Raw genomic sequence first — 112,845 nt, 5'->3', positions numbered from 1 at the left:
CCTCGACGCCCCCGATGTCCGCATCGTCCGCCTCGTCGAAGAACGCGACGTCCTCGCCCCCTTCGGCGCGAAGCCCGTCTCCGCGGTCCCCGTCGTCACCTCCCCCGCCGCCGTCGCCGCCGCGGTCCGCGCCGCCACCGGCCGCCCCGTCAACCGCCTCCCCATCCGCCCCCAGGCGGCGATCGTCAAGCCCCCGGCGAACCCCTGAGGGTGGGGCTCTTTCCGCGGGGTGGGGGACCCTTGCGGATGGGCTGGGCTTTGAGGGGCGCCGGGACCCTTGCGGATGGGCTGGGCTTTCAAGGGGCGCGGGGCTGTTTTCGATGTGCGGCTGGCGCCGCGTGAGCGCGACCAGCCACGGCGCACCCGGACCGACGAGGCGGGCCGCACAAAGGCCGAGCCCGGAGACGGACGCCCGTGCGGGAGCACGGCAACTTCAGGGGCGCGGGGAACTGCGCGACAAGCCACAATGCACGGACACCCGGCATCGCACAGAACTCCCCGAGCTGGTTGCCGCTAAGGGCGAGGCCCGGGGGAGCGCGCCCTAACCCGCGACCAGGGCCTCCGCGAGCCCACCCATCACCGCGTCGACCGTTTCTTCCGGCGACTGGTCCGAACTGTCCACCCACAACCCGAGCCTGGGCGTCCGGTCCCGCAGCACATGATCGAGCCCGCCCACGGTCCAGGACCCGTAACCGCTCTTCGCCCGCCCGGCCTCCCGCCGGGCCACCGCGTCCGCGCTGGGCGCGAGCACCACGAGATAGAGCGGCCTGGTACCGATCGCCGCGAGATACGGCTCGAGATGCTCGCCGAGTACCACGTCCTGCACGATCGCGGTCCAGCCGGCGGCGGCGTACAGATCTGCGGTGGCCGCAGTGGCCCGGTACCGCAACCGCAACTGCTCCGCGGCCTCCTCGTCCCCGCCGGGCACCCTCTCCCGCTGCCCGGAGACCACCATCCGCCGGAACACGTCACCACGCACGTGCACCGCCCGTGGCAGCCGTTCGGCCAGCAATTGCGCCACCGTGGACTTGCCCGAGGCCATGACCCCGGTGATGACCACGACGGCCCGTTCGAGCGACGCCTCGTCCATCGGCGTCCCTCCTTCCCCGCGCGTCCCCGTTCGTCCTCCCCGCCCGCGCGCGGCGCCGTCCGTCCGTTCCGCAGTGCTTCCCGGGCCGCGGACCGGTCGACGGCCCCTGGCCGGGGGTTGCCGGACTGAGAGCATTGCAGAATTCCGTTGATCACGGGGCCCGCATCGACCTTCTGCAAGGACCTCGTAATGGACGACTGCCCCGACCCGATACGCGAGAGCCCGCAACGGCACGCAGCGCAGGCGAGTCCGGGCGGCACGCAGCGCAGGCGAGTCTCGACGTGAATGTGGTGCTTGGAGGCCGTGACCGGAATCGAACCGGTGTGACTCTCCGCGGGCGGAGCCCGCTGAACAAGCACAGTGCAGGCGAGTCCGGACGTGGACGTGAAGCTTGGAGGCCGTGACCGGAATCGAACCGGCGTAACTCGCTTTGCAGGCGAGTCCCTCAACCACTCGGGCACACGGCCGTGGTGTGCGTGTGATTCGACGATGGCGGGTGGCGGGGGTGGGGGTCAATGGTTCGGGGGGCCGTGCAATGGGACTGCCATACGGCGTTCACGAACGGGCGGGTGGAGGGGTGGGATCGGTCGGAGGGACCGGGACCGGAGGCGGAGGAGGGATCGGGCGCACGGCAGGGGCGTAGTGGCGGTTTGCCCCTTACGCTAAGCGGGTGGCTGTTGCACGGGTACGGCGTGACCAGGGGATTCCCGCGGAGGTCGAGGAGCTCGAGGAGGGGGTGCTCGGGCGGAGCTACCGTGCGTTGACGCTCGGCATCGTGTCCGTGGTGCTGATGATCGCGTTCGAGGCGACCGCCGTGGGCACCGCGATGCCGATCGCCGCGCGCGAGCTGCACGGCCTGGGGCTGTACGCGTTCGCGTTCTCCGGGTACTTCACCACGTCGTTGCCGGCCATGGTGGCCAGCGGTCAGTGGTGCGACCGGCGCGGCCCGCTGCAGCCGCTCTCCGCGGGCATAGCCGGGTTCGCCGCCGGGCTGGTGATCAGCGGGACGGCCCGGTCCATGTGGCCGTTCCTGCTGGGGCGCGCCGTGCAGGGGCTGGGCGGCGGGCTGGTGATCGTGGCGCTGTACGTGGTGGTGGGGCGCGCCTTTCCGGAACGGCTGCGGCCCGCGGTGATGGCCGCCTTCGCCGCCTCCTGGGTGGTCCCCTCCATCGTGGGCCCGCTGGTGTCCGGCACGATCACCGAACAGCTCGGCTGGCGATGGGTGTTCCTGGCCATCCCGGTGCTGGTGGCGCTCCCGCTCGCGGTGATGCTGCCCACCCTGCGGCGTACCGGCGGCGGCACTCCGGCCGCCGACTCCGGCGCACCCGGGGCCGGACCCGGGGTCGGACCAGGAACCGGACCCGGAGCCCGTACGCGTACCGGAATCCGTAACCCCACCGGCCGTGTCCGGCTGGCCGCGGCCGTCGCTGTCGGAGCCGTCCTGCTGCAGTACGCCGGGCAGGACCTGCGCCCGCTGTCGGCGTTGCCGGCCGTGGCCGGGGCCGCGCTGCTCGTGCCTGCCGCGATACGGCTGCTGCCGCGCGGGACCTTCCGGGCGGCTCGGGGGATGCCCACGGTCGTGCTGATGCGCGGGGTGTGCGCCGGCACGTTCATCGCCGCGGAGAGCTTCGTCCCGCTGATGCTGGTCACCCAGCGCGGGCTGTCGGCGACCCTGGCCGGGCTGTCGCTGGCCGGCGGGGGCGTCACCTGGGCGCTGGGCTCCTGGGTGCAGGCCCGCCCGGCGCTCGCGGCCGTGCGGGAACGGCTGGTCCAGCTCGGCATGCTGCTGTCCGCGACCGCCGTCGCCGTGGTGCCGCTCGCCCTGGACCACGCGGTGCCGCCCTGGATCGTGGCCCTGGCCTGGTGCGTCGGCGGCTTCGGCATGGGGCTGGCCATCTCCTCGATCGGTGTGCTGCTGCTCCAGCTCTCCCCGGCCCAGGACGCCGGCGCCAACTCCGCCGCCCTCCAGGTCAGCGACGCCCTGTCCACGATCCTGCTCACCGCAGGGGCCGGCACCGTCTTCACCGCCCTCGGCGGCGGCTCCACCGCCCCCGACCCCACTCACCCGGCCCTGTCCACCGCCCACCCCGCCGCCTTCGCCGCGGTCTTCCTCCCGGCCGCGGCGATCGCCCTGTCGGGCGTGGCCATCGCGGCGAGGCTGCGGGTCGGGTCGGAGGCGTCACACTAGGCGGTACCAGCTGGTACCATGGATTCATGCCCGGATTGAATGTGCGGTTCACCGAGGAAGAGCTCGAGGCTCTGCGTCAGCGTGCCGAGGCCGAGGGGACGAGCATGCAGGTGGTCGCCCACGATGCGGTGGTGCGCGCCATAAGCGAGCGGTCGCGTCTGTTCGAGGACGCCGCGGCTCACGTGCTCAAGGTCAGCGGCGAGCTGAACCGCAGGCTTGCATGACGCATTTCCTGGTACTGCCCGAGTTGCTCAACCTGGCTCAGCGGCTCGGGGCCGATGAAGTACGCGACTATGGGCTGCTGGAGTCCGCCCTTGCGCGCCCCCAGGCGAGCGTGTTCGGCCAGGACGCCTACCCCGACCTGTGGCAGAAGGCAGCGGCCCTCATGGAGTCGCTCGCCCGCAACCACGCCATGGTGGACGGTAACAAGCGCCTTGCGTGGTATGCGACGTGGGTGTTCCTCCAGATCAACGGCCACCGGCTCCGGGCGGACTTCGACGTGGACGAAGCCGAGAAATTCGTGCTCGCGGTCTGCCAGGGACAGTTGGACGTCCCGCAGATCGCCGAGGCGCTGCCCCGTTTCGCGGGCTGACCCGAGCCGTCCGCGCGGTCGTGTGACAAAGCTCGCACCCCCGCCCGCCCCGGGCGCGGGGTCGGGTCACCGTGGCCGGCGCCCGGTACGCTGAGGCGGTTTTCGTACGAGGCGCGGCCACTGTCGCGCTCGCGTGCGCCCTGGCCCCGACCCCGTACCGGAGACCGTGACTACCACCTCTTCCTCCTCCTCGCACCACCATCTGTCGCCCGCGTTTCCCGGCCGGGCCCCCTGGGGAACGGCGAACCGGCTGCGGGCCTGGCAGCAGGGGGCCATCGACGCGTACGTGGCCAAGCAACCGCGGGACTTCCTGGCGGTGGCCACGCCGGGCGCCGGGAAGACGACGTTCGCGCTGACCCTGGCCTCGTATCTGCTGCACAACCATTTGGTGCAGCAGATCACCGTGGTCGCGCCCACCGAGCACCTGAAGACGCAGTGGGCGGACGCGGCGGCGCGGATAGGCATCAAGCTCGACCCGGACTACAGCGCGGGCCCGGTGGGGCGGGAGTACGACGGCGTGGCCGTGACGTACGCCGGTGTGGGGGTGCGGCCGATGCTGCACCGCAACCGGTGCGAGCAGCGCAAGACCCTGGTGATCCTGGACGAGATCCACCACGCCGGCGACAGCAAGTCGTGGGGCGAGGCGTGCCTGGAGGCGTTCGAGCCGGCCACCCGGCGCCTGGCGCTCACCGGTACGCCGTTCCGGTCGGACACCAACCCGATCCCGTTCGTGGTGTACGAGGAGGGCGCCGACGGCATCCGCCGCTCCTCGGCCGACTACACCTACGGCTACGGCAACGCGCTCGCCGACAACGTGGTGCGGCCGGTGATCTTCCTCAGCTACAGCGGCACCATGCGCTGGCGCACCAAGGCCGGCGACGAGATCTCCGCGCGGCTCGGCGAGCCGATGACCAAGGACGCCATCGGCCAGGCGTGGCGCACCGCGCTCGCGCCGACCGGCGAGTGGATCCCCAACGTGCTGACCTCGGCCGATCAGCGGCTGACCGAGGTGCGCAAGGGCATCCCCGACGCCGGCGGCCTGGTGATCGCCTCCGACCAGGACTCCGCCCGCGCCTACGCCAAGCTGATCCGGCAGCTGACCGGGCACAAGGCCACCGTGGTGCTCTCCGACGACGCCGGGGCCTCCCGCCGCATCGAGGAGTTCAGCGACTCCGACGAGCGCTGGATGGTCGCGGTGCGCATGGTCTCCGAGGGCGTGGACGTGCCCCGGCTGGCCGTCGGCGTGTACGCCACCACCATCTCCACCCCGCTGTTCTTCGCCCAGGCCGTGGGCCGGTTCGTACGGTCCCGGCGGCGCGGCGAGACCGCGTCCGTGTTCCTCCCGACCATTCCGAACCTGCTCGAATTCGCCGCGCAGATGGAGGTCGAGCGGGACCACGTACTGGACCGGCCGAAGAAGCAGGGCGAGGAGGACCTGTTCGCCGAGGAGGACAAGCTGCTCGCCGAGGCCGAACGGGAGCAGGACGAGGCCACCGAGGACGACCAGCTCAAGTTCGAGGCGCTGGAGTCCGACGCGGTCTTCGACCGGGTGCTCTACGACGGCGCCGAATTCGGCATGCAGGCCCACCCCGGCAGCGAGGAGGAGCAGGACTACCTCGGCATCCCCGGCCTGCTGGAGCCGGACCAGGTGCAGATCCTGCTCCAGCGGCGGCAGGCCCGGCAGATCGCGCACAGCCGCCGCAAGCCGGACGAGGAGGCGGACCTGCTGGAGCTCCCGGCGGACCGGCGCCCGATCGTGACGCACCGTCAATTGCTGGAGCTGCGGAAGCAGTTGAACACCCTGGTGGCCGCCTACCACCACCAGAGCGGCAAGCCGCACGGCGTCATCCACAACGAACTGCGCCGGGTGTGCGGCGGACCGCCGAGCGCCGAGGCGACTGCGGGACAGCTCACCGAACGGATCAAGAAGGTGCAGGAGTGGGCGACCCGGATGCGCTGACCGTCCGGGGGGCTTTCGGCGGCCCGGGCGGCGGTCGCAGTGGTGGGCCGGGCGGCGGTCGGGGCGGCGGCCCGGGCGGCGGTCCGGCGGCCTGAAGCGGCGGATTCGGCGGTCCGCGGCGGTCTAAAACGGTGGTGCCCGCGCCCGCGCTCGTGCAACGATCCGCAAAGACGGGTCAAAAGCAGCGCCCGGATTGTGGACGACCCCTTCCGCTCAGCGGTACTCGCTCGCTACGGTGCCGGTCACGCACGCGCCGTGGCAGAGCAGCCGCGGAGCGCAGCCGGTTTGCCGACACCGGCGGCCCTCTCCGCGCACTGCCCCGGGACCGGCAGTGCGTACGAGCCGTGAGACCCGCCGCCGACTTCACGAGGAGGGGGCGTCGTGACCGCGGAGACGTCTCAAACGCTCGACCGGGGCCTGCGGGTCCTGAAACTGCTCGCCGACACCGACCACGGGCTGACCGTCACGGAGCTGGCCGCCAAGCTCGGCGTGAACCGCACCGTGGTCTACCGGCTGCTGGCCACGCTGGAGCAGCACTCGCTGGTCCGCCGTGACCTGGGCGGACGGGCCCGGGTGGGGCTTGGCGTCCTGGGCCTGGCCCACCAGGTGCACCCGCTGCTGCGGGAGGCGGCGCTGCCGGCCCTGCGCTCGCTGGCCGAGGACATCGGCGCCACCGCCCACCTGACCCTGGTCGACGGCAGCGAGGCGCTGGCGGTGGCCGTGGTGGAGCCCACCTGGACCGACTACCACGTGGCCTACCGCACCGGCTTCCGCCATCCGCTGGACCGCGGCGCGGCCGGCCGGGCGATCCTGGCCGGCCGCGCGATCCAGGCCACCCCCGACGGCAGCGGCTGGGAGCCGGTGGGCGACGACGCGTACGTGGAGCGGGCCGCCGGCACCCCGGGGGACGTCGCCGGGGACGCCACGGCGGCCCTGACCCGCTACGTGCTCACCCACGGTGAACTGGAGGCCGGTGCGAGCGGTGCCGCCGCCCCGCTGCTGGGCGTGCCCGGCATCGAGGGCAGCGTCGGCGTGGTGATGCTCGCCGACTCCGTGCCCGAGCGGGTGGGGCTGCGGGTCGTCGAGGCCGCGATCGAGGTCGCGGACGCCCTGCGCTGAGCGCACGCCCCGGACCGCCGGAGGACCGGCGGCCCGGACCGTGCGGGAGCCTCACCGGACCGTGCGGGAGCCTCAGAGGTTGCCGCGCCGCTCCTGCTCGCGCTCGATCGCCTCGAACAGCGCCTTGAAGTTGCCCTTGCCGAAGCCCATCGAGCCGTGCCGCTCGATCATCTCGAAGAAGACGGTCGGGCGGTCCTGCACCGGCTTGGTGAAGATCTGCAGCAGGTAGCCGTCCTCGTCGCGGTCGGCGAGGATGCGCAGCTCGCGCAGGGTGTCGACGGGCACGCGGGTCTCGCCCGCCCAGTCGCCGAGGGTGTCGTAGTAGGAGTCGGGCGTGTCCAGGAACTCCACGCCGGCCTCCCGCATGGCCCGCACCGAGGCGACGATGTCGTTGGTGGCCAGCGCGATGTGCTGCACGCCGGGGCCGCCGTAGAACTCCAGGTACTCGTCGATCTGGGACTTCTTCTTGCCGGCCGCCGGCTCGTTGAGGGGGAACTTGACCTTGCGGGTGCCGTCGGCGACGACCTTGGACATCAGCGCCGAGTACTCGGTGGCGATGTCGTCCCCGACGAATTCCTTCATGTTGGTGAAGCCCATGACGCGGTGGTAGAAGTCCACCCACTCGTTCATCCGGCCGAGCTCGACGTTGCCGACGCAGTGGTCGACGGCCTGGAAGAAACGGTTCTTCGGAGGGGTGACCAGCGGACCTGCCGCCTCGTACCCGGGCAGGTACGGCCCGTCGTACCCGGACCGGTCGACCAGGGTGTGCCGGGTCTGCCCGTAGGTCGCGATCGCGGCCAGCACCACCGTGCCGTACTGGTCCTTCAGCTCGTAGGGCTCCTCCAGGCCGGTGGCGCCGTGCTCGACGGCGTACGCGTACGCCGCGCGCGCGTCCGGCACCTCGATCGCCAGGTCGACCACCCCGTCGCCGTGCTCGGCCACGTGCTCGGCCAGCGACCGGCCGTGGGCGGAGGAGGGCTTGATGACGGAGGTGAACACGAACCGGGCGCCGCCGGACTCCAGTACGTAACTGGCCGTCTCGCGGCTGCCGTTCTCCGGCCCGGAGTACGCCGTGCGGCGCATCCCGAACGCGGTCGAGTAGTAGTGGGCCGCCTGCTTCGCGTTGCCCACGGCGAACACGACGGCGTCCATGCCCTTTACCGGGAAAGCATCCTTCTCAGTCATGGAAAAAGCCTCGCCCCGCCCTTCAGGGTGCGCAATAGTTCCGGATTTCACTGGACATCCTGTGCAGCCGAAGCCAGGATCGGGAAGTCAATCTGTGCAGGATGACCATGAAACGCCGGGGGCGACCCCGAGGTGACCACGGGAGGCGGGCGGCATGGGGATCGACGCGCTGGACGGCCGGCTGATCACTCTGCTGGACCTGGAGCCGCGGATAGGGGTGCTGGAGGCGTCCCGCAGGCTGGGAGTGGCCCGCGGCACCGTCCAGGCCCGGCTGGACCGGCTGCGGGCCGGCGGGGTCATCCGCGGCTTCGGCCCCCAGGTCGACCCGGCGGCCCTCGGCTACCCGGTGACCGCCTTCGCCACCCTGGAGATCAAGCAGGGCCTGGGCCCGCAGGTCCGCGCCCACCTGGCCGGGGTGCCCGAGGTGCTGGAGCTGCACACCACCACCGGCCAGGGCGACATGCTCTGCCGCCTGGTGGCCCGCTCCAACGCCGACCTGCAACGGGTGATCGACAAGGTGGTCGGCTTCGAGGGCATCGTGCGGGCCGCCACCGCGATCGTGATGGAGAACCCGGTGCCGCTGCGGATCATCCCGCTGGTGGAGCAGGCGGCCCGGGAGCAGTGACCCCGCGCGGGGCCCCGCGCAGCCCGCGAGCTGCCGGTCCGGCCCGCGGGCGGTCGGGTCAGCAGGCCGGCGTCGGCTTGCCCGCGTTCAGGTCGTTCAGCGCGGACAGCGCCCCGTCCAGCGTCTGGACCGGGATCAGCTTGAGGCCGGAGGGGAGCTGCGCCTTGGCGTCGGAGCACTCGGCGCGCGGTACGAGGAAGACGGTGGCGCCGTCGCGCTTGGCGGACACCTCCTTCAGCGGCACCCCGCCGACCGCGCCGACCTTGCCGGAGGGGTCGATGGTGCCGGTGCCGGCGACGACCCGGCCGCCGGTCAGGTCACCGCCGTGGCCGTTGCCGTCCACCTTGTCGATGATGCCGAGGGTGAACAGCAGGCCCGCGCTCGGGCCGCCCACGTCGGCGAGCTGGAGCTTCACCTTCACCTGCGAGGGGGACAGGCCCAGGTGCTGGAGCGCGGCCGCGGTCGCGTTCTCCTGGGACTGGGTCATCTCCTTCTGGTTGACCTTGGTGATCTGCTGCACCGAGCCGCCGCTGGGGTAGACCGAGTCGCGCGGCATCGCGGCCTGGTCCTTGTTCCACCAGGCCCGCCACACGTCCGAGAAGTGCACGGACGCGTTGGGGGCGGTGGCCGAGACGGTCAGCATCCGCAGCTGCCCGGTGGTGGCGCGGACCGGGGTGCCGGTGATGGTGATCACCTGGGTGCCCTTGCTCGAGCCCAGCACGTCCGCGGTCGGCCCCGGCATGACGATCGACACCGGCAGCGGCGCGAAGGCGGCCACGGCCAGCAGCGCGACGAGCACCGCCGCGCACACGGTCAGGACGGTGGTCCGCCGGGAGAGCTGAAGCATGCGCCCGACCTTATGGCACCGCCGCCCCCGCGTGCGCCGCGGCCTGTGGACAACGCCCCGCCGGGGGCCCCGCGGCCCGCGCGAACGCCGCCCGGGCACGCCTGTGGACGCCACGTGCGGACGCCCCCCGCCGACGCTCCCCGTGAGACGGCGCACACCCCACCCGTACGGCGATCTACCCAGGCGGCGCCCGCGGTGCGACGCTGAGCACATGGCTGACGAGCTGACCACCGCCCTGGCCGCGGGCCTGCCCGAGGGCGCGCTTCTCACCGACCCCGACGTGACCGACGCGTACGCGCGCGACATGGCCGGCTTCTCCGCGGCCGGCGCCCCCGCGGTGGTGGTGCTGCCGCGCACCGTGGAGGAGGTGCAGCACGTCATGCGGACCGCCACCGCGCTACGGGTGCCGGTGGTGCCGCAGGGCGCGCGCACCGGCCTGTCCGGCGGCGCCAACGCGGTGGACGGCTGCATCGTGCTGTCGCTCACGCGGATGGACCGGATCCTGGAGATCGACCCGGTGGAGCGGATCGCGGTGGTCGAGCCGGGCGTCGTCAACGCCGTGCTGTCCCGGGCCGTCGCCGAGAAGGGGCTGTACTACCCGCCCGACCCGTCGAGCTGGGAGCAGTGCACCATCGGCGGCAACATCGGCACCGGCGCCGGCGGGCTGTGCTGCGTGAAGTACGGGGTGACGGCCGAGTACGTGCTCGGCCTCGATGTGGTGCTGGCCGACGGGCGGCTGCTGCGCACCGGCCGGCGCACCGCCAAGGGTGTGGCCGGCTACGACCTGACCCGGCTGTTCGTGGGCTCCGAGGGCACCCTCGGGGTGGTGGTCGAGGCGGTGGTCGCGCTCAAGCCGGCGCCGCCGCAACAGCTCGCCATGGCCGCCGAGTTCGGCTCGGCCGCGGCGGCCTGCGACGCGATCTGCCGGATCATGGAGAGCGGCCATGTGCCGTCGCTGCTGGAGCTGATGGACCGCACCACGATCCGGGCGGTCAACGCGATGGCCCGGATGGGCCTGCCGGAGACCACCGAGGCGCTGCTGCTGGCCGCCTTCGACACCCCCGACCCGGCGGCCGACCTGGCCGCGGTCGGTGAGCTGTGCACGGCGGCGGGCGCCACCGACGTGGTGCCGGCGCAGGACGCGGCCGAGTCGGAGATGCTGCTCCAGGCCCGGCGGATGGCGCTGCCCGCGCTGGAGAAGGTGTCCACCGCCACCATGATCGACGACGTGTGCGTACCGCGCGGCCGGCTCGGCGACATGCTGGAGGGGGTGGCCCTGATCGCGGAGAAGCACGAGTTGACCATCGGGGTGTGCGCGCACGCCGGCGACGGCAACACCCACCCCGTGGTCTGCTTCGACGCGCTCGACCCGGAGGAGTCCGCGCGGGCCCGCGCCTCCTTCGACGAGATCATGGCGCTCGGCCTGGACCTCGGCGGCACCATCACCGGCGAGCACGGCGTGGGGCTGCTGAAGAAGGACTGGCTGGCCCGCGAACTCGGCCCGGTGGGCACGGAACTCCAGCGCGGCGTCAAGGCGGTCTTCGACCCGCTCGGCCTGCTGAACCCGGGCAAGGTGTTCTGACGGCTCACGCCCCCGCGTCCGGGGTCTCGTCCCGGGTGCCGGGGGCGGCCAGCAGGGCGCTGAGCCCGTCGTCCAGGGCGAGTTGGTCGAGTTCGGTGCCCGGGGGGACCGCCCGCAGGGTGCGCTCCAGCCAGGCGGCGACCGGCGAGGAGGGCGCCTCCAGCAGGGCGTCGCCGTCGGGCGAACTGAGCGCCAGGCAGATCACGCTGCGGCCGTTGACCTTGGTCGGCCAGATCCGCACGTCGCCCTGACCGCTCGGCCGGAACACCCCCTCCACGATCAGCTCGCGGGCGAACGTCCAGTTCACCGGGGCGTCAGAGCCCACGTGGAAGGTGATGTGCACGGCGAAGGGGTCGTCCGTACGGTAGGCGAGCCGGGCCGGAACCGGAACGCTTCGTTCCGGTGACAGCACGAGCTCCATCTCGAGTTCACGTTCCACCACGGTCTGCATGATGTCGACGTCCTTTCCCTGGCGTGGCGGCCCCCGGCGGCGGGTTGCAGGGTGGGGCCTCACCTGGAGAGAGCGCGTGCCTCTCCCACCATTACGCGAGTTCCGCGGATTCGTTTCAACTTTCCGGAACCTGGGGCGTACTGATACGCCCCGGGGTAAGGACGAGTCATCAGGGTGGTGTGCGCCGGGCCGGACCCGCCGGGCCGGACGGTCTGGTACATGTGGACGTCACACACCCCCCGGCCGAGCAGATACGGAACCCGTGAACCATGAGCGCACCCACGTCTGGCTCCTCCGGTTCTTCCGCCTCCCCGGCTCCGGGCTACTACCCGGACCCGTCGATTCCGAACTACATCCGGTACTGGAACGGTTCGGCATGGGTGCCGGGTACGAGCCGGCCGGCCCCGATCGACGGTGAGCCGCCCGGACCGCCCTCCGGCGGGGCGCCGGCCGCGCCCCGGCCCGTCGCGTCGGTCGAGGAGTCGGGCCCGATGTACCTGGACGAGGACCCGCGGGCCCCGCTCTCCCAGGGCCCGGAGACCGCGCAGGTGACTCCCCTCGCCGACCGGCCGCAGCCCGAACGGCCCCGCACCGACTGGGGAGTGCCGCAGCAGTCGCCGCCGCCCGCCGCCGGTCCGCCGCCCGCCGCCGGTCCGGTGCCCCCGGCCGCGCCCGTACCCCCGGCCGCGCCCGTGCCGCCCGCCGCGCCCGGGGTGCCGTACCAGCGGCCCGCGCCCCAGGAGGCGGCCCCGGCCCCGCAGGCCCGTCCACTGCCGCAGCCGGCGCCCGCGCCGCAGCCGCAGCCCTTCGCGGACCCGCCCCAACCGCAGCCCCGGCCGGCTCCCGCACCCCAGCAGCCGCATCCTCAGCCCCAGCCGTTCCAGACCGCCGCGCAGGGCGCCGCCCCCTGGGCCGAGCAGGTACGGGAGCTGGCCCGGCAGGGCGGCGGTCCCGAGGCGGGCGAACCCGTCATCCCGTGGCGGCCGGTGGCCCAGGACCCGTTCGCGTCCGCGGTCCGCGACGACCGGCCCGGCGGGCTGGTCCGGCGGTTCGCCGCGCGGGTGGTGGACACCGTGCTGCTCGGCGTGGTGACCGCGGCGGTGGCGGTGCCGCTCGGCCGCTCCGCGTACCACCACGACAAGGCCAAGGTGGACGCCGCCCGGCAGACCGGGCGGACCGTCAAGGTGTGGCTGCTGGACGGCACCACGGGCGCGCAACTAGCGGCCGTGCTGGTGACCGTGCTCGTCGCCGGGTTGCTGCTGGAGGTGCTGCCGACCGCCAAGTGGGGCCGCACACTGGGCAAGAAGCTGGTCGGGCTGAAGGTGCTGGACATCGAGGCGCAGCTGCCGCCCGGCTTCTGGGCGAGCCTGCGCCGCTGGCTGGTGCAGGTCGTGCCCACCGCACTGGTGGTGGGTCTGGCCGGCGTCGCCTGGTGCCTGTTCGACCGGCCCTGGAAGCAGTGCTGGCACGACAAGGCGGCGCGTACGTTCGTCGCGAGCGCCTGAGCGCACCCCGTCTCGCGCGCCCGCCGGGTCGCCCGAACGGCCGGGCGCGGCGGGCGGCCGTACCGCCCCAGGGGTTGACTCGGGCCATGAGCACCGAGCCGCCCGAGGGGCCGCCGCCCGATCAGCCGCCGCCCGGGAGCCCCTACGGCGGCGGTCCGTACGGCCCTCCGCCGCCCGGCGGGGAGGAGGGCGGCCCGTGGGGCGGCGGGCCCTCGGGCGGCGGCCAGGGACCGTACGGCAAGGGACCGTACGGCAAGGGTCCGAACGGGCCCTACGGCGGCGCGCCCGACCCGCTGGCCGGGATGCCGCCGCTGGCCGAGGGCGGCAAGCGCGTGCTCGCCCGGATCATCGACCTGGTCATCGTGCTGATCCCGGCCGTGCTGCTGGACTGGGCGGTCGGCGGCCTGCGCGGCAACGACTTCAGCACCGGCCGCTCGGCAGTCGGCGGCCTGTTCACCGCCGGCATCGGCTTCTTCTACGAGTGGACGATGACCCGCGACCGCGGCCAGAGCATCGGCAAACGCAGAATGGGCCTGCGCACCGCCATGCTGGCCGACGGCGACATCCCCACCTCCCAGGCGGCGGCCACCCGCGCCCTGGTGCTCTGGCTGCCCGCCTTCTGCTGCAGTTTCTTCTGGTTCGTGATCATCGGTATCACAGTGCTCCTCGACCGGCCCTACAAGCAGGGCCTGCACGACAAGGCGGCCAGGACGGTGGTGGTGCGCGCCGACTGACGGTCTCCCCGGAACCGGGCGCCCGTTCCGTACGGCTGCGGCGCCGCCCGCGTATACCCGGCGCGCCGCCGCCCATCCCGGTCCGGCGTGCCCGGTGTCCCAAGGCCGCCAACGCCCTTCACGGTCCCCCGATCGGCTGATTTACTCGGCAGGCATGACGGTTGAGCAACCGATCGGCATGCCCCCGCTCGCGGGTTACGGCCAGCGGTTCCTGGCCCGGTTCGTGGACAACGCGATCCTGCTCGCGTTCGACGCGCTGGCCAGCTCCACCCTGCTCGGCGGCGACGTGGCGGACGCCCGGGACGCCCCGGCGGCGAAACAGGTCCTCGTGGGGGTGATCCCCTTCCTGCTGTACTTCGCCTACGAGGGCGCCATGACCGCCGCCCGCGGGCAGACGTTGGGAAAGATGGCGGTCCGCATCAGGGCGGCGCGGCTGGCCGACGGCGCGGTGCCCGGCCCCGCGGGCTGGACCAGGGCCGCGGTCTACGCGCTGCCCGGCCTCCTCCTCGCCCTGCTGGTCGGCCCGCTGTTCTGGCTGCTCAATGTGCTGTGGTGCACCTGGGACCGGCCGTGGCACCAGTGCCTGCATGACAAAGCGGCCAGGACCGTGGTCGTGGCCGCTGTCTGACGTCGCCGTCCGAAGCCGTGGCCGCCCGTCGATCCGGGCGGGATGCCTCAGCTCCGCAGGAAGGTTTCGCTCACCAGGGAATCCCGGGGCTCGGCCGGGGCGGCCGGCACCCGTTGGCGCGGCAGGGACACGGCGCGGGACGCCGCAGCGGCCGGCCGCCGGCTGCCGCGCAGCACGAGGACGGACGCGACGAGCAGGCCGACGAACAGCCCGGCCGCCCCGATCCCCACCACGGCCGCGCCGGAGCGCGCGCCCGACAGCAGCAGCATCGCGAAGGTGGACAGGACGACGGCCAGGGAACCGTAGGCGACGTGCGCTATTGCAGGACGTGGTTGCGCGGACGCAGGACGTGGCATGGCGGATCCGTCCCTCGGGGGTACGCCGTAGCGGGGGCACTGACGGGTCAGCGCGAGGGCTGATGGGGTGACTCTACGGTTCGGAATTCCCGGCCCCGACGCCGGGTAAGCGCGCCCTCACCGCCCGTGCGGAGCACAGGGGGGCGCATGGGTCGCACGCGTGACCGATCGTTCCGCTTCTTCTTCCCGCCCCGCCGCCGCCCCGCCGCCGCCCGGATCCGCCTTCCGGGCGCCGTTCGGCCCGCTTCCCCTGGTGGGCGGCCGCCGAACGGCTGATGATGTGACCATGGCCGTCGGCGGATTCAGCAGGCTCCCTTCCGGAACGGTCGTCGTCGCGATCGCCCTGCCGCACCCGGCGGGCACCGGACAGACCCTCCGGGTGGTGGTGCGCGCCCTCAACCGGCAGCGCGCCCTGACCCGGCTCGGCAACGCGGGCTTCCGCGGCGCCCGCCTGAGCGGCAACGTCGAGCCGCCCACGCCCGACGAGATCACCGCGGTGCTGCACCACCCCGACGGCCTGATCTGGCGCGACTACCACGCGGGGGCGACCGCGGCCTGGCAGCCGATCTCGGCGCTGAACCGTTTCGTGCAGTGAGCTGCTGTTCTGTTCGCCCTGTACGGTGACCCGCCGTTGCCGGCTGCCCGGTTACGCCGGCTGCGTGCGGACCACCGGCTCGCCGGTCAGCTCCACGCCCGCCTCGCGCAACTCGGTCAGCGCCTGCTCGGTGGTGGCCGGGGCGACGCCCGCGGTCAGGTCGAGCAGCACCCGGGTGGTGAAGCCGGCCCGGCGCGCGTCCAGGGCGGTGGCCCGTACGCAGTGGTCGGTGGCGATGCCCACCACGTCCACTTCGGTGACGTCGCGGTCGCGCAGCCAGTCGGCCAGGCCCACGCCGTTCTCGTCCGCGCCCTCGAAGCCGCTGTACGCCGCCGCGTGCGCCCCCTTGCCGAACACGGCCTCCACCGCGCCCGAGGCGACCGAAGGGGCGAAGTTCGGGTGGAAGCCGACGCCCTCCGTGCCCGCCACGCAGTGGGCCGGCCACGTGTGCTCGTAGTCCGGGTGCGCCGAGAAGTGCGCCCCCGGGTCGATGTGATGGTCCCGGGTCGCCACCACGTGCCGGTAGCCCGTCCCGGCGGCCTCGCCGATCAGGTCGGTGATCGCGGCGGCCACGTCGGCGCCGCCCTGCACCGCGAGGCTGCCGCCCTCGCAGAAGTCGTTCTGCACGTCGACGACGATGAGTGCGCGGTGCATGGTGCCTCCGGCGGTTCGTTTGGGGGAGTGGCTGGGGTTGGGGGTGGCTCTTGGGTTCGCCCGCCGGCGGGGCGGGGATTTCTGCGGGTCGGTTCTTGGGTCGGTTGAGCTTAGGGATCTTTGCGGGTTGGGGGGAGGGGGCCTTGGTGTGGGGGTTGGTTGGTGTGGTTTTGGTCTGCTCTCCGCCGTCGTGGCTTGTCGCGCCCACGCGGCGCCAGCCGCATATCAGGCACAGCCCCGCGCCCCTATTGGTGCGGCTCCTCCGTGGTCGGCGGCGCCCCTTGTCGGTGCGGCTCCTCCTCCTGGGCGCCCCGCCCCTTCGGGGCGCGCCTTCCCAAGATCCTCAGGCGAATTCCGTCGGGAGGACGGGTTCGCCGCGGGAGAGTTGGGTGGCGGAGAGGGGGAGGCCCGCGCGGGCGGTGAGGTGGCGGGTGCGGGCGGTGTCGAGGGGTTCGCGGCCGATGATCTCGCCGTTGTGGACGAGGTGGGCGAGGAGCTGGTGGTCGGTGAGGTCGGGGGGGACGGGGCCGCTGCCGATGACCTCGGCTTCGGCGATGCCGTCCTCGTCGAGGCGGCGGGCGGCCCATTTGCGGCCGCCGATGCTGGTCTTGCCGCCGAGGGACTTCTTGGCGACGGGGAGGAGGGGGGCGCGGGGGTCGTCGGAGGTGGCGCGGGCGACGAGCTTGTAGACCATGGCGCAGGTGGGGTGGCCGCTGCCGGTCACGAGGGAGGTGCCGACACCGTAGGCGTCGACGGGGGCGGCGGCGAGGGAGGCGATGGCGTATTCGTCGAGGTCGGAGGTGACGACGATGCGGGTGTCCTTGGCGCCGAGGTCGTCGAGTTGCTGGCGGACCCGGTGGGCGAGCAGGAGCAGGTCGCCGGAGTCGATGCGGACCGCGCCGAGGTCGGTGCCGGCCACGTCGACGGCGGTGCGTACGGCGGCCGCGACGTCGTAGGTGTCGACCAGGAGGGTGGTGGTGCGGCCCAGGGACTCGACCTGGGCGGTGAAGGCGTCGCGTTCGGTGTCGTGCAGCAGGGTGAAGGCGTGCGCGCTGGTGCCGATGGTGGGCAGGCCGTAGCGGAAGCCGGCGGCCAGGTTGGAGGAGGAGGCGAAGCCGCCGATGTACGCCGCGCGGGAGGCGGCGACCGCGGCCAGTTCGTGGGTACGCCGGGCACCCATCTCCATCAGCGGCCGGCCGCCGGCGGCGACCGCCATCCGGGAGGCCGCGGCGGCGATCGCCGAGTCGTGGTTGAGGATCGACAGCACCACCGTCTCCAGCAGGACCGCCTCGGCGAAGGTGCCCTCGACCCGCAGGATCGGCGAGCCGGGGAAGTACACCTCGCCCTCCGGGTAGCCCCAGATGTCGCCGCGGAAGCGGTAGCCGGCCAGCCACTCCAGGGTCTCGGCGTCGACCACGCCCTCGCGTTCCAGGTAGTCCAGCACGGGGGTGTCGAAGCGGAAGTTCTCCACCGCGTCCAGGACCCGGCCGGTGCCGGCCACCACCCCGTAGCGGCGGCCCTCGGGCAGCCGGCGGGTGAACGCCTCGAAGACCGAGCGCCGGTGCGCCGCGCCGCTCTTGAGCGCGGCCTGCAGCATGGTGAGCTCGTACCGGTCGGTGAACAGGGCGGTGGACGGCACGTCCACCGGCAGTCCCAGGTCTGCTGTGCTCATGACCGCGATGCTACCTCCGATTTCGTCAGACTGACGAGATGGGGTGGGGTGTGTACCGCGCCACACTCCGCGCTCGCCCCACGCACACGCCGTTTCACGCGCGCATTTGTGCGTAACGCCACAGCGGCGGCAGCATGGGAACCGTGAGCGTTGCGCCTGCCGAGATCGAACGTACGGAATCGAGCGAAGCACCCTTCGAGGTCCCCGAGCCGGACGTTCCATGGGTGACCCTCGTGCACAACGACCCCGTCAACCTCATGAGCTATGTCACCTACGTCTTCCAGACGTACTTCGGGTACTCCAAGAACAAGGCGACCGAATTGATGAAGGACGTCCACTACAAGGGCCGGGCCGTGGTCTCCAGCGGCACCCGCGAGGAGATGGAGCGGGACGTGCAGGCCATGCACGGGTACGGCCTGTGGGCAACCATGTCGCAGGACCGCTGATGAGCAAGCGTTCCAGGGCGGGCTCCTTCGAGCCGGTGCGCGGGGGCGGTGCGGCGATCACCCTCGACCAGGTGGAGACCTCCATCCTGCGCAGCCTCGCCGTGCAGTTCCTCGAACTCCTCGGGCCGGGCGACGCCCCGGCCGGCGCGGAGCCGGACCCGCTGGCCGAGTTGTTCGCCGAGGGGCCGACCAAGCCGCCGGAGGACCCGGTGCTGGCGCGGCTGTTCCCCGACGCGTACGAGGAGACCGCCGACGCGGCCGAGTTCCGCCGCTTCACCGAGAACGACCTGCGGGCCCGCAAGCGCGAGGACGCGCTGGCCATGGTGCGGCAGCTGGACTCCGGCGGCCCGCGCATCCAGCTCGACCCCGACCAGGCCCGCCAGTGGCTCGGCGCCCTCAACGACCTGCGGCTGGCCCTCGGCACCCGGCTGGAGGTCACCGAGGACGAGGACGACGAGCTGTACCGGCTGTCCGACGACGATCCGCGCAAGCCGCTGGTGATGGCCTACCTGTGGCTCGGCGGCCTCCAGGAGTCACTGGTCGAGGCGCTCATGCCGTGACCCCGGCCGGGGCCGCGGCGCCGCGACCGTAACACCCGCCGTCACCGGTACGGGTGATGCGGACGGGCGCCGCGCCCTGCCGCCGTGGTACGAATCCCGGCATGAACCCGGACAAGGTGGACCTGGGCCCCCTCGGCCCCCTCCGTGACAGCGGCGCGGCCGCCGACGGCGGCGAGGGCTACGCCCGGGGCCTGGGCAGCCGGCAGATCCAGATGATCGCGATCGGCGGCGCCATCGGCACCGGCCTGTTCCTCGGCGCCGGCCGCGCCATCCACCAGGCCGGCCCCAGCCTGGTCCTGATGTACGCGGTCGCCGGCGCCGCCGTCTTCGTGATCATGCGCGCGCTGGGTGAACTGCTCACCTACCGCCCGGTCTCCGGGTCCTTCGCCGACTACGCCCGGGAGTTCCTCGGCCCCTTCGCCGGCTTCGCCACCGGCTGGACGTACTGGCTGATGTGGATCGTCACCGGCATGGCCGAGGTCACCGCCGCCGCCACGTACATCACCTACTGGTGGCCCTCGGTACCCCAATGGGCCAGCGCCCTCGCCTTCCTGGTGCTGCTGCTCGCCGTCAACCTGATCTCGGTGACGCTGTTCGGCGAGATCGAGTTCTGGTTCTCGATGATCAAGGTGACCGCCATCATCGGGATGATCCTGATCGGCGTGGGCGTGCTCACCCTGGGCCTGTCCGCGGCCGGGCACACCGCCTCGGTCGGCCACCTGTGGCGCGACGGCGGCTTCTTCCCGCACGGCGTGGGCCGCTCCCTGCTCACCCTGCAGATCGTGATGTTCGCCTACCTCGCGGTCGAACTGGTCGGCGTCACCGCCGGCGAGGCCCGCGACCCGCACCGCACCCTGCCGCGGGCCATCAACACCCTGCCCTGGCGCATCGTGCTGTTCTACGTGGGCGCGCTCGCGGTGATCCTCAGCGTCGTCTCCTGGACCCATTTCCGGCCCGGCGTCAGCCCGTTCGTGGCCGCCTTCGCCGAGATCGGCATCCCCTTCGGCGCCGGCATCGTCAACTTCGTGGTGCTCTCCGCGGCCCTGTCCTCCTGCAACTCCGGCATGTACTCCACCGGCCGCATGCTGCGCGACCTGGCGGCCAACGGCCAGGGCCCGCGCGCCTTCACCCGCCTCACCGGCCGCCGCACCCCGGCCCTGGGCGTCCTCGCCTCCGTCCTCGTGATGAGCATCGGGGTGTGGCTGAACTACGTGGACCCGGCCGGCGCCTTCACGTACATCACCGCCTTCGCGACCGTGGCCGGCGTGTGGACCTGGGGCGTCATCCTGGCCTGCCACATCCGCTACCGGGCCGCGGTCCGGGCCGGCCGCGCCGCCCCCGCCTGGTTCACCGCCCCCGGCGGCGCCGCCGCGAGCTGGTGCGCGCTGGCCTTCCTCGCCCTGGTCGTGGTCCTCATCGGCGCCGACCCCGACGCCCGGATCTCGCTGTACGGGGCGCCGGTGTGGTGCGCCGCACTGCTGGTGGGCCACGCCGTCCTCAAGCGCCGCAACCCCGCCGCCTTCGCCCGCCGCCCGCACCTGACGCCCGTACCGCAGCCGCCGGAGCCCACCGCCGATCCGGTGCTCTGACCGTCCGGGCGCCTCGCGCCCCGCCCCCTGAAGGATCTGGGTCCAGGATCCGGCCTGCCCGCGGGCGCCCGCGCCGATTTTGTTACGTTGGCCGCCATGCTCACCATCACCAAGGACCTGTACGACGCGATCGTCGCGCACGCCCGCGCCGACCACCCCGACGAGGCGTGCGGCATCGTGGCGGGCCCGGAGGGCAGCGACCGGCCCGAGCGGTTCGTGCCCATGCAGAACGCGGCCCGCTCGCCCACGTTCTACGAGTTCGACTCCACCGACCTGCTGCGGCTCTACCGCGACATGGACGACCGCGGCGAGGAGCCGGTGATCGTCTACCACTCGCACACCGCCACCGAGGCGTACCCCTCGCGCACCGACATCAGTTACGCGAACGAGCCCGGCGCGCACTACGTGCTGGTGTCCACCGCGGAGGAGTTCCAGTTCCGCTCGTTCCGCATCGTGGACGGACACGTCACCGAGGAAGAGGTGACCGTGGTGCCGTCGCCCGCCTGACGTCCCGGATCGCGGGACGGCCGTCTCGGGGCGGCCGGGGGAATCGATACCATGCAGGCATGGTTCTCCTCGACGTGAGCGACAAGGCGCCGGGCACGCCGCTCGTGGCGCGACTGCACGTCGACCTGTGCCGCCGCACCAGTGCGGCGTGTCCGCGCGTCTGACCGCACCAGCCAGCACACCCCGCCCGCACGAACGCACTCACAGGAGCGCAGCCATGGCCATCGAGGTCCGTATCCCGACCATCCTCCGCAACTACACCGACGGCCGGAAATCCGTGGAGGGCAGCGGCACCACCCTGGACGAGCTGTTCACCGACCTCGACACCCGCCACGCGGGCCTGCGCGACCGGGTGGTCGACAACGGCGAGCTGCGCCGCTTCGTGAACGTGTACCTGAACGACGAGGACGTCCGCTTCCTCGAAGGCATCAGCACCAAGCTCACCGACGGCGACAACGTGACGATCCTGCCCGCCGTGGCCGGAGGCGCGCGCTGATGCGTTACGACAGTCCGCTGGCGGCGGTCGGCAACACCCCGCTGGTCCGCCTGCCGCGCCTGTCCCCGTCGGACGAGGTGAGCGTCTGGGCGAAGCTGGAGGACCGCAACCCCACCGGCTCCGTCAAGGACCGCCCGGCTCTGTACATGATCGAGAAGGCCGAGGCGGACGGGCTGCTCACCCCCGGCTGCACCATCCTCGAGCCCACCTCCGGCAACACGGGCATCTCGCTGGCCATGGCGGCCCGGCTCAAGGGCTACCGCATGGTGTGCGTCATGCCGGAGAACACCTCCGCCGAGCGCCGCGAACTGCTCGCCATGTGGGGCGCGACGATCATCTCCTCGCCCGCCGCCGGCGGCTCCAACACCGCGGTGCGCGTCGCCAAGGAAATCGCCGCCGAACACCCCGACTGGGTGATGCTCTACCAGTACGGCAACGCGGCCAACCCCGGCGCCCACTACGCCACCACCGGCCCGGAGATCCTCGCCGACCTGCCCACCATCACCCACTTCGTGGCCGGTCTGGGCACCACCGGCACCCTCATGGGCGTCGGCCGCTTCCTGCGCGAGAAGGTCCCCGGTGTGACGATCGTCGCGGCCGAGCCGCGCTACGACGACGTCGTGTACGGCCTGCGCAACCTCGACGAGGGCTTCGTGCCCGAGCTCTACGACGAGTCCGTGCTCACCACCCGTTACTCCGTCGGATCCGAGGACGCGGTCCGCCGCACCCGCGAACTGCTCGCCGAGGAAGGCGTTTTCGCCGGCATCTCCACCGGCGCAGCCCTGCACGCCGCCCTCGGGGTGGCCGCCAAGGCGGCCCGCGCCGGCGAGCGCGCCGACATCGTGTTCGTCGTCGCCGACGGCGGCTGGAAGTACCTGTCCACCGGCATCTACACCGCCGAGTCCACCGAGGCCGCCGTGGCCGCGCTGCACGGCCAACTCTGGGCCTGACGCGGCGCCCTCCGGGCCCGGACGGGCCGTCCGCCCGACCCCGCCGGAGCCACCGGACCGGGGCCCGGACGGCCCGCCGAAGCGGCCCCGCCGCCCGGTCCGCACCCCTTCTCGTACGGCACCCACCCGGACTGGTGATTCCGCCCACAACGTGGAGCCGTAACGGAGCAAGCACCCCGAACTCGCTTACCCTTCCAGGACAGGGCGGGCGCGGACCCGCCACCCCCCACCCCGTTCGGAATGGGGTGGATGCGGCGCGCCCACGGAGGTGTTTCCCCGAATGAAGCTCACCGTCGTCGGCTGTTCGGGCTCGTTCCCGTCCGCGGACTCGGCTTGCTCGAGCTACCTCGTCGAGGCCGACGGCTTCCGGCTGCTGATCGACATGGGCAACGGGGCCCTGGGTGAACTCCAGCGCCACTGCGGACTGTACGACCTGGACGCCGTACTGCTCAGCCACCTGCACGCCGACCACTGCATCGACATGTGCGGCTACTTCGTGGCCCGCTACTACCGCCACGACGGCGGCCCCGCCGCGGCCATCCCCGTCTACGGCCCGGCCGGCACCGAACGCCGGCTCAACATCGCCTACGGGGACGTGCCCGACGAGAAGTGCATGAGCGAGGTCTTCGACTTCCGCACCCTGACCTCCGGCACCTTCCGCATCGGCCCGTTCGGCGTCACCGCCGAGCAGGTCAGCCACCCCGTGGAGGCGTACGGCTTCCGCGTGGAGTCCGGCGGCAGCGCCCTGGCGTACTCCGGCGACACCGGCCCCTGCGACGCCCTCCAGGGCCTGGCCCGGGACGCCGACCTCTTCCTGTGCGAGGCGTCCTTCACGTACGGCAAGGAGGACATCCCCGACCTGCACCTCAACGGCCGCGAGGCCGGGCAGGCCGCGACCCGGGCCGGCGCCGACCGGCTGGTCCTCACCCACATCCCGCCGTGGACCAACCCGGCGGTGAACCTGCGCGACGCGAAGGCCGCGTTCTCCGGCCCCGTCGAACTCGCCAAGGCGGGCGCCACCTACGAGCTGTGATCCGGCCCACCGCCGATGATCCCGCTCCACCGCCTGTGAAACGCTGTCAACAGTGGGTTACCGTGACATAACGGACCCACGAGCGGGCAGGCCCCATGCGGGCGCCCAGTGGGGCAGCGGAACAGGAGGCTCGGATGGCCACCAAGGCAGAGAAGATCGTCGCCGGTCTCGGCGGACTCGACAACATCGAGGATGTCGAGGGCTGCGTCACCCGGCTGCGTACCGAGGTCAAGGACCCCGGCCTGGTCGACGAGGGCGCCCTCAAGGCGGCCGGCGCCCACGGCGTGGTCAAGATGGGTTCCGCCGTCCAGGTGGTCACCGGCACCGACGCGGACCCGATCGCGACCGACATCGAGGACATGATGGAGCGGACGGTCTGACCGCCCGCGACCCCTCTCCCCCCGGTCTCCCCCCGGTCTCCCCCCGGTCTCCCCCCGGTCTTCCCCTGGTTTCCCCCGGGATCGGGCGGGCCCCAGGGGGCCCGAGGGGTCGGGACCGGCCCGGGCCCCGGATAGGCTCGGCGCATGTCACGATTCGACGGCCGTACACCCGACCAGCTCCGCCCCGTCACCATCGAGCGGCAGTGGAGCAAGCACGCCGAAGGCTCCGTCCTGGTCTCCTTCGGCGACACCCGCGTGCTGTGCACCGCCACCGCCACCCAGGGCGTGCCCCGGTGGCGCAAGGGCAGCGGCGAGGGCTGGGTCACCGCCGAATACGCGATGCTGCCCCGGGCCACCAACACCCGCGGCGACCGGGAGTCCGTCCGCGGCAAGATCGGCGGCCGCACCCACGAGATCTCCCGCCTGATCGGCCGCTCGCTGCGGGCCGTCATCGACTACAAGGCGCTCGGCGAGAACACCGTCGTCCTGGACTGCGACGTCCTCCAGGCCGACGGCGGCACCAGGACCGCCGCGATCACCGGCGCCTACGTCGCCCTCGCCGACGCCGTGGCCTGGATGCAGGCCAACCACCTGATCAAGGCCAAGGCCCAGCCGCTCACCGGCAGCGTCGCCGCGGTCAGCGTCGGCATCGTCGGCGGCGTCCCCCTGCTCGACCTCGCCTACGAGGAGGACGTCAAGGCCGAGACCGACATGAACGTCGTCTGCACCGGCGACGGCCGCTTCGTCGAGGTCCAGGGCACCGCCGAGGGCAAGCCCTTCGACCGCGCGGAGCTCGACTCCCTGCTCTCCCTCGCCGTCGCCGGCTGCGCCCGGCTCACCGAGGTCCAGCAGGAGGCCCTGGAGGGGGCGCTGAAGGGGGCCGGGGCCCTGAAGGGCTGATCCCCGGCGGTCCCGCGGTTTCCCGGATGTGCGGTCCCTCGGTTCTGCGCTCTTCCGGTCCTGCGCTCTTCCGGTCCTGCGCTCTTCCGGTCCTGCGCTCTTCCGGTCCTGCCGTCGTGCGGTTTTGCGGCGCACGGCCCCGGCGGGCAACCCGTACGCCTTCTGCCGCGTGTGTACGTGCAGACGCGCACGCGGCAGCCCGCCGGGTGCGGACGGACCCGGGGGAGGGGCCCGCCATGAAGCGCCGCCGTACCACCACCGCACTGCTGTGCACAGCGGCCCTGGCCGTGGGCGGCCTCGCGGTGACCGCCTGCGACAGCGCCCAGCGCGCCTGGGACTGCGCCAAGACCGCCGCCACCATCGCCGGTGACCTTCAGGACCTGCAGAGCACCGCCACCAACATCGGCCAGGTGAGCGACCCCGGCCGCCGCCAGGCCACCGTCGACGCCCTCGACAAGGTCCGCACCGACCTGCGCTCGCTCGGCGACCGCGGCCACGACTCCGACGTCACCCAGGCCGTCGACCGGCTCGACGCCGCCGTCCGCACCGCCCGCACCACCGCGGCGGCCGGCCGCACCCCGGACCTGCGGCCGGTGGGCAGCGCGGCGTCGCACCTGACGAGCGCGTGCACGCCGGGCTGAGCGGGCTCGAGGGGCCGGGCGGCTTCCGCGCGGCCCGCGGCTTCGGGACGGCAGGGGACGACGGCCGCGACCGGGGCTCCGTACGGCCGGGCCACCGTGGCCGCCCGGAACCCCGGACCGGCGATAATCACGGGCATGACGCGCCGCCTCGTACTCGCCACCCGCAACGCCCACAAGGTCACCGAACTGCGGGCGATCCTCGCCGCCGCCGGGCTCGGCCCCGACCTGGACCTGGTCGGCGCCGACGCCTACCCCGAGGTGCCCGACGTGAAGGAGACGGGGATCACCTTCGCCGAGAACGCCCTGCTCAAGGCGCACGCTCTCGCCGAGGCGACCCAACTGCCCGCGGTGGCCGACGACTCGGGCCTGTGCGTGGACGTCCTCGGCGGCGCCCCGGGCATCTTCTCCGCCCGCTGGGCCGGCCGGCACGGCGACGACCGGGCCAACCTCGACCTGCTCCTCGCCCAACTCGCCGACATCGACACCCCGCACCGCGCGGCCCACTTCGCCTGCGCCGCCGCCCTGGCCCTCCCCGACGGCACCACCCGCGTCGTCGAGGGCCGCCTCCACGGCACCCTCCGCCACACCCCGTCCGGCACCGGCGGCTTCGGCTACGACCCCGTCCTCCAGCCCGACGGCGACACCCGCACCTGCGCCGAACTCACCCCCGACGAGAAGAACGCCATCAGCCACCGCGGCAAGGCGTTCCGCGCCCTGGCCCCGCACCTGATGGAACTGCTGGGCTGAGCGGCTTCCCTCACCCCGGCTGCCCGTACATCCGCGCGATCACGTCCTCGATCGCCGGCTCACGGACCGACAGGTCGACCAGGGGGTAGCGCGCGGCGAGGGCGGCGACCAGAGGGGCCGCGGAGGCGGCGGCGGGGAAGGCGAGCCACTGACGGGGGCCCTCGGCGCGGACGAAGCGTGCGCCCTCGACGGTGACCGGGGCCAGTTCGTGGGCGAAGTCGGCGACCAGGGTGCGCTCGCTCTCGCCGACCGCGTGCAGGCCGGCGAGGCCGCCGTCGTACATCAGGCGGCCGTGGTCGATGACCATGACGCGGCGGCACAGAGTCTCGATGTCGGTCAGGTCGTGCGTGGTGAGCAGCACGGTGGTGGACCGCTCGGCGTTGACCGTGCGCAGGAAGTCGCGCACCCGGGACTTGCTGATCACGTCCAGCCCGATGGTGGGCTCGTCCAGGTAGAGGACCTCGGGGTCGTGCAGGAGGGCCGCCGCGATGTCGCCGCGCATCCGCTGGCCCAGCGAGAGCTGCCGTACCGGCACGTCCAGCAGCGCGGAAAGGTCCAGCAGTTCGACGCAACGCGCCAGGTTCGCCTCGTAGCGGGCGGTCCCGATCCGGTACATCCTGCGCACCAGTTCGTACGAGTCGCGCAGCGGCAGGTCCCACCACAGTGTGGTGCGCTGCCCGAAGACGACGCCGATCCGGCGGGCCAGGCGGGTGCGTTCGCGGGTCGGGTCGATGCCGCAGATCCGGATCCGGCCGGCGCTGGGGTTGAGGATGCCGGTCAGCATCTTGATGGTGGTGGACTTTCCGGCACCGTTGGGCCCGATGTAGCCGACGACCTCGCCGCGCGGCACGGTGAAGGTCAGGCCGTCCACCGCCCGCACTTCGCGGCGTTCCCGCCGCAGCCCCCGGCCGGCCCGGTGGCGTACGTCGAACACCTTGGCCACGCCCTCCAGTTCGATGACCGGTTCGGCCGCCGAATCGGGGGCGTGTTCCGTGCCCGCCGCGTCTCCTGCGCGCTCCACTGTGCGTCAACTCCCTGTGCTGCGGTACGAACGAAGGCCCGCCCGCCAGGCCGCGCCGGCCACCGCGCAGCACAGCAGGGCGACGAGCGGGGAGCAGAAGGCCACCCAGCCGGGCAGGCCGACCGGGTCGGGGCGGCCCAGGATGTGCAGGGCCGGCAGCCAGTTCACGAAGGCCAGCGGCACCACGAAGGTGACGCCGCGGACGAGTTCGCGGGCGAAGACCCCGGGCGGGTACTGGAGCATGGTGTTGCCGCCGTACGTCACGGAGTTCTGCAGTTCCGAGGCGTCGCCCGCGCGGAACTGGAAGGCCGCGCCGCACACGAACACCGCGCCGAAGATGGCCGTGCCGCCGACCAGCATCAGCGGCACCAGCAGCACTTTCGCCGGGGTCCAGGCCACGTCCACCCGGGCCAGCGACCAGGCCAGCACCAAGGCGCCCTGGAGGATCCGGCCGAACCGGCGCAGCGCGAACCGGTCGGCGGCGACCTGGACCAGGACCGGCACCGGGCGCAGCAGCAGCGTGTCCAGGGTGCCGTCGCGCACCCGCCGGCCCAGCCGGTCCATCGAGCCCAGCAGCAGGTCCGCGGCCCCGAAGGCGGTGCTCGTGGTGCCGTAGAGGAAGGCCACCTCGGGGAGTGTGAATCCGCCGAGCGTGGTGATGTGGGAGAACATCAGCACGATCGTGACGAAGTCCAGCGCGGTGGCGGCGAAGTTGCCGAGCGCGGTCAGGACGAAGGAGGCGCGGTAGGCCATGGTGGAGCGCACCCACATCGCCACGATCAGCCGGTACGCGCGCAGCGCCTCGGCGACGGCCGCCACCGAACCCGCGCCCACGGTGTCGCGTACGTGGGTGTCGTATCCCGCGTCCATGGCGCCGGGCATATGGGCGTCGTTCCCCGCGCCCACGGCGCCGGGTTCGCCGGCCGCACCGTGCGCGTCGACCGCACCGTACTCACCCACCGTGCACCACCACCCGGCGGGCCGCGACGGCCTGCAGCGCCCGGCCCGCGGCCAGCAGCGCCAGCGCCCAGGCGGCCTGGAGGGCGAGCGGCGGCAGCACGGCCAGGCCCCGGTGCCGGCGCAGCAGCACGTCGGCCGGCACCTGGAGCATCGCCGCCCAGGGCAGCGCCTGGGCCAGGCCGCCCAGCCAGCCGGGGAAGACGGTCAGCGGCAGCAGCATCCCGGAGAAGAACAGCCCGGCCAGCCACACCACCTGGCTCACCCCGGCGCCGTCCAGCAGCCAGAAGGCGCTCAGCGCCACCAGGAAGCGCACCGCGAAGCTCACCACCGCGCCGAGCACCACTGCGGCGAGAAACAGCAGCCAGGTCACCGCGTCGCCGGGCAGCGCCAGCGGGAAGACGAGCGCGCCGCACACCATGGGCACGACCCCGCGCCCGAGCAGGTGGAAGACGGCCCGTCCCAGGTCCGCGGACAGCCACCAGCCCTGCAGATCGGCCGGCCGGTACAGGTCGACGGCGATGTCGCCGGACCGGATCCGCTCCATCAGCTCGTCCTCGAACCCGCCGCCCATCAGGCACATCGTCATCAGCAGCGCCTGCCCGATCCACACATAGGTGAGCGCCTGCGACTGGCTGTAGCCGCCCAGGTGCGGGCGCTGGGCCCACAGTGCGACATAGCTGTACGAGACGATCAAGCCGAAGACCGTATTGGTGAAGACGCCGGCCGCCGTCGCCGTGCGGTACGTCGCCCAGCGCCGGAAGCCGCGGACAGCGACCGCCGCGTACAGCGACCTGCGGCCAGGAACGTCGTCGCGCCCGCCGGACCGCCGGCCGGGCTCCTTCCCGGAGCCGTCCTGCGAACCCTCGCCGGAGCCTTCGTCGGACGTCCCGCCGGACATCTCGCCGGAAACGGCCCTCATCGGTGTGAACCCCCTCACGTCCGCCCGGCACACAAGCCGCCGAGCGTAGTGCGCCGCGGCCGCCAACCACCAGTGGTTTTCCACCCGATCGGGCGGCCGGGGTGCGCCGTCCGGCCTGTCACAGACCTGTCACGGATGCGTCGCGCTGATCCGCGGCTTACCAGTGATGCGAGAGTGTGGAGAGGACTACGTGCCCGTACGGGAGCCTACGTAACGATTTGATGCATGATGTGCCGCCGCGGGTCAACCCCGGCGGCGGCCGAGGAGTCCCACAGGACATGAGTGACGTGCAGAGCGGTCCGGGCGGTGCCGGCCGGCCCCGCCGGAGCGGGTGGCGCCGGCTGCTGCCCACCTGGCGGATGGTGACCGGCGGCGTGCTGGGCGTGCTGCTGGTGCTGATCGGCGGCTTCTTCCTCGGCTACGCCCTGGTGTCGATCCCCGACCCCAACGCGGCGGCGGTCGCGCAGAACAACGTGTACCTCTACGCCGACGGCAAGACCGAGATCACCCGCGACGGCGCGGTCAACCGGCAGAACGTGCCGCTGAGCGACGTCGCCAAGACCGCCCGGTACGCGGTGCTGTCCGCGGAGGACCGGAACTTCTACCACGAGTCCGCGGTCAGCCCCAAGTCGATGCTGCGCGCCGCCTGGAACACCGCCACCGGCAAGGGCACCCAGTCCGGGTCCACGATCACCCAGCAGTACGTGAAGAACTACTACCTGAACCAGAGCCAGACGGTCTCCCGCAAGCTCAAGGAGTTCTTCATCTCGATCAAGCTGGACCGCAACGAGACCAAGGACCAGATCCTCGAGGGCTACCTCAACACCAGCTACTACGGGCGCAACGCGTACGGCATAGAGGCCGCCTCCCAGGCGTATTTCAACAAGGACGCCGCGAACCTGACCACCGCCGAGGGCGCGTACCTGGCGACGCTGCTCAACGCCCCCAGCGAGTACGACCTGGCCGCCCACCCGGAGAACGCGCCCGCCGCCAAGGCGCGCTGGAACTACGTCCTGGGCGGCATGGTCAAGGAGCACTGGCTCACCCAGGCCCAGCGCGACGCCACCACGTTCCCCACCATAGGCAAGCCCAAACCGACCGCCAGCAAGGCCGGCCAGCGCGGCTACATCATCGAAGCGGTCAACAAGTACCTGACCGACAACAACATCGTCAGCGCCGACGCGCTGCGGGCCGGCGGCTACCGGATAACGACCACCATCCAGCAGTCCGACGAGGACGCCATCGTCAAGTCCGCCCAGGACAACGTCTGGAGCAAGCTCGGCACCACCAAGGCCGACTCCTACGTGCGCACCGGCGCGGCGTCGATCGACCCGGCCACCGGCAATGTCGTCGCCCTCTACGGCGGCCTCGACTACACCAAGCAGTACGTGAGCAGCGCCACCAACGCCACGTACCAGCCGGGCTCGACCTTCAAGCCGGTGATACTCGCGTCGGCCCTCCAGCACAGTTCGCAGACCCAGGACGGCCAGGCCATCACCCCGGACACGGTCTACAACGGCGACAGCAAGCGCCCGGTGCAGGGCCCGAACGGCCCGGTCGGCTACGCCCCGGAGAACGAGGACAAGGTCTCGTACGGGCCGATCTCCGTCACCGAGGCCATGGACAAGTCCGTCAACGCGGTCTACGCGCAGATGGCGCAGGACGTCGGCACGGGCAAGGTCACCGAGACCGCGCACGCCCTGGGCCTGCCCGACTCCGTTGCCGTGCCCAGCACACCCGCCATGGCGCTCGGCGCCTTCGGGGCCAGCCCGCTGGAAATGGCGCAGGTGTACGCGACGCTCGCCGACCACGGCAAGCGCATCCCGTACTCCCTGGTGACGAAGGTCGACAAGGACGGCAACGACCTGTCGCTGCCCTCGCGCGACCCGGTGCAGGCGATCCCCCGCGGGGCCGCCGACACCACCACCTCGGTGCTGCGCAGCGTGGTGGACAGCCCCACCGCCACCGCCACCGCAGCACAGGGCTCCGGCTGGCCGTCGGCCGCCAAGACCGGCACCGCGGAGGACGACAAGGCCGCCTGGTTCGCCGGCTACACGCCCAAGCTGGCCACCGTGGTCGCGCTGTTCGGCCTCAACCCCGACACCGGCGCCCAGGAATCGCTGAACAACGCGCTCGGCGTCGCCCGCGTCAATGGCGGTGGGCCGCCCGGCCAGGTCTGGGCCCAGTACACCGCCGACGCCCTGAACGGTGTGCCCCAGCAGGACTTCGACCTGCAACTCCAGCCCGGCGCGAACACACTGCCCACCGACACCGGCACCCCGTCGGACACGCCGAGCACCACCACCCAGGCGCCGCCGCCGACCACCACAGCTCCGCCGCCCACCGGCACCGCGCCGACCCCGACCGGCACCACGGCCCAGCCGCCGTCCACCACCGCGCCGACCACCACCGCGACTCCGACCGGAACGACGCCCACCCCGACCGGCACCGCCACGATGAACCCGGTGGGCGGCACGACGGCAGGTGGCGGCGGATCGGGGCCCAGCTCAGGACCGGGTGCGGGCTCCGGCCCGGGTTCCGTTTCCGGTGCCGGTTCCAGCACCGGCCCCACCACCGGCTCGGGCTCCGGCGGCAGTACGGCGGGGAGCCGGGGGACACCTGTGGCCGCGTCCGGCGGAGGGTGAGCCGGGGCGCCGTACCCCTGGACGCGGCGGCGCCCGGCCCGAATCCGGGCCGGGCGCCGATGTCCCGCGTGACCGATCTCACATCGTCACAAGTACAGCCCCGTGGAGTCGTCCGTGCCCTGGAGCCGCTCGGCGGCCACCGCGTGCAGGTCGCGCTCGCGCATCAGGACGTACGCCACACCCCGCACCTCGACCTCGGCGCGGTCCTCCGGGTCGTACAGCACCCGGTCACCGACCTCCACCGTGCGCACGTTCTGACCCACGGCGACCACCTCGGCCCAGGCCAGCCGCTTGCCGACGGCCGCGGTGGCCGGGATCAGAATGCCGCCGCCACTGCGGCGCTCGCCCTCCGCGGTGTCCTGCCGCACGAGTACGCGGTCGTGCAGCATGCGGATGGGCAGCTTGTCGTGCTCGTTGTCGGTACTCACGGTCACGACGTTACCGGGAGCGGCGGCGTCCCCGGGCCGCGGCCACCGCGCCCGCGAGGACCACGACGGCCAGCACCGCGACCGGCACGATACGGGCGGGTCGCGCCTTGCCCTCCTCCGTGACGAACTGGGCCCGGGCCCGGCTCACCGCGCGGTTGGCGGCCACGTACGCCTGGCCCACGGTACGGTCCAGCGCCGAGACCGCCTTGGCCTTGGTGTCCCGGGCGATCGTCACCGGGTGCACCCGCACCGCGATCTCGTCGAGGGTCGCCGCGAGCTCGTGCTGCCTGCGGGTGATGTCCGCCTCGATCTGAGCGGGCGTCCTGGCTTCCGCCACCGCTGCCTCCATCGCCTGATTCGGTACCGTTCGGACAGTCTGTCAGTACGACGCGGCCCCCGCCGCGTCGGCACCCCGTTTGCCCTGGAGCCACCGATGACCGAGCGCCTCGCCCCTGGCGACACCGCCCCCGACTTCACCCTGCCCGACGCCGACGGCAACCCCGTGTCCCTGTCATCGCACCGCGGCCGCAAGGTGATCGTCTACTTCTACCCTGCCGCCATGACCCCCGGCTGCACCAAGCAGGCCTGTGACTTCACCGACAACCTCGACCTTCTCTCCGGCGCCGGCTACGACGTGATCGGCGTCTCCCCGGACAAGCCCGACAAACTCGCCAAGTTCCGCGAGAAGGAATCCCTCGAGGTCACCCTGGCCGCCGACCCCGACAAGGCCACGCTGACCGCCTACGGCGCGTTCGGCGAGAAGACCATGTACGGCAAGACCGTCACCGGCGTGATCCGCTCCACCGTGATCGTCGACGAGTCCGGCAAGGTGGCGCACGCCTTCTACAACGTGAAGGCGACGGGGCATGTGGCGAAGCTGATTCGGGATCTGGGGGTGTGAGGGGGCGGGTGAGCCGGACCGAGTGGATCGGTCGGATGGGCTGAATCCGCGAAGGCCGCTGAAATCGGCTGGCTTCGGAGCGTAACCGAGCATGGCTGGCGTCGTTGAACCCCATGATGAATCGAACGTGATGGCGAATGGGGGTGCGGGTCATGGAACTGGACCGTGCGGAGGTGGCGGCCGCCGTTGCGGGGGCGACGTCGTGGGCTGGGGCCATGCGGGCCCTGGGGATGCGCGTCAGCGGCGGCGGGCGGCGTGCCCTTCAGCGACGGGTGACCGAACTCGGCCTCGACACCGGTCACTTCGCCCGTGCCCGCGGGTGGCGCACGTACTCCGACGAAGCCCTCGCGGAGGCAGCCGCGTCCGCGCGCAGCCTGCTCGACGTGGCCCGGGCCCTGGGCGCCACCCCGGCCCCGGGCACCCTCTCCCATCTGAGCCGCAGGCTCGCGGCGGCGGGCATCGACGTCAGCCACTTCCCCGCGATGGGCCGCGACGGGCCGGTCCTGCCGTTCACCGCGGCCGAACTCGCGGCTGCCGCTGCCCGTTGCGACAGCGTCCGGGCGGTGGCCCGCGCCCTCGGGGTGCCCGACGACGGACGGACCCGCGCGGCGCTCGGCCGGATGCTGCGCGCGCACGCGATCGGCACCGCCCACTTCCGCCACGCCCGTGCCCCGGTCCCGGAAGCGGCCCTGCGCGCGGTCGTGCCCGCCGTCACCAGCTACGCCGAGGCGATACGCGCCCTGGGCCTGGCCGTGGACGACACCAACCACCGCCGGCTGCGCCGGGCGGTGGCCCGCCTCGGGGTGGACACCGGCCACTTCGCCAGACCCGCACGCCGAACTGTCGCGCTGCCCGCGCCCAGGGCGGTCGCGGCGGAGGTCCTGGTGGTGCGGCCGCCGGGCTCGCCCCGCCTCAACCGGGCCCGCCTGCACCGGGCACTGGCCGAGGTGGGGACCCCGTACCGGTGTGCGACCTGTGGCAACACCGGCCAGTGGCGCGGCCGCCCGCTCACCCTGCACATCGACCACGTCAGCGGCGACTGGCTGGACAACCGGCGGGAGAACCTGCGGTATCTGTGCCCCAACTGCCACGCGCTCACCGGGACATGGGGCCGCGGCAGGTCACCGGCCCGGCGGGTCGGAGGGGTGCTCGCACAGGAAGCGGTGGCTACCATGTAACGGACCGCGCGGCCGTGTCGTAACTGGCAGCCGAGCTGGGTTTAGGTCCCAGTGGGGGCAACCCCGTGTGGGTTCGAATCCCACCGGCCGCACGCGCCGCGGACCCGCCTCCTGCTTTGGGGGCGGGTCCGCACCGGCCGCGATCCGGGTCGGTCGGGATCCGGACAGGCCAGGGGCCGCAGCGGCCGGGGTCCGCAGGGGCCAGGGCTGGACTGGGCGGGGTCGGCATCGGGCAGAGTCCGGACCGGTCAGCGTCCCACCCGCCGGACCCGCACTGACTGGAGTCCGCAGCGCCCAGGGTCTGGGCCGGTCAGAGTCCGCACGAAGGTTCCGGTCCGGACAAGCCAGGACCGCATCGGCCAGGTCATGCCCCGTCGCCGCCGGCCGCGTCCGGGCTGTGCCGCTCCGGGACCGCTGCCGCCGGAGACCGGCGCCCCGGAGGCCAGGCTTCGTCGGGCCGGGGTCCGCCGCCCTCACCTCAGCCGTCCTTCGGCCGTCGGGCACCGCCCACCCCCCTGGTCGACCTCTCGGTCCCCGACCCGGCGATCGAGGACGTGATCGCGCGGATGTACGGGCAGACGGGGTGAGGAAGCGGCTCCGGGTTGAGATCGGGGTGAGATCGGGGTGCCGGGTCTCAACCCAGGGTGGACAGGGCCGCGTCCACGCGGGTGACGGCGGCGAGGGAGGTGGAGGCGTGGGCCGAGAGGCGGACGGAGGTGGCGCGGACCGAGGGGGTGACGCCGTGGGTGTGGAGGGCCTTGGCGATGTCGGAAGGGGAGGTGCCGGGGAGGCGGAAGGAGACGATGCCGGCGCGTTCGGCGGGGGCGGTGGGGGAGAGGATCTCGCCGCCGTGGGCGCGGACGGTGTCGAGGAGCTGGTCCACGCGGTCGTGGATGTGGGCTTCGATGGCGCGGACGCCGGCGCGTTCGACGAGTTCGAGGGCGGCGGCGAAGGCGGCCGCGGCGACCGGGCTGAGGTTGGTGATGCTCCAGCGGCCCGCGCCGGGCGCCACCGGGTGCTCGCTGTCGTCGAAGAGGGCCACGTCGGTGACGCCGGTCCAGCCGGTGAGGGTGGGTTCCAGGCGTTCCAGGGCCCGGTCGGACAGGGCGGCGAAGCCGGTGGACCAGCTCGCCCGCAGCCACTTCTGGCCGCCGGTGACCAGGACGTCGGCGGCCGGCCAGGGCAGGTCGGCGACGCCGAAGCCCTGGATGCCGTCGACGACCAGCAGCCGGTCCGGGCCGATGACCTCGCGCAGGGCGGCCAGGTCGGCGCGGGCGCCGGTGCGGAAGTCCACCGCGCTGACGGCCAGGGCGACTACGTCGGGGGTGAGGGCGGCGCGTACGGCGTCGGGGGTGATCGGGCCGCGGGCGCCGGGGGTCAGCCAGCGGGGGACGGCGCGGCCGAGGTCCTCGCTGCGCCGCCAGGGGTAGTGGTTGGCCGGGAAGTCGGTGGCGGGCACCAGCACGGTGCCGCCGGGGATGCCGAAGGCGGCGTGGAAGAGGCCGGTGGAGGCGTTGGGCAGCAGTACGGTGTGGTCGGGGTCGGTGCCCGCGAGCCGGGCCGCGGCCCGGCGGGCGCGCACGTCCGCGTGCATCAGGTCGTCGACCGTGGTGTGGTCGGCGCGGGCCGAGCGGGCCAGGGCGTCGGCGGTCGCGGCGAGGACGTCGCGGGACGGCGGTCCGTACCGGGCGAAGTCGAGGTAGCCCTCGGGCTCCTCGAAGTGCTCCGCATAGCCGGGCAGCCCCCCGGCGGTGCGCCGCTCGGTCATGATCCTCCTTCGGCCCGGCGGCGGTCCGGCGGCGACACCGGGAGCCGCCCGGGCCTCTCGTACGTTCCCGGAATGGCAGTGGCGGTGAGAATACGCGGGTGGAGCCGATGGACACGGGGCGGACGGACAGCAGACCGGTACCGGTGGAGCGCGCGGGGCCGCCGGTGACGGCGGGACCGGCGCGGATGCCGCGGCGCCCGGCCGGGCCGGCCGGCGCGCACCCGGCCACGGCCGAAATGGATGCGGAGCGGCGCCGCGGGGTGCGCCGGATGAAGCTGATCGCGACCGGCTTCCTGCTGGTCGCCACCGTGGTGTACGCGCTGAGCAAGTGGGCGGGCGCGAGCGGTGCCGGGCCGTGGGCCGGGTACGTGGCCGCCGCTGCGGAGGCGAGCATGGTGGGCGCGCTGGCCGACTGGTTCGCGGTGACGGCGCTGTTCCGCCGTCCGCTGGGCCTGCCGATCCCGCACACCGCGATCATCCCGACGAAGAAGGACGTGCTGGGCGCGAGCCTGGGCGACTTCGTGGGGGAGAACTTCCTGTCCGCGGACGTGGTGCGGGCCCGGCTGCGCTCGGTCGGCATCGGCGCGCGGCTGGGCGGCTGGCTCGCCGAGCCGGACAACGCCGGCAAGGCCACCGAGCAGGCCGCGGCGGCGCTGCGCGGCGTGCTGACGGTGCTGCGCGACTCCGACGTGCAGGCGGTGGTCAGCGAGGCGATCACCCGGCGGGCCGAGGCGCAGGAGGTCGCGCCGGGGCTGGGCAAGATGCTGGAGCGGATCGTGGCGGACGGCGGCCACCGGCGGGTGGTGGACCTGGTGTGCGTACGGGCCCACGACTGGCTGGTGCTGCACGGCGACTCCGTGATGGCCGCGGTCAAGGACGGGGCGCCCGGCTGGACCCCGCGGTTCGTGGACCGCAAGGTGGGCGAGCGGGTCTACAAGGAGCTGCTGCGGTTCATCACCGAGATGCGGGACTCGCCGGAGCACCCGGCGCGCGGCGCGGTGGACCGTTTCCTCACCGACTTCGCGGTGGAGCTCCAGTCCGATCCGGACACCCGGGCCCGGGTGGAGCGGCTGAAGAACGACCTGCTGGCCCGGGACGAGGTGCAGGAGCTGATCGCCTCGGTGTGGAGCGCGGTACGGGGCATGGTGGTGGCCGCGGCCGAGGACGAGCGCAGCCAGTTGCGGCTGCGTACCCGGGCCTCGCTGCTCTCGCTGGGCGGCCGGCTGTCCGCGGACCCGAGGCTGCGGGCCAAGGTGGACACCTGGCTGGAGGACGCGGCGACGTATCTGGTGACCACCTATCGGGCCGAGATCACCTCGCTGATCAGCGAGACGGTGGCCGGCTGGGACGCCGACCAGACCTCGCGCAAGATCGAGGCGCACGTGGGGCGGGACCTGCAGTTCATCCGGATCAACGGCACGGTGGTGGGCGCGCTGGCCGGTGTGCTCATCTACACGATCTCGCGGGTGGCCGGCGGCTGAGCGGTACGGACCCAGTGGTACGAACGGGTGATACGGCTCCGACCTCTGGTTCGTACCCGGCTCCGGTCCACCTGCCGGTCGGGGGTTGCGCGGGCCGCCCGCTCCTTGGAGGATCGACAAGACATCCGATGACTGCCGTACCGGCAGGTGACCGGCCCGTACGGCCGGCGTCGGCGCTGTCGTACCGCATCACTGTCACTACGCACTACGACGGAGTTCTCACTGTGAAGCTGCTGCGTGTCGGACCTGCCGGGGCGGAGCGCCCCGCCGTGCTGGACCCGGAAGGCGTGGCGCGGGACATCGGCGGTCTCGTGCCGGACATCGACGGTGCCCTGCTGGCCGACGGAGCCGCGCTGGAGCGGATCGCCGCGGCCCTGGCCGACGGTTCGCTGCCCGCGCTGGACGCCGGCCTGCGGGTCGGGCCGCCGCTGGCGCGGATCGGCAAGATCGTGTGCATCGGCCTCAACTACCACGACCACGCCACCGAGACCGGCGCCACGGTGCCCACCGAGCCGGTCGTCTTCATGAAGGCCCCCGACACGGTGGTCGGCCCCGAGGACACCGTCCTGGTGCCCCGCGGCAGCGAGAAGACCGACTGGGAGGTCGAGCTGGCCGTGGTCATCGGCCGGGAGCTGCGGTACGCGGCCTCGCACGAGGAAGCCCTGTCGGCCGTCGCCGGCTACGCGGTCGCGCACGACGTGTCGGAGCGCGAGTACCAGATCGAGCGCGGCGGCCAGTGGGACAAGGGCAAGAACTGCGAGACCTTCAACCCGCTCGGCCCCTGGCTGGTCACCGCCGACGAGGTCGCCGACCCGCAGGCCCTCCCGCTGCGGCTGTGGGTCAACGGCGAGCTGAAGCAGAACGGCACGACCGCCGACCAGATCTTCCCCGTGGCCGAAGTGGTCCGCTACCTCAGCCACTTCATGACTCTCTACCCGGGTGACGTCATCAACACGGGTACGCCTGCCGGCGTGGCCCTCGGACAGCCCGAGCCCAAGCCGTACCTTCGACCCGGTGACATCGTCGAGCTCGAGATCGATGGGCTCGGGCGGCAACGGCAAGAGCTCAAGTCTGCGTGACCTCAGCATTGCGTGCGGGCGGTTCGCCCGGACAACCCAGGGGCGCGGGGCTGTAGTCGACATGCGGCCGGCGCCGCGTGGGCGCGCTCAGCCAGTGACGGCCAGTGGTCCGGAGACGGCAGCAACTGCCCCTTCGGGCCGGTGGCGACGCGCGCCACGGTGGGGGTACCTCCCAGGCCGAAGGCTCTGGGGGAGGGTTGCTCGCGCAGTTCCCCGCGCCCCTGCGGGGCGCTCCCGGCGAACCGCCCGCCGCCAGGCGGGCCCTGGCTACTCCGGGCGAACCCCCTCCCGCAGGAATTGCCGAAGCCCCTCCACCACCAAGGCGTGGTCCTCGGCCTGGGGGAGGCCGGAGACACCGACGATGCCGACCAGGCCGGCGCCGGCCACCCGCAAGGGGAAGGCCCCGCCGTGGGCGGCGTAGAGGTCGGGGTCGAGGCGGGAGGACGCCTCGAAGGTGGAACCCTTCGCACGAAAGCGCTCGCCGACCAGGAAGGAGGACGCGTGATAGCGGGTCACGACGCGCGCCTTGCGGTCGAGCCAGGCATCGTTGTCCGGGGTGGTGCCGGGGAGCGCGCAGTGGAAGAGCTGCTGGGCGCCGTGCCGGATGTCGACCGTGACGGCGGCGCCGCGGGAGCGGGCGAGGTCCACCAGGAGGCAGCCCAGCACCCACGCGTCGTCGGGCGTGAAGCGGGGGAGGACCAGTTCCTCCTCCTGCGCGGCGAGGACGGCGAGCAGGTTGTCCGGGGAAGCGGAGGAAGCCGTGGTCACAGGGTCACCGTCCGTCCGGTGCGGGCCGACTCGCGGGCGGCCTCGATGACGTCCAGGGTTGCGGCGGCCTCCAGCGGGGTGACCGGCGGGGCGGTGCCGTCGCGCAGGGCGGCTTCGACGGCGGCGTAGAAGGCGGGGTAGTCGCCGGGCAGGGAGGGTACGGGCCGGGCGGTCTCGTCGGTGCCGAGGGTGCCCCAGGCGGATTCGGGTTCGGCACCCCACTCGGTGCCCTCGCCGGGCCGCAGGCCCTCGCGCAGGGCGGGTTCCTGCGGGTCCAGGCCGTAGGTGACGTAGCCGCCCGTGCTGCCGAGCACCCGGAAGCGGGGGCCGAGCCGCGCGGTGGTGGCGCTCATCCACAGGTGGGAGCGGACCCCGCCGGTGTGGGTGAGGGCGATGAAGCTGTCGTCGTCGGCCGCGGCGCCCTCGCGGCGTACGTCCCCCTCGGCGTAGACGTGAGCCGCCGGGCCGAAGAGGGTCAGTGCCTGGTCGACGAGGTGGCTGCCGAGGTCGTAGAGCAGGCCGCCGGCCTCGGCCGGGTCGCCGGACTCGCGCCAGCCGCCCTTGAGCTGCGGCCGCCAGCGCTCGAAGCGCGACTCGAAGCGGTGCACCCGACCGAGCTCGCCCTTGGCGAGCAGGGACTGGAGGGTGCGGAAGTCGGCGTCCCAGCGGCGGTTGTGGAAGACGGTGAGCAGCAGGCCGCGGGCCTCGGCGAGGGCGGCGAGGCTGCGGGCCTCGGCGGCGGTCGTCGCCATCGGCTTGTCCACCACGACCGGCAGCCCGGCCTCCAGGGCGGCGGCGGCCAGCGGCACATGGGTGCGGTTGGGGGAGGCCAGGACCACCAGGTCCAGTTCGCCGGCCCGCGGCCACAGCTCGTCGGCGCCGCCCGCGAACCGCACCCGGGGGTGCTCGGCGAGCGCCTGGGCGCGGCGCTCGGGGCTGGTGGTGACGATGGTGTCCAGGCTCAGGCCCGGGGTACCGGCGATCAGCGGGGCGTGGAAGAAGGCGCCGGCCGGCCCGTAGCCGACCAGGGCGACGCGGAGCGGGGCGGTAGGGGGTACGCGCATGCCGCCACTTTGGCAACACTGTTGCGAAAGTGCAAGGGCGGGCCACAATGAACGGGTGAACCTGCCCACCGCCGGAGCCAACCTGCCCGCCCTGCGCAGCCACAACGCCGCGCTCGTCCTGGCCCTGCTGCGTGACTGCGCGCTGCGCGGGGGCGCCGGGGTCAGCCGCCAGGAACTGGCCGAACGCACCGGCCTGACCCCGCAGGCGGTCAGCAAGATCACCGCCCGGCTGCGCGCGGAGGGCCTGGTGGAGGAGGCCGGCCGGCGCGCCTCGACCGGCGGCAAGCCCCGTACCGACCTGGCGCTGGCGGTACGCGCCCGGTACGCGGTCGGTGCGCACCTGGACGGCGAACGCCTCACCGCGGTGCTCACCGACCTGGCCGGCCGCACCGTGGCCGACCGCACCCTGCCGCTGGACCTGGGTCTTCCGGTCGCCGAGGCGCTGCCCGCCATCGCCGCCGGTCTGCGTACGGTCCTGGCGCTCGCCCCCGCGCCCGTCGTCGGCGTCGGGGTCGGCATGCGCGGCCCGCTCGACCACACCACCGGCGTCCTGCACCGCGTCACCGGCTTCCCGCACTGGTCCGGCTGCCCGCTGCGCGCCGAACTCACCGCGCGCCTGCACCTGCCGGTGGCGGTCGACAAGAACACCAACACGGCGGCGCTGTCGGTGCTGCCGCACCAGGACGGGAACGGCGACGGGGACGCAGCAGCAGCGGACAGCGACCCCGGGGACTCCTTCGCCTACCTCCACCTCGGGACCGGGCTCGGTGCCGCGCTGGTGCTGGGCGGGGCGCTGCACCGGGGCGGGCGGACCGGCGCCGGGGAGTTCGGGCACCAAGTGGTGCAGCTCGACGGGCCGGTGTGCAAGTGCGGCAACCGGGGCTGCCTGGAGGCGCTGTGCCTGGCGGCGGTCGCGGCGGGGGACCCGCGGGGCGCGGCCCGGCTGCTGGGGGTGGGCGCGGCGAACCTGGCCGCGTTGCTGGACGTGGACCGGATCGTGCTCGGCGGCGGGACGGTCGCCGCGCACCCGGACCTGTTCCGTACCGAGGTCGCCGCGGTGCTCGCCGACCGGGGCCGGCCGCTGCCGGTGGGCCTCGGCCGGCCGCTCGCCGTCGCCGAGGGCGCGGCCCTGCTCGCCCTGGCTCCGCTGTTCAGCGGCACGCTCGCCGCCGCCGCGTGACCGGCAGGCGAGACACCCGGGGTCCGGACGGCCGCACCCCCGTTACGCTGGGGCATCGAACACGCGTGGCCGAGGACACGAGGACAGGAGAGCGAATCCGTGTCGACCCGTAAGCCCATCGAGTCGTGGCTCACCGACATGGACGGGGTGCTCATACACGAGGGCACGCCCATCCCGGGCGCCGATGCCTTCCTCAAGGGACTCAAGGAGTCCGGCAAACCGTTCCTGGTGCTCACCAACAACTCCATCTACACGCCGCGCGACCTGCACGCACGGCTGTCCCGGATGGGGCTGGACGTGCCGGTGGCCAACATCTGGACCTCCGCGCTGGCCACCGCGAAGTTCCTGGACGACCAGCGGCCCGGCGGCACGGCGTACGTGATCGGCGAGGCGGGCCTGACCACCGCGCTGCACGACGTGGGCTACGTGCTCACCGACCACGAGCCGGATTACGTGGTGCTCGGCGAGACCCGCACCTACAGCTTCGAGGCGCTGACCAAGGCGATCCGGCTGATCAACGACGGCGCCCAGTTCCTGTGCACCAACCCGGACGAGACCGGCCCGTCCCCGGAGGGTGTGCTGCCCGCCGCCGGGTCGGTGGCCGCGCTGATCACCAAGGCGACCGGCAAGGCCCCGTACTTCGTCGGCAAGCCCAACCCGCTGATGATGCGCGCCGGGCTGAACGCGATCGGGGCGCACTCCGAGACCAGCGCGATGATCGGCGACCGGATGGACACCGACGTGCTGGCCGGCCTGGAGTCCGGCATGACCACCTTCCTGGTGCTCACCGGGCTGACCACGTCCGCGGACATCGACCGCTACCCGTTCCGGCCGTCCCGGGTGGTCGACTCCATCGCCGACCTGGTCGCCGAGATCTGAGGCCGCCGGGCGCCGCTGGGTGCCACGGTACGTGACGGCCCCGTCACTCCGGTGGGGCACGCCCGGGTGCGATCCGTGCCCGGGCCGGGGACCTTCGTAAGCAGCGGGTACGAGAACCGTGCCCGGGCGACGCGGAGGTCCTGTTCCATGTTCGGTCTGAAACTGCCCGCCGTCGCCGCCGTGGGCGTGGCCGCGGTGCTCGCCGTCGGCGGGACGGCCGCCCTGCCGGAGCCGGCCGTCGCCGCTTCCGGCGACTCGGGGGCGAGCAGCGCCACGACCGCCACCGGCGCGGGCACCGTCCCCTCCGACGCCTCTGCCCCCTCCGATCCCTCGGGGGCCGACCTCTCCGCCGGTACGGACACCGGTTCGGCCGGGGATCCGGTCACCGGCGACACCGCGGCCACGGATCCGGGCGCCGACGTGGCCGCCGACCCGGGTACGGACACCGCCGCCGATCCGTCCCTGGCGGATCCCGGTAGTACGGCCGATCCCGCCGCGAGTCCCGCCGCGAGCGGCACCCCCTCCGCCGTGCCGGCGCCCGCCGGGCCGGACACGGCTGCCGATCCCGCCGCGACGGGTGGCTCCGCCGGGAGCGGCTCCGGGAGCGGGGCGATGAACGTCAGCCCGCGGAGCGTGGCCCCCGGCGGCATCGTCTCCCTGCGGCTGCGGAGCTCCTGCACGGCCGGGCACAAGGCCAAGGCGAGTGCGCAGGCGTTCGTCAACGCCGTGACGCTCGCCCCGGCCAAGGACGGCGACGGCCTGGAGGGCGACGCGTACATCAAGTCCGACGCGACGGCCGGCTCGTACGCGATCTCGGTGCAGTGCGACGGCGTGACCAGTTCGGCGCAGGCGTCGGTCACCGTGGTCACCGGTGCCGCCGAGGGCGGCGGTTCCGGGGCGGGCGTACCGGGGGCGCCGGGGCGGCCGACGCGGCCCGTGCCGGCCGGGGGCGGCGGCACCGCGCAACTCGCCGCAGGTCCAGCGGCGGCCGGCAGCAGCACCGGCGCGCTGGTCGCCACCGGCGGGTTCGCGGCGGTGGGCCTGACCGGGCTGGTCCTGAGGCGGCGCCGCGGCCCGGAGCACGGCTGACCGATGACCGGCCCCGATGACGAGGCCGAGCCGCGGCCCGACGGCCGCACCTGGGCGGCTCTCGCCGTCGGCCTGCTGCTGCTCGCCGCCTGGCTGCTCGGGCACGGCGGCGTCTCCAGTGCGCGCGGGCCGATCGCCGCCGCACCGGGCGCGGCCCGACCCGTCGCCGCCGTCGAGGGCGACAGTTCCCCCCAGCTCTACCCCGCGCACGCACCCCTGCCCCCCGCGCGCCCCCTCCATCTGGACATCGCCTCCCTCGGCCTCCACGCCGGCCTCGTCGGCCGCGGCCTGCGCGACGGTACGGTCGACCCGCCGCCCTACAGCACCCCCGACGTCGCCGGCTGGTACCGCGACGGCCCCGCCCCCGGCGCCCCCGGTGCCGCGATCATCGTGGGCCACGTCGACACGGAGGCTCGCGCCGCGGTCTTCTACCAACTCGCCTCCGTGCAGCGCGGTGCGCTCGTCGACATCACCCGCGCGGATTCCGTCGTCGCCGAGTTCACCGTGGAATCCGTCGAGACCGTCTCCAAGGATCACTTCGACGCGGATCGTGTCTACGGCTACGACTCCACGGGGCGGCCCGAGCTTCGCCTCATCACGTGCGGGGGGACCTTTGACCGGACGAGCCAAACGTATTCGGCGAACGTCGTTGTTCACGCGGTGCTGACGTCTTCCCGGCGAGCTTGAGGTCTTTGCGGCTTGGGCTTGCGGCCGTGCGTGCGGGTCCGTTCGGACCGGCCGCGGCTGCCCGCCGCAGGGGAGTGGTTGCGTTGCCGGGTGCCCCGTCGCGGTGGGTTGCTCGCGCAGTTCCCCGCGCCCCTTTTGGTGCTGGTCGCCCGTGCGCGTGCCGCACGTCCGTGCTTGCGGTTTTCCCGCCGCCGTGGGCGTTGCCGGCGTCAGGCGGTGGGAGTGCCCGCACCCCAGGGGCGCGGGGAACTGCGCGACCAGCCCACGAACAGCCGCAGGGGACGGGGGCGCGGCCCCACGGCGCGGGAGCTCGGGCAGGTGCACGAAGCTCATTCCGCGCGGGTCAGGGAGCCATCAGCAGGAGGACGGCGTCGTCCGAGAGGGAGCCGCCGGTGTGGGCGAGCAAATCGCCGTAGACGCGTTCGACGGCGGCGTCGAGGTCGGAGGCGGAGTCTGCGACGAGGGGGCCGATGCGGTCGGTCAGGGGATAGAACGTGCCGTCGTGGGAGCCGCGCGCTTCGATGACGCCGTCGGTGCAGAGGACGAGGACGTCGCCGGGGTGGAGGGGGACGCGCCAGGGGGCGGGGACGCCGGGGACGAGGTCGGCGAGGCCGAGGGGGACCCAGGGGTCGGAGGGGGTGAGGGTTTCGACGTGGCCGTGGCGGGAGACCCGCATCGGCGCGACGTGGCCGTAGTGGAGCAGTTCGACGGTGGCGGGCGCGTGGAACTGGGCGAAGAGGGCGGTGACGAAATCGCCGGGGCCGACCTCGCGGCCGACGCTGGTGTTGACGCGCGCGGCCACGTGCGCCAAGCCGCCTTCGTCGTACGCGGCCTCCCGGAAGGCACCGAGCACGACGGCCGAGGTCTGCACGGCGGCGAGCCCCTTGCCGCGGACGTCGCCGATCAGGGCGCGTACGCCGTGCGGGGTGTCGAGGACGGCGTAGAGATCGCCGCCGATCTGGGCGGCGTCGGCGGCGGAGACGTAGCGGACGGCCAGCCGGACGGCGCCGACGCGGGGGGCGGGCGGGTGCATCAGGGCGTGCTGGGCGGCCTCGGCGACCGAGGCGATCGCGGTGAAGGCGCGGGCCCGGGTCTCGCGGCGCCAGGCGATGTAGACGCTGAAGAGGCTGACGAAGAAGTAGGCGAAGATCTGGCCGTAGAGCACGTCCCGGTCCGGCAGGTCGGTGACGCCGTTGTACGGGGCCAGCGCGCCCTGGGCCACGACCCCGATCGCGCAGACCAGCACGGTCCGCTGCCAGGTGACCGTGATGGAGGCGAGCGCGGGCGCGGCCACCATGCCCGGTGCCAGGAAGTGGTCGCGTCCGGCGAGCAGATCGGCAGTCACCACGACGAGGACGGCCGCCAGCGGCAGCGCCAGCCCCCAGCGCTCGAGGTACTGGTTCTCCAGCCGCTGGACCCACCTCAGCCAGGCATTCTTCACATGGCGAACCCATCTGGCCTCAACCGGCCGCCGGCGCACGTCAACAGACAACCAGCGTTCCCGCGATCGGGTCCGGGCGCAACCGCGACGGGACCGGCCCGCGACGGGACCGGCACGCGACGGGACGGCCCGCCGCGCGACCAGTTCCGGCCGTTGTGTTGCGCCGGGTGAATGTTCTGCGACAGCAGGGGGACATGGGGTGGCCGGTACGTGCCGCCCTTCCTAGGGTCAGCGTGTACCTGCCACCGGACCGACGACGACCCGTCCCGCACTGGAGGACCCCTGTGCGCAAAAGACTGATCGCTTCCGCCGCCACCGCCCTCGGCCTGCTGCTGGCGATCCCGGCATCCGCGGCCGACGCAGGCCCGGGCGCGCCCGGCATCGGCGATCCGTACTACCCGACCTACGGCAACGGCGGCTACGACGTCGCCCACTACGACCTCGGGCTGAACTACCAGCCGGCCACCGACACCCTCAAGGGCACCGCGGTGATCACCGCCACCGCCACCCAGGGCCTGACCTCCTTCGACCTGGACTTCGCGCTGACCGTCAGCAAGGTCACCGTGGACGGCCGCCCGGCGCACTTCGCCACGAGCGGCGAGCAGGAGCTCGTGGTCACCCCGGCCCGGGCGCTCCCGCGCGGCCACCGCTTCACCGTCACCGTCACGTACTCCGGCGTGCCCTCCACCGTGCAGCGCTACGGCTTCACCTCCTGGCAGCACACCCCCGACGGCGGGGTCGCCGCCAACGAGCCGGAGTCGGCCTGGTGGTGGTTCCCCAGCAACGACCACCCGCTGGACAAGGCCACCTACGACGTGACCGTCCAGGTCCCGTCCGGCGACCAGGCGATCAGCAACGGCCTGCTGCTGTCGCAGCGCACCGCCGCCGGCTGGACCACGTACCACTGGCGGGAGAGCGAGCCGCAGGCCACGTATCTGGCCACCCTCGCGGTCGGCCACTTCGACATCACCCACAGCCGCACCCGTACCGGCATCCCGGTGATCAACGCCTACAGCCCGGACCTGGGCGCCAACGAGGCCAACGCGAAGGCGAGCGTGGAGCGCACCGCCGAGATCGTGGACTTCCTGAGCGGGTACTTCGGCCCCTACCCCTTCGAGTCGGCCGGCGGGTACGTGCCCAACGTGCCCAGCCACTTCTCGCTGGAGGAGCAGACCCGGGTGTTCTACAGCCCCGCCACGTTCAGCAAGGGCGTGAACACCTCGGTCGTGGCGCACGAGCTGGCCCACCAGTGGTACGGCGACGACGTGTCGCTGGAGCGCTGGTCCGACATCTGGCTCAACGAGGGCTTCGCCAGCTACGCCCAGTACCTGTGGTCCGAGCACGAGGGCCAGGGCACCCCGCAGGAGCTGGCGCGGCAGACGTACGACGCGCACCCGGCCGACGACCCGTTCTGGACGGTGAAGCCGGGCGACCCGGGGCCGGACAAGCAGTTCGACGACGCGGTGTACGACCGGGGCGCCGTCGCCATCCAGGCGCTGCGCGACACCATCGGCGACCACGCCTTCCTCACCCTGCTCAAGGCGTGGCCGGCGCAGCACCGCTACGGCAACGGCACGATCGCCGACTTCCAGAAGCTGGCCGAGCGGCTGTCCGGCCAGGACCTGTCCGGCTTCTTCCGGACCTGGCTGTACACCGCGGCCAAGCCGGCGTCCTTCCCGGCCGGGCCTGCCGTGCGCTGAGTCCGCGCCGCGGTGCGGCACCATGGATCGCGGGCGGCCCCGGTTGCGGGCCGCCCGCGGCACTCAGGGGAGCGGCACTGTGGACACCACCGGCCTGACGGCGGACTGCGCGAACTGTTTCGGGCTGTGCTGCGTGGCACTGGCCTTCACCAGGCCCGCGGGCTTCGCGGCGGACAAGGCGGCGGGCGAGCCCTGCGGCCACCTGTCGCCGGCGCACACCTGCGACATCCACGGCCGGCTGCGGGAGAGCGGCTGGCCCGGCTGCACGGTCTACGAGTGCTTCGGCGCCGGCCAGAAGGTCTCGCAGGTCACCTTCGGCGGCATCGGGTGGCGCGAGTCGGCCGACAAGGGCGCCGCGATGTTCGCCGCGCTGCCGGTGATGCGCCAGCTCCACGAACTGCTGTGGTACCTGGCCGAGGTGCGTTCGGTGCCGGCGGCCGCACCGCTGCACAGTGCGGCGGCGGCCGCCGCGGAGCGGATCGAGGCGCTGACCGGGGCGCGGCCGCAGGCGCTGGCCGACCTCGACGTCGCCGCCGAGCGGGCCGTGGTCGGCGAGCTGCTCGGCCGGGTCAGTACGACCGTACGGGACCGGGTGCCCGGGCGGCGGCCGGACCGGCGCGGGGCCGACCTCGCCGGGGCCCGGCTGCGGGGCGCCGGGCTGCGCGGGGCCTCCCTGCGCGGCAGCCTGCTCATCGGCGCGGACCTGCGCGGCGCCGACCTGCGGGAGACCGATCTGCTCGGCGCGGATCTGCGGGACACCGACCTGCGCGGCGCCGACCTGACCGGGGCCCTGTTCCTCACCGGCCCGCAGCTCGCCGCTGCCCGCGGTGACGCCGCGACCCGGCTGCCCGCGCACCTCGCCCGCCCGCCCCACTGGACGGCCTGAGCACCCGCGCTGTGGTCAAAAGCAGTGCTGGGAGGGCGTATAGTTGGTCTCGCAGGCGCCGCTAGCTCAGTTGGTTAGAGCAGCTGACTCTTAATCAGCGGGTCCGGGGTTCGAGTCCCTGGCGGCGCACCCGAAGGCAAGGCCCTCCGTTCCGGTACGTCCGGGCGGGGGGCTTTGTCGTGCCGGTCGTCGGGCGGGGGAGCGGGCGACCCGCCGACGGAGCCGGGGCCCCGGGCGCCGGGCTCAGATGCTCATGGAGAGCAGCACGGGCGCGGCCCGTTCGTTGAGGGTGTCGACCGCGGGGCGCAGCCGGTGGGCGCGGGCGGCGGGCATGGACAGGGCGAGGCAGGCGGCCTTGGTGCCGATGGTGACCGGGATCGCCGCGCAGACCGTGCCGACCGCGTACTCCTGGAGGTCGAGCGTGGGGACGGTGGCCGGCTGCCGTTCGAGCTTGGTGAGCAGGATCCGGTCGTCGACCTCGGTGCGGGAGGTGAGCCGGGCCGGGCGGTGCCGGGAGAAGTGTTCGAGGCGGCCGTTGTGGTCGAGTTGCGCCAGCAGGCACTTGCCCACGGCGCTGGCGTGCGCGGCCGACCTGAAGTCCACCCATTCGTTGACCCGGGGCGCGTCCGGCCCGTCGGCGACGTCGACGATCCGCACCTCGCCGTCGTCGTACCGGCTGAAGTAGACCGCCGCCCCGACCTCGTCGCGCAGTTCCGCCAGGATGAGCTGGAGCTTCTCGGCCAGCGCGCTGTCCCGGCCGGCCGCGCCGAGCAGCACCGTGGACTCGCCGATCACATAGCCGCCGCCGGGCAGGAATCCGAGATAGCGTTCCCGCCGCAGCATCGCCAGCACATGGGTGAGATAGTCCAGGGGGACCCCGATTTCCCTGGCAAGCTGTTCGGCGGTGACACCGTGCCGGTGCGCGTCGACCGTCTCCAGGACGCGCAGCGCGTACTGGACGGCGTACACCGGCCCCGACTGTCGGTGCTCTGGCGCCACGGTAGCCCCCTGCTGGGTGTGAGCCGGACCGGTTCTCCACGATAGCCCCAACGGGGTTTCCCGTAGAGGTGGTTGGCGAGCAATCAAGGGGCCGGCAGTCGTATACGCAGGAAGGGGCCACGCTGGCATATGCCGACGGCATTGCCCTTTTCCTTTGGAGGCCATAAACATCGGGGAATAACCGGATGTCGGCTCCGGTTGTCGCGGGGAGCAAGGCAGGGCGAAGGCACTGCGATCACAGAGTTCGAGGAGGCGGCCGGGCCGTGGGTGAGGAACGTCAGGGAAGCGGCGGCGGAGCCGGACTCGGGATCCACGGTACGGTCCGCGGCACCGCGCCCGTACCGCTGTCCGTACTGGATCTGGTCACCGTCGGCAGCGGCTTCACCGCCTCCGACGCGCTGCGCACCAGCGTGGAGATCGCCCGGGTGGCCGAGGCGCGCGGCTACCACCGGATGTGGGTGGCCGAGCACCATTCGATGCCGGGCGTGGCCAGCTCCTCGCCCGCGGTGATCCTGGCCCACCTGGCCGCACACACCCGCACCCTGCGGCTGGGCTCGGGCGGGGTGATGCTGCCCAACCACGCCCCGCTGGTGATCGCCGAGCAGTTCGGCACCTTGGAGGCGCTGGCGCCGGGCCGGATCGACCTGGGCCTCGGCCGGGCGCCGGGCACCGACGGAGCCACCGCCGCCGCGCTGCGCCGCAGCGACGGCCTGCGCGAGGCCGCCGACGACTTCCCGCAGGCGCTGATGGAGCTGATCCGCTTCCTGGACGACGACTTCCCCGACGCGCACCCCTACGCCCGCATCCACGCCGTCCCCGGCCCGGTGCAGGCCACCGCCCCCGGCGGGGTGCAGTCGCCGGACCGCCCGAGCATCTGGCTGCTGGGCTCCTCCGGGTTCAGCGCCCAGCTCGCCGGCCGGCTCGGGCTGCCGTTCTCCTTCGCCCACCACTTCTCGGCCGCGAACACGATCCCCGCGCTCGCCCTCTACCGCGAGTCCTTCCGCCCCTCGGACATCCTGGACCGGCCCTACGCCTCGATCGGGGTGGCCGCGCTGGCCGCCGACGACCCGGCGCAGGCCCGCCGCCAGGTGCTGGCCGGCGCGCTGTCCATGCTGCGGCTGCGCACCGGGCGGCCCGGGCTCGTACCCACCCCCGAGGAAGCGGAGGCGTACGAATTCAGCCCGGTGGAGCAGGAGTTCACCGAGTCCTGGATGGCGAACATCATTCACGGCGACCCGGAGACGGTCCGTTCCGGCCTGGACGCGCTGGTCGCCCGTACCGGGGCCGACGAGCTGGTGATCACCTCCAACGCGCACACCCCCGCGGTGCGGCTGCGCTCGTACGACCTGATCGCCGACGCCTACGGTTTCCCCAAGGACGTGGCGGCGGTCCAGGAGGGCGCGGCGATCCAGGAAGCCGCGGGCGCCCCGGAGGCATAAGAGCGGGTTAACGAATGATTTCCCCGGGGCTGGTGGTCCAAGATTGCACCGACCATCAGCCCCGGCCTCACTGACGGTCAAAGCCGCTTGTCACCCGCCTGACGCATGCCATGAACATCCGGCGGGGCGGCCCGGGATCCCAAATTGGTCTAGTCCTAACTCTGGTTCAGACCATTGACCCGAGTCTGACACGCGGGCTATCCATGCAGGAGCCCACTGTCATCCCCTCCCTCTCCCCCCGGAGGTTCTTGTGCAGTCCAGGAAGAGAGCGTTCGTGGCAGCCGCCGCGAGCGCCGCCCTCGCCCTCGGCGGGCTCACCGCGCTGGTCGCGGGGGGCACCGCCCAGGCGGACACCACGGCGTCGGCCCGGCCGGCCGCGGCCGCCCCCAGAGCCTTCGGCCTGGGAGGGACCCCCAGCAGCGGCGGAGTCAAGATCGCCTACTACGACCAGTGGAGCGTCTACGGCAACGCCTTCTACCCCAAGAATCTCGACACCGAGGGCATAGCGGGCAAGCTCAACGTCCTCAACTACTCGTTCGAGAACATCGACCCGGCCAACCTGACCTGCTTCGAGGCCACCAAGGCGTCGGACGCCACGAACGAGTCCGACCCCAACGCGGGTGACGGCGCCGGCGACGCCTTCGCCGACTACCAGAAGTCCTTCGGCGCCGACATCAGCGTCAACGGCACCGCCGACACCTGGAACCAGCCGATCGTCGGCAACTTCAACCAGCTCAAGGAACTCAAGGCCAAGTACCCCAACCTGAAGATCGTGGCCTCGCTCGGCGGCTGGACGTACTCCAAGTACTTCTCCGACGTGGCCGCCACCGACGCCAGCCGCAAGAAGTTCGTCGGCTCCTGCATCGACATGTTCATCAAGGGCAACCTGCCGGTGCAGGGCGGCTTCGGCGGCGCGGGCTCGGCGGCCGGCATCTTCGACGGCTTCGACATCGACTGGGAGTACCCCGGCTCGCCCGGCGGCCACGTCGGCAACCACTACAGCGCCGCCGACAAGGCCAACTACACCGCGCTGCTGGCCGAGTTCCGCAGCGAACTGGACGCCTACGGCGCGGCCAACGGCGGCAAGCACATGCTGCTGACCGCCGCCCTGCCGGCCGGCCAGGACAAGATCGCGCAGATCGAGACCAACAAGGTCGGCCAGTACCTCGACTACGCGAACATCATGACGTACGACATGCACGGCGCATGGGACGCCACCGGCCCCACCAACGTCCAGGAGCCGCTGTACCAGTCACCGAACGACCCGTCCACGCCGATCGCGCCGGGCAGCGAGAAGTACAGCATCGACCACGCGATCACCGCCTGGACCACCGGTGACTCCGCCTACGGCATCCCGGGCGGCTTCCCGGCGAACAAGATCACCATGGGCTACCCGCTGTACTACCGCGGCTGGACCGGGGTGTCGGCCGGCGCCAACCACGGCCTGTACCAGTCCGCGACCGGCCCGGCCTCGGCCCGCGGCCTCAGCCAGACCGCCGGCATCGCGTACTACAAGGAACTCGGCGGGCTCGTCGACAACGCGTCCACCACGTACTGGGACCCGGCGACCCAGTCCAACTACTTCTACAACGGCAGCGAGTTCTGGACCGGCCTCGGCGCTGAGGCGGTCCAGGCCCGGGCCGACTACGCCCACTGCCACGGGCTGGCCGGCTCGATGATGTACTCGCTGCTGGACCTGGACTCCTCGGCCAGCCTGTTCAACAAGATCGTGACCGCGACCAACGGCTCGTCGGCCTCCTGCACCAACCCGCCGACCACGCCGCCCACGACGCCTCCCACGACCCCGCCCACCACGCCGCCGACGACGCCTCCCACGACGCCGCCGACCACCCCGCCGGCCGGCACCTGCACCCTGCCGTCCTGGAGCGCCTCGGCGATCTACGTGAACGGCAACCAGGTCTCCTGGAAGGGCCACAACTGGCAGGCCAAGTGGTGGACCACCAACGAGGAGCCCGGAACCACCGGCCAATGGGGTGTCTGGCAGGACCTCGGCGCCTGCTGACCCGTCCCCCGCCCGGGCGGTCGACGCCCCCCTCCCGAGCCCGCGTCCTCACTCCCCCCGAGGACGCGGGCTCACCCGCTTCCGGGGACGTACGGCCGCGGGTGTCGCCTGCCGGCCGCGGATACGGTCGTACGCGCGCAGACACGGCCGTACGCGCGCGGCCGGCTACCGCAGCAGCTCCGAGATCGCCTCCGCGGCCACCGGGCGGGACCAGTGCCAGCCCTGGCCGGTGTCGCAGCCGATCCGGCGCAGCCGCTCGGCCTGTTCGGCGCTCTCCACGCACTCCGCGGTGACCGTCAGGCCCAGCCGGTGGGCGAGCTGGACCAGGGCCTCGACGATCGTCTCGTCGGCCGGGTTGGGGTGCTCGGCGGAACGGAAGCCCTGCACGAAGGAGCCGTCGAGCTTGAGCGCGGAGACCGGCAGCCGGCTCATGTAGGCGAGGTTGGAGTAGCCGGTGCCGAAGTCGTCGATGGCGATCCGCACCCCCATCTCGTGCAGCGCGTGCAGCACCTGGAGCGGCCGGCCGGCCGAGCCCATCACCGCCGACTCGGTCAGCTCCAGTTGCAGCAGCCGCGCCGGCAGCCCGGTCTCGGCGAGGATCGCGGCCACGTCGGCCACGAGGTCGGAGTCCCACACCTGACGCACCGCCACGTTCACGCTGACCACCAGCGCGGCGTCGGGGTACGCGCGCTGCCATTCGCGGGCCTGGCGGCACGATTCGGCGAGCACCCAGCGGCCGAGCTGCACGATCGAGCCGTCCTCCTCGGCCAGCCCGATGAAGCGGCCCGGGGCGAGCCGGCCGAAGTGGGGGTGCTCCCAGCGCACCAGCGCCTCCACCCCGCGCAGTTCGCCGGTGTCCAGGGCGACCAGCGGCTGGTACTCCAGCACGAACTCGCCGCGCTCCACGGCCTGGCGCAGGGTGCGGGACAGCGCCTGCCGGGTCATCCGGTGCTCGTTGCGCTCCGGGTCGAACAGCGTCCAGCGGGCCTTGCCGTCGGCCTTGGCCCAGTACAGCGTGGTGTCGGCGGCCTGCATCAGGCCGGTCGCCGAGGTGCCGGCCGCCTCCCGCTCGACGACGCCGATGCTGGCCGAGACCGCGAGCCGGTGGCCGGCCACGTCGAAGGGCTGCTGGAAGGCGGTCAGGACCGCGTCGGCCAGCGCGGTGGCCTGGCCGGTGCCGGTGGACTCCCGCAGCAGCAGGGCGAATTCGTCGCCGCCGAGCCGGGCCACCAGGTGCCCGCCGGGCTCCGCGCAGGCCAGCAGCCGCGCGGCGACCGCGGCCAGCAGCTCGTCGCCGATCCGGTGGCCGAGGGTGTCGTTGACCGCCTTGAAGCCGTCCAGGTTCAGGTAGCAGACCCCGATGCGGCCGGTGCCGCGGCCGGGGGCGGCCTCGCAGGCGGCGGCGAGCCGTTCGAAGAACAGCGCCCGGTTGGGCAGCCGGGTGACCGCGTCGTGCATCTGCAGGTGCCGCAACTGCTCGCGCAGCGTGTCGCGTTCGCCGACGTCCTCCACCGTCAGCAGCAGCGGGCGGGTGCCGGTGCGGGACAGGGTCAGCTCGGCCCGCACGCTGCCGCCGTCCTGGCGGGTGAGCCGGCGGGTGCAGCGCAGGGAGTCGCGGCGGCCGCTGGCCACGTCGTGGAAGGCGGCCTGCGCGTGCGGGTCGCCGTCGATGCCGAGCAGGGCGTCGGCGTCCAGCGAGGTCAGCCGTTCGGGTGAAGTTCCCAGCAGGGTGCCGAGGGCGCCGTTGGCCGCCAGGACCACGCCGTCCGGGCCCAGCAGCGCCATGGCCGCGCGGGCCACGGCGAACGCGGCCCGGTAGTCCCGCAGCTCGGCGTCGTGCGAGCGAGGGGCAAGATTGTGACTCTGTGTGACGACCTGTGCCGTGCTGTCGGGCTCGACGCCGGGGCCGCCCGGGGGTCCGCCCATTGCCCGCTCCCTGTTCGCGCTCGTCCCGCCGCGATCATATGGGCTGGCGGAGTTGGTGATCCAGCGTCGCCGTGGTGATTCGCGGGATGAGCCCCCGTCGATGGCCGAAATCCATCGCTCGATTTCGCTCACCCGATCGACCGCCGTACATCGTTACGTACGGTAGTCGGATGTGTCCGACACTCGCATGGCGCAGGTGAACTCCGCGAACCGGCACAATCCATAGCAATGTGGGGGAGGTGGTGCGAAGGGCGAGGAACCCCTCCCGGAGGTCGAGGTGCGGCGGTCAGGCAGCGGGTCCCAGGGCACGCCGGGCACGGTCCGCGGCGCGATACGCCACCGCCGGGTCCTGCGCTCCGCCGCGGCCGCGGTCGCCGGCTTCGCGGCCGTCGTCGCCTGGACCCTGATGACCGGCCCGGCCGCGCGCGCCGCCGCCGGGGCCTGCCTGCTGCCGCGCACCGCCGTGCACCACTCGGAGGGCGTGGACTCCCGCGAGAGCGACTACGCGCGGCCGGCCGGCGACGTAAAGGCTCTGATGATCTTCCTGTCCTTCCCCGACGCGGTGCCGGACCTGACACCCCAGGAGGTGGTGGCGGATCATTTCCCGGCCACCAGCCGGTTCTTCGCCGCCGCCTCCTACGGGCAGTTCCGGCTGCACGTCCACCCGGTCACCCGCTGGCTGCGCATGCCGCACCCGTCCACCGACTACCTGATCAACCGGGACTGGGACGCCGCCGACCGCACCGACTACCTGCGTGACGCCCTGCGGGTGGCCGACCCCGTGGTGGACTTTCACGGCTACGACGTGGTGTACCTGGTCGCGGATCCCGACGCGCCCGGCGTGGACTCCGACGCCACCAAGGTCGTCAACCTCGCCGCGCCCGTCACCGTGGACGGCAACCCGCTGCGCCGCCTGGTCACCGTCTTCGAACGGCACCCGCCCGACCGCAATGTGCTGGCCCACGAGACCGGCCACGTCTACGACCTGCCCGACCTGTACTACCGCCCGCCGGCCGGCAGCAACGCCGACTGGGACACCCACGTCGGCGACTGGGACCTGATGGGCAGCCAGTTCGGCCTGGCACCGGAGCCCTTCGCCTGGCACAAGTGGAAGCTGGGCTGGCTGGCGCCGGGCCAGGTCGGCTGCGTGGCCCGGACCGGCGTGACCTACCACGACCTGACGCCCGACGAGACGCCCGGCGGCCCCAAGCTGGTGGTGGTCCGCACCGGCCCCGACCAGGCACTGGCGGTCGAGGCCCGCACCCGGACCGGCAACGACGCCACCACCTGCGCCGAGGGCGTGCTCGTCTACCGGGTCCGCTCCGACCGCGAGTCCGGCGACGGCCCGGTCGACGTCATGGACGGCCACCCCGCGACCTCCGCGTGCCCCGGCACGTCCGTCTACCCGCCGCTGGCCGACGCCCCGCTCGGTGTGGGCGAGTCCTGGGCCGCGCCCGACGGCTCCACCCAGGTCACCGTCACCGGCCGGGCCCAGGACGGCACCTGGACCGTACGGATCACCCAGCGCCTGCCGCGCACCGCCGGCGCCCGGGGCTGACGTGACCGCCCCGCAGCGGTCCCCGGACCCGCCCGAGCCGGGGCCGATATCCCGGCTGCTGCGACACGGCCTGCCCCGGCGGGCCGCCCAGAGCCTGCTGCGCCTGCTGGCCCTGACCGCCGCCGCACTGCTCGCGATAGCCTCCGGCGCGCCGGGCGGCCCGCGGACCGCCTCGCCCAGCCCCTCGCCGCCGCCCGCGGGCCGGCCCTGCGCACTGCGGGCCACTCCGGGCGTGGCCATGTCCGAGGGCTTCCCCGACCGGTCGCAGAACGGCCACGGCCGGGAGTTCGCGCCCAGCACCGGCGTCGTGCGCGCCCTCACCCTGCTGATCGACTTCCCCGACGCCAAGGCCCCGCACAGCGCCCGCGAGCGCTACGGCGAGTTCTTCCCGGCCGTGCCCCAGTGGTATGCCCGCGCCTCCTACGGCCGGCTGGAGTACCGCTCCACCCCCGTACTGCGCTGGATACGCATGCCGCGGCCCTTCTCCGCCTACGGGATAGGCCGCGGCTACGGCTGGGACGCCCACACCGCGATGATGCGCGACCTGCTGCGGGCCGCCGACCACGGCATCGACTTCCGCGGCTACGACCTGGTGAACGTCCTGGTCACCCCCAACGCCGGCCCGCCCGCCGACGAATCGGTGCTCTCGGTCACCTGGACCGGCGCCTCGGCCGCCACCACCGACGACGGCGCCCGCCTGGACAAGGTCTCGCTGATCTACGGCCACGACCAGTCCGGGGCCCGGGTGCTCAGCCACGAGAACGGCCACGACTTCGGCCTGCCCGACCTCTACGCCGCCGACGACTTCCCGCGCACCGACGCCCTCGCCGGGCAGTGGGACACCATGTCCCTGGACTGGGGCATGCAGGGCGACCTGCTGGCCTGGCACAAGTGGCGGCTGGGCTGGCTGGACGACCGGCAGATCGGCTGCCTCACCGCCCGCGGCACCCGCACCTTCACCCTGCGCCCGGTGGAGGTCCCCGGCGGGCGCAAGGCGGTGATCCTCCCGTACAGCCGCACCCGCGCCCTGGTGCTGGAGGCGCGCGCGGCGCTCGGCGACGACAGGAACGCCTGCCGCACCGGAGTGCTCGCCTACCGGGTGCGCACCGACGTCGACTCCGGGCAGGGCCCGGTGACCGTGCTGGACGCCCACCCGCGCACCTCGGCGTGCGACTACAGCAGCGCCGCCTTCAACTCCCTCAACGACGCGCCCTTCACCGCCGGCGAGGGCGCCGCCGACCGCGCGACGGGCCTGTCCTTCACGGTGCTGGGACGCACGGCGGCGGGTGACTGGAGGATCCGCGTCACCCGCCGCCGGTAGGGCCGGACTCAGGCCAGCAGTTCGGCCTCGAGCGTGATGGTGGTGCCGGTGAGCGCCTTGCTGACCGGGCAGTTCGCCTTCGCGTCCTGCGCGGCGGCCTCGAACGCCTCCGCGGTGATCCCCGGCACCCGGGCCTTGACGCTCAGCACGATGCCGGTGATGCCCTCACCGGGCTGGAAGGTCACGTTCGCCTTGGTCTCGACCGACTCCGGCGGGGTGCCCGCCCCGGCCAGACCGTGCGAGAGCGCCATCGAGTAGCAGGACGAGTGAGCCGCGGCGATCAGCTCCTCGGGGCTGGTCTTGCCGTTCGCCGCCTCGGCGCGCGACGGCCACGACACCTCGTAGGTGCCGACACCGGAGGTGTCCAGCGAAACGGTACCGGCGCCGCCGATCAGCGGGCCCTTCCACTGAGTCGTCGCGGTGCGGGTCGTTGCCATGATGAGCCTCCCAGGAATACGGGCACAGGGCGCCCACGCTACCCAAAAAATCATGGCCTCAGGTGCTCCGGCGTGCGGAGCCCCGGGCCCGGGCTTACCGTCGAGCAATGACCACTGTGCGTCATGCGCTGGCCGCAGGGCTGGCCGGAGCGCTCGCCGCCGGACTGCTGGCCGCGGGCGCCCCGGTGGCGCGCGCCGGGATGGTCGGGGCGCAGTCGCGGGCCGCTCAGCCGGACCTGCGGCCGTACTACAAGCAGAGCGTCGTGTGGGGCGGCTGCCCCGGCGCACAGCCGCGCACCGCGAAGTGCGGCGACGTGACGGTGCCCGCCGACTACGCCGACCCGGGCGGGCAGACCCTCCAGCTCGCGGTCAGCCGCATTCCGGCCACCGGCCCCGGGCCCCGGCTCGGCTCGCTGCTGGTCAACTTCGGCGGCCCGGGACTGCCCGGGATCGTCGAGCTGGGCGCCTTGTCCGACCGGCTCGCCCGCCTCAACACCCACTACGACCTGGTCGGCTTCGACCCGCGCGGAGTCGGCGCCAGCGCCCCCGTGGACTGCGGCGACCTGTCCCGGATCAACAGCCCGGCCCAGCTCGCCCGCGCGTGCGCGCACCTGTCCGGCTGGCTGCTGCCGTACCTGACCACCACGAACACCGCCCGCGACCTGGACGTGGTGCGCGGCGTCCTCGGCGACGCGAAGCTGTCCTACCTGGGCTTCAGCTACGGCAGCACGCTCGGCGCGGTCTACTCGCACGCCTTCCCCGCCAAGGTCGGCCGGATGGTCTTCGACGGAGTGCCCGACCCGAGGCTGGACGACGTGGACGGCGCGCTCGCCCAGGCCCGGGGCTTCCAGACCGCGCTCGGCGACTTCGCCGCCGACTGCGCCCGGCGGCACGGCTGCCCGGTGCCGGGCGGCACCGGCGACCAGGTGCTGGCCGCCATCACCGCGCAGGGCCGGCGCATCACCGGCAGCCCGCTGCACACCGCCATGGGCCCGCTCGACGAGGACGCGTACCTGGCGGGCCTGCGCAACGCGCTGTACTCCAAGGACTCCTGGCCCTACCTGCGCTCCGCACTCGGCGAACTGCGGCACGGCAACGGCGACCCGATGATGCAGCTCGCCTACCCGGGCGCGCTCGGGCAGGCGGCGGGCTCCGGCTCGGGCTCGGCCCGCTCCGGTGCTCTCGGCCCTCGTGCTGTGCCTGGTCCTGGTCCCGGTGCTGCCTCCGCCCCCGATCCCGCATCCACCCCCGGCCCGGTCCTGCGTCCCGGGAAGCCGCCCGGCCCCGGCGGCCCGCCGGTCGACATCGGCGGGCGCCCGCAGGACAATCCCGAGCTCGCCCGGCTGGCCATCGACTGCCGGGACACCCCGGAGCGCCGCAGCCCGGCCGAACTGCGGGCCATGGCCGACCGGTTCACCGCCGCCTCGCCGCTGTTCGGCCGGTCCGCCGCGCAATCGCTGCTGGGCTGCACCGGCTGGCCGCCCGGCGTTCCCGACACCCGCGACGTGGCGGCCCCCAGCGCCCCGCAGATCCTGCTGGTCGGCACCACCGGCGACCCGGCGACCCCGTACCCGGGCGTGTTCGGCATGGCCCGCGCGCTGGGCAACGACAGCCGGGTGCTCACCTACCGCGGCGAGGGCCACGGCGCCTACTTCGCGCACAGCCGGTGCGTGACCCGCACGGTGGACGCGTACTTCCTGGACGGCAGGCTGCCGCCCGCCGGGGCCGCGTGCTGACGGCCCCGGCGGGCGGCGGGGTCGTGCCGCGCTCACCCGGTCAGTGCCCGGGCGGGCGGGTCAGCGCAGGTTGAGCGCCTGGGTGTGCTCGATCCGGACCGCCTGGAGGTCCTTCGGGTCCAGGCCCAGCAGCTTCAGGATGGTCGGTGCGATCTGGGTGGTCTCCACCTCGTGGCCGACTCGGGCCCCGGCCTTCGCACCGGCCCCGGAGACCACCAGCGGCACGGCGCGGTCGTCGGCCGCCGCGCCGCCGTGCTCGGCGATCTTGCCCTTCCCGCCGGTGTAGACCACACCGTACTGGGCGATGCCGAACAGGTCCGGCACCCGCGCGTCACCGGGCTTGACGTGGAAGTAGCGGGCCGCGTCGGCGCCGGCGTAGACCTTGCTCAGGCCCGCGGCGGTGTACGCCTTCGGCGCGCCGTTGATGTCGTTGCCGGTGCCGGACTGGGCCAGCAGCCAGTTCTTGGCGAAGGTGGTGGCCGCCGCCGAGCGGTCGTTCAGCCACAGCAGCATCGCGTCGTCGTCCACCGAGTGCGCCACCAGGTCGCCGGCGCCCGGGTGGGCGGCCTTCCAGGCGGCGTTGAGGCCGTCCAGCAGCGGGCCGTCGTCGATGCGGGTCAGCGCCTTCGGGTCGGTCGGCGACTGGCCGTGCTTGGCGGACAGGATGACGGTGGTGCTGCCGTCCAGGTGCTGCTTGTGCAGCTCCGACTCGAGGGACGCGACCTGGGTGTTGATGTAGTCCAGGTTCTTGGCCAGCAGCGGGCCGGGCTGACCCTTGGCGGTGTAGCCGCCCTTGAGGCCGTCGGAGGTCGGCAGCTTCTGCGCGGTGGACACCGACTGGAAGTTCATGCCGAACACGGCCGGGGTGCCGACCTTGTGGGCGCCGCTGTGGTCGTAGCCGTCGATCTCGTTGAGGACCGCCTTGACCTTGTACGAGTCGTACTGCTCGGTCGCCGCGTTGTCGCTGGTCCAGTCCTCGCCGGCCGGGTAGCCGATCGCCTGGCTGTTGATCTCGGGCGCGAACAGGTCCTGGATGCCGGTCCCGGACGGGCCGCTGAGGATCTCGTACGCGGCGTGCTTGTCCGACCAGGCGGTGCGCAGACCGGCCTTGCGGGCCACCTCGAAGACGGTGTTCACCTGGAGGTAGGAGTGCGGGTACACCGGCTTGCAGGTGGTGGGGTCGACCGGGAGCTTGGCCGGGTCGATCACGTCCAGCGGGTTGCCGGTCATGTTCAGGATGCTGCCGGGCAGGCCGGCCAGGCCCTGGCCCGCGTCGATCGAGTCCTTGTTCTTGTCCAGGTCCTCGGTCAGGTCGATCTCGGCGCCCGGGGTGGCCTTGGCGCAGTCCGTCGTCCCGGCGGGCAGCAGCTTCGTGTTGTAGGTGTCGTCGTAGTAGACACCCGTGGTGCCCGGGTTGCCGCCGGTGAGCTGGCCGACCATGCCGGGGAAGGAGTCGGAGGGCACGGTGGTGCGCGCGTTCGTGAACTGCGTGCCGCTGCCCACCAGCCGGGCCAGGGCCGAGTCGGGGTGCTGCCGGACGTACCAGGCCAGGTCCGACTGGTGCAGGCCGTCGACGGACAGCAGCAGGACGTGCCGGGCGGGCGCCTTGTGCTGCCCGTCCCCGGCCACGGCCGGAGCCGTCGAGGCGGCAGCGGCGGCGAGGGCCAGGGCCACGGCGGTGGCGAGTCTGGCGGAGCGTACGGACATGGCTCTCCTCGTGTGCGTTGGCTGTGCGGTGGTGCGGGGGGAGGCACAGGCGATTCCTGGCTTGTGCCCGTCAGATCAGAGTGGGGGTGCGTGAACTCCCGGGGTCGGACAGGTCGCCGGTAGGCCAACAGATGCACCGCCGAGGGCAAAAGTGCCCCGGGACGCGGAGAGCGCGGTACGGCTGGGGCAGGCGGTTCGCCGCAGGTCGTCGACGGGTCCGCGGGCCGGATCCGCACCGCCCTGACGAGGCACGGGACGGATTCCGGGGGGCTTCTACGGCCCCTGGCGCGCGGTCAGCCCGCGGTGGGCGGGACCAGGGCCGGGCGGCCCCGCAGCCGCGGGGCGAGCAGTCCTTCGGCCTGGGCCGCGGCGGCGATCAGGCGGGGGAGTTCGGCGGGCCGTTCGTACAGCAGGTGCCGCTCGTGCAGGCGTGGGGCGTAGGCGGCGTAGGCCTGTTCCTCCTCGGAGCCGCCGCGGGGCAGCCGGGGCCGGAGGTTGAGGCAGATCCGGGTGATCCCGGCGAGCGGGGCGCGCCCGGCGGCGGCGCCGAGCAGCACCTCGGTGAGCAGGAAGTCGGCCGGGGCGCGGCCGGATTCGCGGTCGCGCCGCACCAGGTCCAGGGTCAGCCCGTCCCGGCCCCACGGCACGAAGCCCAGCAGCGCGCTGGTGCGGCCGCGCGCGTCCCGGCACTCGGCCAGCACGCAGTCCCCGTCGGCCGGGTCGCCGAGCCGCCCCAGACTCACCGTCACCCCGCGCTCGTGCCGCCAGGCGTCCGCCAACTGCCCCAGCCGGGCCAGCTCGTCGGCCGGGATGTCCCGCTGCCGCCGGATGTGCGCGGTCCAGCCGGCCGCGCGCACCACGCCGTACGCCTGCCGCAGCACGTCGGGGCTCCCGCCGCCCCCGTCGCCGCCCCCGTCGCCGCCACTGAAACGCGCGGCGAAGTCCCGTACCGCCACCACCGATTCGTGCCCGGCCACCAGCGAGCGCAGGCCCGCGTCCTGGTACGCCGCAGCCGCCGCCGGGCCGGCCCACAGCACCGCGGGCACCCAGGCGTGGCGGCGGGCCTCGGCCAGCCAGCCGGAGATCGCGGCCGGCCAGGCGTAGGGCGGGCCGAGCGGGTCGCCGCAGGCCAGGGCGACCCCGTTGACCACCCGGTAGACCACGCCCGCCGAGCCGTCCGGGTCCCAGCACACCGTCTTGTCCCGGCGCAGGGCCACGTAGCCGAGCGGGTCCGCCCGGCCGTAGGTGCGCAGCAGCGCGCGCAGCCGCCGTTCGTCGGCCGGCCGCAGCCGGGCCCGGCGGCGCGGGGCGCGCAGGAAGGCGAGCAGCACCATCAGCATCAGGGCGACGCTGAGCAGGTTGATCGCCAGGTCGGTCCAGCCGGGCACGGTGACCCCGGGCAGCCCGAACAGGCCGGAGACGGTCAGCACCCGCACGCCCGCGTACCGCAGGCTGTCACCCCAGCGGCGCGGCGGAGCCTCGTCGGTGGCCTGCACCAGCAGCGTACCCACCCCCACCGCGACCGCCGCGCCGATCACCAGCGTGAGCAGCGCCAGCGCCGTACTGCCGCGCTGGCCGCGCACGTTGAACAGCGGCCGCGACACCAGCAGCGCGGCCAGGAACAGCACGGACAGCGCCACCGACACCCAGTTGAAGGTGTGCCGCCGGGCCTGCGCGTACACCAGCGAATTCGCCGAGATCAGTACCAGGTAGCCGGCCGCCAGCACGGTGGTGACCAGCCATGCCGCCCGCTTGCGGCGGCGCAGCCCGACCGACAGCACGAACGCCAGCGCGGCCCCGGTGAAGCCCGGGCTGACCAGGAATGCGGTGACGTACTCGCCGTTGGTGGCCGCGCGGACCCGGCGGCGGAAGGGCGCCACGATTCCGGTGACCACGTTCACGGCGGTCGCCACCCGCAGGTACCACACCGCCACCGCCGCGCCCGGCGCCCGTACCGGCCGCAGCACCCGGTCCAGCACCAGCTCCAGGCGCGACGGCGGGATCTCCAGCACGGTCGGCCGCGGCAGCGCCTTGGTCAGCGACACCGGCGTGGGAGCGCCCGCGACCGCGTCCATCACCGCGGTCTTCAGCGCCACGAACCGCCGGTGGACACGTTCCTCGCGGCGCTCGGCGCGGGCCATCCGGCGCGGCCGGGAGGTGTAGCGCCAGCGCGCCCACGGGCTGCCCGGCCGGGCCAGCCGCAGCGCGCCCACCACCGCCAGCACCGGCACCATCACCCCGAGCAGCCCGGTCCACACCTTGCCCTTGAGCAGGCACAGCACCACGAAGCCCAGCACCAGCGCGGCCACCAGGTAGGTGCCGTACGACTCGCCCACGCCGATGCCGCCCAGCGGGGCCTGCCCGGTCAGCAGCAGCGCGATCACCGCGACCGCGAGGATCACCGCGTCGACCGACTGCCGGCCCTCCTCCTTCCAGTACACGTCCTCCAGGTGCAGCACCAGCGCGAACTCGTCCAGCACCAGGCCGCAGCCGATCCCGAACACCACCGCCAGGACGTCGTGCGCCGCCGGACCGCCGCGCACCGCGAACGAGCCGATGCCGCCGATCAGCATCATGGCCTGGCCGAACACCACGTGATGGATGTGCACGCCGCCCGGCTGCACGTTGCCCGGCCACCACTTCACCCCGCGCCGGATCATCCGCACGCTGAACCGGATGAACAGGAAGGACCCGATCAGCCCGAGCAGCAGCAGGAACAGCGGCTGGCGCCCGGAGTCCGCGACACGGTCCCGGTACGCCTCACCGATCCAGTGCCCCATGGGTCAAGGGTGGTGGGCCGGTGGCACGAGCGCAGCCAACACGCCGACGCGGCGCGGACGTGGGGGCGCGCCGACGGTGTCCGCCCGGCTTGGCGGCCGGGCGGGCCGGTGTCAGGGTGGAACAAGGGGGACAAAACACTTCATACGTCACTCGATCAGGTGGTGATCGGCATGACCGAACACCCGCACGCCGCTTTGGTCCGCAAGGGTTACGAGGCATTCTCGCGCGGCGACATGGACACCCTGCGCGGCATGATGGCCGCGGACTGCACGCACCACGTCCCGGGCGACAGCCCGATGTCCGGCGACTTCAAGGGCATCGACGCGGCGCTCGCCCACTACGCGAAGATGGCCGAGGAGACCGGCGGCACCTTCCGGGTCGAACTCCAGCACCTGTTCGTGGACGGGCGCGGGCACGTGCTGTCGGTCCACCGCAGCACCGCGGAGCGCGGCGGCCGGACCTTCGACGCGCCCGGCGGCATCCTGTTCCGCATCGTCGGCGACAAGATCACGGACCTGGACGAATGTGTCGAGGACCTGGACACGGTGAACACGTTCTGGTCGTGACCGGGCTCGGACCGTAACTGCCCGGGCTTGTGACCGGCTTCGGCTCGTGATCGACCCGGGCCGGAAACCGGCCGGGAAACGCATCAGGGGCGCCCTCCCGGAGGAGGGTGCCCCTGATGCTGTCGGTGCGCCGCCAGGGACTCGAACCCCGGACCCGCTGATTAAGAGTCAGCTGCTCTAACCAACTGAGCTAGCGGCGCCTGCTGACGTCGTAGACATTAGCACCCGGCCAACGAGAGGGGAAATCGATTGGTTTCACGGCCGTTCCGGGGCGCTGACCTGGGACGCAAGGCTTCCGGACCCGGTGTCGCGGGCCGCCCGGACACAGGCCCAGAGCAGCACCGCGGGGTCCGGCAGCCAGGGGCTCGCGGTGTCCGGAGCGACCACCCAGCGGGGCGCGGAATCCGCCGTACGGGGGCATGCGCCGGTCCCGGACTCACCCGTACGAGTGGGATCGGCGTCCTCGGGGGCGTACGGGGCCGGTACCGTCACCGCGTCGCCCGTGCCGTGGCACAGCAGCGGCGGTACGGCCGAGCCCCACTCCTCCCAGGCGAGCAGCGAGGGCAGGCGCTGCGCGGTGCCGGGGGCGGCGAACAGCAGCACCCGGCCGCGGTGCACGGCGACCGGCCCGCTGCCGGGGCCGGCCGCCCACAACTGCTCCAGCACCTGCCGGCCGAACAGCGCGGGCAGGTTGACCACGTCGAACACGATCCCGCAGGGCAGCACGGCCGGCGCGGTGGGCCGGACCGACCACACGGCGGCCACCCCGCGCGGGCAGGAACAGGCCGAGGCGAGCCAGGCGGCGCCCTCCGGGGTGAGGCAGCCGGAGTGCTCGGGCCGCCGGACCTGCCACAGCGCGTCCAGGGGGTTCAGCGGCTCCAGGGCGTCCAGCGGGGCGCGCGGCTCGGGGATGCCGCGCAATCCGGCGGGGCGGGCGGGGGTGTTCCGCGCCGGGTGGTCGCTGTGGTGGCCCGCCGGGTACGGGGCGGGTGGCCGCCCGGCGGACAGGGCCGCGGCGGGCGGGGCGAGCGGGGTGGGTGTGGGGTACGACGGGCGGTTCGGGCGGCTCCATTGCCATTCGTCCATGGCGCCTACATGTAGCGGCCGCGTGTTGCGGCCCCGGCCGGTTCGCCCGAATCCGGGACGCCGGGAGTGCGAGGGGAGTACGGTGCGGCCGCGCACCGTCGTCGCGGTGCGTGGCCGGGTGATCACGGGGTGACGCCGCCGCCCCGGATCAGTCCCTCGCCGTATTCGACCATCCGGCGGGTGTAGTCCTCGGTCCAGCCGGCCTGCTCGGCCAGGGCTTCCGTGGTGAGCCGGTCGAAGCGGCGCGGGTCGGCGAGCTGGGCCGCGGCGATCGCCTGGAACTCCTCCGCCCGCTCGGCGGCGGCCCGGAACGCCAGCGCCAGCTCGGTGGCCCGGGACAGCAGCTCACCGGGGTCCTCCATAGACTCGAGGTCGAAGAAGCGGTCGGAGCCCTCGGTCCCCGGCGCGCCGGGCTCGAACATCAGCGACGCCGGGCGCCGGGGCCGCCCCTGCCGCTCCCGGTCCTCGCGCGCCTGCTCCTGCCGGGCCCGCTCGGCCGCGGCCGGCTCCTCCTCACCGGACCGCCCGCCGGGCTCGCTCCCGTACCGGCGCGCCGTCTCTTCCCCGGTCACCGCCGGGTCCTCTCCCTGCGAACGGTGAGCCGGCTGCGGCTCGGACATGCGCCTACCTCCCCATCGGTCCACCCCACCATTGTCCCGCGCCCCCGCAACCCCCCGGCGTGGCGTGTGCCACGCCGGGAAACGGGAGTGCGGCAGGCGGTCCGCCGGGGGTCGGCCGGGCGCGAAAACTCGCACGTCCGAGGCTTCGGCAGAGGCGACTACCGCAGGTACGTATGCTGCCACTCGATGGAGGTCATGGTGAGAGCCGCTTCGGCGAGTTCCTGGGCGGATGCCGTCTTGAGTGCCGCCCGGCTGGTGTCGACCACCCGCTCACCACAGCGCGGCGGTCATTGCTTCCCGGAGTCCCCGGGTGACCCTTGGCCTCTCGTCGGCGAAGCCCAAGCCGCCGTCGAGGCTACGTGTCGCTTGGGCGGATGGCGCGCACCATGGCCATGAGGACCGGTGAGTCCGGGGAAGGCTGGCTGCTGCCGATGTCCCGGTAGCCCCAGGACTCGTAGAGGCTGTGCACCTTTCCGGCGCCGGCCAGTGGGTTGACCATGAGGGTCACTTGCGTTTCGGAGCGCGCGGACAGGAGGTCGTCGTGGATTCCTCGCGAGGCTCCGGTCTTGCGCCATGGGACGCGGACCATGATCTCCTTGAGGGCCAGGGTGGGGATTGCGGTCAGCGACTCCGGCAGTTGGTTCGTGATCCGGTTCCAGTAGCGGTCGCCGTGTTCGATGGTGTTGCCGTAGGCGTACCCGACGGGTTGGTCTCCGTCGTAGCCGACGACTGCTTCCCAGCCCGGCTCGGTGGCGTGGCGGGCGAGGCGTTCGCCGTAGCGTTCGACGGAGTAGTGCGGATCGTGCAGCCGGTCGGCCCGTACTTCGGCGTAGACCTCGATCAGGGTGTCCCAGACCGGTTCCACCTCGCGGAAGTGGCGCAGTTCGATACCCACGGCTGTCACTCAGCATCCCTTCGGGGCTCGTTGTACTCGTCCCATGCCTTGGCGGCCTGGCTGCGGGGAGCCGCGGCGTGGAGCTTGGTGCCGAACTCCTCCAGCATCCGGGTGACCCGTGGGTGCGTGGTTCTGGCCCGGGTGGCTGTCGTGACAGCGGGCTCCAGGTCACCTTGGCCCAGTTGGGCGTGAGCGAGCCGGGCCGTCGCGATGGCGCGGCTTCGCAGCATGTGGGGTCGCAGAAGGCGGATGCACCGATGGGCGTGGGCTTCGGCTCGCTCGTAATTGCCGAGGGCCAGATGCGCCGTCAGGGCGAGGCTTTCGATCTCGGCCTGGTCGAAGAACGCCGTCATCCATGCCGGCCGGTGCTCGTCCGGATCGGCTCGGGCATATGCGGCGTGCGCCTGGCCGATGGCGCGGTCGACGGCGACCGCGTCGTGCGTGAGCCCGAGGATTGCCGCGTGGCGCGCATGGCCCAGGGCGGCGAATACGGGGTCGCGTCGGGCGACGGGAAGCCCGCGCGCCACGTCGTTGGCCGCCAGGGCGTCGATGGGGCGGCCGAGATGACGGTAGAGGGTTCCGGCGTGCGACCAGATGCGGAACTGGATCGTCGCATCACCGGACATGGCCGCCAGGCTGGACGCGCGATCGAAGTAGCGCTGGGCCTCGTTGAACCGGCGGCCGTCGATGGCGGCCCACATCGCGCTGGACGTGAAGGACGCAGCCGCGGCGTAGAGACTGCTGCGTACGCGCTGACCGGCTGATCCTCGCTGGAGCAGGGACAGAGCCTCCCCCGCCAGAGCGGAAGCACGCGTCTCGATGCTGATCAGGCCGCCGTATTTGTGGTCCTGATCGATGATCGCGGCGAACTTCGCTTGCAGGCGTGCGACATCGCCCTGCCCGGCTCGTGTGGATCCGGCGAGAGCGGGAACGACCGCTGTGGCTGCCGTACCCGTGGCCGAGGTCATGAACGTGCGACGCCGCACAGGGTCCTCCCTTGGTGCTGCGGAGCGTGGTGCCCTGAACCCTAAATCTTCGACGGAGCAGCCGAAAACCTTCTCCAAGGCCGCGCACGTACGCGCAATGGGACGCCTGGTGCTCCCACTCAGCAAGTTGCGCACGGTGCGGTCCGAGATGTCACCAGGTCGCCCGGTGATCTCGGCCAAGGCGTCATTCATCCGAGCTGCGAGTTCTTCCTGGGTCAGGCCCAGATCATCCATGCGCTGCTTCAGGACGATGTTCGCTCCCATGAACCGAACGTAACGGCGCACATACTGCCCGCACCAGAGGCGGGGTAATGAGAGGGCAAAGTCTTCCGGGTAAGAGCACGGAGGCGACCTGATTCCCTTCCTGTCGCCGCTGCATGGCGAGCCCTTCACTGGACATCAGCCGCCGAGGCGTCCCCGTCCCGGGCTCATGCAGGAGGTGTGACTTGGCCCGCAACGAACAGCCGTTGCACAGCCGGTGCGACGTGGCTGCTTCCCCGTCCGCCGTCCGGTCGGGACGCAGGCACGCCGCCGAGATACTCGCCAAGTGGGGCGTCGCGGAGACGGTCGCCCACGACGCTCTCCTGATCGTCTCCGAGTTGCTCAGCAACGCAGTGCAGCACGCCGCCCAGCCGTTCGATCCTGCGGACGACCTCCCTGATCCCGCGACGTGCAGCCTGCTTCTCTGGCTGACCGAGAACGGACTCACTGTCTCGGTGTACGACGCGGACCGGCGTCCGCCCGTCCCACGTAACGCCCCCACGGATGCCGAACGCGGCAGGGGTCTGCATCTGGTGGATGCTCTCTGCGAGGCTTGGGGCTACACCCATTCCTCGCCCGCACCGGGCAAGCTCGTCTGGGCACGGCTGGCGGTTCGCTGCGCACAGGAGTCGCCCTCGGGGCAGCGCAGCTTAGAGGCTGCTGCTCGTCCGGCCGCGAGCTCCGGGGTGGTGATGAGCGCATGAGCGTCGGCCGGCTCGGACCACCGAGGGCGCGGCGGATGCGGCCGCCCACAGCTGCCCGGGCGGACGATGCGAATTCGTGGACCACGGGCCAGTGCTGGCTGTGGTGTGGCCGGGAGTCCGCCTGCGTCGTGCGGATCGGCTCGGCCACCACATTGAATGTCACCGCAGACGTATTCGCCTGCACTGCCTGCGTCCGGATACTCGCCGACCAGATCATCGACACCCAGATAGTCAGGACCACCGAGGCTGGCGACCTGCGGGGCCTGGGCCTGGTCGGAACACCGGACCCTCACAGCCACGCGCCTCCCGCCGGGCGGCACCGCCGCCTCCCCTGACCGCCGCTCCGGCCATGGCTGCCGCCCGCCAGGCGCATTGCGAGTGACCTTGCGCGCGGCAGCACCCCGGATCCCACCCCCGTGCCGGGGCCGGCTTCCCCGTCCCGCGTGGCTGGAGCGGCACCACCCCACACCACCCAGAACCCTTCGGCCGCGCCTGCACGCCCTACCGGCAGCCGGCCGGCCCTCGAAACCCATCCACTGCAACCAGAGGACAGCGCCATGCCCACCACCGCCCCCGCCCCCAGCCGTGCACCGATCTGCTCGACCCTGACCGTGCTGCCCGACCCGCTCGCCCGCACCGCCCTGGCGTGGGCCGGGGACCGCCACGGCTTGCTCGCTGACATCCGGGACCTGCGCTGCACCCTGGAACACCACACCACCGGCCACCACTACGCCATGGTCAACGCCGTCGCCGACACCACCGCCGTGTGGACCCGATGGCCCCACGACGGCACCCCGGAGAACCTTCTGGTCCTCCCCGACTGCCCCACCACCCACCCCGAACACGGCCGCTGCTCCGAGTACGAAGACCACCCCGGCGGCCACACCTGGCAGATCCACGACCCCTGGAACCCCATCACAAGCCGATAGGGAGAACACCGCCCCGGCGCTCTGACGCCACTCCGGCCACGCGGCTGCCGTGCCCGTATGGGGCAGCTCCCGGCGAGCCTCTGACCGCTTCCGCCCCGGTCGGCCTGCTGATGCGCGCGGGCGGCACCGTGAAGACCCCGACCCCCACACGGCCACCCGGTCAAGCACAGTTCGCCGCACGGGGGTGGGCCACAACGTCCCTGCTTCACGACATGTGTGCCGGGCGGACTCCACTCCATCGGCCCCGGCCCGGCACGTCCTGGAACCCCCGCTCTCGTCTGTGCCTGGACGACTGCCGAGTAACAGGCGAAGGCAGGCCCCAAGCCAGCTCCGGCCGTTCTGCGAAGACGGCCGGAGCGGGCCCGACTCAAGGAAGTTGCAACCGTTCGATCAGGAGGATGTGCCATGACGACCGCAGCGTTATCCGCTACGGGCAGCCGTACGAGGCTGCTGTGGCTGGACCTCACGCGCAGCTGCCAGCTCCAGTGCCGCCACTGCTACAACGGCTCGGGGCCGAAGGGCGGCCACGGGGCGATGACCCGGGAGGATTGGGCCAGTGTCCTGGACCAGGCCGCCGGCCTCGGCATCACGCACGTGCAGTTCATCGGGGGAGAACCGACGTTGCACCCGGACTTCCCCGACCTGGTCGGGCACGCCCTGGACCTCGGCCTGCACGCAGAGGTGTACAGCAACCGTGTGCATGTCTCCGAGCAGTGCTGGAGCCTTTTCCGGCGCGAGCGGGTGAGCGTGGCCACGTCCTACTATTCCGACCGGGCGGAGGAGCACAACGCCGTCAACGGACGGCCTTCGCACCGCAGGACCCGCGCCAATATCGAGCGCGCCGTCCGCCTGGGCGTACCGCTGCGGGTCGGCATCATCGGCGCCGACGACGAGCGCACCCGGGCTGCCCGCCGTGACCTCCAGGACCTCGGCGTCACCCGGATCGGAGTGGACCATGTCCGTCCGTTCGGCCGGGGCGCCCACGGGCACGCGCCGGACATGGCCGACCTGTGTGGCGGCTGCGGCCGCGGAACCGCTGCCATCGGCCCGGACGGCACTGTGTCCCCTTGCGTCTTCTCCTCGTTCCTCGATGTCGGAAACGTCCGGGAGAGGCCGCTGGCGGATATCCTCGGCGGCGATCAGATGCGGCAAGCCACTGCTGCCATGGGGAGCGTGGCCCGCAGCGGTGCATGCGAACCCGATGAGGAATGCAGTCCCGGCTACCCGGGCACCGAGTGCAACCCGAGGAATTGAGGAAACCCGATCCACATGACGGACAGCCTTCCCGGGCCGGAGTTCTGGGCTCTGATCCACCCGCACACCGGTGACGTCGAGCACGCGCAACGCACGGCCCGGGGCTTCAGTTCCGATCTGACGGCCGTGGTCCAGTGCGGGAAAGGCCCTTTTTTCGTCAAGGCCATGCGCAACCGGCCGGGCGGCAGACGGGACTCCCTGACCCGGGAACGGCTCATCAATCCGTTCGTTCAGTCCGTGGCTCCCGCTCTGCGCTGGGAGGCGGAAAGTCACGAGTGGCTTGTGCTCGGCTTCGAGGCCGTCGAAGGATGGTCGTCCGACTTCGTGCCCGGCTCGCCCGATCTTCCCGCCATCGTCACCACCCTGAACCGGGTCGCAGAAATCGCCCTTCCCGGCGTGGCCCAGGCGTGGGCGGAGACCCGATGGAACCGGTTCGCCACCGACGAGCAGGAAGCCGCCCTGTTCGCCGGGGAAGCTCTGCTCCACACCGACATCAATCCGAGCAACCTGATGATCGGCAACAGCGCAACGTGGGCTGTGGACTGGTCCTGGCCCACCCGGGGCGCGGCCTTCATCGACCCCGCCTGCCTTGTCCTGCAATTGATCGCAGCCGGGCACACTGCCGAGTCGGCCGAATCGTGGGCGGCCCGGTGTCCGGCCTGGTCGAATGCAGACCCTCACGCGATCGACGCCTTCGTACGCGCAAGCTTGCGGATGTACGAGACCTTCGCCGAACGCCGCCCGGAAGCGGGCTGGCTCACCGCCATGACCGACGCCGCCCAATCCTGGGCCGCGCACCGCAGACCAGCCGAAGCCTGAACCGTGCGGACCCGGAGGTGCCGCTTGCCGCACCCACACGGGCGCACCGTACTCCCGGCGACACCCGAAGGTCAGGGGCGCCAGCTCACGCGGTGTTCGGCGAGGTGGGCGAGGACCGCGTGGTTCGCCTCCCAGCCGTCCGGGAATTTGACCTGGACGCCGAGCTGGACGGGTTCGGAGGAGGGGTGTTCGTCGAGGAGGTCGGCGACGCCGGCGCGGCAGACGACGACGCAGGCGTGGCGGTGGCGGGAGGCGAGCACGCAGAGGCGGCCGGTCTCCAGGTGGAAGGCGGTCGCGTCGGGGCGGCCGGAGAGCGGGTGCAGGACCACCGTGACGTCGAACTCGCGGCCCTGGAGCCGGTTCGCGGTGTCCACCGTGACCCCGCCCGCGCCTGCGGCGACCCCGAGCGCGGCGAGCGCGCCGCGCACCGCCGCCGCCTGGTCGCGGTGCGCGGTGCCGACCGCGATCCGCTCGGCGGTCACCGGCGCCGGCCGCGGATCGGGAGCGGACCAGGTCAGCCCGCCGCGGTCCAGCAGCCGCCGCACGATCAGCGCGACCGTACGCACCGCCTCCGGGTCGGTGCGCGGGGTGTGCCGCGCGGGCAGCTCCAGCAGGCCCCATCCGCTCTCCGCCGCCTCGTCCAGCACCCGGTCCGGGCCGCTGCCGTCGCTCGTCACGCCGAACCGCAGCCGCCGGTCGCCGTGGTCCGTACCGCTGCGGAACGGCGTGTACGGGTAGAACGCCCGCGACACCAGCGGCGCCGCGGAGGCCGGCAGCCGCCAGGACACCGGCAGCCGGTGCTGCGGCAGCCCCGGGTTGTGCGCGAGCAGCGTGACCACCGCGCTGGCCGACGGGTCGTAGCTGAGGCCGGCCCACTGGTCGGCCTCCACCACGCTGAACGGGTCGAGCTGCCCGGGGTCGCCCACGAACAGCGCCCGTTCGAACAGCCCGGCCACCTGGAGGAGGGCGTCCGAGCGCATCTGGTACGCCTCGTCCACGATCGCGTGCCGCCACGGCTCGACGTCCTTGACGTACGCCCATTTCGCCGCGGTCGCGATCACCACCGCGCGGTCCCGCAGGTCAGCCACCGACGTGGACTTCGCGATCCCCGGGTGTCGGTCGAGCGCCGGGTCCGGCGGGGAGTCGCTGCCGTGCAGCCGGCCGACCGGCAGCTGCGGATCGGCGCCGGCCAGCCGGTCGGCGAGGTCGTCCACCTGGGCGTTGGTCTGCGCGACGATCATCAACTGCTCGCCGGCCGCGGCCAGTTCGCGGGCCGCGCGGACCACCAGGGTGGACTTGCCGGCGCCGGGCGGGGAGTCCACCACGACCCCGCGGGCGCTGCCGTGCAGGGTGCTGTCCAGGATCGCCGCGGTCGCGGCCGCGGCCGCCGCCCCCGGGTCGAAGCCGGCCGCGGGGGCGTCCGGGTGGGGCCGGTTCACAGAAAGTCCTCCGCGGTCACCGGGTCGGGGGGCTGCGGCGCATCGGCCCGGCCGGGCGGCCCGCCGTGCGTCCAGGGGGTGTCCTCGGCCTCGGGCAGCGCGGGTCCGCCGCGCGGCTCGTGCTCGAACAGGGTGAAGATCACCTGATCGCCGGGCGCCGGCACCGAGCCCTCCTTCGGGGTGCGGCCCGAGCCCATTCCGCCGGTCAGCCGGACCGTGACCAGCCGGTCCGCCGGCCGTCCCGGCTCCTGTTCCCGCTCCTCCAGCGCGACCAGTTCCGCGCTCTGCGCCGACCTCGCCTCCGGCAGCGCGCGGTACGCCTTCGCGCCCGGCTCGGCCTGCGGCAGGTCGCCGGTGACGACCGTGACCAGCGGGCGCGGCATGGGCCGCCGGCCCTCCGACCACGCCATCTCCACCGCGACCACCTCGCCGGCGAACGCCTCGCCGGCCAGCCGCCGGGCGGCCATCGCCAGCGGGTCGTCCAGCGCCTCCTGCGCCAGCAGCCGGGCCTGCGCGGTCTCCCGCCCGGCCAGCTTCTGAGCGGCGGTGACCGCGTCGTCCCGCCGGGGCTGCGGCGGCTCGCCGGCCCGCAGCCGGTCCCGGTGGCCGGTGAACGACCAGCGGTCCCGCTTCCACCGCTCGGCCACGTGCGCCGCTTCGGGCAGCTCCCGCAGCAGGTCAAGGCCGTGCCACACGTCGTCCCAGGCGGGCCGGAGCTGGCCGGCCACCAGTTCCGTCACCTCGGCGGTGGCGGCGGCCAGTTCGGCCCGGGCCCGGGCGGCGCCGGGAGTTTCCTCCGCGGCACGCAGGGCGTCGCGGGCCCGGTCGTAACGGCTCATGGCCGGGGCCAGCACCCTGTTGTCGAAGACCGGGTCGGTGGCCGGGCCGGCCGGCGGGCTGAGCAGCAGGCCGTCCGGGCCGCGGCCGGTCTCCGCACGGGCGGCGGCGCCGGGGCCGTCCAGGCCGGGCGGCGGGTCGATCCAGCCGAGCAGGGCGCCCAAGTGCTGGTCCTCCATGGCGGACTGGCCGGTGGTCCAGTGCCGGGTGAGCAGGTCGGTCATGGCCAGCAGCAGGGCGCTGCCGGGGGTGCGGGCGCGCTCGGCGTAGTGGGTCAGCCAGCGGCCCACGAGCGGGACCGGCACCGGCACGGGGTGCGGGGCGTCCGGGTCCTCGACCGTGCGCAGGAAGCGGGTCGAGCGGCCCAGCAGCCGTACGTAATCCGCCGAGGCGGAGTTGGGCACGACGATCTGCAGGGCGTCCGCGCACACCTCGCTCTCCTCGCGGTTGCGGGTGGCCGGCTCGGTCTCCGTCCGGTCCTCGTACTCGGCCAGCAGCGGCAGCAGCACCCGGGCCAGCCCGGCGAAGAACGCGAACCGCAGGTCCCGGTCCAGCGGCTGCGGCACCACCAGCAGCTCCGGCTCCTCCCGCCGGGTGCCGATCATCGCCCCCAGCGGCGCGCCCGCCTCACCGGCCGTGGTCAGCGGCACGAACACCACCGGCTCGGCCCCCAGATACCTGTGCCGCACGGTCGCCGCGGCCACCGCCCGACCCCCGGCCACCGCCTCGGCCCGCGCAAGCGTGGTCAGCAGTGACACTACGACCCTCCGTCCGCGCTCGCGCCGGGCGCCGCGTCCGGGCCCGGGTCCGCCGCCGTGTACGGCTGATCGCCCGCCAACCCGAAAAGCGTCTCGTCCGGCTTCGTGCCCAAAGCCTGCGCGCGCAGAGCGGCGGCGCGGCGCAGGGCGGAGACCGCCGGGTCGGTGGGGTCGCCGGCGGCGCCGTGGGCCGCGGCGAGGACGGCGGAGACGGTGGTGAGGTCGCCGAGTTCGCCGCGCAGGCCGCGGCCGAGGGCTTCCACGAAGCCGGCCGTGCGGGCCCGGTCGCGGCAGTGGAAGGCGAGTTCGCAGGTGGACAGGCACTCGGGGGCATAGGCGGCGGGCACGGTGTCCACCGCCGCGGACAGTTCGGCGGCCGGCCGGGTGGGGGTGCGGCCGTCGGGGCCGCAGGCGAGGTCGAAGGTGACGCCGGGCGGAAGGGCGGCGGCGATCTCGTCGATCCGGGTGAGCCGGGTGAGCTGGCGGCGGGTGACCGACACCTGGCGGCGCACGTCCACCCAGGAGGCGGTGGGCAGGTTGGAGAAATCCTTCGGGCACACCAGGAGCACGTCGGTGCGGGTGCGGCCGGGTGTCACCGCGTCCAGGGCCAGCACGTAGACCGCGGACTGGCGGGCGGCGGCGCCCACCTTCATCGCGTCCGCGCCGCCGTCCAGGATCGGGAAGGACTTGATCTCGACCACGGTCCAGGTGCCGTCGGGGGTCACCGCGACCGCGTCCGGCTCCAGGTAGGCGGTGGAACCCGCGACCTCCAGGGCCAGCATCGGGTGGTCGAGCAGGCTCCAGCGGCCGGCCGGGGCCTCCGCCAGCGCCAGCCGGGTCCGGGCCGTGCGGCCTTGGGGACCCGCGGCGGCCAGGTCGGGCACCTCGGCCCCGGCCACCGCCGCCTCGTCGGCGCCCAGCAGCCGCAGCAACTCGGCGCAGCGCTCGCGCTTGACCCGGGCCTCGAAGGCGTGCCCGCGGGAGAAGGCGAACCGGGACTGGCCGAACTGGGCGGGCGCGCCCAGCCGTTCGGCGACCGCCCCCTTGTCCACCCCCGCCGCGTCCAGAAGGGCGCGCCGCCGGCAGCCGGGATTGGCGGCGAGCGCGGCCAGCGCCCGCGCGTCCAGCGGACGGGGTACGGTGCCGGGCCCGCGCAGGGCGGCCAGCCGGTCCCGCAACTGCAAGTCGTGCGTAGTGCTCACCCGCGAAAGTCTGGCATCCGGCTACGACATCCGGCCGCGTCCGGCCGTTTCTCCTCCGGAACGGGCCGGGCGCTCGCCCTCGCGCCCGTCCTGCGCGGCGTCCGCGCCAAGCGGTTCGCCGCCGTCCGCGGCCGGCTCCTCGGCACGCCCCGCTGCCGCGCTTCCGGCCTGGTCGGCGGCCCGGTCCGGACGCTCGCCGCCGTCCGCGGCCGGGTCCTTCCCGACGTCCCCGGGGCCGTCCGCCGCCCCGTCCCCGGCGGATTCGCCGGATTCCGCGTCCTTGCCCGGCGTCTTGCCCCGCGCTTTGTCCCGGCCGGACCGGCGGTCGGCCTGCGCCGGGATGCCGACGGCTGCCTGGGCGGGCGCCGCGGCCGTACCGCCGGCGAACCCGGCGGGCACGGTGGAGGCGGCGGAGGAGGCGACCGGCACGGCCGGTACGGTCACGGCTCCGGCCGGACGCAGGCCCACCTTCGCGTACACCCAGTCCACGCCGCGCAGCAGCGGCCGGGCCAGCAGCGCGCCGGCGGTCATCACGGCGGCGCCGGCCAGGGCGTCCATCAGGTAGTGGTTGGCGGTGCCCATGACCACGATCGCGGTGGTCAGCGGGTAGAGCACGCCGAGCACGCGCAGCACCGGGTGGCGGCCGTAGCGGAAGAGCTGGACGCCGCACCACAGCGACCAGCCCACGTGCAGGCTCGGCATGGCGGCGTACTGGTTGGTCAGATGGCCCATGCCGCGCGGCGCGCTGGCGTCGGTGCCCCACCAGCCGTAGTCGCCGTACTGCGACATGCTGTCGATGAAGTGGCGGCCGGGCAGCAGCCGGGGCGGCGCGGTGGGCACCACGGTGAACCCGGCCAGGCCTATCAGGGTCGAGATCATCAGCCAGGCGCGGGCCGCGCGGTAGTGCGTGGGGCGGCGGCGCCACAGCCAGACCAGGACGGTGGGCGTGACCACGTAGTGCAGCGAGGCGTAGTCGAAGTCGGCGGGGACGCCGAGGAAGGCGTGCTCGCTGAACAGGCGGTTGATGAACCGTTCGGGGTCCAGGTGCAGCAACTGCTCGAAGTGCAGGATGTCGGCACCGTGCTCGACGGCGTCGTCCACGTCGCCGCGGACCATCAGCCGGGCGCCCGAGTAGAGCGCGTACACGACAGCGATGAGCGGCAGTTCGGTCCACCAGCGCAGCTTTCCCCGGTATGCCGAGGCGCGCGGCGCGGCGGTGGTGATCGTCATGCGGACGTCTCTCCAGGTTCTCCGAAAGGCCGCACGCGGCGGTGATGGACTTGTCGAGTAGGCTCTACCGTACGACGTACGTTAACGCTCGCGCACACCGGCCCGGCACATACCGGGAAACCCCGGGTTGGCGCGGTGTTCAGCAGCCCGTCGGCACGGGTAGGCACGAGGGACAGGACGCCTTCCCTTTGCCATGGGTTGCCCTCCGCGAGAGGTAATCGAGGACGAGGACAAGAGAATCCCATGTCCGCCACTCAGCCGGTGCGCGCCCCCCGGCGCCGCGCCCCCCGTAATTCGCTCAACACCGAGCGCATCCTCGATGCCGCGATCACCCTGCTCGACCGCGACGGCACCGAGGCGTTCACCATGCGCGCCCTGGCCGAGCAACTGGGAGTGGGCACCATGGCGGTGTACTCGCACTTCCGGGGCAAGGAGGAGATCGCCGACGCGGTCGCCCAGCGGCTGCTGGAGACCATCGAACTGCCGCCGCCCGGCGACGACCCGGTGGGCGAGCTGCGCGCGGTGTGCCGCCAGGTGTACCAGCTGTTCACCGACCACCCCTCGGCGCTTCAGCTGCTGACCGTGCGTCCGCTGCGCGGCGACGACGCGATCTCCGTCATCGACCGCATGCTCGCCCTGCTGTGCCGGGCCGGGCTCACCGGGCCCGAGGCGGCCTGCGCCCATGTGGCGCTCATGCAGTACACGGTCGGCTCCGCGCTGTGGAACATCCGGCGGGCCCGGGCGCTGTGCGAGGAGGGCATGCGCGAGCGGATGCGGGCGAAGTTCGCCGCCCTGCCGGCGGACCGCTACCCCTCGCTGGTGGCCCTCGCCCCGGAGCTGAACCGGGCGCACGACGACGGGCCGGGGCAGTACGAAGTGGGGCTCGACGCCCTGCTCGCCGGGGTGTTGGGGGCACCCGGCCGGGACGTGGGGGACGACGTGGGGCATCATGGTTGCCCCGGTTGACACCGGTATCACCACGCACTGACGAAAGGTCCCGCATTGGCATCGCGCATACTCCTGGTCCGGCACGGACAGACGGAGTGGTCGGTGACCGGCAAGCACACCGGCCTGACCGACATTCCGCTCGACGACGAGGGGCGGCGCGGCGCGCTGCTGCTCGGGGCACGGCTGGCCCGGGCGCCCTGGGACGGGCTGGCCGACGCCGAGGTGCGCACCTCGCCGCTCAGCCGGGCCGCCGAGACCGCCGCGCTGGCCGGGTTCGCCCGCGCCAAGGAGTGGGACGCGCTGCTGGAGTGGGACTACGGGGACTACGAGGGGCTGACCCCGGCGCAGTTGCAGGAGCGCAGGCCCGGCGTGAACATCTGGCGGGACGGCGTGCCCGGCGGGGAGTCGACGGCCGACCTGGCCGCCCGGGCGGACGAGGTGATCGCCTGGGCCCGGTCCGCGCCGCGCGACGTCCTGGTCTTCGCGCACGGCCACATCCTGCGCACCCTCGGCGCCCGCTGGCTGGGCCTCGACCCCTCCTTCGGCGCCGCGCTGCGGCTGGACCCGACATCGGTGTCGGTCCTCGGCTGGGCGTACGGAGCTCCGGCCCTCGAACGCTGGAACGACACCGGGCACCTGGGGTGACCAGCGAGGTCCGAATCGCCAGCCAACGCCACCCCTTCAGGAGGGAAACGGGCGTAGCCGTTGACGCGGTACGCGCGTTGTACACGGTGTGCTGCCAGTGATCGCTGGCATCGCGCCGTCGTTGATCTGAGGAGGCCGTTCCGTGAGGCATCGCACAGGTTCGCACACGTCGGAGCCGACCCCGGAGCTCAGCGCGTCCCCGCCCGGCTGCGACGTGGTGACCGTGCCCGCCCGCCAGGGCCTGGAGGCCGTGGACCTGCTGCGGCTGAGTGCGAACGACGTCGGCCCGGTCCTGCACGACCGGGCCGACGACAGCCTCGCGTTCCTGGTGCCGCCGGGCACCGCCGACGCCTGGGACGTGCCCGGCAGCCGGTGCACCCGCCCCTGCGGCGCCGACCCCGCCCCGCACACCGCCTGGCTCGTCCCCCCGCACACGGACACCGCGGTGACCGACCCCGCCGTCCTGCGCGCCGCCCTGGGCGCCGCCGCCCGCACCCTGGAACTCGCCGACGGGATCGGCCCGGACGAGGAGGAACTCGACGGGTAGCGGCCGGGGGCGGCACGGCACGATGCGACCCGGACCGTTTCCCGCCCGGCGCTGCCCGGTGCCGCCCGACCCGGTGTGAAAGCCGTGCTTCCCACCGCCGGATAATCGGACCATGGCCAGAAACCGCCGTGGCACGCCGGTACGGACCGCCCCCGTGGCGGGCGGGACCGCCGCGCTCGTGCCCGATCCGGACCGGCCGCGGGCCTGGACGCTGACCGTGGACGGGGCGCCGCAGTCCCATGTGGACCTCGACGACCCGGGCCGGCTCGACTTCGCGTACCAGCGGCGGCTCGGCCATGTCATCGACCTCGTGGCGCCGCCCGGCCGGCCGCTGCGGGCCCTGCACCTGGGCGGCGGCGGCCTGACCCTGGCCCGCTACCTCGCGCACACCCGGCCCCGGTCCACCCAGCAGGTCGTCGAGGCCGACGCTGCGCTGACCGAGCTGGTCCGGGCCGAACTGCCGTGGGACCGCGGCTGGCGGATCCGGGTCCGGGCCGGCGACGCCCGGGAGACGCTGGCGAAGCTGCCCGAGGGCTGGGCGGACCTGGTGATCGCGGACGTCTTCAGCGGCGCCCGCACCCCGGCGCACCTGACGACCGCCGAGTTCCTGGCCGGTGTACGGCGGGTGCTCGCGCCCGGCGGCGGATACGCGGCCAACCTCACCGACGGCGGCGCGCTGGCCTTCCTGCGCGGTCAGGTCGCCACCGTGCTGGCCGCCTTCACCGGCGCCGCGCTGGTCGCCGAGCCCGCGGTGCTGCGCGGCAGGCGATTCGGCAACGCCGTGCTGTACGCCGCCGACGGCCCGCTCCCGCTGGCCGAGCTCGTCCGCCGGGCCGCCACCGATCCGGCGTCCGCCCGGGTCGAGCACGGGCCCGCGCTGGCCGCCTTCGCGGCGGGGGCGCGGGTGGTGACCGACGCGACCGCCGCAGCGTCGCCCGAGCCGCCGCCGCGCACCTTCGAGGACTGAGGCCGAGGACCACTGGGGCCGCAGACCGGTGCTCAGCTCTCGAAGGCCTGCACCGTCGGCGGGTGGCCGTTCCACGTGCAGATCACGGTGGACGCCGCGCTGCCTGATGCCGAGGTGAACGTCACCCGCAGCCATCCCGGCTGCGAGGTCCACAGCTGCATCTGCCATCCCTGGTCGGGTGTCGCCGACACCAGCGAGGCCGAGGCGGGGGCGAGGTCCAGCACCACCCGGCCACCGTGCATGGTCCACGCGCGCACGGTCCCGGCGTCCGGGCTCGGCGTGGCCGACGGGCTCGGGGCGCTGCGGGCCGGGTGCGCCGGGGGCCGGGCGGTGGTCCGGGCGGCCGGGGGCGTGGCGGCCGTCGGGGTGGGCTCGGGCGTCGGGCGACGCGTCGGCGAGGGAGCGGCCGGCGGCGGCGAGGAGGTGGGCACCCCGGTGATCGGCAGCGCGCGCGGCAGGTCGTACGCGGTTCCGCGCAGCACGCTGTGCACCCCGAACCACGACAGCGTCACGGAGGCGGCGGTGGCCACCGCCCACACCAGCACCCGGAACGCTCCTCGCCGCACACCCGTCATCTTGCCGCACGCCCGCTCCGGCGCCCCGCGGCCCCGCCCCCCCCGGCCTCGGACCCCGGTCCCGCCGGACCGTACGCAGGCCCCCCGGCGGTAGGTTGCCGGGCATGGCGAGCGTGCTGGTGGTGGAGGACGACCCCTTCGTGCGGTCCGCGCTGATCCGGCATCTGGGGGAGGCCGGGCACGTGGTGCGCAGCGTCGGGACCGCGCTGGAGGCGCTGCGGGAGGTGGCGCAGGTCGGGTTCGACGTGGTGATCCTGGACCTCGGGCTGCCGGACCTGGACGGGTCGGAGGCGCTGAAGATGCTGCGCGGGCTGAGCGACGTACCGGTGATCGTGGCCACCGCCCGGGACGACGAGACCGAGGTGGTCCGGCTGCTGAACGCGGGCGCCGACGACTACCTGGTGAAACCGTTCTCCGGCGAGCACCTGTCGGCCCGGCTGGCCGCGGTGCTGCGCCGGGTCGGCGGCCGTACGGCTCCGGCGCCGGCAGAGACGGTGCTGCGGGTGGGCGGCCTGGAGATCGACGTACAGCGCCGGGCCGCGGCCCTGGACGGCGCCGCGCTGGACCTGACCCGGCGCGAGTTCGACCTGCTGGCCTTCCTCGCCGCCCGCCCGGGCGTGGTGGTGGCGAGGCGCGAACTGCTCGCCGAGGTCTGGCGGCAGTCCTACGGCGACGACCAGACCATCGACGTGCACCTGTCGTGGCTGCGCCGCAAGCTCGGCGAGACCGCGGCCCGCCCCCGCTACCTGCACACCCTGCGCGGGGTGGGCGTCAAACTGGAGCCTCCCGTATGAGGTGGGCCCTGATCCGGGTCTCGCTGGCGGTCACCGCGATGGTGGTGATCGCCTTCGCGGTGCCGCTCGGCCTGGTGGTCCGGGAACTGGCCCGCGACCGGGCGCTGACCAACGGCGAGCGGCAGGCCGCCGCCATCGCCCCGGCCCTGGCCATCACCACCGACCGGCCGCAACTGCAGCGGGCGATGGCCACCACCCAGGACCGCCCGGACCGGATCGGCCTGACGGTGCCCGCCACCGGCTACACTCCGGCGGTCGACCTGGGCAGCCACCACGCCCCGCGCGCCGCGATCGACCGCGCCGTGCTGGACGGCGCGGCGGCCACCTTGCGGGTGCCCGGCGGCTACGCGCTGCTGCGGCCGACCGCAGTCAGTTCCGGCACGGTCGCGGTGGTCGAGGTGTTCGTGCCCGACCGCGAGGTCACCCGCGGGGTCGCCACCGCCTGGCTGGTGCTGGCCGGGGTGGGCCTGGCGCTGATGGCCGGCTCGGTGGTGGTCGCGGACCGGCTCGGCAGCCGGATGATCCGCCCCACCGTACGGCTCGCGGGCGCGGCCCACCGGCTCGGCGAGGGCGACCTCGGCACCCGGGTGCCGGAGGACGGACCGGGCGAACTGCGGGCGGCGGCAGCGGCGTTCAACGCCATGGCCGACCAGGTGGTGCGCCTGCTGGCCGCCGAGCGCGAGCTGGCCGCCGACCTGTCCCACCGGCTGCGCACCCCGCTGACCGTGCTGCGGCTCAACACCGCGGCCCTCGGCGGCAGTCCGGCCGCCGACCAGACCCGGGCGGCGGTGGCCCAACTGGAGCGCGAGGTCGACCAGATCATCCGTACCGCCCGGCAGCAGCGAGGCACCGGCCGTCCGGCCGGCTGCGACGCGGCCGAGGTGATCCGGGAGCGGATGGCGTTCTGGTCCGCGCTGGCCGAGGACGAGGCCCGCGAGGTGCGGCACTCCGGCGCCGACCGGCCGGTGCTGGTCCCGGTGCCGCGGGCCGACCTGGCCGCCGCCCTGGACGCGATGCTCGGCAACGTCTTCCGGCACACCCCCGAGGGCACCGCCTTCGCGGTGGACGTGCACAGCACCGGCGAGGCGGTGATCGTGCTGGTCTCCGACGCGGGGCCGGGCGTGGCCGAACCGGCCGCCGCACTGCGCCGCGGCCACGGCGCCGGCACCGAGGGCTCCACCGGCCTCGGCCTGGACATCGTGCGCCGGGTCGCGGAGTCCACCGGCGGCGACGTGACGATAGGCCGCTCGGTGCTGGGCGGCGCCGAGATCCGGCTGTGGCTGGGCACGAGCGCCGCGCAGCCGCCCGTACCCGGCCGCCGGGCCCGCCGGCTGCGCGACCGCACGGCGCGCGGCCGACTGCGTTAAGCCCTCCCCAGCCCTTCCTTAAGAGCGCCATAAGAACCTCAACGCGCGCCCTGAACTGCGGTTTTGTCCGTTTGGCGGGCGCTAGCGTACGGCAGCGTCCGACCCGGAGTCCGAACCGGCTCGATCCGAGCCCGAGGTGAGTCCGGCGGACGTCCGCATTTCCCCGCATCCCCCCGCAGCACGAGGCAGGCACACCCATGGCAACCTCCCATCGCCGCCGCCCCAGCCGGAAGCTCCGGATCGCCGGCGCGCTCACCGCGGCCGCCGCCGTCGCGGGCGGCGCCTTCGCCCTGGCCGGAAACGCGAGCGCGGCGACCCTCGCGGCCGCGTACGACAGGACCACCGACTGGGGCACCGGCTACACGGGCAGCTACGAGATCACCAACTCCTCGGGCAGCACCCTGCACGGCTGGACCCTCAGCTTCGACCTGCCGGCCGGCACCGCGATCAGCTCGCTGTGGAACGGCACCTACCGGGTCAGCGGCGGCACGGTCACCGTCACCCCGGCGAGCTGGAACACCGACATCGCGCCCGGCGCCGCGGTCGAGGTCGGCTTCGTCACCAAGGCGGCGGGCCACGCCGCGGACCCTGTCAACTGCCTGATCGACAACGCCGCGTGCTCGGTCGCGGACGGCCCGGCCCCCACCCCCACCGGCCGTCCCACCGCCACCGCCACCCCGACCCCGGCGCCCACCTCGACCCCCACCAAGACCCCGACCCCGGCCCCCACGCCGACCAGGACCACCACCCCGACCCCCGCCCCGACGCAGACTCCGACGCAGGCCCCGCCCCCGGCCGGCGGCTCCCCGGCGGCCGGCGGCTTCGCCCCGTACGTCGACACCTCGCTCTACCCGCCGTACGACCTGACCGGCGCGATGAAGGGAGGTGGCGTCAAGCAGTTCACCCTCGCCTTCGTGCTCTCCGGCGGCGGCTGCACGCCCAAGTGGGGCGGCGTCAGCGACCTGGGCAGCGACGCGGTCGCCGCGCAGATCGGCGCGGTCCGCGCGGCCGGCGGCGACGTCCGGGTCTCCTTCGGCGGCGCCAACGGCACCGAACTCGCCTCCGCCTGCTCCTCGGCCGCGGACCTGGCCGCCGCGTACGGCAAGGTCGTCGACCAGTACCGGCTCACCCGGGTGGACTTCGACGTCGAGGGCGGCGCGCTGGGCGACACCGCGGCCAACACCCGCCGGGCCCAGGCGATCGCGCAGCTCCAGCACGGCCACCCGGGCCTGACGGTGTCGTACACCCTGCCCGTGATGCCCACCGGCCTCACCCAGGACGGCATCGACGTACTGACCGACGCGCACGGCAACGGGGTGGACATCGCGGCCGTCAACATCATGGCGATGGACTACGGGTCCTCGTACTCCGGCGACATGGGCCAGTACGCGATCGACGCCGCCACCGCCACGCAGGCGCAGGTCAAGGGCGTGCTCGGGCTGTCCGACGCGGCCGCCTGGAAGAAGATCGCGGTCACCCCGATGATCGGCGTCAACGACGTCAGCAGCGAGACCTTCACGGTCGCCGACGCCTCGCAGCTGGTGACCTTCGCCCGCGGCAAGGGCCTGGCGTGGCTGTCGATGTGGTCGGCCGGCCGGGACAAGCAGTGCGCCGGCGGCGCGCAGAGCTGGGCGGACCCCACGTGCAGCTCGATCCAGCAGAGTGCGGGCGCCTTCGCCAAGGCGTTCGCCGCCTACGCGGGCTGACTTCCCCAGGTCACGAACCCCGATTCACGAACCTCCGTTCACGAACCCCGGTTCATGACCGAAGCCCGCGACCCCGGCCGGCCGTTCCTCTCCAACCCCCATGGGAGAGGAGCGGCCGGCCGCGTGTTGCCCGCGGCCGGCCGGACGCGCGGCTGCGACGGCACCCTCGGACCGCCGCAGCCGCGCGTTGCCCCTCAGGACTTCCCGTCCTCCTCCGGGAGATCCTGAAGGACGTTGTCGCGCGCCACCTCCGCGTACCAGCGGGCGCTGCGCTTGGGGATGCGGGCCTGGCTGGCGAAGTCGACGTAGACCGCGCCGAACCGCTTGCTGTAGCCGTAGGCCCACTCGAAGTTGTCCATCAGCGACCACAGGAAGTAGCCGCGTACGTCGGCGCCGTCCGCGATCGCCCGGTGCACCGCCGCCAGGTGGGAGTGCACGTACGCGATCCGCTCCGGGTCGTTGACCGCGCCCTCGGGAGAGACGTAGTCGTCGTAGGCGGCGCCGTTCTCGGTCACCATCAGCGGCAGGTCGGGGCGCTCCCGGGCGACCCGCATCAGCAGGTCGTACAGCCCGGTGGAGTCCACCGCCCAGCGCATGGCCGTGGTCTCGCCGGGCGGCAGGTGGAAGGCGACGTGCTCCGAGCCGGGCCAGGGCGAGCCCGTGCCGCCGCCGTGGCCGTCGTTGCGGGGCAGCTCCGGGCCGTCGGTGCGCGCCCGGCCGTCGGAGACCAGCGTGGGCGTGTAGTAGTTGATGCCCATCAGGTCGATCGGGCGGGAGATCTCCGCCAGGTCCCCGCCGTGCACCAGCGCCTCCCAGTCCACCAGGTGCGCGGTGTCGGCCAGCAGGTCGGCGGGGTAGTCGCCGTTGAACAGCGGGCCGAGGAAGACCCGGTTGCCGACGGCGTCGATCCGGCGGGCCGCGTCCAGGTCGGCGGCCGAGCCGGAGGCCGGCCGCACCTGGTGCAGGTTCAGCGTGATCGAGGTGCGCGCGGTCGCCGGCAGCGCCGAGCGCAGCACCCCGATCGCCTTGCCGTGCGCCAGGTTGAGGTGGTGCACCGCCTTGAGGGCGGACTCCGGGTCGGTGCGGCCGGGGGCGTGCACCCCGGAGCCGTAGCCCAGGAAGGCCGAGCACCAGGGCTCGTTGAGGGTGGTCCAGTACGTCACACGGTCACCGAGCGCCCCCGCAACGATTCCGGCGTACTCGGCGAACCGCTCGGTGGTGTCGCGGACGGTCCAGCCGCCGACGTCCTCCAGGTCCTGCGGCAGGTCCCAGTGGTAGAGGGTGAGCACGGGGGTGATTCCGCGCTCCAGCAGCTCGTCGGTCAGCTTCCGGTAGAAGTCCAGGCCGCGCTGCACGGCCGGCCCCCGACCGGTCGGCTGCACCCGCGGCCAGGAGACGGAGAAGCGGTACGCCCCGAGGCTGAGGTCCGCCATCAGCGCGACGTCGTCCCGGAACCGGTGGTAGTGGTCTGCCGCGATGTCGCCGGTGTCCCCGTTGTGCACCCGGCCGGGCGTATGGCTGAACGTGTCCCAGATCGAAGGGGTGCGGCCGTCCTCGGCGGCGGCCCCCTCGATCTGGTAGGCGGCGGTGGCCGCCCCCCAGACGAATCCGGGTGGAAAACGGAGCGCGCGCGAGGTGTCGGCGCGATCGGGCTGGACAGCGGTCACGGAAACTCCAACGTGGGATGACGCGTGAAGCGGGGGAAGGGCGGACGGGAGGGCGGGAGCGCGGGGTGGGCGCGGCGCTGCGCCCCGGCGGTCAGCTCTTGACGGCCCCCGCGGTGATCCCGCCCACGATCTGCTTGCCGAGCACCGCGAACACCAGCAGCAGCGGCAACGTCGCCACCAGACAGCCGGTCACGACGATCGCGTGGTCGACCGTGTGGTTGCCGGACCCCAGCCCGGCCAGTGCCACCTGCACCGTCGGGTTCTGCTGGTCCAGCGCGATGAAGGGCCAGAAGAAGTCGTTCCAGGACTGGACGAAGACCAGCATCCCGAGCACCGCCATCGCCGGCCGCGCGATGGGGAAGACCACGTGCCAGATGATCCGCAGGCTGTGCGCCCCGTCCACCCGCGCCGCCTCGATCAGTTCGATGGGCAGCGCCTCGGACAGGAACTGCCGCATGAAGAACACGCCGAAGGCGGCCACCAGCGAGGGCAGGATCACCGACTGGAGGTGATCGAACCAGTGCAGGTTGGTGATGATCTGGTAGAGCGGGATCACGCTGAGCTGCGGCGGGATGGTCATGGTGGCCACCACCACGGTCAGCAGCGCGTTGCGCCCGCGGAACTCCAGCTTGGCGAAGGCGAATCCGGCCAGGGTGGCGAACACCACCGTGCTGACCGCCACGAAGCTCGCCACGATGGTGGAGTTGATCAGCGCCTTGGTCATGTCGACCTGGTCCCAGACGATCTTCAGGTTGTCGATCAGGTGGGACCCGGGCAGCAGCGGGGTGGGCGGGGTGACGATCTCGGTGTCGGTGCGGGATGCCGCGACCACCGTCCAGTACAGCGGGAAGAGCGACAGCAGGGCCGCGACGATCAGGAACACGTACGCGATCGGGCCGGCCTGCTGCTGCTTGCCCGCGCCGTCCGCGCGGAAGCGGCGGCGCTTGGGGCGGGCCGCCTCGGCGGAGTGCCGCGCGCCCACCACCCGGCTGTTCTCGGTGAGTTGGGCCATGGTCAGCCTCCCGCGGTCCGGCGGTTGATCCGCAGGACGAACAGTTGAACGGTGCCGATGAGCAGCAGGATCCCCAGCATCACCCAGGCCACGGCGGACGCCTGGCCGAGTTCGCCGGTCTGCCAGCCCTTCTCGTACATGTACAGGCTCAGCGTCTGGTACTGGTGCGCCGAGCCGCCGCTGATCCCGACGCCGCCGCCGTAGAGCATCGGTTCGCCGAAGAGCTGGGTGGCACCGATGGTGGACACGATGATGGTGAAGAAGATCGTCGGCCGGATCGACGGGATGGTCACGCTGATGAACTGGCGCCAGCGCGAGGCGCCGTCCAGGGCCGCCGCCTCGTACAGGTCGGCGGGCACCGCCTGCATGGCGGCCAGGTAGATCAACGCGTTGTACCCGGTCCAGCGCCAGGTCACGATCGCCGAAATGGCGATCTGCGCCGGCCACTTGGAGGTCTCCCACTGGATGCCGTGCACCCCGAGGTGACCCAGGAACTGGTTGATCATGCCGTAGTCGGGGTTGAAGAGCTGGACGAACACCAGCGAGGCCGCGGCGATCGAGGTCGCGTACGGGGCCAGTATCGCGACCCGGAAGAAGCCGCGGGCGCGCATCTTGAAGTTGAGCAGGTGGGCCAGGCCCAGCGCCATCAGCAGCTGGGGGACGGTGGAGATGACTCCGAGGGTGAAGGTGTTGCGCAGCGCGGTCCAGAAGAAGCTGCTGTCCCACAGCCGCGTGTAGTTGCGAAAGCCCACCCAGTGGGCCGGGGCGCCCAGCTCCACCTGATGCAGCGACAGCCAGCCTGTGTAGATGAGCGGGAACAGGCCGAAGGCGGCGAAGACGAGGAAGAAGGGCGAGATGAAGGCGTAAGGCGACGCCTTCGTGTCGAACCGGTACAGCCGGGAGCGCCAGCCCGCGGAACGACGACCGTCCGGGGCGGGCGCGGAGGGGGCGGAACGGGCGGGCGGCGGGGAGCCGTCTGCCGCCCTGACGGAGGTGGCCACGAGGGCGTCCTTCCGGTAGGGGGTACGGACCGCCCGGCAGGAGGGAGTCACTGCCGGGCGGCCCCGCAGGAGGGCGGGTGGATCACATGGCGGGCAGGACTACTGCTCGATCTTGTCCTTGACGAGTTTCTGCACGTTCGACCACGCCTTGTCCTTGGCTGTGCCGTGCTGCTCCATGTCGAGGATGCCGTTGTCGGTGATGAACGTCTTCACCTGGCCGTCCCACTGCCCGATGGGCGCGGGCTGCACGTTCTGCGCGGTGGTGGTGTAGACCTTGCCGACCGGGGTGCCCGGGAAGAAGTCGTTGGTCGCGGCGAGCACCGCCGGGTCGTTCAGCCCCGCCTTGGTGGACGGGATGTTGCCGAACTTCTGGAAGACCTTGACCTCCTGGGCGGGCGCGGTCAGCCACTCGGCCAGCGCCTCGGCCTCCTTGACGTGCTTGCCCGCCGAGGGCACCCCCAGGAACGAACCGCCCCAGTTGCCGGCCTGCGGCGGCTGGGCGATGTCCCACTTGCCCTTCAGCGCCGGGCCGGAGTTGGTCGCGACCTGGCCGACCATCCAGCTCGGGCAGGCCACGGTGGCGAACTTGGACGTCTTGAACGCCGCGTTCCACGAGTTGTCGGTGTTGAACTGCCGCAGCTTGGCGGTCAGTCCGTCCTGCACGGCCTCGGTCGCCAGGTCCCAGGCGGTCTTCACACCGGCGCTGGTGTCGTAGATCAGCTTCCCGCTCGCGTCGCTGTACTGGGTCGGCTGACTGGCCAGCACCGCGTTGAACAGGCCGCTGCCGGAGTCCGTGAACGCCACGCCGGCCGGCGCCTTGGCCTTGAACTTCTTGCCGGCGTCCACGAACTTCTGCCAGTCGCCCGCCCAGAGCTGTGCCACCTGGTCCCGGTCGGTGGGCAGGCCGGCCTGCTGGAACAGGTCCTTGCGGTAGCAGATCGCGGTCGGGCCGATGTCGGTGCCCAGGCCGATGACCTTGCCGTCGCTGGTGGTGGCCTGCTTCTCCTTGTAGGAGACCCAGTCGTCCACGTTGACTCCGGGCGCCTTGCCGATGTCCTCGAACTTCGAGGCGATGGCGGGGGTGACCGCCTCGGCGATGTAGCCGACCTCGATCGCCTGGATGTCCGCGAGACCGCTGCCCTGAGTGAGGTGGAGCTTGAGCGTGTCCCAGTACTGCTGGCCGTCGGAGGTGTTGTCCTCCACGACCGTGATGTTCGGGTGCAGCTTGTGGTACTCCGAGAAGAGGGCCGCGCCCGTCTTGTCGTCGTAGCCGAACGATCCGAAGTCGCCGATGTGCAGCGTGATCTTCTGGTTGGCGTCGGAGCTGCCGCCCCCCTTGGAATCGTTGTTGCTGTCGCTGCTGCAGCCGGTGATCAGAGTCGCGCAGGTCGCAATCCCCGCGACCGCGATGACGGCGGCCTTGCGGGTTCTGCCGGAAGTGCGCATTCCACTCTCCTTGTCAGGGTGGGTCTGGCGTGCGGGTGGTGCGAGGGTCCCCGGGTATGTGCGTGCGCTGAGCGGTGCGTGTGGCGTGCGTGTGCCGTGCACTGTGGGAGCGCTCCCACTAGGCTTTCCGGAACATTCACGCCTCGGAGGGGTCAATGTCAAGATGTGAAGTCCATTTCGTTGCCGGAACGTGTCCGCGGCCGATGGGCGATTACTTCTTGAACGGAAGCCCCGGCCTGGGCCTTGTAGTGTGGGAGCGCTCTCAAGAACTCGGTGAGCGCGAGTGGGCCGGGCGCTAATGTGGCGCGACAGTGGAGTGCGGGAGGCGGTAGTGGCCATGAACGGTCGGCACAGCGGACGGCCCACCCTGGAGGAGGTGGCAGTACGCGCCGGGGTGGGACGCGGTACGGTCTCGCGGGTCATCAACGGCTCGCCACGGGTCAGCGACCGCGCCAAGGCCGCGGTGGAGGCGGCCATCGCGGAGTTGGGCTACGTGCCCAACCGGGCGGCCCGCGCGCTGGCCGGCAACCGCACGGACGCGATCGCGCTGGTCATCCCGGAACCGGAGACCAGGCTCTTCGCCGAGCCGTACTTCTCCGACATCATCCGGGGCATCGGGGCGGAGCTGGCGGACACCGACATGCAGCTGCTGCTCACCCTGATCCGTACGCCCAAGGAACGGACCAGGTTCGCCCAGTACCTGGCCGCCCACCGGGTGGACGGGGTGCTACTGGTCTCGGTGCACGAGGACGACCCGCTGCCCGACCTGCTGGAGCAGCTCGAGATGCCCGCGGTGCTCAACGGCCGGCGCTCCGACCTGGAGTCGGTCAGCTACGTGGACGCCGACAACGTCGGCGGCGCCCGGTCCGCCGTCGCCCATCTGATCGCCCGCGGCCGCCGCCAGGTCGCCACCATCACCGGCCCGCAGGACATGTACGTGGCGCGCTGCCGGCTGGACGGCTACCACCAGGCGGTCGACGAGGCCGGGCTCGCCCCTTCCGACACGCTGGTCGCCCACGGCGACTTCACCGAGCAGGGCGGCCGGCGGGCCATGCGCGAGCTCCTGGAACGCGCCCCCGGGGTCGACGCGGTCTTCGCCGCCTCCGACGTGATGGCCGCCGGCGCCCGCGCGGTGCTGCGCGAGGCCGGCCGCCGGGTGCCCGAGGACGTGGCCCTGATCGGCTTCGAGGACTCCGCGATCGCCCGCCACATGGACCCGGCGCTCACCTCGGTCCGCCAGCCCACCGAGGAGATGGGCCGCACCATGGCCCGCGTCCTGCTGGAGGAGATCGCCGAGCGCGCCTCGGTCCGCCGCCACGTGGTGCTCGCCACGGAGTTGGTGCAGCGCGACTCCGTCTGACGGCCGGGACCACGACGCGGCACGTGCGTGGGGGTACGTGTGCGCATCGCGGGTCCGGGGCCGCGCGCCGGGGGCTCACGGGTACGGGGCCGGTGGTACGGCGCCGCGTGCGCGGGACGTCACGGCCGCGCGGCCGCCGGCACCCCGGCGCGCTCGGCGAGCAGCCGCAACCGCTCCTCGGACGGTGAGCCCGGCTCGGCGAAGTGCAGGCCGAGGGACTGCTCGCGGTCGCCCTCCGGGGTGAGCGACTGGTAGGACAGCACCATCTCGCCGGCCACCGGGTGGCGGTAGTGCTTGACGCCGTAGGCGCGGCGCATCACGTCGTGCTCGGCCCACCAGCGGCGGAAGTCCGGGTCGCGTGCGGACAGCTCGTCGACCAGCTCGTCCAGCCTCGGGTCGTGCGGGAAGCGCCCGGCGTACCGGTGCAGCACCGCCACGGTGCCGCGCGCGGACTCCGGCCAGTCCGCGTACAGCCCGCGGGCCACCGGGTTCAGGAAGATGAAGCGCACCATGTTGCGCTCCCGCACCGGCAGCGCCTCGAAGTCGGTGTAGAAGGCGCGGGCCATCGGGTTCGACGCCAGCACGTCCATCCGCCGGCCCAGCACCAGCGCGGGGACGTCCCGCATGGTCTCCAGCACCCGGTCGAGGCCCGGCGCCACCTTCTGCACCGGGAGCGCCTGTGCGCGCCCAGGGCGGGCCAGGGCGAACAAGTGGTCCCGCTCGGTCGTATCGAGCCGCAGCGCCCGCGCCAGGGCCTCCAGCACCGCCTCCGAGGCGTTCGCCTGCCGCCCCCGCTCCAGCCGTACGTAGTAGTCCACGCTCACCCCCGCGAGCCGGGCCACCTCCTCCCGCCGCAGCCCCGGCACCCGCCGCACCCCCGTCTCCGTCCCGAGCCCCGCCTCCCGCGGGCTCACCCGCGCCCGCCGCGTCCGCAGAAAATCGCCGAGGTCGGTCATGTCGTTCATTCTCTCCCGCCGGTGGGGGGTACTGGCGTGCCCCCGGTACGGGCGGGCTCCCTGGGCGGGTCGTGGGGTGGGGGTGGGCGCGGGAGGGTGGAGGGGAGGCGGGGAAGCCCGCCGGACGAGGAGAGAGGGAAGCGTATGAGCGGGAACACGGGCCGGGTGACCACGCCGTTCGGGGCGACGTCGACCGCGGAGGAGGTCGTCGCGGGGGTGGACCTGGCGGGTCGGCGGGCGATCGTGACGGGGGCGTCCTCGGGGATCGGGGTGGAGACCGCGCGGGCGCTGGCCGGCGCCGGGGCGGAGGTGACGCTGGCGGTCCGGGACACGGCCGCGGGGGAGCGGGTGGCCGCGGAGATCGGCGGGAAGACCGATGTGCGGGCACTGGATCTGGGCGACCTGGCGTCGGTGCGGGCGTTCACGGCCGGCTGGCAGGGCCCGCTGCACATCCTGGTGAACAACGCCGGGGTGATGGCCACGCCCGAGCGGCGCACCCCGCAGGGCCGCGAATGGCAGTTCGCCGTGAACCACCTGGGCCACTTCGCCCTGACCACGGGCCTGCACCAGGCGCTGGCCGCGGCCGGCGGCGCCCGCGTGGTGGCGCTCAGCTCGATCGCCCACCTGCGCGGCGGCCTGGACCTGGACGACCTGGACTTCCGGACCCGGCCGTACGACGCCGAGCTCGCCTACGCCCAGTCCAAGACCGCCACCGTGCTGTTCGCGGTGGAGGCGGACCGCCGCTGGTCCGCCGACGGGATCACCGTCAACGCGGCGCACCCGGGCGCGATCCTGACCAACCTCACCCGCCACATGGCCCCCGGCGCCCTGGACGACGCGGTGAACTCCGGCCGCTACACCTTCAAGACCCCCGCCCAGGGCGCGGCCACCGCCGCCCTGGTGGCCACCTGGCCCGGTCTCGACGGCATCGGCGGCCGCTACTTCGAGGACTGCAACGAGGCCGTCCCGGCCCGCCCGGACTTCTTCGGCGGCGTTGCCGCGCAGGCCCTGGACCCGCAGACCGCGGCCCGCCTGTGGACGGTCTCGGAGCGGCTGACCGCCGAGTGACCCGCGGGGCCTGCGGACACCGCCCGTACCGCGCGGCGGACCGCTCACCGAAAGGTCAGCGGTCCGCCTGCGCAGGGCTGTCTGCTCGGGGTCGGCTCACATCTGCGGGTGGAGTACGACCTTGGTGTAGCCCTCGATGCGCTTGTCGAACTTGTCGTACGCCGAGGCCGCCTGGTCCAGCGGGAGCTCGTGGGAGACCACGAAGCTCGGCGTGGCGCGGCCCTCGATGATCATGTCGCGCAACTGGCGGTTGTACCGCTTGACGTTGCACTGACCGGTGCCGACCCGCAGGCCCTTCTCGAACAGCCGGCCGATCGAGACCGCGAGCATGCCCTTGCGGGCGTACTCGTCCGGGCCGCCCGGATCGCTGGGCACGTACAGGCCCGGGACGCCGAGCGCGCCGGTCGGCCGCACCGTCTCGACCAGCGAGTTCAGCACGGTGGCCGGCTCCTCGCGGTCCTCGGCGTGCGCCTTGGCCTGGTAGCCGACGGCGTCGACGCCCTTGTCGGTGCCTTCACCGCCGGTCTGGTCCTTGATCTGTGCCACCGGGTCGCCCTCGGCGAAGTTGATCGGTATCGCGCCGATCTCCCGCGCCTTGGCCAGCCGCTCGGGCACCCGGTCCACCACGAAGACCTTCTTCGCGCCGCGCAGCAGCGCCGAGTACGCCGCCATCAGGCCGACCGGACCGCCGCCGTACACCGCGACGGAGTCGCCCGGCGAGACCCCGGCCAGTTCGCAGCCGTGGTATCCGGTCGGGAAGATGTCGGCCAGCAGGATGAAATCGGTCTCGTGCGCGGTGCCCTCGGGCAGCTTCAGACAGTTGAAGTCCGCGTACGGAACGCGCAGGTACTCGGCCTGGCCGCCCGGCCACGGGCCCATGGCCACATAGCCGTACGCACCGCCGGCGAATCCCGGGTTCACCGTCAGGCAGTACCCGGTGTAGCCGGCCGCGCAGTTCTTGCAGAACCCGCAGGCGACGTTGAAGGGCATGACGACACGGTCGCCCTTCTTCAGCGAGGTGACGCCCTGACCGGTCTCCTCGATGATCCCCAGATTCTCGTGGCCGAACACGATGCCCGGCTCGGCGGCCGTGCGCCCTTCGTACATGTGCAGATCGGAACCGCAGATCGCGGTGGACGTGACCCGCACGATCACGTCGTTGGGGTGCTGGATGGCGGGTTTTGCGACGTCCTCGACGTTGACCTCGAACGGTCCCTTGTAGACGACGGCCTTCATCCTCAAACCTCCGTTCGTCGAACACCCCCCACGTGACCCACTTCTCATGCTCCACCCGGGTTATGAACCGGACAACTCGGATAAGCTGACTCGATACGCTGCGCAAACGAAGAAGGTGACATTGTGACCCCCCGCCGCGGAACCCTGCTCGTCCCCGTGCCAGGGCTGTCCGGCACCCTCTACCCGGCCGGAACCTCTGTCTTCGTACGCGGCCACGGCTCGACCGTCGACGGCTTCGTCGACGGCGACTGGCTCCCGCTGTGCTGGTGGGAATTCGCCGAGGGCGTCGAGGAAGCCGCTCCCGAGGCCTGAGCCCGGCCCGTCACCCCCTTTCTCCTTCCGACCGGCTGTCCGGCTGGCAGCGCGGACACCACACCGTGTGCCGCCCGGCCACCCGCCCGCTGCTCAGCGGCGTACCGCAGCGCGGGCAGTGCGGGTCGGGCTCGTCGCGGTGCCCGGTCAGCCAGCTCTCCCGGTCCGGCACCCGCCCCACACGCACCGAGGAGCGCAGTACCTGGCGCATCCGGCCGTGCACCCGTGCGCCCGCGTCGGCGGCGACCTCGCGCGCCGGGCGGGCCGGATGGACGTGCGAGCGCCACAGGATCTCGTCGGCCAGCAGATTGCCGAGGCCGGCGACCGCGGACTGGTCGAGCAGGACCGCCTTGACCCGGCCCCGCCGCTCGGCCAGCGCCCGGGTGAACTCCCCGGCGGCGACATCCAGCGCGTCGGGCCCCAGACCGTCCAGCGCGCGCCCGACCGTCTCCGGGCCGCCCAGCCGCAGGCCCTGCAGTTTGCGCTGGTCGCGATAGCGCAGCTCGCTCCCGTCGGCCAGCACCAGCACCATCCGGTCGTGCGGGTGGCGCGGCTCGTCGCCGTCCGCCCGCACCAGGCCGCCGGTCATCCCGAAGTGCAGCAGCAAGGTGGGGCCGCCACTGGAGTCGTCGGAGTCCCCGGAACCGTGCGGGCCCTCGGAATCCTCCGGGCTCCCGGTCGGTGCGACCAGCCACTTGCCGTGGCGGTACGGACGGCCCAGGCGGCGCCCGGTCAGCTCCCGGACGAACCGCCGGGCCGGCACGTCCCGCAGCACACCGGGGTCCGCGACCGCCACCCGCGCGATCCGCTGCCCGGCGGCCTCGTCCAGGGTCCTGCGGAAGCCTTCCACGTCCGGCAGTTCCGGCATGCACCTCGCATGCCCGGCCGGCCCGGCCGTATGCACCCGGGTTTCGGGCGGCGGGCGCAAAAAAGACCCGCCGGGGGCGAGCCCTTGCGGGCCCGCCCCCGGCGGGGTGTGGGGGGACTTTCCTGTGGGGGGTTCCGGTGTGTTCCGGTGCGGGGGGATCCCCTGTGCGGGGGCCGGGAGACGGGTGGTGCCGGCGGCTCAGTAGCCGACGGCGACCTCCATCCACTGCGGGTTGGCCATGCCGGTGTAGGCCGCCTGGCCGGCCACGTCGTCGTACGGGAAGCCGTAGGCGAGGTGGTTGATGCCGTGGTCGTGCCAGTACTTGGCGTACCAGTTGGCCGGGTCCGCGCTGTAGAACTTCGTCGGGTCCTGCTGCTGGGCGGCCGGCAGGTCGGCGGTGTGGCGGTTGAGCGCCGCGCACAGGGCCGCGTTGCTGCCGAGCGAGCCGGCACAGCCGAAGATGTTCTGCGTGGACTCGTTGACGCCGACCGAGTTCGCGTACGCCGTGTAGTAGTTGGCGTTCGCGCCGCCGGCCCGGAAGCTCGGGTCGCTGCCCGGGGCGATGATCCGGTACGGGGCCTGGGTCTGCGCCAGCACCTTGAACTGCGCGGGCACGGAGTTCTGGAAGTTCTGGAAGACCTGGTCGCGGGTCATGGTGAACAGGTCCTGCGTGTCACCGAGCTGGATCTCCTGGCCGCTGTGCGAGTGCAGCCGGATGGCCAGCGGCAGGCCCCAGGCGTCGACCCGGGTGGTGTTGCCGTAGAAGTTGGTCGCGTCGGTGCTGAACTCGATGAAGTCGTAGTACTGCCCGGTCGGCGAGCCGACGTAGAAGTACATGCGCTGGGCGCCCGACGCGATGATGTCGACGTACGGCTGCTCGGCGATGGAGTGCGTCTGGCCGTTGTAGGTCCAGTACACCTGGCTGTCCGGGTAGGCGCCGTTGGTCCGGTTGAGGACCTTGACCTCCATCACGTGCGGGGAGGCCGGGATGTCACTGGTGGTGCCCCAGAAGGCGTCGTCCGGCGGCGGGCTGGTGGGGGGAGTGGTGGTGCCCGAGGGGAGGTGGACGGCGACCTCCCACAGGGAGTAGCCGTACGCGGTGGCGCGCGCGGTGCCGTAGACCCGCACGTACCGGCCGGTGCCGTTCGTGTTCAGCTTCTGCACGCCGCCGGTGCCGGTCGTGGTCGAGTACAGGTCGCTCCACGTGGTGCCGTCGTTGGACGCCTGCACCTTGAAGGCGGTGGCGTACGCCGCCTCCCAGTTCAGGTCCACGCCGCAGATCGGCAGCGAGGCACCGAGGTCCACCTGCACCCACTGCGGGTCACTGAAGGCGCTGGACCAGCGGGTGCCGGTGTTGCCGTCGAAGGCCGCGGAGGCGGGGCTGGCGGCGTTCTCCGTGGAGGACGCGGTGGCCGGCCGGTTCAGGGCCGCGTTGTCGGTGCCGCAGGTGCTGGGCGGCGGGGTGCTGCTGCCGCCGCCGTAGACCTGGAACTCCCACAGCGAGTAGCCCCACTGGGTGGCGCGCACGGTGCCGTACATCCGTACGTACCGCCCGGAACCGTTTACGGCGAGGTTCTGCGTGCCGCCGGTGCCGGTCGTGGTCGAGTACACATCGGTCCAGGTCGTCCCGTCGTTGGACGTCTGGATCTTGAAGGCGGTGGCGTACGCCGTCTCCCAGTTGAGGGTGACCTGCGTGATCGACTGGGAGGAGCCCAGGTCGACCTGGAGCCACTGCGGGTCGGAGGCGGCGCTGGACCAGCGGGTGCCGGTGTTGCCGTCGACGGCGGCGGACGCCGGGGTGCCGGCGTTCTCGGTGGACGAGGCGGTGGCCGGCTTGCCCTGCGAGAGCAGAGTGCCCGCCGCCCCGGCCTTCTGCTGGGTGGCGGCCAGGGCCAGCCCGACCAGCAGGGCGATCAGCACGGTGAAGACGAGATACGGCCGGGATCCGCTTCGCCCTGGCCGTCGGCGCACCAGCGTGAGAGTGCTGCCTGGCATATGTGGTTTCTCCTCAACCGGGTGGGGGTCCGTGACGGAGGCTCGGGAGCGCTGGGTGAGAGCGCTCTCTGGCGTGCTGATGTTTACAACCCGCGTACGCGGTCGTCAATAAGTTGTTCAATACTGGCCAGTTGGCCACTGGGCAGGTTTCGAGAAACGAACGGACAACCCCCTGGTCACGCCGAGGGGCGGCCCCGCGCGCGCCATCCACGCGCGAGACCGCCCCGGTCGATGGTCCAGGCTGTTGCCCGGTCCGGTGCCCGGTGGTTCCCGGTGTCAGCCGAGCGTCGCCAGGTGATCGCGCAGCCCGATCCCGTACGCGGTCGGGGTGCCGTCGTAGGCGGTGATCAGCGACGGGCCGGAGGAGCAGTCCCAGTTGTTCCAGGTCCAGCCGAGGTAGCCGAGCTTGTGGCTGTCCAGCCAGTTCATGAACTGGTCGATGAACCCGTGGGAGCAGGTGTTCTCACCGATCTCGGTGGCCACCAGCGGCACCTGCGCGGCCACCGGCGCGAGCTGGGAGTCCCAGCAGGAGGCCGAGGCGCAGGAGTTGAAGTTGTACACGTGCACCACCGCGCCCAGGTTGCCGGTCGGGTCGGTGGGCTTGTGGGCGAGCCAGCCGGTCAGGTCGTTGGAGTAGGCGACGCCGCCGAGCAGGATCACGTTCTGCGCGCCGGTGCCGCGTACCGCGTTCACCAGCGACTGCATGCCGGCCACCTGGTAGCCGATGCCCGGGCAGGTGCCGCCGTCCCGCCAGCAGGTCCACGCCTGGTCGGCGGTGGAGGTGGCGCGGTCCGGGTAGGGCTCGTTGAACATCTCGAAGACCACCGAGGTGTTCGCCTTGAAGGTGTTGGCCACGCTGGTCCAGAACGGGATCGCGTACTGCGCGTCGGGCATCGGCTTCTGGCAGGTCGCGTTGACATCCGAGCAGCCGGCCGAGTTCCCGGTGTACGTGCCGTGCGTCCAGTGCAGTTCCAGGATCGGCGTGATGCCGTGCGCGGTCAGGCGGTTGACGAAGTCGGAGATCGCGGAGATGTAGTTGGCGCCCGCGTCGGCGGCCGGCACGTAGCTCAGCCCCTGCCAGCAGTCCTCGTTGAGCGGGACGCGGACCGCGGTCACCCCCTTCCAGCTCTTGATCGCCGAGATCGCCGTGTCGTCCACCGGGCCGTCGAAGATGCCGCGGCCCTGTGCGCACATGAACTCCGAGCCGGACCGGTTGACGCCGTGCAGCACCACCTGCTTGCCGGTGGAGTCCACCAGCTGGCTGCCCGAGACGTGCAGCTTGGGCGGCGCGGTGTCACCACCGGGCGGGGTGGTGGGAGGTGTGGTCGGCGGCGTCGTGGGGGGCGTCGTCGGGGGAGTGGTGGGCGGCTGGGTCTGGTCGGTGTTGCACACCGTGCCGTTGAGCGTGAAGGAGGCCGGTACCGGGTTGCTGCCCGACCAGTTGGCCAGGAAGCCGGCGCTGACCGTGCCGCCGGTGGCGATGGTCCCGTTGTAGGAGGCATTGGTGACGGTCACGGTCCTGCCGGACTGCGTCCACGTGCCGTTCCAGCCCTGGGTCACCTTCTGGGTGCCCGGGAAGTCGAAGGTCAGGGTCCAACCGGAGGTGGCGGCGACGTTGTTGGTGATGACCACGCCGCCCTGGAACCCGGAGTCCCATTGGCTGGTGACCGAATAGGCCACCGTGCAGGCCGGCGCCGCTCCGGCCGCCGAAGTCGCGCCCAGCGCGGGCAGCAGAGCGGCGGTGGCTGCCGCCGTGGTCACGGCGGCGATGGAGAACGCCGCGGTGCGCGTTGGTCGTCGCATGAGCGACTCCTTCGGGTGGGGGGATCGAAGAAGTGGACGCGCTCCCACTGGTCCGGCGTCGAACCCTAGCGTCAAGTGGCCCGCCCCGGTAGGGGTGGCGTAAAGACCTGGAGGACCTGGCCGATGTCGGCCCCATGAACACGGGGTTTCTGTTCGAGCCTTGACAGCGTGTCATGACCGCCCCGATGGTGGGAGCGCTCCCACTGGTCCAGCTTTTTATCCCCCCACATGGAACCGCGAGGAGGACCTCTCGCATGGCACGAGGAAGACCCTTCAAGAAGCGCATACGACGGGTGGCGGTCGCCCTGGCCGCCGCCCTTGCCGTGCCTTTGGGCATGACGGCGGCCAGCGGCGGGTCCGTCGCGCACGCGGCCGGTCTGCAGTGCAGCGTCGACTACTCGACCAACGACTGGGGCTCCGGCTTCACCGCCAACGCCAAGATCACCAACCTGGGTACGTCCGCCATCAGCGGCTGGACCCTGACCTACGCGTACACCGGCAACCAGACGCTGCAGAGCGGCTGGAACGGCACCTGGTCGCAGTCGGGCAAGAACGTCACTGTCAAGTCGCTCGACTGGAACCAGACAATCGCTGCCGGTGCCAACGTGACCACCAGCGCCAACTTCAACTACTCGGGCACCAACACCGCTCCGACCAGTTTCGCCGTGAACGGTACGGTCTGCGGGGGCGCTCATCAGCCGCCGCTCCCCGTGCTGACCAGCCCGGCGGCCGGCGCCACGTACAACGCGGGTGCCACGATCCCGCTGGCCGCGACCGCGGTGGCCGCGGACAGCGCGACGATCACCAAGGTCGAGTTCTACAGCAACACCACCTTGATCGCGTCGGACACCACCTCGCCGTACTCCTTCGACTGGCCCGCCGTCGGGGCCGGTGACTACTCGATCTACGCGAAGGCCTACGACAGCCTGGGCGCCTCGGCGGAGTCCGCTCCGGTGGGCATCCACGTGGCCACCGGGCCGTCGATCGTGGCCTCGCCGACCACCCTGTCGGTGCAGCAGAGCAAGACCGGCACCTTCGGGGTGAAGCTGTCCAGCGCGCCGACCGCCAACGTCACGGTGGCGGTGGCCCGCAGCGCCGGCAACACCGGCCTGTCGGTGCAGTCGGGGGCGGCCCTGACCTTCACCCCGTCCAACTGGTCGACCGCGCAGAACGTCACGGTCGCCGCGGACGCGGGCGGCACCGGTTCGGCCACCTTCTCGGCGACCGCCACCGGCTACGCCAAGGCGGACGTCTCGGTCACCGAGATCGGCGCCACCAGCGACTACGACCAGCGCTTCCTGACGCTGTGGGGCAAGATCACCGACCCGGCGAACGGCTACTTCTCCAAGGACGGCATCCCCTACCACTCGGTGGAGACGCTGATGGTGGAGGCGCCGGACTACGGGCACGAGACCACCTCCGAGGCGTACTCGTACATGATCTGGCTGCAGGCGATGTACGGCCAGGTCACCGGGGACTGGAGCAAGTTCAACGCGTCCTGGGCGACCATGGAGAAGTACATGATCCCCCAGCACGCCGACCAGGCCACGGGCAGCTTCTACAACGCGAGCAAGCCGGCCACCTACGCCCCCGAGCACCCGCTGCCCTCGGACTACCCGTCCAAGCTGGACACCAGTGTGTCGGTGGGCGTGGACCCGATCGCGAGCGAGCTGAAGTCGGCCTACGGCACGGACGACATCTACGGCATGCACTGGCTGGAGGACGTGGACAACGTCTACGGCTACGGTGACACGCCCGGTGGCGGCTGCGAGGCGGGCCCGACCGCGAGCGGCCCGTCGTACATCAACACCTTCCAGCGCGGCTCGCAGGAGTCGGTCTGGGAGACCGTGCCGCAGCCGACCTGCGACGCGTTCAAGTACGGCGGCACCAACGGCTACCTGGACCTGTTCACCGGGGACTCCAGCTACGCCAAGCAGTGGAAGTACACCGACGCCCCCGACGCCGACGCGCGCGCGATCCAGGCCGCCTACTGGGCGGACACCTGGGCCAAGGCGCAGGGCAAGGGGTCGGACGTGGCGACCACCGTCGCCAAGGCCGGCAAGATGGGTGACTACCTGCGGTACTCGTTCTTCGACAAGTACTTCAAGAAGATCGGCAACTGCACCAGCCCGTCCTGCCCCGCCGGCACCGGCAAGGACAGCGAGCACTACCTGCTGTCCTGGTACTACGCCTGGGGCGGCGCCTCCGACTCCTCGGCCGGCTGGGCCTGGCGGATCGGTGACAGCGCCGCGCACTTCGGCTACCAGAACCCGCTGGCGGCCTACGCGCTGACCACCGACCCGGCGATGGCGCCGAAGTCGGCGACCGGCAAGTCCGACTGGACCACGAGCCTCGGGCGGCAGCTCGAGTTCTACCAGTGGCTGCAGTCCAGCGAGGGCGCCATCGCCGGTGGCGCCACCAACAGCTGGGACGGCGCCTACGCGCAGCCCCCGGCCGGTGACTCCACCTTCTACGGGATGGCGTACGACTGGGAGCCCGTCTACCACGACCCGCCGTCGAACCAGTGGTTCGGTATGCAGGCCTGGTCGATGGAGCGCATGGCGGAGTACTACCAGCAGACCGGGGACGCCAAGGCCAAGGCGATCCTGGACAAGTGGGTGGCCTGGGCCATTTCGCAGACCACCATCAACGCGGACGGCACCTTCAAGATCCCGTCCGACCTCCAGTGGACCGGTCAGCCCGACACCTGGAACCCGACCAGCCCCGGCACCAACGCCGGTCTGCACGTGACGGTTTCGGCGTACGGCAACGACCTCGGGGTGGCGGCGGCACTGGCCAAGACCCTGTCCTACTACGCCGCCAAGTCCGGCAATGCCGCGGCCAAGACCACGGCCAAGGCGCTGCTCGACGGCATGTGGAACAACTACCAGGACCCGCTGGGCATCGCCACGCCGGAGACCCGCACGGATTACAGCCGGTTCAACGACCCGGTCTACGTCCCCTCCGGCTGGACCGGCACCATGCCCAACGGCGACAAGATCAGCTCCAGCTCGACCTTCCTGGAGCTGCGGTCCTTCTACAAGAACGACCCCAACTGGTCCAAGGTGCAGGCGTACCTGAACGGCGGCGCCGCGCCGACGTTCACGTACCACCGCTTCTGGGCCCAGGCGGACATCGCGATGGCCATGGGCTCCTACGCCCTGCTGTTCAACGCCTGATCCGCCGACCGACCCCCGGGTGCGGGGGCGGCGGGAGATGACCCGGGCAGACCTGACAGTCCCCGGCCCGCCGCCCCCTCCACCACCACCCGGCCGGGCGCCGGGGCCCGCCCCCCGCGGAGAGTGCGGGGGCGCGGGCCTGCGGTGCGCCGTCCGCGTACCGCGGTGTTCCCGTGGTGTTCCCGGAGGCCGGGCATGACAAAGGCCCGGCCTGTTCGTACAGGCCGGGCCTTGATCATTCAGGGTGAGTGACGGGACTCGAACCCGCGACATCCTGGACCACAACCAGGTGCTCTACCAGCTGAGCTACACCCACCATGAGCGGCGCTTTTCCGTCCGGTGAGGTCCGGAGTGGCGCCGCCGGAAAAAGTGTACAGGGTGCCGGGGGGTGGTCGCGCACTGCTTTCTCGCGCGCCCTGTCCGCCGTGCGCCCCCGGCACTCATCGCGCGTTGTCCTCCGCGGGCACCACGTGCCGGGCCGCGATCGCCCGGGCCGTGTCGGTGTCCGGCCCGGGGGCCGGGACGAAGACCGCCTCCCGGTAGTAGCGCAGCTCGGCGATGGACTCGCGGATGTCCGCCAGCGCCCGGTGGTTGCCGTTCTTCTCCGGGCTGTTGAAGTACGTCCGGGGGTACCAGCGGCGGGCCAGCTCCTTGATCGACGAGACGTCCACCAGCCGGTAGTGCAGGTGCTGTTCCAGCGTGGGCATGTCACGCGCAAGGAAGCCGCGGTCGGTGGACACCGAGTTCCCGCACAGGGGCGCCTTCCGCGGCTCCGGCACGTGCTCGCGCACGTAGTCCAGTACCAGCTTCTCCGCCTCGGCCAGTGCCACCCCGCCGGCCAGCTCCTCCAGCAGACCGGACGTGGTGTGCATCTGCCGGACGATCTCCGGCATCGACTCCAGGGCCTCGGCGGGGGGCCGGATCACGATGTCCACCCCCGCGCCGAGGATGTTGAGCTCGGAGTCGGTGACGAGGGCGGCCACCTCGATCAGCGCGTCGTGCGCCAGTGACAGCCCGGTCATCTCGCAGTCGATCCATACCATCCGGTCGTTCATATGTCTCACCCTACGGGGCGGTCACGTGGTCCGGGCAGTGCGGCTCCCAGCCCGCGGGCGCTGCGCAGCCGGCCCCTCGGCCCCGCCTCACCCCCGTCGGGGCGTCCGCCGGGCTGTTCCGGCACCCGTGGGCCGTTGTGCGGGGCGTGCGCGGCCGGGCCGTGCACGCCGTGCCCGTAGCCGTCGCCGTCCGGCTTGGCCGGCGCCGCCAGCACCGTGGAGACCGGTCCCCGGCGCAGTGCGGGCAGCTCCGGGCCCGGGGCCGTACGGTCCCGCTCGCGCTCCCGTTCCCGCTCCGGCTCGTCCTGCGGCCGGCGGGCCCGGTAGGCGGCCCGGTACGAGGCCGGGGAGGAGCCGAGCTGGCGCCGGAAGTGGCCGCGCAGGGCCACCGGCGAGCGGAACCCGCACCGGCCGGCCACCTCGTCCACCGAGTAGTCCGAGGTCTCCAGCAGCCGCTGGGCCTGGAGCACCCGCTGGGTGATCAGCCACTGGAGCGGGGCGCTCCCGGTCAGCGACCGGAACCGCCGGTCGAAGGTCCGCCGGCTCATGTACGCGCGCGCGGCCAGCGCCTCCACGTCGAACTGCTCGTGGAGGTGCTCCAGCGCCCAGGCGACGACCTCGGCCAGCGGGTCGGCGCCGATCTCCTCGGGTAAAGACCGGTCCAGGTGCCGCTGCCCGGTCTGCCAGTCCGACCGCCGGGGCGGGACCACCAGCCGCCGGGCGAGCGCGGCCGCGGCCTCGGCGCCGTGGTCGGTGCGCACCACGTGCAGGCACAGGTCGATGCCGGCCGCGGTGCCGGCCGAGGTGAGCACGTCCCCGTCGTCCACGAACAGTTCGCGCGGATCGACGTGGACCGACGGGTAGCGCTTGGCGAGCGTGGGCGCGTACATCCAGTGCGTGGTGGCGGGCCGGCCGTCCAGCAGCCCGGCCGCGGCCAGCACGAACGCTCCGGTGCACAGCCCGACGATCCGGGCCCCCTCCTCGTGGGCCCGGCGGATCGCGTCCAGCGCCTCCGGGGGCGGGGCCTGGGATATCGAGCGCCAGGTCGGCACGACCACCGTGCCGGCCCTGGACAGCGCCTCCAGACCGTAGGGAGCGGTCAGCTCCAGGCCGCCGGTGGTACGCAGCGGGCCTTCCTCGCCGGCGCACACCAGCAGGCGGTAGCGGGGCACGCCCGCGTCCTGCCGGTCTATGCCGAAGACGGACAGCGGTATGGAACTCTCGAAGATCGGGCCACCACTGAAGAGCAGCACCGCGACGACTTCCGGTCGGCGTCGCGCGGAGAGTTTACGGATGGCGCGAGGCGATGCCGATGGTGCTTGCGACGGAGTGTCCGTCGCCGTTGCGGAACTGGACTCCTGGCTCATGGAGCTCAAGCCCCCCTCGAATCGACGCGTCGTCCTCTCGGTTCTGCACGTAATCCCCCGTGAGGCCACCCATGATCAAATCTACTGTGTCAGGTGGGGCGTTAGTGACAAGTTCACCATCTGACGCTAAGTCGACAAGACAACGTGGCGTAAAGCATTCGATCACGAAGCGTTTCACTCCGCGGGCCCCGTGGGAAGTACGCCTCTTGTCACTCGGGCCCCGGAAAACACCTTCCGCGTCACCGCGCATCGTAGAACCGCAGGTGGCGGAGGTGTTAGCGGGCCCCCGGGGCAACTGCCCGGCGACTCGCCGAAGTTGGCCGAAAATCGCCGCTGATCCGGCGCAAGAGCGTACAAGGCGGCCAGCCGGCCCGGCCGGCGGCGCTGCGCTGCTGATCATCGGCGTGCGGTGGGTGCGCCCCCTCGTGCGCCCGGTGCGCCGAAGCGTGCACTGGGTTGGCGGGAACGCACGGGTTGGCGGGATGGCGTTGCGCTGACGCCCGCACTCCGGCATTCTCCTGGGAACTTCGGGTACGGAGGCTGTGAAGGCCCCGGCAGACCTGTGCAGGCGCATGTCGCGGCCGTACTCTGGATGGAGAGGGACGGGAAGTGGCGAACCGGTCCAAACCGGCTGCTGCGGCGGCCCGCCCCGCTCGAACAGTCGTGTCCGCTGCTCGGCGCGTCAGCGCCGCCCTCGCCGGAAATCCGCATCATGGCCGGTCATGAGTTTCCCGATCCCGCCGACGGCAGGCCGCTCGCCGAGCCGGCCGTCCCCGAGCTGGCCCCCTCGTTGCGGCACGCCTGCGACCCCGCCTTCCGGCACGGCGTCGTGGTGGGCTTCGACGGTTCCGTTTCCAGCGAGCGAGCGCTGTCCTACGCCATCGGCATGGCCCGCAGGAACAGCTCCTCGCTGATCATCGTGCATGTGGCCAACCGGCTGCCCGCCACCGTGTGGGCCGGCTGCGAGCCCCCGGTCTTCGTGGACGTCCCCGACCACCGCACCGAGGTGCTCGGCCTGGAGCTGGCCTGCGCCGAACACCTCGCCGAGATCTCCTGGGTGCTGGTGGAGCGCGGCGGCGACATCTGCCACGAACTCGAGGAGGTCGGCCGGGAGTACGAGGCCGACGCCATCGTGGTCGGTGGCACCCGCGGCATGGCGGGCCGGATCTTCGGCTCGGTTGCGGGGCGGCTGGCCCGGCGCGCCAAGCGCCCGGTGGTCGTCGTCCCCTGACCCCCAATTCCGTTTTCCCGTTGCTTCGGACTTCCGAACGTCGGGACTTCGGGTTCCCGTACTTCGGTATGAACGAAGGACAGGGCCCCGCCGATCGGCGGGGCCCCTCTCGTACACGCGGACGAGACGCGCCTACTCCACCGTGACCGACTTCGCCAGGTTCCGCGGCTTGTCGATGTCCCGTCCCAGCGCGAGGGCGGTGTGGTACGCGAAGAGCTGGAGCGGGATGCCCATCAGGATCGGGTCCAGCTCGTGCTCGTTCTTGGGCACCACAATGGTGTGGTCGGCCTTCTCCTGCTCCTGGTGGGCCACCGCGAGGATCCGGCCGCTGCGGGCCTTGATCTCCTCCAGGGCGGCCCGGTTCTTCTCCAGCAACTCGTCGTCCGGCACGATCGCCACCGTCGGCATCGACGGCTCGACCAGCGCCAGCGGCCCGTGCTTGAGCTCGCTCGCCGGGTACGCCTCGGCGTGGATGTAGCTGACCTCCTTGAGCTTCAGCGACGCCTCGCGGGCCACCGGGTAGCCGCGCACCCGGCCGATGAAGAGCATCGACCGGGCGGTCGCGAAGTCCTTGGCGAGCGCCTTGATCTCCGACTCGGCCTTGAGGATCTCGTCGATCTGGCCGGGCAGCCGGCGCAGCCCCTCGATGATCCGCCGCCCGTCGGAGACCGACAGGTCCCGGATCCGGCCCAGGTGCAGCGCCAGCAGCGCGAAGGCCACCACCGTGTTGGTGAAGCACTTGGTGGACACCACGCACACCTCGGGACCGGCGTGCACGTACACCCCGCCGTCCGCCTCCCGGGCGATCGCGGAGCCCACCACGTTGACCACGCCCAGTACCCGAGCGCCCTTGCGCTTGAGCTCCTGCACCGCGGCCAGCACGTCGTACGTCTCGCCGGACTGCGAGACCGCGACGTACAGCGTGTCCGGGTCCACCACCGGGTCGCGGTAACGGAACTCCGAGGCCGGCTCGGCGTCCGCGGGGATACGGGCCAGCTCCTCGATGAGCTGCGCGCCGATCTGGCCCGCGTGGTAACTCGTGCCGCAGCCGAGGATCTTGATCCGCCGCACCCGCCGCGCCTCGCCCGGCTCCAGGTTGAGCCCGCCCAGGCGCACGGTGGCGAACCGGTCGTCGATGCGCCCGCGCAGCACCCGGTCCACCGCCTCGACCTGCTCGACGATCTCCTTGTGCATGTACGTGTCGTGGCCGCCCATGTCGTACGACTCGGCCTCCCACTCCACGGTGGTCGGCGTCGCCGTGGTGCGCGAGCCCTCGGTGGTGTACGTGCGGAAGTCGTCGGACTTCAGGGTCGCCATCTCGCCGTCGGCCAGGGTGACCACCTGCCGGGTGTGGGCGACCAGAGCGGCCACGTCGGAGGCGACGAACATCTCCTTCTCGCCGATGCCCAGCACCACCGGTGAGCCGTTGCGGGCCGCCACGATCCGGTCCGGGAAGTCCTTGTGCAGCACCGCGAGGCCGTACGTGCCCTCGATCGCCCGCAGTGCCTCGCTGACCTTCTTCTCCAGCGTCTCGGCCTCGGACCGGCCGATCAGGTGGGCCAGCACCTCGGTGTCGGTCTCGGAGGTGAAGACCACGCCGTCGGCCGTCAGCTTGGCGCGCAGCTCGGAGGCGTTGTCGATGATGCCGTTGTGCACGACCGCGACCTTGCTGTCGCCGTCCAGGTGCGGGTGCGCGTTCTCGTCGCTCGGGGCGCCGTGGGTGGCCCACCGGGTGTGCGCGATGCCGGTCGTGCCGGCGAACCGCTTGGGGATCCGGGCCTCCAGGTCGCGGACCCGGCCCTTGGCCTTGACCGTGCGCAGGTCACCGGACTTGCCGGTGATGACGACGCCGGCCGAGTCGTAGCCCCGGTACTCCAGCCGCTGCAGCCCTTCCAGCAGCAGCGGCGCCACGTCACGCCTGCCGATGTATCCGACGATTCCGCACATGTGCGTCCCTCTCGGTCGTGCAATTGGTTCGGTTGCTCCCCGGCGGCTCAGCCGTAGACGATGCGGCGGAGCTGGCGCTGGGTGAGCGCCGGCGGGGCGACCGCCCGGTGCGGCAGCTCCTCCGCGATCCGTCCGAAGATCTCCGCGTTCACCAGGCCCCTGGCCTGGAGCTCGCGGTGTCTGCGGCGGACGAACTCCTCCGTCGTCTCGTCGAAGTACGCCAGGACGTCCATGACCACCCGGCCGGCCTCGCCGCGTCCCAGCGGCGTGGTGCGCACGAGGTGGTCGATGAGGTCGTCGTGGTTCGTCCGGCGTTCGAGCACCCGTTGATACTGGTGTGATCATCGTTGCTTTGCAAGAATCCTGCCCGAAAACGGGCAGGACTCGCCACTTTCTCCGGCCGAAAGGGTGACTTCCGCCACCGCGGGCGGGTGGGCGCGGCCCGGCGGGCGCCGTGGATCTTGACCTGGTCCCGGGGCGGGGGTAGTCAGTCGGGGATGCCGGCACCCTCCAGCGGACCGCGCCGGCCTGCGTTCCGGGGGCTCCGGGACGAGGCCGGACGGGCGCTTCGTTCTTTTCGTGCTCCACGTCCTCCCGTGCGTCCTCCCGTGCGCCTTCCCGCGCGTGCGCGTGCGCGGGCGGGCCGTCCGGGTCCGCGCAGGCCGGCCGGTCGCAGGGCGGTCGCGTGGCTGCTGTGCGCGGGGCTGCTCGCCGCGGGGGCGAGCGCGGCCGGGGTGCAGACCGCGGCCTCGGCGGCGTCGGGCCCGGCCGCCGTCACCGCGCGGGTGGTCCCGGTGCCGGCCTCGGTCCGGCCGGGCGGGGGCACGTACCGGATCGGCGCCGGCACCCGCATCACCGTGATCGGCGGCCAGGCGCAGGCCCGCGCGGTGGGCGAGTGGACGGCCGGGCTGCTGCGGCCCGCCACCGGCTACGCGCTGCCGGTCGAGCAGCGGGTCCTCCCGCGCGCCGGCGGCGGCCGTACGGGTGGCGCCGGCCGTGGCGACGGCGACCTCGCCGGTACGGGCGACCCCGGCGGCATCGTGCTGACCCTGGCCGGCGCCGATCCCGCGCTCGGCGCGGAGGGGTACCGGCTGCGGACCTCCGCCCGGTCCGTGGTGATCACCGCGCGCGGCGCCGCCGGGCTCTTCCACGGCGTGCAGACCCTGCGGCAACTGCTGCCCGCCGCGATCGAGGTCCGTACGCCCGTCCCGCACGCCGACTGGACCGTCCCCGACGCCGACATCACCGACACCCCGCGCTACGCCTACCGCGGCGCGATGCTCGACGTCGCCCGGCACTTCCTGACCGTCGCCCAGGTCGAGCGGTACATCGACGAGCTGGCCCTGTACAAGATCAACGTCCTGCACCTGCACCTCACCGACGACCAGGGCTGGCGGATCGCCGTCGCTTCCTGGCCCCGGCTGGCCTCCTACGGCGGCTCCACCGAGGTCGGCGGCGGCCCCGGCGGCCACTGGAGCCAGGACGACTACCGGGAGATCGTCCGGTACGCCGCCGCCCGCTTCCTGACCGTGGTGCCGGAAGTGGACGGCCCCGGCCACAGCAACGCGGCCCTGGCCTCGTACGCCGGGCTCAACTGCGACGGGGTGGCGCCCCCGCTCTACACCGGCACCAAGGTCGGCTTCAGCTCGCTGTGCGCGGGCCTCGAGCGCACCTACACCTTCGAGTCCGACGTCCTGGGCGAGCTGGCCGCGCTCACCCCGGGCCCGTATCTGCACATCGGCGGCGACGAGGCGCACTCGACGAGCCCTGCCGACTACGAGACCTTCGTCGACCGCGTGCAGCGGATCGTCGGCTCGTACGGCAAGACGGTCATCGGCTGGCATCAGATCGCCGCCGCCCACCCGGTGCCGGGAGCGCTGGTCCAGTACTGGGGCACCTCCGGCACGGAGCCGCAGGTGCTGGCCGCCGCCCGGGCCGGCACCGGTGTGATCATGTCACCGGCCAACCGGGCCTACCTCGACATGAAGTACACCCCCGCCACGCCGTACGGCCTGAGCTGGGCCGGTTACGTGGAGGTCGCCGACTCCTACGACTGGGACCCGGCGACCGTCCTGCCGGGCCTGTCCGCCGGCGCCGTGCGCGGGGTGGAGGCGCCGCTGTGGACCGAGACGCTGAAGACCGACGCCCAGCTCGACGTCATGGCCTTCCCGCGGCTGCCGGGGATCGCCGAGATCGGCTGGTCCCCGGCGGCCACCCACGACTGGGCCGCCTACCGGGTCCGGCTGGCGGCCCAGGCCCCGCGGTGGGCGGCGCTCGGGATCGGCTGGTACCGCTCGCCGCAGGTGGACTGGCCGTCCTGAGGGGTCAGGGCCGGTGCTCGGCGGGTGGCCTGGGCTCGGTCAGCGCTCTGTGCTCGCTCAGCGCTCTGTGCGCGGCCAGCGGGTTGCGCAGGGTGCCGGCGAACTGGAGCGCCGCCGAGGGGTCGGCCAGGTCCACCATCTGCTGGTTGTCGCGCAACTGGAGCCGGTTCAGGCAGGACAGGGCGAACTCCGGCGCGAACAGGTCGTAGCGGCGGAAGGCCGCGGCCAGCTCCGGGCGGGCCCGCTGGTAGTCGGCCAGGCACTCGGCCACCGTGCGCCAGAAGGCGTCCTCGTCCAGCACGCCCTCGGTGTGCAGCAGCGCGCTCAGGAAGCGGAAGAAGCAGTCGAAGACGTCGGTGAAGACGGTCAGCGCCCGCTGGTCCACCGGCACGTCGGCCCGGATCCGCGCCACGGCCGGCGGCAGCACCGCGTCCGGGTCCATCACCACGATCTCCTCGGCGATGTCCTTGAAGACCGCCCGCTCGACCGTGCCCCGCCGGTCCAGCACCAGGATCACGTTCTCGCCGTGCGGCATGAACGCCAGGTCGTGGGCGTACAGGCTGTGCGCGACCGGGACGAGGTACGCCTCCAGGTACGCCCGCAGCCATTGCCGCGCGTCCGTGCCGGACCGGGCGATCAGCTCGCCGGCCACCGACCGGCCGTCGGCGTCGGTGTGCAGCAGCGCGGCCATGGTCATCAGCGACCGCCCCGGCTCCAGCGCCGGGACCGGGCTCTCCCGCCACAGCGCGGCCAGCATCTTGCGGTACGGCGAGCCCTTGACGGTGGCCCGCTCGTAGCCGCGGTGGTGGTAGCCGATCGCGGCGCGCTCGCGCAGGATCGTCAGCCGCGCGGCGGTCAGCGTGGGATCGGCGGCGATCAGCTCCGCCAGCCAGTCGTTGATCGCCGGGGTGGCCTCCATGTAGGCGGCGGAAAGGCCGCGGACGAAGCCCATGTTGAGCACCGACAGCGCCGTCTTGACGTAATGGCGCTCGGGGCGGTCGGCGTTGAGGAAGGTGCGCAGCGACTGCTGCGGCAGGTGGCGCTCGTCGCCCGGGCCGAGCGGGACGAGCCGGCGCTCGGCCACCTCGCCGGCGAAGGTGACGGCGAGCCGATGCTCCCACTGCCAGGTGTGGGCGGGGATCAGCAGATAGTCGGCCGGGTCCAGGCCCAGGTCGCGCAGCGTGGCGGCGAACCGGTCGCGGGTGGCCTCGTCGAGCTCGCCGCGCAGCAGCGCTTCCTGGTCGGGGAACTCCGGGCTCGCGGTGAAGGTCGCGTGGTCGCGGTGGGCGGCCAGCCAGAACAGCCGTACCGGCGCCGCGGCCTCGGGCGCGTAGCCCATCAGGTCGGCCAGCCCGAAGCCGAGGCGGCCGCTGTTCGCCACGAAGCAGGGGTGGCCCTCGGTCATGGCCGCCTCGACGGTCTGGAAGGGCGCCCGGGCCAGCGCCCGCGCGCTCCGCCCCGCCGGGTCGCGGTCCCGCGCGGCCAGTTTGAGGGCGAGGGAGGAGAGGGTGGAGGTGATCTCCTCCAGGTAGACCGGCAGCACCTGGTCGCTCAGGCCGAGCGAGGTGCGGAAGTCGGTGACGAAGGCGAGCGCGTCGAGGTCCGTCTCCGCGTCGCCGCCGCTGCTGTGCCGGGTCAGGCTCTCCGGGTCCACGTCCCAGTGGTCCAGCGCCAGGCGCCGGGCGCGGAAACGGTACGTCGTGGCGCCGTCGTCGCTCGGCAGCGCCCAGTGCCGGCCCCCGCGGCGCTCCCGGGTCTCGGGGACGGGGGCGAGCAGGCGTTCGTGGGTGAATTCGGCGATCGCTTTGCGTATCAGGTGGCGGGTGGCGCGCTGCCAGAGGCCGGGGGTGAGG

The 112,845-nt window shown here is 72.9% G+C and carries 101 protein-coding genes, 5 tRNA genes and 1 pseudogene (1 of these 107 only partly in view); 60 read left to right on the top strand and 47 right to left on the bottom strand.

The features are described 5' to 3' along the window. A protein-coding gene (locus ITX44_RS30595) for a xanthine dehydrogenase family protein molybdopterin-binding subunit (protein ID WP_205361219.1) crosses the window boundary here: on the top strand, window positions 1-208 show its 3' portion. It extends 2,102 nt beyond the left edge of the window; the window shows 208 of its 2,310 coding nt (coding positions 2,103-2,310); its start codon lies off the left edge, out of view; its stop codon occupies window positions 206-208. Between the two features lie 333 nt (window positions 209-541). Here ITX44_RS30595 and ITX44_RS30590 read toward each other — a convergent pair whose 3' ends face one another. Continuing rightward, window positions 542-1,090 carry an AAA family ATPase gene (locus ITX44_RS30590; protein WP_205361218.1) on the bottom strand — a complete coding sequence of 183 codons (549 nt, stop codon included), beginning with the start codon at window positions 1,088-1,090 and terminating at the stop codon, window positions 542-544. Between the two features lie 392 nt (window positions 1,091-1,482). Then, window positions 1,483-1,557, bottom strand: a tRNA-Cys gene (locus ITX44_RS30585). 323 nt (window positions 1,558-1,880) lie between these two features. Here ITX44_RS30585 and ITX44_RS30580 point away from each other — a divergent pair. The 5 genes from ITX44_RS30580 (at window position 1,881) to ITX44_RS30560 (ending at window position 6,949) form a co-directional block, all read left to right on the top strand. Further along, window positions 1,881-3,278, top strand: a complete 1,398-nt coding sequence (locus ITX44_RS30580; protein WP_205361323.1) for an MFS transporter — start codon at window positions 1,881-1,883, stop codon at window positions 3,276-3,278. Between the two features lie 26 nt (window positions 3,279-3,304). After that, complete coding sequence (locus ITX44_RS30575) at window positions 3,305-3,502, top strand: hypothetical protein (protein ID WP_205361216.1); 198 nt, start codon at window positions 3,305-3,307, stop codon at window positions 3,500-3,502. Continuing rightward, on the top strand, window positions 3,499-3,870 hold the full coding sequence (locus ITX44_RS30570) for a type II toxin-antitoxin system death-on-curing family toxin (protein ID WP_205361214.1): 372 nt from the start codon (window positions 3,499-3,501) through the stop codon (window positions 3,868-3,870). The genes ITX44_RS30575 and ITX44_RS30570 overlap by 4 nt, the downstream gene beginning before the upstream one ends. Window positions 3,871-4,036: 166 nt before the next feature. Further along, entirely contained in the window at window positions 4,037-5,830 is a 1,794-nt protein-coding gene (locus tag ITX44_RS30565; RefSeq protein ID WP_205361212.1) for a DEAD/DEAH box helicase, read from the top strand. A gap of 381 nt (window positions 5,831-6,211) precedes the next feature. Further along, window positions 6,212-6,949, top strand: a complete 738-nt coding sequence (locus ITX44_RS30560) for an IclR family transcriptional regulator (RefSeq protein WP_205361210.1) — start codon at window positions 6,212-6,214, stop codon at window positions 6,947-6,949. Between the two features lie 72 nt (window positions 6,950-7,021). Here the strand turns inward: ITX44_RS30560 and hppD are convergent, their stop codons facing one another. Further along, window positions 7,022-8,134: a 4-hydroxyphenylpyruvate dioxygenase gene (hppD, locus tag ITX44_RS30555; protein ID WP_205361208.1), complete on the bottom strand. Its 1,113-nt coding sequence runs from the start codon at window positions 8,132-8,134 to the stop codon at window positions 7,022-7,024. A 154-nt stretch (window positions 8,135-8,288) separates the two neighbouring features. On the opposite strand from hppD, the gene ITX44_RS30550 reads away from it, so the two are divergent. Next, entirely contained in the window at window positions 8,289-8,759 is a 471-nt protein-coding gene (locus ITX44_RS30550) for an Lrp/AsnC family transcriptional regulator (RefSeq protein ID WP_205361206.1), read from the top strand. A gap of 58 nt (window positions 8,760-8,817) precedes the next feature. On the opposite strand, the gene ITX44_RS30545 is transcribed toward ITX44_RS30550, so the two are convergent. Next, complete coding sequence (locus tag ITX44_RS30545) at window positions 8,818-9,606, bottom strand: S16 family serine protease (RefSeq protein ID WP_205361204.1); 789 nt, start codon at window positions 9,604-9,606, stop codon at window positions 8,818-8,820. 211 nt (window positions 9,607-9,817) lie between these two features. On the opposite strand from ITX44_RS30545, the gene ITX44_RS30540 reads away from it, so the two are divergent. Continuing rightward, window positions 9,818-11,188 carry an FAD-binding oxidoreductase gene (locus ITX44_RS30540; RefSeq protein WP_205361202.1) on the top strand — a complete coding sequence of 457 codons (1,371 nt, stop codon included), beginning with the start codon at window positions 9,818-9,820 and terminating at the stop codon, window positions 11,186-11,188. A gap of 4 nt (window positions 11,189-11,192) precedes the next feature. On the opposite strand, the gene ITX44_RS30535 is transcribed toward ITX44_RS30540, so the two are convergent. Continuing rightward, on the bottom strand, window positions 11,193-11,639 hold the full coding sequence (locus tag ITX44_RS30535; protein ID WP_205361200.1) for an SsgA family sporulation/cell division regulator: 447 nt from the start codon (window positions 11,637-11,639) through the stop codon (window positions 11,193-11,195). Window positions 11,640-11,908: 269 nt separating this feature from the next. Between ITX44_RS30535 and ITX44_RS30530 the strand changes: the two genes are divergently transcribed. From ITX44_RS30530 to ITX44_RS30520, 3 genes are all read left to right on the top strand, one after another. After that, window positions 11,909-13,144 carry an RDD family protein gene (locus tag ITX44_RS30530; RefSeq protein WP_205361198.1) on the top strand — a complete coding sequence of 412 codons (1,236 nt, stop codon included), beginning with the start codon at window positions 11,909-11,911 and terminating at the stop codon, window positions 13,142-13,144. Window positions 13,145-13,230: 86 nt separating this feature from the next. Continuing rightward, the gene (locus ITX44_RS30525; RefSeq protein ID WP_205361196.1) at window positions 13,231-13,878 is read left to right on the top strand and encodes an RDD family protein; all 648 of its coding nucleotides are present in this window, start codon (window positions 13,231-13,233) and stop codon (window positions 13,876-13,878) included. A 154-nt stretch (window positions 13,879-14,032) separates the two neighbouring features. Continuing rightward, window positions 14,033-14,506, top strand: coding sequence for an RDD family protein (locus ITX44_RS30520; protein WP_236061991.1), 474 nt, complete (start codon window positions 14,033-14,035; stop codon window positions 14,504-14,506). Between the two features lie 47 nt (window positions 14,507-14,553). Here ITX44_RS30520 and ITX44_RS30515 read toward each other — a convergent pair whose 3' ends face one another. Beyond that, entirely contained in the window at window positions 14,554-14,862 is a 309-nt protein-coding gene (locus ITX44_RS30515) for a hypothetical protein (protein WP_205361194.1), read from the bottom strand. Window positions 14,863-15,148: 286 nt separating this feature from the next. On the opposite strand from ITX44_RS30515, the gene ITX44_RS30510 reads away from it, so the two are divergent. Then, on the top strand, window positions 15,149-15,457 hold the full coding sequence (locus tag ITX44_RS30510; protein WP_205361192.1) for a hypothetical protein: 309 nt from the start codon (window positions 15,149-15,151) through the stop codon (window positions 15,455-15,457). 51 nt (window positions 15,458-15,508) lie between these two features. On the opposite strand, the gene ITX44_RS30505 is transcribed toward ITX44_RS30510, so the two are convergent. Further along, the gene (locus ITX44_RS30505) at window positions 15,509-16,111 is read right to left on the bottom strand and encodes an isochorismatase family protein (protein WP_205361190.1); all 603 of its coding nucleotides are present in this window, start codon (window positions 16,109-16,111) and stop codon (window positions 15,509-15,511) included. A gap of 343 nt (window positions 16,112-16,454) precedes the next feature. Continuing rightward, window positions 16,455-17,783: a nicotinate phosphoribosyltransferase gene (locus ITX44_RS30500; RefSeq protein ID WP_205361188.1), complete on the bottom strand. Its 1,329-nt coding sequence runs from the start codon at window positions 17,781-17,783 to the stop codon at window positions 16,455-16,457. Between the two features lie 134 nt (window positions 17,784-17,917). Between ITX44_RS30500 and clpS the strand changes: the two genes are divergently transcribed. From clpS to rdgB, 12 genes are all read left to right on the top strand, one after another. After that, window positions 17,918-18,229 (top strand): ATP-dependent Clp protease adapter ClpS, encoded by a 312-nt coding sequence (gene clpS, locus ITX44_RS30495; protein WP_205361186.1) that lies wholly within the window; start codon window positions 17,918-17,920, stop codon window positions 18,227-18,229. Next, the gene (locus tag ITX44_RS30490; protein ID WP_205361184.1) at window positions 18,229-18,789 is read left to right on the top strand and encodes a DUF2017 domain-containing protein; all 561 of its coding nucleotides are present in this window, start codon (window positions 18,229-18,231) and stop codon (window positions 18,787-18,789) included. Before clpS ends, ITX44_RS30490 begins: the two co-directional genes overlap by 1 nt. Before the next feature lie 101 nt (window positions 18,790-18,890). Further along, complete coding sequence (locus tag ITX44_RS30485; protein WP_205361182.1) at window positions 18,891-20,378, top strand: amino acid permease; 1,488 nt, start codon at window positions 18,891-18,893, stop codon at window positions 20,376-20,378. 96 nt (window positions 20,379-20,474) lie between these two features. Continuing rightward, the gene (locus ITX44_RS30480; RefSeq protein ID WP_205361180.1) at window positions 20,475-20,885 is read left to right on the top strand and encodes a M67 family metallopeptidase; all 411 of its coding nucleotides are present in this window, start codon (window positions 20,475-20,477) and stop codon (window positions 20,883-20,885) included. A gap of 59 nt (window positions 20,886-20,944) precedes the next feature. Then, window positions 20,945-21,049 carry a putative leader peptide gene (locus ITX44_RS43140; protein WP_372441040.1) on the top strand — a complete coding sequence of 35 codons (105 nt, stop codon included), beginning with the start codon at window positions 20,945-20,947 and terminating at the stop codon, window positions 21,047-21,049. 53 nt (window positions 21,050-21,102) lie between these two features. Continuing rightward, complete coding sequence (locus ITX44_RS30475) at window positions 21,103-21,381, top strand: MoaD/ThiS family protein (RefSeq protein ID WP_205361178.1); 279 nt, start codon at window positions 21,103-21,105, stop codon at window positions 21,379-21,381. Continuing rightward, window positions 21,381-22,331: a PLP-dependent cysteine synthase family protein gene (locus ITX44_RS30470; protein WP_205361177.1), complete on the top strand. Its 951-nt coding sequence runs from the start codon at window positions 21,381-21,383 to the stop codon at window positions 22,329-22,331. The genes ITX44_RS30475 and ITX44_RS30470 overlap by 1 nt, the downstream gene beginning before the upstream one ends. A 280-nt stretch (window positions 22,332-22,611) precedes the next feature. Beyond that, a complete protein-coding gene (locus ITX44_RS30465) occupies window positions 22,612-23,364 on the top strand; it encodes an MBL fold metallo-hydrolase (protein ID WP_205361176.1) in 753 nt (250 codons plus the stop codon). A gap of 134 nt (window positions 23,365-23,498) precedes the next feature. Next, window positions 23,499-23,744, top strand: a complete 246-nt coding sequence (locus ITX44_RS30460; protein WP_205361175.1) for a PTS sugar transporter subunit IIB — start codon at window positions 23,499-23,501, stop codon at window positions 23,742-23,744. 144 nt (window positions 23,745-23,888) lie between these two features. Next, complete coding sequence (gene rph, locus ITX44_RS30455; RefSeq protein ID WP_205361174.1) at window positions 23,889-24,644, top strand: ribonuclease PH; 756 nt, start codon at window positions 23,889-23,891, stop codon at window positions 24,642-24,644. Between the two features lie 236 nt (window positions 24,645-24,880). Continuing rightward, window positions 24,881-25,285, top strand: coding sequence for a hypothetical protein (locus ITX44_RS30450; protein ID WP_205361173.1), 405 nt, complete (start codon window positions 24,881-24,883; stop codon window positions 25,283-25,285). A gap of 135 nt (window positions 25,286-25,420) precedes the next feature. Beyond that, window positions 25,421-26,032 carry an RdgB/HAM1 family non-canonical purine NTP pyrophosphatase gene (gene rdgB, locus ITX44_RS30445; protein WP_205361171.1) on the top strand — a complete coding sequence of 204 codons (612 nt, stop codon included), beginning with the start codon at window positions 25,421-25,423 and terminating at the stop codon, window positions 26,030-26,032. Between the two features lie 10 nt (window positions 26,033-26,042). On the opposite strand, the gene ITX44_RS30440 is transcribed toward rdgB, so the two are convergent. The 3 genes from ITX44_RS30440 to ITX44_RS30430 form a co-directional block, all read right to left on the bottom strand. After that, window positions 26,043-26,990 carry an ABC transporter ATP-binding protein gene (locus tag ITX44_RS30440; protein ID WP_307795576.1) on the bottom strand — a complete coding sequence of 316 codons (948 nt, stop codon included), beginning with the start codon at window positions 26,988-26,990 and terminating at the stop codon, window positions 26,043-26,045. A 69-nt stretch (window positions 26,991-27,059) separates the two neighbouring features. Beyond that, window positions 27,060-27,923, bottom strand: a complete 864-nt coding sequence (locus ITX44_RS30435) for an ABC transporter permease (RefSeq protein WP_236062017.1) — start codon at window positions 27,921-27,923, stop codon at window positions 27,060-27,062. A gap of 82 nt (window positions 27,924-28,005) precedes the next feature. Next, window positions 28,006-28,932, bottom strand: a complete 927-nt coding sequence (locus tag ITX44_RS30430; protein ID WP_236061990.1) for an ABC transporter permease — start codon at window positions 28,930-28,932, stop codon at window positions 28,006-28,008. 278 nt (window positions 28,933-29,210) lie between these two features. Here ITX44_RS30430 and ITX44_RS30425 point away from each other — a divergent pair, with 278 nt between their 5' ends. Continuing rightward, window positions 29,211-31,577, top strand: coding sequence for a transglycosylase domain-containing protein (locus ITX44_RS30425; RefSeq protein ID WP_236061989.1), 2,367 nt, complete (start codon window positions 29,211-29,213; stop codon window positions 31,575-31,577). 86 nt (window positions 31,578-31,663) lie between these two features. Here the strand turns inward: ITX44_RS30425 and ITX44_RS30420 are convergent, their stop codons facing one another. Together ITX44_RS30420 and ITX44_RS30415 are read right to left on the bottom strand one after the other, a co-directional pair. Further along, window positions 31,664-31,966 carry a GroES family chaperonin gene (locus tag ITX44_RS30420; RefSeq protein ID WP_205361308.1) on the bottom strand — a complete coding sequence of 101 codons (303 nt, stop codon included), beginning with the start codon at window positions 31,964-31,966 and terminating at the stop codon, window positions 31,664-31,666. A gap of 49 nt (window positions 31,967-32,015) precedes the next feature. After that, window positions 32,016-32,342, bottom strand: coding sequence for a DUF3618 domain-containing protein (locus ITX44_RS30415; protein ID WP_205361164.1), 327 nt, complete (start codon window positions 32,340-32,342; stop codon window positions 32,016-32,018). Between the two features lie 96 nt (window positions 32,343-32,438). Between ITX44_RS30415 and bcp the strand changes: the two genes are divergently transcribed. The 3 genes from bcp to ITX44_RS30400 all read left to right on the top strand — a co-directional run bounded on the left by bcp (window position 32,439) and on the right by ITX44_RS30400 (window position 34,176). Then, entirely contained in the window at window positions 32,439-32,906 is a 468-nt protein-coding gene (bcp, locus tag ITX44_RS30410; protein WP_205361163.1) for a thioredoxin-dependent thiol peroxidase, read from the top strand. A gap of 152 nt (window positions 32,907-33,058) precedes the next feature. Further along, a complete protein-coding gene (locus ITX44_RS30405) occupies window positions 33,059-34,084 on the top strand; it encodes an HNH endonuclease signature motif containing protein (RefSeq protein WP_205361162.1) in 1,026 nt (341 codons plus the stop codon). A gap of 8 nt (window positions 34,085-34,092) precedes the next feature. Further along, window positions 34,093-34,176, top strand: a tRNA-Leu gene (locus tag ITX44_RS30400). 542 nt (window positions 34,177-34,718) lie between these two features. Here ITX44_RS30400 and ITX44_RS30395 read toward each other — a convergent pair. Next, the gene (locus tag ITX44_RS30395) at window positions 34,719-35,852 is read right to left on the bottom strand and encodes an aminotransferase class V-fold PLP-dependent enzyme (protein WP_205361161.1); all 1,134 of its coding nucleotides are present in this window, start codon (window positions 35,850-35,852) and stop codon (window positions 34,719-34,721) included. 185 nt (window positions 35,853-36,037) lie between these two features. On the opposite strand from ITX44_RS30395, the gene ITX44_RS30390 reads away from it, so the two are divergent. Continuing rightward, window positions 36,038-37,333, top strand: coding sequence for a DUF445 domain-containing protein (locus ITX44_RS30390; protein ID WP_236062016.1), 1,296 nt, complete (start codon window positions 36,038-36,040; stop codon window positions 37,331-37,333). A 224-nt stretch (window positions 37,334-37,557) separates the two neighbouring features. Then, window positions 37,558-38,412, top strand: coding sequence for a fumarylacetoacetate hydrolase family protein (locus ITX44_RS30385; RefSeq protein ID WP_205361159.1), 855 nt, complete (start codon window positions 37,558-37,560; stop codon window positions 38,410-38,412). Window positions 38,413-38,679: 267 nt separating this feature from the next. Here ITX44_RS30385 and ITX44_RS30380 read toward each other — a convergent pair whose 3' ends face one another. Together ITX44_RS30380 and ITX44_RS30375 are read right to left on the bottom strand one after the other, a co-directional pair. Further along, the gene (locus ITX44_RS30380) at window positions 38,680-39,180 is read right to left on the bottom strand and encodes a heme-degrading domain-containing protein (RefSeq protein ID WP_205361157.1); all 501 of its coding nucleotides are present in this window, start codon (window positions 39,178-39,180) and stop codon (window positions 38,680-38,682) included. After that, window positions 39,177-40,244, bottom strand: coding sequence for a Gfo/Idh/MocA family oxidoreductase (locus ITX44_RS30375; protein WP_205361155.1), 1,068 nt, complete (start codon window positions 40,242-40,244; stop codon window positions 39,177-39,179). The genes ITX44_RS30380 and ITX44_RS30375 overlap by 4 nt, the downstream gene beginning before the upstream one ends. A gap of 55 nt (window positions 40,245-40,299) precedes the next feature. Here ITX44_RS30375 and ITX44_RS30370 point away from each other — a divergent pair, with 55 nt between their 5' ends. The 4 genes from ITX44_RS30370 to ITX44_RS30355 all read left to right on the top strand — a co-directional run bounded on the left by ITX44_RS30370 (window position 40,300) and on the right by ITX44_RS30355 (window position 44,079). After that, window positions 40,300-41,424 carry an ROK family transcriptional regulator gene (locus tag ITX44_RS30370; protein WP_307795570.1) on the top strand — a complete coding sequence of 375 codons (1,125 nt, stop codon included), beginning with the start codon at window positions 40,300-40,302 and terminating at the stop codon, window positions 41,422-41,424. A gap of 99 nt (window positions 41,425-41,523) precedes the next feature. Continuing rightward, window positions 41,524-42,303 carry an HAD-IIA family hydrolase gene (locus tag ITX44_RS30365; RefSeq protein WP_205361152.1) on the top strand — a complete coding sequence of 260 codons (780 nt, stop codon included), beginning with the start codon at window positions 41,524-41,526 and terminating at the stop codon, window positions 42,301-42,303. A 147-nt stretch (window positions 42,304-42,450) separates the two neighbouring features. Continuing rightward, on the top strand, window positions 42,451-43,392 hold the full coding sequence (locus ITX44_RS30360) for a hypothetical protein (RefSeq protein WP_205361151.1): 942 nt from the start codon (window positions 42,451-42,453) through the stop codon (window positions 43,390-43,392). Window positions 43,393-43,395: 3 nt separating this feature from the next. Continuing rightward, window positions 43,396-44,079 carry a class F sortase gene (locus ITX44_RS30355; protein ID WP_205361150.1) on the top strand — a complete coding sequence of 228 codons (684 nt, stop codon included), beginning with the start codon at window positions 43,396-43,398 and terminating at the stop codon, window positions 44,077-44,079. Between the two features lie 343 nt (window positions 44,080-44,422). Here ITX44_RS30355 and ITX44_RS30350 read toward each other — a convergent pair whose 3' ends face one another. Further along, entirely contained in the window at window positions 44,423-45,520 is a 1,098-nt protein-coding gene (locus ITX44_RS30350) for a PP2C family protein-serine/threonine phosphatase (protein WP_307795569.1), read from the bottom strand. A gap of 284 nt (window positions 45,521-45,804) precedes the next feature. On the opposite strand from ITX44_RS30350, the gene ITX44_RS30345 reads away from it, so the two are divergent. The 3 genes from ITX44_RS30345 (at window position 45,805) to ITX44_RS30335 (ending at window position 48,235) form a co-directional block, all read left to right on the top strand. Further along, entirely contained in the window at window positions 45,805-47,220 is a 1,416-nt protein-coding gene (locus tag ITX44_RS30345) for a M1 family metallopeptidase (protein WP_205361149.1), read from the top strand. Between the two features lie 22 nt (window positions 47,221-47,242). Continuing rightward, complete coding sequence (locus ITX44_RS30340) at window positions 47,243-48,106, top strand: pentapeptide repeat-containing protein (protein ID WP_205361148.1); 864 nt, start codon at window positions 47,243-47,245, stop codon at window positions 48,104-48,106. A 55-nt stretch (window positions 48,107-48,161) separates the two neighbouring features. Further along, window positions 48,162-48,235: transfer RNA gene (locus tag ITX44_RS30335), tRNA-Lys, on the top strand. A 114-nt stretch (window positions 48,236-48,349) separates the two neighbouring features. Here ITX44_RS30335 and ITX44_RS30330 read toward each other — a convergent pair. Next, window positions 48,350-49,105, bottom strand: coding sequence for an IclR family transcriptional regulator (locus ITX44_RS30330; RefSeq protein WP_307795567.1), 756 nt, complete (start codon window positions 49,103-49,105; stop codon window positions 48,350-48,352). A gap of 263 nt (window positions 49,106-49,368) precedes the next feature. Between ITX44_RS30330 and ITX44_RS30325 the strand changes: the two genes are divergently transcribed. Both ITX44_RS30325 and ITX44_RS30320 read left to right on the top strand, forming a co-directional pair. Continuing rightward, entirely contained in the window at window positions 49,369-50,544 is a 1,176-nt protein-coding gene (locus ITX44_RS30325; RefSeq protein ID WP_372441039.1) for an LLM class flavin-dependent oxidoreductase, read from the top strand. 274 nt (window positions 50,545-50,818) lie between these two features. Next, a complete protein-coding gene (locus ITX44_RS30320; RefSeq protein WP_307795566.1) occupies window positions 50,819-52,567 on the top strand; it encodes a glycosyl hydrolase family 18 protein in 1,749 nt (582 codons plus the stop codon). A gap of 165 nt (window positions 52,568-52,732) precedes the next feature. Here ITX44_RS30320 and ITX44_RS30315 read toward each other — a convergent pair whose 3' ends face one another. Further along, window positions 52,733-54,493 carry a putative bifunctional diguanylate cyclase/phosphodiesterase gene (locus ITX44_RS30315; protein ID WP_205361144.1) on the bottom strand — a complete coding sequence of 587 codons (1,761 nt, stop codon included), beginning with the start codon at window positions 54,491-54,493 and terminating at the stop codon, window positions 52,733-52,735. Window positions 54,494-54,770: 277 nt separating this feature from the next. Here ITX44_RS30315 and ITX44_RS30310 point away from each other — a divergent pair, with 277 nt between their 5' ends. Both ITX44_RS30310 and ITX44_RS30305 read left to right on the top strand, forming a co-directional pair. Continuing rightward, on the top strand, window positions 54,771-56,051 hold the full coding sequence (locus ITX44_RS30310) for a M6 family metalloprotease domain-containing protein (RefSeq protein ID WP_372441038.1): 1,281 nt from the start codon (window positions 54,771-54,773) through the stop codon (window positions 56,049-56,051). Between the two features lies 1 nt (window position 56,052). Next, window positions 56,053-57,372, top strand: coding sequence for a M6 family metalloprotease domain-containing protein (locus ITX44_RS30305; RefSeq protein WP_307795565.1), 1,320 nt, complete (start codon window positions 56,053-56,055; stop codon window positions 57,370-57,372). Between the two features lie 8 nt (window positions 57,373-57,380). Here the strand turns inward: ITX44_RS30305 and ITX44_RS30300 are convergent, their stop codons facing one another. Next, window positions 57,381-57,809, bottom strand: a complete 429-nt coding sequence (locus ITX44_RS30300; protein ID WP_205361143.1) for an OsmC family peroxiredoxin — start codon at window positions 57,807-57,809, stop codon at window positions 57,381-57,383. Between the two features lie 107 nt (window positions 57,810-57,916). Here ITX44_RS30300 and ITX44_RS30295 point away from each other — a divergent pair, with 107 nt between their 5' ends. After that, the gene (locus ITX44_RS30295; protein WP_205361142.1) at window positions 57,917-59,545 is read left to right on the top strand and encodes an alpha/beta hydrolase; all 1,629 of its coding nucleotides are present in this window, start codon (window positions 57,917-57,919) and stop codon (window positions 59,543-59,545) included. Window positions 59,546-59,605: 60 nt separating this feature from the next. Here ITX44_RS30295 and ITX44_RS30290 read toward each other — a convergent pair whose 3' ends face one another. Beyond that, window positions 59,606-61,252, bottom strand: coding sequence for an alkaline phosphatase family protein (locus ITX44_RS30290; RefSeq protein WP_205361141.1), 1,647 nt, complete (start codon window positions 61,250-61,252; stop codon window positions 59,606-59,608). Window positions 61,253-61,545: 293 nt separating this feature from the next. Beyond that, window positions 61,546-64,032, bottom strand: coding sequence for a phosphatidylglycerol lysyltransferase domain-containing protein (locus ITX44_RS30285; protein WP_205361135.1), 2,487 nt, complete (start codon window positions 64,030-64,032; stop codon window positions 61,546-61,548). A 171-nt stretch (window positions 64,033-64,203) separates the two neighbouring features. Here ITX44_RS30285 and ITX44_RS30280 point away from each other — a divergent pair, with 171 nt between their 5' ends. After that, window positions 64,204-64,599 (top strand): nuclear transport factor 2 family protein, encoded by a 396-nt coding sequence (locus tag ITX44_RS30280; RefSeq protein WP_205361133.1) that lies wholly within the window; start codon window positions 64,204-64,206, stop codon window positions 64,597-64,599. Between the two features lie 126 nt (window positions 64,600-64,725). On the opposite strand, the gene ITX44_RS30275 is transcribed toward ITX44_RS30280, so the two are convergent. The 5 genes and pseudogenes from ITX44_RS30275 to ITX44_RS30250 form a co-directional block, all read right to left on the bottom strand. After that, a tRNA-Lys gene (locus ITX44_RS30275) sits at window positions 64,726-64,799 on the bottom strand. After that, window positions 64,790-65,463, bottom strand: a pseudogene (locus ITX44_RS30270) (bifunctional DNA primase/polymerase). Before ITX44_RS30270 ends, ITX44_RS30275 begins: the two are co-directional and overlap by 10 nt. Before the next feature lie 344 nt (window positions 65,464-65,807). Beyond that, window positions 65,808-66,107 carry a DUF8844 domain-containing protein gene (locus tag ITX44_RS30265; protein ID WP_205361296.1) on the bottom strand — a complete coding sequence of 100 codons (300 nt, stop codon included), beginning with the start codon at window positions 66,105-66,107 and terminating at the stop codon, window positions 65,808-65,810. Between the two features lie 553 nt (window positions 66,108-66,660). Next, entirely contained in the window at window positions 66,661-67,209 is a 549-nt protein-coding gene (locus tag ITX44_RS30255; protein ID WP_205361131.1) for a GNAT family N-acetyltransferase, read from the bottom strand. Further along, window positions 67,206-68,450 (bottom strand): helix-turn-helix domain-containing protein, encoded by a 1,245-nt coding sequence (locus ITX44_RS30250; RefSeq protein ID WP_205361129.1) that lies wholly within the window; start codon window positions 68,448-68,450, stop codon window positions 67,206-67,208. The genes ITX44_RS30255 and ITX44_RS30250 overlap by 4 nt, the downstream gene beginning before the upstream one ends. A gap of 182 nt (window positions 68,451-68,632) precedes the next feature. Here ITX44_RS30250 and ITX44_RS30245 point away from each other — a divergent pair, with 182 nt between their 5' ends. The 4 genes from ITX44_RS30245 to ITX44_RS30230 all read left to right on the top strand — a co-directional run bounded on the left by ITX44_RS30245 (window position 68,633) and on the right by ITX44_RS30230 (window position 72,153). Continuing rightward, complete coding sequence (locus tag ITX44_RS30245; protein ID WP_205361127.1) at window positions 68,633-69,151, top strand: ATP-binding protein; 519 nt, start codon at window positions 68,633-68,635, stop codon at window positions 69,149-69,151. A gap of 557 nt (window positions 69,152-69,708) precedes the next feature. After that, on the top strand, window positions 69,709-70,080 hold the full coding sequence (locus tag ITX44_RS30240) for a hypothetical protein (protein ID WP_205361125.1): 372 nt from the start codon (window positions 69,709-69,711) through the stop codon (window positions 70,078-70,080). A 405-nt stretch (window positions 70,081-70,485) separates the two neighbouring features. After that, the gene (locus ITX44_RS30235; protein WP_205361123.1) at window positions 70,486-71,334 is read left to right on the top strand and encodes a radical SAM/SPASM domain-containing protein; all 849 of its coding nucleotides are present in this window, start codon (window positions 70,486-70,488) and stop codon (window positions 71,332-71,334) included. Window positions 71,335-71,616: 282 nt separating this feature from the next. Next, window positions 71,617-72,153, top strand: a complete 537-nt coding sequence (locus tag ITX44_RS30230; RefSeq protein WP_307795564.1) for a protein kinase — start codon at window positions 71,617-71,619, stop codon at window positions 72,151-72,153. A 71-nt stretch (window positions 72,154-72,224) separates the two neighbouring features. On the opposite strand, the gene ITX44_RS30225 is transcribed toward ITX44_RS30230, so the two are convergent. From ITX44_RS30225 to ITX44_RS30210, 4 genes are read right to left on the bottom strand one after another with little or no spacing between them, the layout of a single operon-like run. Next, complete coding sequence (locus ITX44_RS30225; RefSeq protein ID WP_205361120.1) at window positions 72,225-73,592, bottom strand: AAA family ATPase; 1,368 nt, start codon at window positions 73,590-73,592, stop codon at window positions 72,225-72,227. Continuing rightward, window positions 73,589-75,187, bottom strand: a complete 1,599-nt coding sequence (locus ITX44_RS30220) for a hypothetical protein (RefSeq protein ID WP_205361119.1) — start codon at window positions 75,185-75,187, stop codon at window positions 73,589-73,591. The genes ITX44_RS30225 and ITX44_RS30220 overlap by 4 nt, the downstream gene beginning before the upstream one ends. Beyond that, window positions 75,187-76,389: a hypothetical protein gene (locus ITX44_RS30215; RefSeq protein ID WP_307795563.1), complete on the bottom strand. Its 1,203-nt coding sequence runs from the start codon at window positions 76,387-76,389 to the stop codon at window positions 75,187-75,189. Before ITX44_RS30215 ends, ITX44_RS30220 begins: the two co-directional genes overlap by 1 nt. A gap of 21 nt (window positions 76,390-76,410) precedes the next feature. Next, window positions 76,411-77,619, bottom strand: a complete 1,209-nt coding sequence (locus ITX44_RS30210; RefSeq protein WP_205361118.1) for a phosphatase PAP2 family protein — start codon at window positions 77,617-77,619, stop codon at window positions 76,411-76,413. A gap of 243 nt (window positions 77,620-77,862) precedes the next feature. Here ITX44_RS30210 and ITX44_RS30205 point away from each other — a divergent pair, with 243 nt between their 5' ends. From ITX44_RS30205 to ITX44_RS30190, 4 genes are all read left to right on the top strand, one after another. Continuing rightward, on the top strand, window positions 77,863-78,585 hold the full coding sequence (locus ITX44_RS30205) for a TetR/AcrR family transcriptional regulator (protein ID WP_205361117.1): 723 nt from the start codon (window positions 77,863-77,865) through the stop codon (window positions 78,583-78,585). Between the two features lie 36 nt (window positions 78,586-78,621). Then, on the top strand, window positions 78,622-79,212 hold the full coding sequence (locus ITX44_RS30200) for a histidine phosphatase family protein (protein ID WP_205361116.1): 591 nt from the start codon (window positions 78,622-78,624) through the stop codon (window positions 79,210-79,212). 142 nt (window positions 79,213-79,354) lie between these two features. Next, window positions 79,355-79,759, top strand: a complete 405-nt coding sequence (locus ITX44_RS30195; RefSeq protein ID WP_205361115.1) for a hypothetical protein — start codon at window positions 79,355-79,357, stop codon at window positions 79,757-79,759. 112 nt (window positions 79,760-79,871) lie between these two features. Next, window positions 79,872-80,726, top strand: a complete 855-nt coding sequence (locus ITX44_RS30190; RefSeq protein ID WP_205361114.1) for a spermidine synthase — start codon at window positions 79,872-79,874, stop codon at window positions 80,724-80,726. Between the two features lie 32 nt (window positions 80,727-80,758). On the opposite strand, the gene ITX44_RS30185 is transcribed toward ITX44_RS30190, so the two are convergent. Continuing rightward, the gene (locus tag ITX44_RS30185) at window positions 80,759-81,301 is read right to left on the bottom strand and encodes a hypothetical protein (protein WP_205361112.1); all 543 of its coding nucleotides are present in this window, start codon (window positions 81,299-81,301) and stop codon (window positions 80,759-80,761) included. A 104-nt stretch (window positions 81,302-81,405) separates the two neighbouring features. On the opposite strand from ITX44_RS30185, the gene ITX44_RS30180 reads away from it, so the two are divergent. The 3 genes from ITX44_RS30180 (at window position 81,406) to ITX44_RS30170 (ending at window position 85,168) form a co-directional block, all read left to right on the top strand. After that, complete coding sequence (locus tag ITX44_RS30180) at window positions 81,406-82,095, top strand: response regulator transcription factor (protein WP_205361110.1); 690 nt, start codon at window positions 81,406-81,408, stop codon at window positions 82,093-82,095. Further along, on the top strand, window positions 82,092-83,462 hold the full coding sequence (locus ITX44_RS30175; protein ID WP_205361109.1) for a sensor histidine kinase: 1,371 nt from the start codon (window positions 82,092-82,094) through the stop codon (window positions 83,460-83,462). Before ITX44_RS30180 ends, ITX44_RS30175 begins: the two co-directional genes overlap by 4 nt. Window positions 83,463-83,659: 197 nt before the next feature. Continuing rightward, window positions 83,660-85,168: a cellulose binding domain-containing protein gene (locus tag ITX44_RS30170; RefSeq protein WP_205361108.1), complete on the top strand. Its 1,509-nt coding sequence runs from the start codon at window positions 83,660-83,662 to the stop codon at window positions 85,166-85,168. Window positions 85,169-85,362: 194 nt separating this feature from the next. Here the strand turns inward: ITX44_RS30170 and ITX44_RS30165 are convergent, their stop codons facing one another. The 4 genes from ITX44_RS30165 to ITX44_RS30150 all read right to left on the bottom strand — a co-directional run bounded on the left by ITX44_RS30165 (window position 85,363) and on the right by ITX44_RS30150 (window position 90,294). Continuing rightward, on the bottom strand, window positions 85,363-86,835 hold the full coding sequence (locus ITX44_RS30165) for a GH1 family beta-glucosidase (protein WP_205361107.1): 1,473 nt from the start codon (window positions 86,833-86,835) through the stop codon (window positions 85,363-85,365). Between the two features lie 91 nt (window positions 86,836-86,926). Beyond that, entirely contained in the window at window positions 86,927-87,847 is a 921-nt protein-coding gene (locus ITX44_RS30160; RefSeq protein WP_205361106.1) for a carbohydrate ABC transporter permease, read from the bottom strand. 2 nt (window positions 87,848-87,849) lie between these two features. After that, window positions 87,850-88,848: a carbohydrate ABC transporter permease gene (locus ITX44_RS30155; protein WP_205361105.1), complete on the bottom strand. Its 999-nt coding sequence runs from the start codon at window positions 88,846-88,848 to the stop codon at window positions 87,850-87,852. 99 nt (window positions 88,849-88,947) lie between these two features. Beyond that, on the bottom strand, window positions 88,948-90,294 hold the full coding sequence (locus ITX44_RS30150) for an ABC transporter substrate-binding protein (RefSeq protein ID WP_205361104.1): 1,347 nt from the start codon (window positions 90,292-90,294) through the stop codon (window positions 88,948-88,950). Window positions 90,295-90,631: 337 nt separating this feature from the next. Here ITX44_RS30150 and ITX44_RS30145 point away from each other — a divergent pair, with 337 nt between their 5' ends. Then, window positions 90,632-91,654 (top strand): LacI family DNA-binding transcriptional regulator, encoded by a 1,023-nt coding sequence (locus ITX44_RS30145; RefSeq protein ID WP_236061997.1) that lies wholly within the window; start codon window positions 90,632-90,634, stop codon window positions 91,652-91,654. Between the two features lie 119 nt (window positions 91,655-91,773). On the opposite strand, the gene ITX44_RS30140 is transcribed toward ITX44_RS30145, so the two are convergent. Next, a complete protein-coding gene (locus tag ITX44_RS30140; RefSeq protein ID WP_205361102.1) occupies window positions 91,774-92,619 on the bottom strand; it encodes a helix-turn-helix transcriptional regulator in 846 nt (281 codons plus the stop codon). Between the two features lie 135 nt (window positions 92,620-92,754). Between ITX44_RS30140 and ITX44_RS30135 the strand changes: the two genes are divergently transcribed. Continuing rightward, window positions 92,755-93,678: an SDR family NAD(P)-dependent oxidoreductase gene (locus ITX44_RS30135; RefSeq protein ID WP_205361100.1), complete on the top strand. Its 924-nt coding sequence runs from the start codon at window positions 92,755-92,757 to the stop codon at window positions 93,676-93,678. Between the two features lie 96 nt (window positions 93,679-93,774). Here ITX44_RS30135 and ITX44_RS30130 read toward each other — a convergent pair whose 3' ends face one another. Then, complete coding sequence (locus ITX44_RS30130) at window positions 93,775-94,914, bottom strand: glutathione-independent formaldehyde dehydrogenase (RefSeq protein WP_205361098.1); 1,140 nt, start codon at window positions 94,912-94,914, stop codon at window positions 93,775-93,777. 123 nt (window positions 94,915-95,037) lie between these two features. On the opposite strand from ITX44_RS30130, the gene ITX44_RS30125 reads away from it, so the two are divergent. Continuing rightward, window positions 95,038-95,226 carry a hypothetical protein gene (locus tag ITX44_RS30125; protein ID WP_236062032.1) on the top strand — a complete coding sequence of 63 codons (189 nt, stop codon included), beginning with the start codon at window positions 95,038-95,040 and terminating at the stop codon, window positions 95,224-95,226. 10 nt (window positions 95,227-95,236) lie between these two features. Here ITX44_RS30125 and ITX44_RS30120 read toward each other — a convergent pair whose 3' ends face one another. From ITX44_RS30120 to ITX44_RS30110, 3 genes are all read right to left on the bottom strand, one after another. Next, window positions 95,237-96,094, bottom strand: coding sequence for an Fpg/Nei family DNA glycosylase (locus tag ITX44_RS30120; RefSeq protein WP_205361096.1), 858 nt, complete (start codon window positions 96,092-96,094; stop codon window positions 95,237-95,239). Between the two features lie 198 nt (window positions 96,095-96,292). After that, window positions 96,293-98,089, bottom strand: coding sequence for a discoidin domain-containing protein (locus ITX44_RS42850; RefSeq protein WP_205361094.1), 1,797 nt, complete (start codon window positions 98,087-98,089; stop codon window positions 96,293-96,295). 276 nt (window positions 98,090-98,365) lie between these two features. Beyond that, window positions 98,366-99,892, bottom strand: a complete 1,527-nt coding sequence (locus tag ITX44_RS30110; protein ID WP_205361091.1) for a cellulose binding domain-containing protein — start codon at window positions 99,890-99,892, stop codon at window positions 98,366-98,368. 254 nt (window positions 99,893-100,146) lie between these two features. Here ITX44_RS30110 and ITX44_RS30105 point away from each other — a divergent pair, with 254 nt between their 5' ends. Beyond that, a complete protein-coding gene (locus ITX44_RS30105) occupies window positions 100,147-103,071 on the top strand; it encodes a glycoside hydrolase family 48 protein (RefSeq protein WP_205361089.1) in 2,925 nt (974 codons plus the stop codon). Between the two features lie 243 nt (window positions 103,072-103,314). Here the strand turns inward: ITX44_RS30105 and ITX44_RS30100 are convergent. The 3 genes from ITX44_RS30100 to ITX44_RS30090 form a co-directional block, all read right to left on the bottom strand. Further along, window positions 103,315-103,387, bottom strand: a tRNA-His gene (locus ITX44_RS30100). A 124-nt stretch (window positions 103,388-103,511) separates the two neighbouring features. Continuing rightward, the gene (gene orn / locus ITX44_RS30095) at window positions 103,512-104,126 is read right to left on the bottom strand and encodes an oligoribonuclease (RefSeq protein ID WP_205361087.1); all 615 of its coding nucleotides are present in this window, start codon (window positions 104,124-104,126) and stop codon (window positions 103,512-103,514) included. A 5-nt stretch (window positions 104,127-104,131) separates the two neighbouring features. Continuing rightward, the gene (locus ITX44_RS30090) at window positions 104,132-105,493 is read right to left on the bottom strand and encodes a GlxA family transcriptional regulator (protein WP_236061988.1); all 1,362 of its coding nucleotides are present in this window, start codon (window positions 105,491-105,493) and stop codon (window positions 104,132-104,134) included. 712 nt (window positions 105,494-106,205) lie between these two features. Between ITX44_RS30090 and ITX44_RS30085 the strand changes: the two genes are divergently transcribed. Then, window positions 106,206-106,724, top strand: a complete 519-nt coding sequence (locus ITX44_RS30085) for a universal stress protein (protein WP_205361085.1) — start codon at window positions 106,206-106,208, stop codon at window positions 106,722-106,724. A 132-nt stretch (window positions 106,725-106,856) separates the two neighbouring features. On the opposite strand, the gene glmS is transcribed toward ITX44_RS30085, so the two are convergent. Further along, a complete protein-coding gene (gene glmS, locus ITX44_RS30080; protein ID WP_205361083.1) occupies window positions 106,857-108,671 on the bottom strand; it encodes a glutamine--fructose-6-phosphate transaminase (isomerizing) in 1,815 nt (604 codons plus the stop codon). 47 nt (window positions 108,672-108,718) lie between these two features. After that, on the bottom strand, window positions 108,719-108,994 hold the full coding sequence (locus ITX44_RS30075) for a hypothetical protein (RefSeq protein WP_205361082.1): 276 nt from the start codon (window positions 108,992-108,994) through the stop codon (window positions 108,719-108,721). Between the two features lie 285 nt (window positions 108,995-109,279). On the opposite strand from ITX44_RS30075, the gene ITX44_RS30070 reads away from it, so the two are divergent. Further along, on the top strand, window positions 109,280-110,992 hold the full coding sequence (locus ITX44_RS30070; RefSeq protein WP_372441035.1) for a beta-N-acetylhexosaminidase: 1,713 nt from the start codon (window positions 109,280-109,282) through the stop codon (window positions 110,990-110,992). A 4-nt stretch (window positions 110,993-110,996) separates the two neighbouring features. Here the strand turns inward: ITX44_RS30070 and ITX44_RS30065 are convergent. After that, the coding region (locus ITX44_RS30065; RefSeq protein ID WP_205361080.1) for an IucA/IucC family protein at window positions 110,997-112,845 on the bottom strand (1,849 nt) is incomplete at its 5' end.

The organism is Actinacidiphila acididurans (genome assembly GCF_016918855.1).
Classification (GTDB): domain Bacteria; phylum Actinomycetota; class Actinomycetes; order Streptomycetales; family Streptomycetaceae; genus Actinacidiphila; species Actinacidiphila acididurans.
This window is presented reverse-complemented; position numbering and strand designations above follow the sequence as displayed.

Bases quoted from the DNA above. Each gene is read 5' to 3' on its own strand.
- ITX44_RS30590 (WP_205361218.1), bottom strand. From the start codon at position 1,090: ATGGACGAGGCGTCGCTCGAACGGGCCGTCGTGGTCATCACCGGGGTC.
- ITX44_RS30580 (WP_205361323.1), top strand. From the start codon at position 1,881: ATGATCGCGTTCGAGGCGACCGCCGTGGGCACCGCGATGCCGATCGCC.
- ITX44_RS30575 (WP_205361216.1), top strand. From the start codon at position 3,305: ATGCCCGGATTGAATGTGCGGTTCACCGAGGAAGAGCTCGAGGCTCTG.
- ITX44_RS30570 (WP_205361214.1), top strand. From the start codon at position 3,499: ATGACGCATTTCCTGGTACTGCCCGAGTTGCTCAACCTGGCTCAGCGG.
- hppD (WP_205361208.1), bottom strand. From the start codon at position 8,134: ATGACTGAGAAGGATGCTTTCCCGGTAAAGGGCATGGACGCCGTCGTG.
- ITX44_RS30550 (WP_205361206.1), top strand. From the start codon at position 8,289: ATGGGGATCGACGCGCTGGACGGCCGGCTGATCACTCTGCTGGACCTG.
- ITX44_RS30545 (WP_205361204.1), bottom strand. From the start codon at position 9,606: ATGCTTCAGCTCTCCCGGCGGACCACCGTCCTGACCGTGTGCGCGGCG.
- ITX44_RS30540 (WP_205361202.1), top strand. From the start codon at position 9,818: ATGGCTGACGAGCTGACCACCGCCCTGGCCGCGGGCCTGCCCGAGGGC.
- ITX44_RS30535 (WP_205361200.1), bottom strand. From the start codon at position 11,639: ATGCAGACCGTGGTGGAACGTGAACTCGAGATGGAGCTCGTGCTGTCA.
- ITX44_RS30530 (WP_205361198.1), top strand. From the start codon at position 11,909: ATGAGCGCACCCACGTCTGGCTCCTCCGGTTCTTCCGCCTCCCCGGCT.
- ITX44_RS30525 (WP_205361196.1), top strand. From the start codon at position 13,231: ATGAGCACCGAGCCGCCCGAGGGGCCGCCGCCCGATCAGCCGCCGCCC.
- ITX44_RS30520 (WP_236061991.1), top strand. From the start codon at position 14,033: ATGACGGTTGAGCAACCGATCGGCATGCCCCCGCTCGCGGGTTACGGC.
- ITX44_RS30515 (WP_205361194.1), bottom strand. From the start codon at position 14,862: ATGCCACGTCCTGCGTCCGCGCAACCACGTCCTGCAATAGCGCACGTC.
- ITX44_RS30510 (WP_205361192.1), top strand. From the start codon at position 15,149: ATGGCCGTCGGCGGATTCAGCAGGCTCCCTTCCGGAACGGTCGTCGTC.
- ITX44_RS30505 (WP_205361190.1), bottom strand. From the start codon at position 16,111: ATGCACCGCGCACTCATCGTCGTCGACGTGCAGAACGACTTCTGCGAG.
- ITX44_RS30500 (WP_205361188.1), bottom strand. From the start codon at position 17,783: ATGAGCACAGCAGACCTGGGACTGCCGGTGGACGTGCCGTCCACCGCC.
- clpS (WP_205361186.1), top strand. From the start codon at position 17,918: ATGGGAACCGTGAGCGTTGCGCCTGCCGAGATCGAACGTACGGAATCG.
- ITX44_RS30490 (WP_205361184.1), top strand. From the start codon at position 18,229: ATGAGCAAGCGTTCCAGGGCGGGCTCCTTCGAGCCGGTGCGCGGGGGC.
- ITX44_RS30485 (WP_205361182.1), top strand. From the start codon at position 18,891: ATGAACCCGGACAAGGTGGACCTGGGCCCCCTCGGCCCCCTCCGTGAC.
- ITX44_RS30480 (WP_205361180.1), top strand. From the start codon at position 20,475: ATGCTCACCATCACCAAGGACCTGTACGACGCGATCGTCGCGCACGCC.
- ITX44_RS43140 (WP_372441040.1), top strand. From the start codon at position 20,945: ATGGTTCTCCTCGACGTGAGCGACAAGGCGCCGGGCACGCCGCTCGTG.
- ITX44_RS30475 (WP_205361178.1), top strand. From the start codon at position 21,103: ATGGCCATCGAGGTCCGTATCCCGACCATCCTCCGCAACTACACCGAC.
- ITX44_RS30470 (WP_205361177.1), top strand. From the start codon at position 21,381: ATGCGTTACGACAGTCCGCTGGCGGCGGTCGGCAACACCCCGCTGGTC.
- ITX44_RS30465 (WP_205361176.1), top strand. From the start codon at position 22,612: ATGAAGCTCACCGTCGTCGGCTGTTCGGGCTCGTTCCCGTCCGCGGAC.
- ITX44_RS30460 (WP_205361175.1), top strand. From the start codon at position 23,499: ATGGCCACCAAGGCAGAGAAGATCGTCGCCGGTCTCGGCGGACTCGAC.
- rph (WP_205361174.1), top strand. From the start codon at position 23,889: ATGTCACGATTCGACGGCCGTACACCCGACCAGCTCCGCCCCGTCACC.
- ITX44_RS30450 (WP_205361173.1), top strand. From the start codon at position 24,881: ATGAAGCGCCGCCGTACCACCACCGCACTGCTGTGCACAGCGGCCCTG.
- rdgB (WP_205361171.1), top strand. From the start codon at position 25,421: ATGACGCGCCGCCTCGTACTCGCCACCCGCAACGCCCACAAGGTCACC.
- ITX44_RS30435 (WP_236062017.1), bottom strand. From the start codon at position 27,923: ATGGACGCGGGATACGACACCCACGTACGCGACACCGTGGGCGCGGGT.
- ITX44_RS30430 (WP_236061990.1), bottom strand. From the start codon at position 28,932: ATGAGGGCCGTTTCCGGCGAGATGTCCGGCGGGACGTCCGACGAAGGC.
- ITX44_RS30425 (WP_236061989.1), top strand. From the start codon at position 29,211: ATGAGTGACGTGCAGAGCGGTCCGGGCGGTGCCGGCCGGCCCCGCCGG.
- ITX44_RS30420 (WP_205361308.1), bottom strand. From the start codon at position 31,966: ATGCTGCACGACCGCGTACTCGTGCGGCAGGACACCGCGGAGGGCGAG.
- bcp (WP_205361163.1), top strand. From the start codon at position 32,439: ATGACCGAGCGCCTCGCCCCTGGCGACACCGCCCCCGACTTCACCCTG.
- ITX44_RS30405 (WP_205361162.1), top strand. From the start codon at position 33,059: ATGGAACTGGACCGTGCGGAGGTGGCGGCCGCCGTTGCGGGGGCGACG.
- ITX44_RS30395 (WP_205361161.1), bottom strand. From the start codon at position 35,852: ATGACCGAGCGGCGCACCGCCGGGGGGCTGCCCGGCTATGCGGAGCAC.
- ITX44_RS30390 (WP_236062016.1), top strand. From the start codon at position 36,038: ATGCCGCGGCGCCCGGCCGGGCCGGCCGGCGCGCACCCGGCCACGGCC.
- ITX44_RS30375 (WP_205361155.1), bottom strand. From the start codon at position 40,244: ATGCGCGTACCCCCTACCGCCCCGCTCCGCGTCGCCCTGGTCGGCTAC.
- ITX44_RS30360 (WP_205361151.1), top strand. From the start codon at position 42,451: ATGTTCGGTCTGAAACTGCCCGCCGTCGCCGCCGTGGGCGTGGCCGCG.
- ITX44_RS30355 (WP_205361150.1), top strand. From the start codon at position 43,396: ATGACCGGCCCCGATGACGAGGCCGAGCCGCGGCCCGACGGCCGCACC.
- ITX44_RS30340 (WP_205361148.1), top strand. From the start codon at position 47,243: ATGGATCGCGGGCGGCCCCGGTTGCGGGCCGCCCGCGGCACTCAGGGG.
- ITX44_RS30315 (WP_205361144.1), bottom strand. From the start codon at position 54,493: ATGGGCGGACCCCCGGGCGGCCCCGGCGTCGAGCCCGACAGCACGGCA.
- ITX44_RS30300 (WP_205361143.1), bottom strand. From the start codon at position 57,809: ATGGCAACGACCCGCACCGCGACGACTCAGTGGAAGGGCCCGCTGATC.
- ITX44_RS30295 (WP_205361142.1), top strand. From the start codon at position 57,917: ATGACCACTGTGCGTCATGCGCTGGCCGCAGGGCTGGCCGGAGCGCTC.
- ITX44_RS30290 (WP_205361141.1), bottom strand. From the start codon at position 61,252: ATGTCCGTACGCTCCGCCAGACTCGCCACCGCCGTGGCCCTGGCCCTC.
- ITX44_RS30285 (WP_205361135.1), bottom strand. From the start codon at position 64,032: ATGGGGCACTGGATCGGTGAGGCGTACCGGGACCGTGTCGCGGACTCC.
- ITX44_RS30280 (WP_205361133.1), top strand. From the start codon at position 64,204: ATGACCGAACACCCGCACGCCGCTTTGGTCCGCAAGGGTTACGAGGCA.
- ITX44_RS30265 (WP_205361296.1), bottom strand. From the start codon at position 66,107: ATGTTCGAGCCCGGCGCGCCGGGGACCGAGGGCTCCGACCGCTTCTTC.
- ITX44_RS30250 (WP_205361129.1), bottom strand. From the start codon at position 68,450: ATGGGAGCGAACATCGTCCTGAAGCAGCGCATGGATGATCTGGGCCTG.
- ITX44_RS30240 (WP_205361125.1), top strand. From the start codon at position 69,709: ATGCCCACCACCGCCCCCGCCCCCAGCCGTGCACCGATCTGCTCGACC.
- ITX44_RS30235 (WP_205361123.1), top strand. From the start codon at position 70,486: ATGACGACCGCAGCGTTATCCGCTACGGGCAGCCGTACGAGGCTGCTG.
- ITX44_RS30210 (WP_205361118.1), bottom strand. From the start codon at position 77,619: ATGACGATCACCACCGCCGCGCCGCGCGCCTCGGCATACCGGGGAAAG.
- ITX44_RS30205 (WP_205361117.1), top strand. From the start codon at position 77,863: ATGTCCGCCACTCAGCCGGTGCGCGCCCCCCGGCGCCGCGCCCCCCGT.
- ITX44_RS30190 (WP_205361114.1), top strand. From the start codon at position 79,872: ATGGCCAGAAACCGCCGTGGCACGCCGGTACGGACCGCCCCCGTGGCG.
- ITX44_RS30185 (WP_205361112.1), bottom strand. From the start codon at position 81,301: ATGACGGGTGTGCGGCGAGGAGCGTTCCGGGTGCTGGTGTGGGCGGTG.
- ITX44_RS30180 (WP_205361110.1), top strand. From the start codon at position 81,406: ATGGCGAGCGTGCTGGTGGTGGAGGACGACCCCTTCGTGCGGTCCGCG.
- ITX44_RS30175 (WP_205361109.1), top strand. From the start codon at position 82,092: ATGAGGTGGGCCCTGATCCGGGTCTCGCTGGCGGTCACCGCGATGGTG.
- ITX44_RS30170 (WP_205361108.1), top strand. From the start codon at position 83,660: ATGGCAACCTCCCATCGCCGCCGCCCCAGCCGGAAGCTCCGGATCGCC.
- ITX44_RS30160 (WP_205361106.1), bottom strand. From the start codon at position 87,847: ATGGCCCAACTCACCGAGAACAGCCGGGTGGTGGGCGCGCGGCACTCC.
- ITX44_RS30150 (WP_205361104.1), bottom strand. From the start codon at position 90,294: ATGCGCACTTCCGGCAGAACCCGCAAGGCCGCCGTCATCGCGGTCGCG.
- ITX44_RS30145 (WP_236061997.1), top strand. From the start codon at position 90,632: ATGAACGGTCGGCACAGCGGACGGCCCACCCTGGAGGAGGTGGCAGTA.
- ITX44_RS30140 (WP_205361102.1), bottom strand. From the start codon at position 92,619: ATGAACGACATGACCGACCTCGGCGATTTTCTGCGGACGCGGCGGGCG.
- ITX44_RS30135 (WP_205361100.1), top strand. From the start codon at position 92,755: ATGAGCGGGAACACGGGCCGGGTGACCACGCCGTTCGGGGCGACGTCG.
- ITX44_RS30130 (WP_205361098.1), bottom strand. From the start codon at position 94,914: ATGAAGGCCGTCGTCTACAAGGGACCGTTCGAGGTCAACGTCGAGGAC.
- ITX44_RS30120 (WP_205361096.1), bottom strand. From the start codon at position 96,094: ATGCCGGAACTGCCGGACGTGGAAGGCTTCCGCAGGACCCTGGACGAG.
- ITX44_RS42850 (WP_205361094.1), bottom strand. From the start codon at position 98,089: ATGCCAGGCAGCACTCTCACGCTGGTGCGCCGACGGCCAGGGCGAAGC.
- ITX44_RS30110 (WP_205361091.1), bottom strand. From the start codon at position 99,892: ATGCGACGACCAACGCGCACCGCGGCGTTCTCCATCGCCGCCGTGACC.
- ITX44_RS30105 (WP_205361089.1), top strand. From the start codon at position 100,147: ATGGCACGAGGAAGACCCTTCAAGAAGCGCATACGACGGGTGGCGGTC.
- orn (WP_205361087.1), bottom strand. From the start codon at position 104,126: ATGAACGACCGGATGGTATGGATCGACTGCGAGATGACCGGGCTGTCA.
- ITX44_RS30090 (WP_236061988.1), bottom strand. From the start codon at position 105,493: ATGAGCCAGGAGTCCAGTTCCGCAACGGCGACGGACACTCCGTCGCAA.
- ITX44_RS30085 (WP_205361085.1), top strand. From the start codon at position 106,206: ATGGCCGGTCATGAGTTTCCCGATCCCGCCGACGGCAGGCCGCTCGCC.
- glmS (WP_205361083.1), bottom strand. From the start codon at position 108,671: ATGTGCGGAATCGTCGGATACATCGGCAGGCGTGACGTGGCGCCGCTG.